The organism is Colwellia sp. MB3u-45 (genome assembly GCF_014077005.1).
Taxonomy (GTDB): Bacteria; Pseudomonadota; Gammaproteobacteria; order Enterobacterales; family Alteromonadaceae; genus Cognaticolwellia.
In genome coordinates this window covers 1-115343 of record NZ_JACGVC010000045.1, presented here as the reverse complement: position 1 = coordinate 115343, position 115343 = coordinate 1, and the positions used below count along the sequence as shown (strand labels likewise).

91 protein-coding genes, 1 tRNA gene and 1 riboswitch (1 of these 93 running past the window's edge) are annotated in these 115343 nt (G+C 38.6%); of the genes, 45 read left to right on the top strand and 47 right to left on the bottom strand.

The window, feature by feature from the left end:
• The 5 genes from kdsB to H4J41_RS08710 form a co-directional block, all read right to left on the bottom strand.
• On the bottom strand, positions 1-667 hold the 5' portion of the coding sequence (gene kdsB / locus H4J41_RS08730) for a 3-deoxy-manno-octulosonate cytidylyltransferase (protein WP_182135678.1). The gene continues 98 nt to the left of window position 1, outside the view; the window shows 667 of its 765 coding nt (coding positions 1-667); its start codon is at positions 665-667; its stop codon lies beyond the left edge, outside the window.
• Positions 668-730: 63 nt separating this feature from the next.
• The gene (locus tag H4J41_RS08725; RefSeq protein WP_182135677.1) at positions 731-913 is read right to left on the bottom strand and encodes a Trm112 family protein; all 183 of its coding nucleotides are present in this window, start codon (positions 911-913) and stop codon (positions 731-733) included.
• Positions 914-1020: 107 nt separating this feature from the next.
• The gene (gene lpxK, locus H4J41_RS08720) at positions 1021-2100 is read right to left on the bottom strand and encodes a tetraacyldisaccharide 4'-kinase (RefSeq protein WP_182135676.1); all 1080 of its coding nucleotides are present in this window, start codon (positions 2098-2100) and stop codon (positions 1021-1023) included.
• Positions 2101-2138: 38 nt separating this feature from the next.
• Complete coding sequence (msbA, locus tag H4J41_RS08715; protein WP_182135675.1) at positions 2139-3902, bottom strand: lipid A export permease/ATP-binding protein MsbA; 1764 nt, start codon at positions 3900-3902, stop codon at positions 2139-2141.
• A gap of 179 nt (positions 3903-4081) precedes the next feature.
• A complete protein-coding gene (locus H4J41_RS08710) occupies positions 4082-6604 on the bottom strand; it encodes a DNA internalization-related competence protein ComEC/Rec2 (RefSeq protein ID WP_182135674.1) in 2523 nt (840 codons plus the stop codon).
• 46 nt (positions 6605-6650) lie between these two features.
• Here H4J41_RS08710 and H4J41_RS08705 point away from each other — a divergent pair, with 46 nt between their 5' ends.
• Complete coding sequence (locus tag H4J41_RS08705) at positions 6651-7166, top strand: DUF2062 domain-containing protein (protein WP_182135673.1); 516 nt, start codon at positions 6651-6653, stop codon at positions 7164-7166.
• Between the two features lie 76 nt (positions 7167-7242).
• Here the strand turns inward: H4J41_RS08705 and lolE are convergent, their stop codons facing one another.
• From lolE to H4J41_RS08670, 7 genes are all read right to left on the bottom strand, one after another.
• A complete protein-coding gene (gene lolE / locus H4J41_RS08700) occupies positions 7243-8508 on the bottom strand; it encodes a lipoprotein-releasing ABC transporter permease subunit LolE (protein WP_182135672.1) in 1266 nt (421 codons plus the stop codon).
• A complete protein-coding gene (gene lolD, locus H4J41_RS08695) occupies positions 8509-9363 on the bottom strand; it encodes a lipoprotein-releasing ABC transporter ATP-binding protein LolD (RefSeq protein WP_259364535.1) in 855 nt (284 codons plus the stop codon).
• Positions 9356-10576 carry a lipoprotein-releasing ABC transporter permease subunit gene (locus H4J41_RS08690; RefSeq protein ID WP_182135671.1) on the bottom strand — a complete coding sequence of 407 codons (1221 nt, stop codon included), beginning with the start codon at positions 10574-10576 and terminating at the stop codon, positions 9356-9358. Before H4J41_RS08690 ends, lolD begins: the two co-directional genes overlap by 8 nt.
• A gap of 472 nt (positions 10577-11048) precedes the next feature.
• Complete coding sequence (locus H4J41_RS08685; protein WP_182135709.1) at positions 11049-11216, bottom strand: hypothetical protein; 168 nt, start codon at positions 11214-11216, stop codon at positions 11049-11051.
• 409 nt (positions 11217-11625) lie between these two features.
• Positions 11626-12237, bottom strand: a complete 612-nt coding sequence (locus tag H4J41_RS08680; protein WP_182135670.1) for a glutathione S-transferase family protein — start codon at positions 12235-12237, stop codon at positions 11626-11628.
• A gap of 359 nt (positions 12238-12596) precedes the next feature.
• Positions 12597-15704: an efflux RND transporter permease subunit gene (locus tag H4J41_RS08675; RefSeq protein WP_182135669.1), complete on the bottom strand. Its 3108-nt coding sequence runs from the start codon at positions 15702-15704 to the stop codon at positions 12597-12599.
• Positions 15704-16762 carry an efflux RND transporter periplasmic adaptor subunit gene (locus tag H4J41_RS08670; protein WP_182135668.1) on the bottom strand — a complete coding sequence of 353 codons (1059 nt, stop codon included), beginning with the start codon at positions 16760-16762 and terminating at the stop codon, positions 15704-15706. The genes H4J41_RS08675 and H4J41_RS08670 overlap by 1 nt, the downstream gene beginning before the upstream one ends.
• A gap of 657 nt (positions 16763-17419) precedes the next feature.
• Between H4J41_RS08670 and H4J41_RS08665 the strand changes: the two genes are divergently transcribed.
• The 9 genes from H4J41_RS08665 (at position 17420) to H4J41_RS08625 (ending at position 26112) form a co-directional block, all read left to right on the top strand.
• Positions 17420-19486, top strand: a complete 2067-nt coding sequence (locus tag H4J41_RS08665) for a M13 family metallopeptidase (protein WP_182135667.1) — start codon at positions 17420-17422, stop codon at positions 19484-19486.
• A 212-nt stretch (positions 19487-19698) separates the two neighbouring features.
• A riboswitch (cobalamin riboswitch) is annotated at positions 19699-19841 on the top strand.
• A 200-nt stretch (positions 19842-20041) separates the two neighbouring features.
• A complete protein-coding gene (locus tag H4J41_RS08660; protein WP_182135666.1) occupies positions 20042-20917 on the top strand; it encodes an ABC transporter ATP-binding protein in 876 nt (291 codons plus the stop codon).
• 2 nt (positions 20918-20919) lie between these two features.
• Positions 20920-21921 (top strand): iron ABC transporter permease, encoded by a 1002-nt coding sequence (locus H4J41_RS08655; RefSeq protein ID WP_310649787.1) that lies wholly within the window; start codon positions 20920-20922, stop codon positions 21919-21921.
• A gap of 5 nt (positions 21922-21926) precedes the next feature.
• Positions 21927-22532 carry a cob(I)yrinic acid a,c-diamide adenosyltransferase gene (gene cobO / locus H4J41_RS08650; protein WP_182135665.1) on the top strand — a complete coding sequence of 202 codons (606 nt, stop codon included), beginning with the start codon at positions 21927-21929 and terminating at the stop codon, positions 22530-22532.
• Positions 22533-22568: 36 nt separating this feature from the next.
• Positions 22569-23462, top strand: coding sequence for a cobalamin-binding protein (locus tag H4J41_RS08645; RefSeq protein ID WP_182135664.1), 894 nt, complete (start codon positions 22569-22571; stop codon positions 23460-23462).
• Positions 23463-23730: 268 nt separating this feature from the next.
• The gene (locus H4J41_RS08640; protein ID WP_182135663.1) at positions 23731-23898 is read left to right on the top strand and encodes a DUF2897 family protein; all 168 of its coding nucleotides are present in this window, start codon (positions 23731-23733) and stop codon (positions 23896-23898) included.
• Positions 23899-24169: 271 nt separating this feature from the next.
• Positions 24170-24613 carry a hypothetical protein gene (locus tag H4J41_RS08635; RefSeq protein ID WP_182135662.1) on the top strand — a complete coding sequence of 148 codons (444 nt, stop codon included), beginning with the start codon at positions 24170-24172 and terminating at the stop codon, positions 24611-24613.
• Between the two features lie 14 nt (positions 24614-24627).
• Positions 24628-25053: a hypothetical protein gene (locus tag H4J41_RS08630; protein ID WP_182135661.1), complete on the top strand. Its 426-nt coding sequence runs from the start codon at positions 24628-24630 to the stop codon at positions 25051-25053.
• An 849-nt stretch (positions 25054-25902) separates the two neighbouring features.
• The gene (locus tag H4J41_RS08625) at positions 25903-26112 is read left to right on the top strand and encodes a hypothetical protein (protein WP_182135660.1); all 210 of its coding nucleotides are present in this window, start codon (positions 25903-25905) and stop codon (positions 26110-26112) included.
• 346 nt (positions 26113-26458) lie between these two features.
• On the opposite strand, the gene H4J41_RS08620 is transcribed toward H4J41_RS08625, so the two are convergent.
• The 3 genes from H4J41_RS08620 to H4J41_RS08610 form a co-directional block, all read right to left on the bottom strand.
• On the bottom strand, positions 26459-26935 hold the full coding sequence (locus H4J41_RS08620; protein ID WP_182135659.1) for a DUF4124 domain-containing protein: 477 nt from the start codon (positions 26933-26935) through the stop codon (positions 26459-26461).
• Between the two features lie 293 nt (positions 26936-27228).
• Entirely contained in the window at positions 27229-27636 is a 408-nt protein-coding gene (locus H4J41_RS08615; RefSeq protein ID WP_182135658.1) for a hypothetical protein, read from the bottom strand.
• On the bottom strand, positions 27623-27985 hold the full coding sequence (locus tag H4J41_RS08610; protein ID WP_182135657.1) for a hypothetical protein: 363 nt from the start codon (positions 27983-27985) through the stop codon (positions 27623-27625). The genes H4J41_RS08615 and H4J41_RS08610 overlap by 14 nt, the downstream gene beginning before the upstream one ends.
• A 274-nt stretch (positions 27986-28259) precedes the next feature.
• Here H4J41_RS08610 and H4J41_RS08605 point away from each other — a divergent pair, with 274 nt between their 5' ends.
• Genes H4J41_RS08605 through H4J41_RS08595 form a run of 3 tightly spaced genes read left to right on the top strand, consistent with a single transcriptional unit; the run spans position 28260 to position 30784 of the window.
• Positions 28260-28526, top strand: coding sequence for a hypothetical protein (locus H4J41_RS08605; RefSeq protein WP_182150451.1), 267 nt, complete (start codon positions 28260-28262; stop codon positions 28524-28526).
• 34 nt (positions 28527-28560) lie between these two features.
• Positions 28561-29571, top strand: a complete 1011-nt coding sequence (locus H4J41_RS08600) for a YafY family protein (protein WP_182135656.1) — start codon at positions 28561-28563, stop codon at positions 29569-29571.
• A 55-nt stretch (positions 29572-29626) separates the two neighbouring features.
• Positions 29627-30784: a PD-(D/E)XK nuclease family protein gene (locus tag H4J41_RS08595; RefSeq protein WP_182135655.1), complete on the top strand. Its 1158-nt coding sequence runs from the start codon at positions 29627-29629 to the stop codon at positions 30782-30784.
• 379 nt (positions 30785-31163) lie between these two features.
• Here H4J41_RS08595 and ppiC read toward each other — a convergent pair whose 3' ends face one another.
• Positions 31164-31442: a peptidylprolyl isomerase PpiC gene (ppiC, locus tag H4J41_RS08590; RefSeq protein WP_182135705.1), complete on the bottom strand. Its 279-nt coding sequence runs from the start codon at positions 31440-31442 to the stop codon at positions 31164-31166.
• Between the two features lie 239 nt (positions 31443-31681).
• Here ppiC and can point away from each other — a divergent pair, with 239 nt between their 5' ends.
• Entirely contained in the window at positions 31682-32284 is a 603-nt protein-coding gene (can, locus tag H4J41_RS08585; protein WP_182135654.1) for a carbonate dehydratase, read from the top strand.
• Between the two features lie 145 nt (positions 32285-32429).
• Positions 32430-33077 carry a sulfotransferase gene (locus tag H4J41_RS08580; protein ID WP_182135653.1) on the top strand — a complete coding sequence of 216 codons (648 nt, stop codon included), beginning with the start codon at positions 32430-32432 and terminating at the stop codon, positions 33075-33077.
• Positions 33078-33105: 28 nt separating this feature from the next.
• Here H4J41_RS08580 and arsJ read toward each other — a convergent pair whose 3' ends face one another.
• From arsJ to H4J41_RS08565, 3 genes are all read right to left on the bottom strand, one after another.
• Positions 33106-34350 (bottom strand): organoarsenical effux MFS transporter ArsJ, encoded by a 1245-nt coding sequence (gene arsJ, locus H4J41_RS08575; protein ID WP_182135652.1) that lies wholly within the window; start codon positions 34348-34350, stop codon positions 33106-33108.
• A 43-nt stretch (positions 34351-34393) separates the two neighbouring features.
• Complete coding sequence (locus H4J41_RS08570; protein ID WP_182135651.1) at positions 34394-35419, bottom strand: ArsJ-associated glyceraldehyde-3-phosphate dehydrogenase; 1026 nt, start codon at positions 35417-35419, stop codon at positions 34394-34396.
• A 77-nt stretch (positions 35420-35496) separates the two neighbouring features.
• Positions 35497-35847 carry a metalloregulator ArsR/SmtB family transcription factor gene (locus tag H4J41_RS08565; RefSeq protein WP_182135650.1) on the bottom strand — a complete coding sequence of 117 codons (351 nt, stop codon included), beginning with the start codon at positions 35845-35847 and terminating at the stop codon, positions 35497-35499.
• Positions 35848-36114: 267 nt separating this feature from the next.
• On the opposite strand from H4J41_RS08565, the gene H4J41_RS08560 reads away from it, so the two are divergent.
• From H4J41_RS08560 to bfr (H4J41_RS08550), 3 genes are all read left to right on the top strand, one after another.
• Positions 36115-36309: a (2Fe-2S)-binding protein gene (locus H4J41_RS08560; RefSeq protein WP_182135649.1), complete on the top strand. Its 195-nt coding sequence runs from the start codon at positions 36115-36117 to the stop codon at positions 36307-36309.
• A gap of 155 nt (positions 36310-36464) precedes the next feature.
• Positions 36465-36929 (top strand): bacterioferritin, encoded by a 465-nt coding sequence (gene bfr / locus H4J41_RS08555; protein ID WP_182135648.1) that lies wholly within the window; start codon positions 36465-36467, stop codon positions 36927-36929.
• A gap of 35 nt (positions 36930-36964) precedes the next feature.
• A complete protein-coding gene (gene bfr, locus H4J41_RS08550) occupies positions 36965-37432 on the top strand; it encodes a bacterioferritin (RefSeq protein WP_182135647.1) in 468 nt (155 codons plus the stop codon).
• Positions 37433-37946: 514 nt separating this feature from the next.
• On the opposite strand, the gene secF is transcribed toward bfr (H4J41_RS08550), so the two are convergent.
• The 5 genes from secF to queA form a co-directional block, all read right to left on the bottom strand.
• Complete coding sequence (gene secF, locus H4J41_RS08545; protein WP_182135646.1) at positions 37947-38894, bottom strand: protein translocase subunit SecF; 948 nt, start codon at positions 38892-38894, stop codon at positions 37947-37949.
• A 12-nt stretch (positions 38895-38906) separates the two neighbouring features.
• Positions 38907-40754, bottom strand: coding sequence for a protein translocase subunit SecD (gene secD / locus H4J41_RS08540; RefSeq protein WP_182135645.1), 1848 nt, complete (start codon positions 40752-40754; stop codon positions 38907-38909).
• 173 nt (positions 40755-40927) lie between these two features.
• Entirely contained in the window at positions 40928-41263 is a 336-nt protein-coding gene (gene yajC / locus H4J41_RS08535; protein ID WP_182135644.1) for a preprotein translocase subunit YajC, read from the bottom strand.
• A 56-nt stretch (positions 41264-41319) separates the two neighbouring features.
• Positions 41320-42462 carry a tRNA guanosine(34) transglycosylase Tgt gene (gene tgt / locus H4J41_RS08530; RefSeq protein WP_182135704.1) on the bottom strand — a complete coding sequence of 381 codons (1143 nt, stop codon included), beginning with the start codon at positions 42460-42462 and terminating at the stop codon, positions 41320-41322.
• Positions 42463-42574: 112 nt separating this feature from the next.
• Entirely contained in the window at positions 42575-43627 is a 1053-nt protein-coding gene (gene queA, locus H4J41_RS08525; protein ID WP_182135643.1) for a tRNA preQ1(34) S-adenosylmethionine ribosyltransferase-isomerase QueA, read from the bottom strand.
• 224 nt (positions 43628-43851) lie between these two features.
• Between queA and aceK the strand changes: the two genes are divergently transcribed.
• The 6 genes from aceK to H4J41_RS08495 all read left to right on the top strand — a co-directional run bounded on the left by aceK (position 43852) and on the right by H4J41_RS08495 (position 48970).
• Positions 43852-45582 carry a bifunctional isocitrate dehydrogenase kinase/phosphatase gene (gene aceK / locus H4J41_RS08520; protein ID WP_182135642.1) on the top strand — a complete coding sequence of 577 codons (1731 nt, stop codon included), beginning with the start codon at positions 43852-43854 and terminating at the stop codon, positions 45580-45582.
• 203 nt (positions 45583-45785) lie between these two features.
• A tRNA-Trp gene (locus H4J41_RS08515) sits at positions 45786-45862 on the top strand.
• 142 nt (positions 45863-46004) lie between these two features.
• Positions 46005-46478 carry a DNA polymerase III subunit psi gene (locus H4J41_RS08510; RefSeq protein ID WP_182135641.1) on the top strand — a complete coding sequence of 158 codons (474 nt, stop codon included), beginning with the start codon at positions 46005-46007 and terminating at the stop codon, positions 46476-46478.
• Positions 46475-46939: a ribosomal protein S18-alanine N-acetyltransferase gene (gene rimI, locus H4J41_RS08505; RefSeq protein WP_182135640.1), complete on the top strand. Its 465-nt coding sequence runs from the start codon at positions 46475-46477 to the stop codon at positions 46937-46939. The genes H4J41_RS08510 and rimI overlap by 4 nt, the downstream gene beginning before the upstream one ends.
• A gap of 462 nt (positions 46940-47401) precedes the next feature.
• Complete coding sequence (locus H4J41_RS08500; protein ID WP_182135639.1) at positions 47402-48259, top strand: delta-class carbonic anhydrase; 858 nt, start codon at positions 47402-47404, stop codon at positions 48257-48259.
• 459 nt (positions 48260-48718) lie between these two features.
• Positions 48719-48970, top strand: coding sequence for a GH32 C-terminal domain-containing protein (locus tag H4J41_RS08495; protein ID WP_182135638.1), 252 nt, complete (start codon positions 48719-48721; stop codon positions 48968-48970).
• A gap of 503 nt (positions 48971-49473) precedes the next feature.
• Here H4J41_RS08495 and H4J41_RS08490 read toward each other — a convergent pair.
• The 6 genes from H4J41_RS08490 to H4J41_RS08465 form a co-directional block, all read right to left on the bottom strand.
• Positions 49474-50247 carry a DUF1080 domain-containing protein gene (locus H4J41_RS08490; protein ID WP_182135637.1) on the bottom strand — a complete coding sequence of 258 codons (774 nt, stop codon included), beginning with the start codon at positions 50245-50247 and terminating at the stop codon, positions 49474-49476.
• Positions 50248-50293: 46 nt separating this feature from the next.
• Positions 50294-50881 carry a gluconate 2-dehydrogenase subunit 3 family protein gene (locus tag H4J41_RS08485; protein ID WP_182135636.1) on the bottom strand — a complete coding sequence of 196 codons (588 nt, stop codon included), beginning with the start codon at positions 50879-50881 and terminating at the stop codon, positions 50294-50296.
• Positions 50882-50883: 2 nt separating this feature from the next.
• Positions 50884-52569, bottom strand: a complete 1686-nt coding sequence (locus tag H4J41_RS08480; RefSeq protein WP_182135635.1) for a GMC oxidoreductase — start codon at positions 52567-52569, stop codon at positions 50884-50886.
• A gap of 91 nt (positions 52570-52660) precedes the next feature.
• Positions 52661-54136 carry a tryptophan halogenase family protein gene (locus H4J41_RS08475; RefSeq protein ID WP_182135634.1) on the bottom strand — a complete coding sequence of 492 codons (1476 nt, stop codon included), beginning with the start codon at positions 54134-54136 and terminating at the stop codon, positions 52661-52663.
• Between the two features lies 1 nt (position 54137).
• Complete coding sequence (locus tag H4J41_RS08470) at positions 54138-55628, bottom strand: tryptophan halogenase family protein (protein WP_182135633.1); 1491 nt, start codon at positions 55626-55628, stop codon at positions 54138-54140.
• Between the two features lie 96 nt (positions 55629-55724).
• The gene (locus H4J41_RS08465) at positions 55725-58601 is read right to left on the bottom strand and encodes a TonB-dependent receptor (protein WP_182135703.1); all 2877 of its coding nucleotides are present in this window, start codon (positions 58599-58601) and stop codon (positions 55725-55727) included.
• A gap of 355 nt (positions 58602-58956) precedes the next feature.
• On the opposite strand from H4J41_RS08465, the gene H4J41_RS08460 reads away from it, so the two are divergent.
• The 7 genes from H4J41_RS08460 to H4J41_RS08430 all read left to right on the top strand — a co-directional run bounded on the left by H4J41_RS08460 (position 58957) and on the right by H4J41_RS08430 (position 69298).
• A complete protein-coding gene (locus H4J41_RS08460; protein ID WP_182135632.1) occupies positions 58957-59751 on the top strand; it encodes an AraC family transcriptional regulator in 795 nt (264 codons plus the stop codon).
• Positions 59752-60626: 875 nt separating this feature from the next.
• Positions 60627-61850, top strand: coding sequence for a Gfo/Idh/MocA family protein (locus tag H4J41_RS08455; RefSeq protein WP_259364534.1), 1224 nt, complete (start codon positions 60627-60629; stop codon positions 61848-61850).
• Complete coding sequence (locus H4J41_RS08450) at positions 61837-62889, top strand: sugar phosphate isomerase/epimerase (RefSeq protein WP_182135631.1); 1053 nt, start codon at positions 61837-61839, stop codon at positions 62887-62889. Before H4J41_RS08455 ends, H4J41_RS08450 begins: the two co-directional genes overlap by 14 nt.
• 12 nt (positions 62890-62901) lie before the next feature.
• On the top strand, positions 62902-64146 hold the full coding sequence (locus H4J41_RS08445) for an MFS transporter (protein ID WP_220460990.1): 1245 nt from the start codon (positions 62902-62904) through the stop codon (positions 64144-64146).
• 798 nt (positions 64147-64944) lie between these two features.
• Complete coding sequence (prfC, locus tag H4J41_RS08440) at positions 64945-66525, top strand: peptide chain release factor 3 (RefSeq protein WP_182135630.1); 1581 nt, start codon at positions 64945-64947, stop codon at positions 66523-66525.
• A gap of 129 nt (positions 66526-66654) precedes the next feature.
• Positions 66655-68394: an arginine--tRNA ligase gene (argS, locus tag H4J41_RS08435; RefSeq protein ID WP_182135629.1), complete on the top strand. Its 1740-nt coding sequence runs from the start codon at positions 66655-66657 to the stop codon at positions 68392-68394.
• 94 nt (positions 68395-68488) lie between these two features.
• Complete coding sequence (locus H4J41_RS08430) at positions 68489-69298, top strand: TatD family hydrolase (RefSeq protein WP_259364533.1); 810 nt, start codon at positions 68489-68491, stop codon at positions 69296-69298.
• Between the two features lie 21 nt (positions 69299-69319).
• Here the strand turns inward: H4J41_RS08430 and H4J41_RS08425 are convergent, their stop codons facing one another.
• Positions 69320-69922, bottom strand: coding sequence for an AhpA/YtjB family protein (locus H4J41_RS08425; RefSeq protein ID WP_182135699.1), 603 nt, complete (start codon positions 69920-69922; stop codon positions 69320-69322).
• 107 nt (positions 69923-70029) lie between these two features.
• Here H4J41_RS08425 and serB point away from each other — a divergent pair, with 107 nt between their 5' ends.
• A complete protein-coding gene (serB, locus tag H4J41_RS17745) occupies positions 70030-71064 on the top strand; it encodes a phosphoserine phosphatase SerB (RefSeq protein WP_310649785.1) in 1035 nt (344 codons plus the stop codon).
• Between the two features lie 179 nt (positions 71065-71243).
• Here serB and H4J41_RS08415 read toward each other — a convergent pair whose 3' ends face one another.
• Positions 71244-73697, bottom strand: a complete 2454-nt coding sequence (locus tag H4J41_RS08415) for a PilZ domain-containing protein (RefSeq protein WP_182135628.1) — start codon at positions 73695-73697, stop codon at positions 71244-71246.
• A 361-nt stretch (positions 73698-74058) separates the two neighbouring features.
• Here H4J41_RS08415 and radA point away from each other — a divergent pair, with 361 nt between their 5' ends.
• Positions 74059-75447: a DNA repair protein RadA gene (radA, locus tag H4J41_RS08410; RefSeq protein WP_182135627.1), complete on the top strand. Its 1389-nt coding sequence runs from the start codon at positions 74059-74061 to the stop codon at positions 75445-75447.
• Positions 75448-75734: 287 nt separating this feature from the next.
• Here radA and H4J41_RS08405 read toward each other — a convergent pair whose 3' ends face one another.
• The 3 genes from H4J41_RS08405 to metA all read right to left on the bottom strand — a co-directional run bounded on the left by H4J41_RS08405 (position 75735) and on the right by metA (position 81657).
• Entirely contained in the window at positions 75735-76154 is a 420-nt protein-coding gene (locus H4J41_RS08405) for a BLUF domain-containing protein (RefSeq protein WP_182135626.1), read from the bottom strand.
• A gap of 831 nt (positions 76155-76985) precedes the next feature.
• Positions 76986-80678 carry a methionine synthase gene (gene metH / locus H4J41_RS08400; RefSeq protein ID WP_310649786.1) on the bottom strand — a complete coding sequence of 1231 codons (3693 nt, stop codon included), beginning with the start codon at positions 80676-80678 and terminating at the stop codon, positions 76986-76988.
• 28 nt (positions 80679-80706) lie between these two features.
• Positions 80707-81657, bottom strand: coding sequence for a homoserine O-succinyltransferase (metA, locus tag H4J41_RS08395; RefSeq protein ID WP_182135624.1), 951 nt, complete (start codon positions 81655-81657; stop codon positions 80707-80709).
• A gap of 335 nt (positions 81658-81992) precedes the next feature.
• Between metA and H4J41_RS08390 the strand changes: the two genes are divergently transcribed.
• On the top strand, positions 81993-82643 hold the full coding sequence (locus H4J41_RS08390; protein ID WP_182135623.1) for a methyltransferase: 651 nt from the start codon (positions 81993-81995) through the stop codon (positions 82641-82643).
• A 77-nt stretch (positions 82644-82720) separates the two neighbouring features.
• On the opposite strand, the gene H4J41_RS08385 is transcribed toward H4J41_RS08390, so the two are convergent.
• The 3 genes from H4J41_RS08385 to H4J41_RS08375 all read right to left on the bottom strand — a co-directional run bounded on the left by H4J41_RS08385 (position 82721) and on the right by H4J41_RS08375 (position 84773).
• The gene (locus H4J41_RS08385; RefSeq protein WP_182135622.1) at positions 82721-83314 is read right to left on the bottom strand and encodes an HD family hydrolase; all 594 of its coding nucleotides are present in this window, start codon (positions 83312-83314) and stop codon (positions 82721-82723) included.
• A 180-nt stretch (positions 83315-83494) separates the two neighbouring features.
• Positions 83495-84163, bottom strand: coding sequence for a YoaK family protein (locus H4J41_RS08380; protein WP_182135621.1), 669 nt, complete (start codon positions 84161-84163; stop codon positions 83495-83497).
• Positions 84164-84587: 424 nt separating this feature from the next.
• Positions 84588-84773 carry a hypothetical protein gene (locus H4J41_RS08375; RefSeq protein ID WP_259363118.1) on the bottom strand — a complete coding sequence of 62 codons (186 nt, stop codon included), beginning with the start codon at positions 84771-84773 and terminating at the stop codon, positions 84588-84590.
• Between the two features lie 587 nt (positions 84774-85360).
• Here H4J41_RS08375 and H4J41_RS08370 point away from each other — a divergent pair.
• Complete coding sequence (locus H4J41_RS08370; RefSeq protein WP_182135620.1) at positions 85361-86005, top strand: LysE family translocator; 645 nt, start codon at positions 85361-85363, stop codon at positions 86003-86005.
• A 9-nt stretch (positions 86006-86014) separates the two neighbouring features.
• Entirely contained in the window at positions 86015-86332 is a 318-nt protein-coding gene (locus tag H4J41_RS08365) for a DUF962 domain-containing protein (RefSeq protein WP_182135619.1), read from the top strand.
• 313 nt (positions 86333-86645) lie between these two features.
• On the opposite strand, the gene H4J41_RS08360 is transcribed toward H4J41_RS08365, so the two are convergent.
• A complete protein-coding gene (locus H4J41_RS08360) occupies positions 86646-89453 on the bottom strand; it encodes a response regulator (RefSeq protein ID WP_182135618.1) in 2808 nt (935 codons plus the stop codon).
• Between the two features lie 322 nt (positions 89454-89775).
• The gene (locus tag H4J41_RS08355; RefSeq protein WP_182135617.1) at positions 89776-92667 is read right to left on the bottom strand and encodes a response regulator; all 2892 of its coding nucleotides are present in this window, start codon (positions 92665-92667) and stop codon (positions 89776-89778) included.
• A 386-nt stretch (positions 92668-93053) separates the two neighbouring features.
• Between H4J41_RS08355 and H4J41_RS08350 the strand changes: the two genes are divergently transcribed.
• Complete coding sequence (locus tag H4J41_RS08350; RefSeq protein WP_182135616.1) at positions 93054-93851, top strand: ion transporter; 798 nt, start codon at positions 93054-93056, stop codon at positions 93849-93851.
• A 244-nt stretch (positions 93852-94095) separates the two neighbouring features.
• On the opposite strand, the gene H4J41_RS08345 is transcribed toward H4J41_RS08350, so the two are convergent.
• Positions 94096-95568, bottom strand: a complete 1473-nt coding sequence (locus tag H4J41_RS08345) for an NAD-dependent succinate-semialdehyde dehydrogenase (protein ID WP_182135615.1) — start codon at positions 95566-95568, stop codon at positions 94096-94098.
• A gap of 574 nt (positions 95569-96142) precedes the next feature.
• On the bottom strand, positions 96143-97321 hold the full coding sequence (gene proB, locus H4J41_RS08340; RefSeq protein ID WP_182135614.1) for a glutamate 5-kinase: 1179 nt from the start codon (positions 97319-97321) through the stop codon (positions 96143-96145).
• Positions 97322-98707: 1386 nt separating this feature from the next.
• On the opposite strand from proB, the gene H4J41_RS08335 reads away from it, so the two are divergent.
• Both H4J41_RS08335 and H4J41_RS08330 read left to right on the top strand, forming a co-directional pair.
• The gene (locus H4J41_RS08335; protein WP_182135613.1) at positions 98708-99979 is read left to right on the top strand and encodes a glutamate-5-semialdehyde dehydrogenase; all 1272 of its coding nucleotides are present in this window, start codon (positions 98708-98710) and stop codon (positions 99977-99979) included.
• Positions 99980-100346: 367 nt separating this feature from the next.
• Positions 100347-101684 carry a sodium-dependent transporter gene (locus H4J41_RS08330; RefSeq protein WP_182135612.1) on the top strand — a complete coding sequence of 446 codons (1338 nt, stop codon included), beginning with the start codon at positions 100347-100349 and terminating at the stop codon, positions 101682-101684.
• A gap of 520 nt (positions 101685-102204) precedes the next feature.
• Here the strand turns inward: H4J41_RS08330 and H4J41_RS08325 are convergent.
• The 3 genes from H4J41_RS08325 to H4J41_RS08315 form a co-directional block, all read right to left on the bottom strand.
• Positions 102205-103716 (bottom strand): DNA recombination protein RmuC, encoded by a 1512-nt coding sequence (locus H4J41_RS08325; RefSeq protein ID WP_259364594.1) that lies wholly within the window; start codon positions 103714-103716, stop codon positions 102205-102207.
• Positions 103717-103979: 263 nt separating this feature from the next.
• Positions 103980-104189 (bottom strand): TIGR02922 family protein, encoded by a 210-nt coding sequence (locus H4J41_RS08320; RefSeq protein WP_182135611.1) that lies wholly within the window; start codon positions 104187-104189, stop codon positions 103980-103982.
• 262 nt (positions 104190-104451) lie between these two features.
• Entirely contained in the window at positions 104452-105978 is a 1527-nt protein-coding gene (locus tag H4J41_RS08315; RefSeq protein ID WP_182135610.1) for a fumarate hydratase, read from the bottom strand.
• 243 nt (positions 105979-106221) lie between these two features.
• Here H4J41_RS08315 and pabB point away from each other — a divergent pair, with 243 nt between their 5' ends.
• The 3 genes from pabB to H4J41_RS08300 all read left to right on the top strand — a co-directional run bounded on the left by pabB (position 106222) and on the right by H4J41_RS08300 (position 109852).
• Positions 106222-107622: an aminodeoxychorismate synthase component I gene (gene pabB / locus H4J41_RS08310; RefSeq protein WP_404842447.1), complete on the top strand. Its 1401-nt coding sequence runs from the start codon at positions 106222-106224 to the stop codon at positions 107620-107622.
• Between the two features lie 88 nt (positions 107623-107710).
• On the top strand, positions 107711-108289 hold the full coding sequence (locus H4J41_RS08305) for a CoA pyrophosphatase (protein ID WP_182135609.1): 579 nt from the start codon (positions 107711-107713) through the stop codon (positions 108287-108289).
• Between the two features lie 186 nt (positions 108290-108475).
• The gene (locus H4J41_RS08300; RefSeq protein WP_182135608.1) at positions 108476-109852 is read left to right on the top strand and encodes an L-serine ammonia-lyase; all 1377 of its coding nucleotides are present in this window, start codon (positions 108476-108478) and stop codon (positions 109850-109852) included.
• 83 nt (positions 109853-109935) lie between these two features.
• Here H4J41_RS08300 and cysB read toward each other — a convergent pair whose 3' ends face one another.
• Complete coding sequence (cysB, locus tag H4J41_RS08295; RefSeq protein ID WP_182135694.1) at positions 109936-110910, bottom strand: HTH-type transcriptional regulator CysB; 975 nt, start codon at positions 110908-110910, stop codon at positions 109936-109938.
• 275 nt (positions 110911-111185) lie between these two features.
• Between cysB and H4J41_RS08290 the strand changes: the two genes are divergently transcribed.
• The 3 genes from H4J41_RS08290 (at position 111186) to H4J41_RS08280 (ending at position 113459) form a co-directional block, all read left to right on the top strand.
• Positions 111186-111950, top strand: coding sequence for a hypothetical protein (locus tag H4J41_RS08290; protein ID WP_182135607.1), 765 nt, complete (start codon positions 111186-111188; stop codon positions 111948-111950).
• A gap of 56 nt (positions 111951-112006) precedes the next feature.
• Positions 112007-112384, top strand: coding sequence for a ribosome recycling factor family protein (locus H4J41_RS08285; protein ID WP_182135606.1), 378 nt, complete (start codon positions 112007-112009; stop codon positions 112382-112384).
• Positions 112385-112769: 385 nt separating this feature from the next.
• Positions 112770-113459 carry a phosphoglycolate phosphatase gene (locus H4J41_RS08280; RefSeq protein WP_182135605.1) on the top strand — a complete coding sequence of 230 codons (690 nt, stop codon included), beginning with the start codon at positions 112770-112772 and terminating at the stop codon, positions 113457-113459.
• Here H4J41_RS08280 and H4J41_RS08275 read toward each other — a convergent pair.
• Positions 113448-114950, bottom strand: coding sequence for an FAD-dependent oxidoreductase (locus H4J41_RS08275; RefSeq protein WP_182135604.1), 1503 nt, complete (start codon positions 114948-114950; stop codon positions 113448-113450). The genes H4J41_RS08280 and H4J41_RS08275 overlap by 12 nt on opposite strands.
• Between the last annotated feature and the right edge of the window lie 393 nt (positions 114951-115343).

Genomic DNA, 115343 nt, shown 5'->3' with positions numbered 1-115343 from the left:
TCTCACCTTGCCAAAGTACTCGCAGTTGCTCTAATGACTCAACTTGCTCTAACTGGCTGGTTGGCCACTGCACGTAGTCTTTAATAAAACCGGCTCGGTAAGCGTAAATACCAATGTGGCGCAGATAAAAGTCGCCAATGGCATCAATGTTATCATTGTTAAGAAAACGCTCTCGATCGTAAGGAATAGTCGCGCGACTAAAATACAAGGCATAACCATTTTTATCACATAGCACTTTCACCGCATTAGGGTTTAATGCTTCAGCAACATCGTCAATTTTCATCGCTAATGTCGCCATGCGCGCTTGGCTCTGGCTAGATAAGTTATCTGCAACTTGTGCAATGTTTTCAACCGGAATAAAAGGTTCATCCCCTTGAACATTCACAATAACTTGCTCATCAGCAAACTGATACCTTTGCATTACTTCAGCAAGACGTTCAGTGCCTGATTGATGATCAGCACGAGTTTTACATACTTCACCACCAAAACTTTTTACCACACGAGCAACTTCGTCACTGTCGGTCGCCACAATAACTTGCTCAGCGCCACTAGCTAAGGCTCTTTCAACAACCCATTGGACCATGGGTTTACCGGCAATATCAGCGAGCACTTTACCAGGTAAACGTGATGACTCAAACCGTGCAGGGATCACTACCACAAACGACATAAAAACCTCATTAATCTGATTATTCCAATCATGCTATAACTCATACTACTCTCGGCGATAACCTTATGCATTATCTTCAGTAATGCGACGCGCTTCACTTTCAAGTAACACTGGAATATCTTTTTCTATCGCATAAGCCAAACGGTCGAATTTACAAATCAACTCTTGCTGCTCTTTGTTGTAGTCTAATTTTCCTTTGCATACTGGGCATGCAAGGATTTCCATTAATTTAATATCAAACGCCATTATTTTCTCTCTTAAATGTAAACTTGATCTATGTGCATCAAGCGTTAAAATCCTGTCAGTTCTTATTAACTCTTTCAGTTCTGTTAGCTCTGTCAGTTCTGTTAGCTCTAGCAGCTTTTAGTTGATAACTCATGCGGCTTGCTAGCAAGTGCAGCAATGTTAGCGATTTCGCTCGCCATAGCGGCACTATCATTATTTGTTGCAAATACGGCGTCAACCGGTAAATACCAGTAATGTTCTTGGGCAAAGTCAGCACATTTAACGGCATCTTTTTCGGTCATTAATAACGGCATATCACTAGAGAACTGCTGTAAATCTTGCGCTGAAAAGGCTTGATGATCAATAAAGCCTTTAGTCATGGCTAACGTAAAGCCTACTTGCTCAAGGGTGTTGAAAAAGCGTTTAGGGTCGCCAATACCTGCTAGCGCATTAATAGGTTTATCGCTAGCAAGGTTTTGCGCTAAAAAAGTATCGATTTCAACACACTTACCGGTTTTAATATTGATGACATACCTTGCCTGTAACTGCATAGTTAATACCGGTAACGCTAGATTACTCGCTTGTTTTTGCCATACACTCATGCCATTAACAATAACACAATCGGCACGTTTTATTCTGCGTTTTGTCTCGCGTAATGGCCCTGCTGGTAATAATAAACCGTTACCAAATAAACGTTTACCATCAACGACCACAAACTCGTAATCTCGCGCCAAACGATAATGTTGTAGTCCATCATCGGCAATAATCAATTCACAGCCTTGCTCAATTAAGCACTGGCAAGCTTGAATTCTATTTGCGCCGATAACCACAGGAACGCCGCTGCGTTGAAAGATTAATAACGGCTCATCTCCTGCTTGCTCAGCGCTGCTTTCATCGCTAACTTGATACGGATAATAAGGCGATTTTGAGCCATAACCGCGACTTACCACGCCCACTTTTATACCTTGCTCGGTAAGTTTTTCAACTAAATATAAGCTAACCGGTGTTTTGCCATTACCACCAATACCGATATTACCCACAACAACCACGGGCACTGACATTTTGATCTGTTTACATAGCCCGACCTGATAAGCTAAACGGCGAAAAAAACTCACTAGCGCAAAAATAAAGCTCAATGGCAGCAAAAGCGGCACCATTAGCCATTTTGCTGGATGCCCTTGAAACCAAACCTTTTCAATTAGGCGCATAATGTATAGCCAAAATAATGGATTAAATACATAGTGAACTAGGCACCAAATTGAAATTTATGTAACTGAGCATAAGCGCCGTCTTTCGCTAATAAAGCTTGATGATCGCCTTGCTCTTTTATTTGCCCTTGTTCCATAACAATAATTTTATCCGCACTTTCTATGGTTGATAAACGATGAGCAATAACGATACAAGTGCGGTTTTTTTGTAATGCGCTTAACGCGTCTTGAATATGACGTTCAGATTCAGTGTCTAAAGCACTGGTGGCTTCATCTAAAATTAAGAAAGGGGCATCACATAATAATGCGCGCGCAATCGCTACACGTTGGCGTTGACCACCCGATAACATCGCACCATTGTCGCCAATATTAGTATCTAGTCCTTCAGGTAAGTCTTCGACAAACTCCATCACATGGGCTTTACGTGCCGCGTCTTCAACTTCTTCGCGTGTCGCATGGGGTTTGCCATAAGCAATATTATTAGCGATTGAATCGTTAAACAACACCACTTGTTGAGAAACATAGGCAAATTGCTTGCGTAAGTCTTTCAGTTTGTAATCTTTAATGTCTTTACCATCGATTAACACCTTGCCGGTTGTCGCCGTGTAAAATCTTAATAATAAGGCGCTCGCGGTAGATTTACCACTACCAGAGCGACCCACTAAAGCCACAGTTTCACCCACATTAGCGGTAAAACTTAAGTCGGTTAGTGCCTGTTTTTCTTTGTCTTTATTATAAAGAAAATTAACGTGTTCAAACGCTAAAGTGCCTTTTGCACGTGCTATTGCGATAGTACCAGTGTCATGTTCTTTTTCTTGATCAAGTACCGCGAAAATACTGACACAGGCCGCCATGCCTTTTTGAAATTCACTATTCACCGTTGTCAACAGTTTTAAAGGTCTAAGCAGGGTTACCATACACATTAATACCGTCATAAAAACCCCGGCTGAAATATCTGCTCGCATCGAATCAAGGTTGGCAACATATAAAACAAACGCTAAGGCAAACGAAGCAATAATTTGAATAATAGGGACACTGGCCGCTTGTGTCGCCACCATTTTCATCCGTTGTTGGCGATTATGTTTATTAATTTTGGCAAAACGGTCAAACTCTCGTTGTTGACCATCAAAGGTTAAGACCACTTTATGACCATTAAAGGTTTGCTCTGCCGCCGTTGTTACCTCGCCCATGGCATTTTGAATACCTTTACTTATTTGACGAAAACGACCTGAAATCACGGTAACTATGCCCGCAATAACCGGGGTGATCAGTAAAAATATCGACGCTAACTGCCAACTGTTATAAAACATAACAATCAGTAAGCCCAGCACAAAGGCGCCTTGCTGCACTAAAGTCAATAACGCTTTAGAAACAGCACTGAGCACTTGTTCGGTATCAAACGTTAATTTTGAGATCAAACTGCCGGTAGATTCTTTATCGTGATAAGCCACGGGCATAGACATCACATGTTCAAACAACTCCTGACGAATATTGGCCACCACATTATTACCTAACCAAGCTAAGGTGTAGTTACCCGCAAAGTGGCAAATTCCGCGCAGAATAAACATCAGCACAATAACAAATGGCGCCCATTTCATAAATGCGGGATCTTGCCCATCAAGGCCTTTGTCGATAAGTGGTTGCAGTTGGGAAAATACAAAGCTGTCAATCGCGGCATAACCTAACATGCCTAAAATAGAAACAACGGCTGCGGCCTTATAGGCTTTAGCATAAGCCAATAAACGCTTAAAATTTTGTTTTGTGGTATTTTCTGTAGTCGGTGCTGATAGTGTTGTCGACATTCATGCTCTCATGCGTTATCAAAAAATCTTATCCCTGCGGGGATTGTTTTATTCTGTTTTATTCTGTCTTATTAGTAAATCGTCGGTATTTTAGCGTTATTTTGCCCATCAACCAACTGATAAACTTTTATCGGCGATATAAATCCACTCATTAGCGTAGAAATAGCTGAATAAAGTGATCAATTTACAAACCAATAAGGCCGAATATCGTCTCGATAACTTATCACTTCAACGCTAGCATCAATAACAGTATCTGCAATATTGCCTTTATTATCATTAGCACTAGAGTCAATATTTGCACCACCCGTGGTTTGACTAAACTTAAAGGTCACCATCCCTTCATCGACGGTATTAAAAGTCGTAATATCAAAACTGTTATATCGGCCCATTATTTCATCAGATGGCATCTGCCAACGGTTTAAATAACCGGTACTAAATACTACATAACGTGGCATAACCGCTGTTAAAAAACCACGACTAGACGATGATTTTGAGCCATGGTGTGGGGCAATCAAAATGTCACTGCTGAGTTTCTTAGCCATGCCCGCCATATTTAATAGCCGTTTTTCTTGTTTTATCGAAATATCGCCCGGTAATAATACACGATGAAAACCATCGCTAATGGTTACTACGCACGAGTCATCATTTTTATCACCATCGGCCTGCATTGGCGACAGCACTTCAAAAACCAAGCCTTGCCAAGTAAAGCGCTGTCCCGAGATACAATGGCGGTCAGGTTTTAACGCTAGATCGTTAGCAATAACACGCTTAATAGCCATTTTAGCGCGTAAGTGACGTAAGCCTCCAGCATGATCATTGTCGTTATGGCTGATGATCACTCCATCAATCGCTTGATAACCTTGATGCTTTAAATAGGGTAATATAGCCGCATCAGCCATATTAAAACCACTGGGATAACTGGCACCGGTATCGTAGAGAAAAACATGATGATTTTTTTCAATAACAACGGCAAGACCATGACCCACATCAAGCACTGACAAACGCCACTCTTGCTGCTGTTCAGCACTAAAAAAATCGATACCAACCGCCGTTATAAATAAACTCAGCGCGGCAATAAACTTAGCCTTAGTGAGTCGAAAAAACACCGCCAATGCAATCATGACAAAAAATACCATCATGGCTTGTATTTGCTGATATGAAATAGCAAAAACTGCCCACTCTGCGCTAGCCAAATAAAGCAACCATTGCCAAACATATGACAAACTGAGTAAGGCTAAATCAGTAAAAAAATGTGCTAACCAAAGACTAAATGGCAAAGCAATAACCGCCAGCAGCGTTAAAGGAATAACCGTCACACTCATCAAAGGTACAGCGACTATATTGGCAAAAAAAGCGGCTAACGGTAGTTGATAGTTTAGCGATGCGGCTATGGGCAACATCGCTATCGTCAGTGCTAGTTGCATAACAAGCAAGGTTTTAAGCCAAAGTAACACCCGCGTTTTAACGCCATGCCATTGCTTTTTAAGCCTAGTTTCAGGCAAGGGTTCAAGTGTTAATAATGATATTTTATCTCTCGTTAAGACTGGTGCTATCGTGCGCATGGAAAAACGTGAAAATGTCGAAAAAATAATGACGAGTGCTGATATGGATAACCAAAAACTCGCACTGAGTAAGCTAAGCGGCCAAACCAGTAAAATAATTAAAACGGCCAGTAATAACCAAGGTAACAGTGTTACCTTTAAGTGCATCATTTTAAGTGACCAAAACAATAACAACATCACCAAAGCACGTAAGGTAGGAATAGAAAAACCCGCCAGATAGGCGTAATACCATGCCATAACACCACTACACAGAATCGGAGCATAGCTTAAGTTTATTTGCATCAGTTTCAGTTGCCAAGGCGTCGACAACAGTGAACTCAAGGGCAATAAACGAATAACCGTGCGTATAAAAATCAAGCTTGCAAAAGCTACTATGCCGATATGCAAGCCAGAAATAGCAATAAGGTGTTGAGTTGCCGTTGCAGAAAGCACTCGCCAATGCTCGCGCGTTAACTCTCCCCGCTCACCAAAACCCAAAGCTAAAATTAGCGCCCCCAGGGGTTTATCAGCTAACACAACAGATAATTTTTGATACAAATATTGACGCCAGCTAATTTGCTGATGCAATAAAATATTTTGCTTTTTAGTCTGTGTTTCGGCTTTGATTTTAGTTTTAGTTTTAGTCTTAACATAGCCAGTGGCGACTATTTGTTGCTGCCGCAACCAGACTTGGTAATTAAAACCACCGATATTAGCCAAGCCATGCGCAGGTTTAAGTTTTACCGCTAATTGCCACTTTTGTCCCTGCAGCAGAGGTTTGTCTGGCGCCTTCCAAGTTAAGCGAACCTTAAATTTTTCATTAATCTTTCGACCTTGCCAATGGCTAACTAAAAAGTTAAAACGACTACTACCAGATTTTATATGAACAATATTACTCACTTCACCTTGAATTAGATGAACTTTTTTATGTAACTGATCAAGCTTGATGTTATTTTGCGCTAAGGTATCTTGATATTGGCTGCCAGCAATTAAAATCCAAACAACGGCGAATAGCGCAATAGCCATAAAGCGAAATTTACCTATAAAGATAAATATTAATGAAACCAATAATATAATGAGCAGTAAAGAAAACTCTGGCACTATAGGTATAAATAATGACAAAATAGCGCTGAAAAAAAATGTGAGTAGCCACCATTCCATAGTGATTAGTTTCCATTTAGCCAAGTAACGTTAAGTAAAGTAATTTATGCCCAAAAAAATAATTCAACGCTTTATGCCTGATCACCAAAAAATAAAAGATAACAAACATTTAAAAATGTTTGGTGCTTTACTACATAACGCTAATTTGTGGCACTTGAACCGCCGTTCGGTGAGTAAAGCATTTGCTGTCGGCTTATTTTTTGCCTTTATGCCCGTGCCATTTCAAATGGTTTTAGCGGCAGGCTTTGCCATTATAGTACATGCAAATCTACCTTTATCTATTACCCTTGTTTGGATCACTAACCCTTTGACTATGCCGGCAATTTTTTATTTTTGTTATGTTGTTGGCACCTGGATTGTCGATGTACCAACAAGAAACTTCACTTTTGAAGCAAATTGGCAGTGGCTAATTGATAGTGTTTCAACTATCGGGCCCGCCTTTATTGTCGGCTGTGGTGTACTTGCGGCTGTTTTTGCTCTCTTAGGTTATTTAACTATAAATATCATCTGGCGCTTTTCAGTCGCAAAAGAGTGGAAAAAACGCAAAGCACGAAGAGGCTAAGCTAACCCTTCATCATAAAAAAATCAGACGCTATGTCTGATTTTTTTATCTTATTACTTTATCTTTAACTTAAGGTTTACGCTTGCCCTAACACTTGCGCCGGCTCTACTTTGGTTGCACGCCAAGCCGGATAAATGGTCGCTAACAAACTCATCATTAAGGCCGTAATAACGGTGTTAATAACATCTTGTTGGCGTAATAATGTTGGTAAAAAATCAATAAAATATACCTCTGAAGATAAAAACTCTACCGATAAAGCCGCTTCTATAGCACGGATAATATCAGTTAAATTCAACGAAATTAAAATCCCTAAGCTAGCACCCAGTAAGCAACCGACAATGCCATTCATTAATCCTTGAAACATAAAGCTAGCCATAATAGTGCTCGATTTTGCCCCCATGGTTTTTAATATGGCAATGTCTGACTTCTTCTCATTTACCGCCATAATTAAGGTCGACACTATGTTAAAACTGGCCACGGCAATCACCAGCACTAAAACAATAAACATCACTAAACGTACCAACTGAATATCATTAAATAAATGACCATGGCTGCGTGTCCAGTCCAGCATGTAAACATAAAAATCAAAATCGTAAGCCACCTCACGAACAATTTGTGGCGCGGCAAAAACATCATCAACCTTTAGGCGAATGCCCTGCACTTCATCCGCTTGATAACCCAGTAATTCACTCGCTTTCGCTAAGTTAATAAAAACTTGTGTGTCATCTATCGTGCCACCAAATTTGAACACCCCCACAATAATGGCCTGTTGTGTCATAGGCACAGGAAATTGCTGTTTTTTACTGTCTTTTTGGTTGTTCAAATTAGCTGGGGGTAGTAATAACTGAACCTTGTCGCCCACTTGCACCGAAAGCTTACGAGCAATGCCGGCGCCAATAATAACGCCATTTTCAAGTATTAGGTCTTGCCACTTGCCAGCGATCATATAACGCGAAATAGCGGAAACCTGCGGCTCTAACATCACGTCTACACCGCGGATCTCAACACCTTTAAGTGCTGCAGACTTTTGCATCATACCCTGGGTTTTGACAAATGGAGCAGCGGCAATCACATGGGGATTTTGCTCAATACGCGCCACGCTTTTTGGCCATTGCGTAATAGGTGAGTTCACCGCTACTACTTCAGCATGAGGTACAATTGACAATAAATGTGTCGCCAACGCCCGTTCAAAACCATTCATGGCTGAAAGCACAACAATCAGCACCATCACACCAATGGCAATACCAATAGTTGAGGACGCCGATATAAATGACGAAAACCCTTTGCTATGACGGCTACGCACATAACGTAAGCCAATAAAAACACTTAACGGTTTTAGCACCTAAGCGTCCTCATTTTTTTTCATACGACTATCGCTATTAACGTCAAGTGGCTTTAGGTGTCCGTGATCTAAAAGCAGTTGACGATCCATTTTTGCCGCCAAGGTTAAATCATGGGTAACAATGACAAAACTGGTATTTACGGTCCGGTTTAACTCCTGCAACAACTGAAAAATTTGTTCAGCGGTATCAAAATCTAAATTACCCGTTGGCTCATCGGCTAAAACAAGTGACGGCTTGGTCACTAATGCGCGAGCAATGGCAACACGTTGACGCTCGCCACCCGAAAGCTCAGAAGGTCGATGATGACTGCGATGAGTTAACCCCACTAGTTCAAGCATAGCTTTAGCCTGAGTCATGGCAGCTTTGGGCTTATCACCACGTATCAACAACGGCATGGCGACATTTTCTTCCGCCGTAAATTCCATCATTAAATGATGAAACTGATAAATAAAACCAATATGTTGATTACGAAATTTTGCCCGTTGCTTTTCAGACAATTGATGAATGTTAACCCCATTAATAAACACCTCGCCTGCACTTGGCGTGTCTAACGCGCCAGCTAAGTGCAAAAAGGTACTTTTTCCGCAGCCCGAACGGCCAACAATAGCCACTAACTCTCCGGCTTCAATGGCCAAATCAAGCTTGGATAATACGGCTGTGGTCACCGGACCTTGTTGATAAGATTTACTTAGCTGGCGACATTCTAAGCCTAAAGGAAGCTTAGGTGTTACCGCATTTTCATCGCTACTTCTATCGCCACTTTCATCGCTACTTTGGTTGATATTATGTTCCAAATCTCTGTCCATTTTGCTCTTCATTTTATTATTCATGTCATTAAGTATTAGGCTACTCATTTCTGAGTACCTCTGCTGGCTGAGTTTGCGCAGCACGATAGGCCGGGTAAAGGGTCGCTAAAAAGCTCATGACGAGTGCAGAAGCAACAATCACTAAAATATTGACCACATCAAGTGCAATAGGTAATTTTTGCCCTGCGCCTAATAAATTAACCCCGAGTAAGCTAAACAAATGATTTAAATTCAGCGTTAATATCACCCCAAGTGTAACGCCCAAAATAACGCCTAAAATACCATTGGTTAAGCCTTGAGTGATAAAAATTTTCACAATACCACTTCGGTCTAAACCCAGAGTTTGTAAGATGCTAATTTCACCCTGCTTATCAATAACCACCATCACTAACGCTGAGACAATATTAAAAGCGGCAACCGCAACAATTAAACTCAGCATGAGCCACATCATATTTTTTTCCATACTGACTGCAGCAAATAAGGCCCCCTGACTCTCTTGCCAGCTGACAAAGTTAAAGTCTGGATATTTTAATGATAGCTGTGAAATTACCCGCGGGGCTTTAAAAGCATCATCTAGATACAACCTTAATTGATTAACGCCATCACCTTTTTGTCGATGCAGTTTCGCGCCATCTTTAATGGCAATAAAGACCATCGCCTCATCAACTTGAGAGCCAACATTAAAAATGCCCACAATACTAAATGTACGCTGCACAGGCACGCGTCCCATGGGGGTAAATAAGGTTTTGTTCGGTAAGGTTAAACGTACAACATCGCCTAAGTTAACCTTTAATTTTCGCGCTAACGTTTGGCCTAAAACTAGGCTAAACGACGTGGTGTCTAAACTGGCTAATTGGCCATATTCCATGGCGCTATTGATAATATTGTGTTGTTCAAATTCAGGCATAATGCCATGCACTAAAACCCCTTGCAGTGCTGTTTTAGACTGAATTAACGCTTCACTTTGCTGAAACGGCGTTACTTGGGTAACGTCAGGCAAGGCGAGAATATCGCGCTGTAAATCGCGCCAATTATTGATATGACTTTGTTGGGGGGACATTAATACATGCGGCACTAAGCCTAGTACCCGACGTTTTTGCTCTCGCTCTAAACCATCCATAACAGACACAACGGTAATTAAAGAGGCAACACCGAGCACAATACCGATAATAGAGAAAAATGTGATAAAGGAGACAAAACCTTTGCCATTACTACTGCGACTATACCTTAAGCCGATGTAAACACTAACTGGTTGAAACATGAACTCTTTCTTTATTGATAATGCTAATAGCACCAAGATTATTGAGCCTAAAATCATAGCACAGCTCATCAATATATATCTTCAGACTTTATTCACTTTTATACATTTTATTAAGCTGTGTCGGTAAATTAGTGCTAACTCATTAAATTTAGCTAGTTTTGGACTATTCACCGGCATACTTCTGCCCAACTTAACTACATGAATACCTAAATACCTAAATACATGAATAGACCAAACATACCTAATACCATTAATGAAATTGCACTCAACAGAATTAACATAATAAAAAATGTTCTGCTTTTTCCTGTTGTGACTTACTTTTTGTAACCAGTCACAATCACCCATGTTGCAATAATAAAACTAAAGCGCTAGTACTAAACACTGGCTATGGTTGCCAAATAAAATTTTTCGAGTGAAATTTGTCGAGTAAAACTTTCGAGTAAAATATTAAAATCAACATTATCGCCTAACTTCAGTCGTCGTCATCGTCGATAATATCTGGCGTTACGGCATCAACAACATCAATAGCGCCGCCAACGACAGTGGTTGTTACACCTACAGCGGTAGTCACTACCACACAGCTGGGTAGGCTTAACACCATTAAACTAAAAAACAGAAAACACATTCTTTTTAATATCACTTTTGTTAGTCCTATTTATTTACACTTAGTATCAATCAATTTACTTTTGATTTTCTCTTGCCCGATCCCTAGCCCTTTGTAACACAAATTATGACTATGAAAATTATGAAGTCTACACAGACATACTTCAACTTTATTAACCTAAACTTAGCTGAACTCAACTAAACAGACAGTACGACACTTGCAATGAGTCGATGCTTTGGCTTAAGTTTGCTCACCGGCCAGCCTATTATTTTTATACTGATGGTAAACGATGTAAAGAAACTCAATGACTGAACTTTACATCATCACCAACGAGTGAATATGGCCTCACGCGATCCCTCACCGCTAATAAAAATTCTGTCAGGTTTATTTATGCGCTTCATTTATGCGCTTTAGATATGTCATCCATGATAACTATTATAGCACCCTAAGCTTTTGCTGATGGTCTTGAAGAAACGTTAGCGTACCAGCGTTTTAGATGTTGTTGCTCATCTGCTATTCGAATGTTATTAACTCGATTAAAGTCTATTGAGATGAGCGCTGTAATATCGGCAATAGAAAAGCTATCACCTGCGATGTATTCTGAAGACGCTAAGTGTTGGTCTAAAAATACCAAAAACTTTTTCACATTTTCACCACATTCTTTGCCCCAATCGGGAACGACGTTCATTCGGTCTTTAAAGTAACCACTGGTATGTTGAAAGCACATGCCGGTCGGCATTAACAAAGATAACTCCATACGACGTTGCCATTGCTCTATTATGGCTTTTTCAAGCGGGCTTGACCCCATTAATGGATGTTCTGTATTTATCTCTTCAAAATATCGGCAAATGGCCACACTTTCACTAATCACAGTGCCGTCATCTAATTCTAAAATGGGTATTTTAGCCAATGGGTTTTTCTGTTTGAACGCTTCAGTTAAGTTATCACCGCGTAGAATGTCCATTTGAACAAACTCGATGCCTGTAATGTTTTTCTCATGGAGAAATATTCTTACACGCCTTGCATTGGGTGCTGTTGCTGCTTCATATATTTTCATGGACATTACCTTTAATAAATTATCTACACCACTTATGATAACAATTATCTCTGCAGCCATGATAACTATTATCATATCCTAGGCTTTTGCTGATGGTCTTGAACAAACGGTATCTTACCCGCATGTTAGATTTTTTAGTGCTCTGCTATTCGAATATTATTAACTCGATTAAAGTCTATTTTGATAAGCGCGATAATATCGCCAAGAGAACAGCAATCACCTGCGATGGATTTTCAAGACGCTAAGTGCTTATCTAAAAATGCTAAAAACTCCAAAAATGTTAAAAAGGCCAAAAACTTTCACCCAATGAACCTTTATCCCAATCGGAAACAAGGCTCATTGAGTGCTAATGGCGCACCTTAGCCTTTTTGCTGTGCCTCAAGCAATTCAGCTTCAAGTTGATCACTTTCATCGGCTCTAGGTTTAGTAAAGGGTGCAATAAGCTGATATAAAACAGGTGTCAGTAATAAGGTAAATACCACCGCAATACCCAAACCACCAAATACCACCCAACCAATTGAATTACGTGACTCGGCACCGGCTCCAGTTGATAAAATAAGCGGTAACCCCCCTAGTATGGTTGATATCAAGGTCATCATAATGGGTCTAAAACGAACTTCGGCTGCCATAATGATGGCGGCTTTAACCGTCTTACCTTGATCTCTTAATTGATCAGCAAACTCGACTAATAAAATAGAGTTCTTGGCAATCAATCCAATTAACATCACCAAGCCAATTTGTGAATAAATATTAATAGACGTACCCGTTAAGTAAAGCGCGAAGATAGCTGACGCTATGCCAAAGGGTACGGTGATCATCACGATGATCGCACTATTAATACTTTCAAATTGAGCGGCTAATACCAACAACACGATCAGAAAAGCGAACAGGTAAGTCATGGCAATTTGATTAGACGTTTCTTCAAACGTCAAGGCTTCACCCAAAAACACTAAACCAATACCAGGCGGTAAGTTGTCATTGCCAATCTCACGCAATTGTTCAACCACATCAGCCATAGATATTTCATCTGGTAGTTCTAGGTCAATTTCAATTGCCCGTCTTTGCGCCTGCCTTTCTAACTCGGCAGCAACACCTTCTTCTGATATGTAGGCAAGACTGGATAATGGCACCAAATTGCCATCGCGAGATTTAACAAACAAATTAGTTAAATCAGAAGGATTACTGGTCGAGCGCCCGCTAGATTGTAAAATTAATGGCACGGCCTGATCACCAATATTTAAATCGGTTATATCATCACCATTGATAGCCGCACGCAAAGTGCTAGAGATATCATTAAAAGGCACCCCTAGCTCTTCGGCTCTGCGCCGATCAATATTAATTTTCAATTGTGGTTGAGTTGGCTGATAACCAATTCTGGGACGACCTAACTCGGGTAGCTTTTCTTCAACAATCTTGCTAAAGGCTTGCGCCGCTTCAAAGATGCGTTCGTAAGTATCACCCGTTAGTGCTAATTCTAAGCCACCGCCTTGTCCTCTAAGGTTTAAACTATTTGAGCCAAAAGCTCGAGCTGGAGCGCCCGGAATGGCCTGCAATTGAGGGCTCATTTCGCTAATAATTTCTTGCTGTGATTTACTTCTATTATCCCAGTGTTCTAATGGTACGGTTATAAAAACAATATTAGGATCCCAACGACCCACCACGGTGTAAATGGAATTAACATCTTCATCTTGCACGTAGGGTAATAATATTTCTTCCATTTTCCGTGCTTGTCTGTCCATATAGTTTAAGCCGGCCCCATCCGGGCCTCGAGCAAAAATACGCACTGAACCTCGATCTTCTGAGGGTAATAATTTATTTTCAATTTCGTTATACAGTGCAGCGGCTGACGCAGCAGCAATGACCGAAATTAATAAAGTTACCCATGCATAACCCAGCGCTAGGCTTAATAAGGCTTTATATTTAGTTAAAACCCAAGTACCGAAGGCACCTAACGTGCGATCGAACAGTACATTTTTTTTATTTTTAACGGGTAGCTTTGCTGTTAGTGCAGGTACCAAACTTAAGGCGACAAATGAAGATATGATAACGGCCCCCGCCAACACGCCACCAAATTCTCTGAATAAGCGTCCCGCTGTTGACGGTAAAAAAGCGATCGGAATAAACACCGCAGCCAATACCGCAGTCGTTGCCACAACCGCAAAAAACACTTCTCTAGTACCTAGTACCGCGGCAGCTCTAGAGCCTAATCCTTCTGCCCTTCTGCGTTGAATATTCTCTGATACCACAATGGCATCGTCGACGATTAAGCCAGTACCTAATACTAAGGCTAACAAAGTCAGAATATTGATCGAAAAGCCCAGTACCCACATGATCACTAATGCGCCAACTAACGACACAGGAATAGACAGGGCTGGCACTAAGGTGGCACGAAAAGAGCCTAAAAATAACCACAGTGTGCCTATCACTAATAATACCGTTAAACTTAGCGATAAAATCACTTCATCTACAGAGCCTCGAATAAACTCAGCGTCATCAGAGGTAACAACAATATTAAGATCCGCAAAGCGCTTATCAAGATTTTTCACCATAGCTAACACTTCGTCAGAGATTTCTATGGTATTAGAGCGCGCCTGACGCACGATACCTAAACCGACCACTGGCATGCCATCTAACCTGACAATACTTCTTGAGTCAGCCGGTCCAAAATAAACACTCGCCACGTCACCAATACGGGTATTACCCGACACGACAATACGCTCGATATCTTCAGGGCTAACTGAGTTAGCACTGGCCCGAACAATAAGCTCTTGGTCTGCTGATTTAACACTACCGGCTGGTACGTCAAAAGGTGCTAAACGTAAGGCGGCGGCGACATCTGACATAGATAAGTTAAAACTGGTCAGTCTCAATGCATCGACTGAAACCCGCATTACCCTTTGTCTTTCACCATTTAAAGACACGTCAGCGACGCCAGGAATGCTTAAAAACAAAGGCGCTAAATCAACCTCAACCCGCTCTGTGAGTGTTTCCATATCTAAGGTGTCGCTGCTAATCGCTAAGCTGACTACCGCTTGAGCGTCACTATCTGCTTTGATAATGGCCAGTCTTTCCACTTCGTCAGGCAAATTTCGCTGCACTCTACTGACCGACTCTCTGGTTTCATTGGCCGCGTCTTCAAGATTTGTGCCTGGCCTAAACTCAACCCGAATACGAGAAGAGCCCTCTTCACTTGAGGCTCGAATAGATTTAACGCCACTGACTCGCGCAACCGCACCTTCTATTCTGCTGGTGACTTCACTGTCTACGGTTTCTGGCGAGCCACCAGGATAACTGGCCGACACGGTCACCATAGGCCGGTCAACATCTGGTAATTCTCTTATTTCCAAATCATTTATCGCGGCAAATCCTGCTAAAATGATGAGTAAATTAAGCACCATAACCAATACTGGCCGGCGAATAGCTAAGGAAGGTAAATCATTTAATTGCGGCATAGACGGTAATTTCATTATTCGCCCTCAACCTCTTTGACAACATACTCATTGAAAGTGTTCTGTGCTTTTAATGCTTGTCCTTGACGTAATTGCTGCACGCCCTCTACCACCAAAGGTTCGGTTAGGTTAAATTCACCTTCGACTAAAATAGTGCCCCGTAAACGTTCACGAATTTTCACATTAACTCGTGCCGCTTTTTCATCAACCATTTGCCAAACATAAGCACCCGTGGCACTCCATAACAAAGCGGCTTCAGGCACAGCAATATAGTCTTGCCCTGGCACGGTTAAGTTAACGCGAAAGCTCATACCGGGTCGGTAAATGTCTTGGCTATTATCGAGTAGCGCTCTGACGCGAATAGTTCTATCTTGCTCGTTAATGCGTGAGTCAACTTGGGCGATACTTGCCTCAATAGTCACTAAACGATTTTGCCAAGGTACTAACTGCACTTGGGGTTGTTGCGACAACAAAGCCAAGGCTATTTCTGGTGCAGTGAAATTGATAAATAATGCTTGGCGATCGTCTATGGTGGTGATCACGCTTTGAAGGTTAACTCTGTCACCTACTTGGATGTCAGTTAGGCCTACCACACCAGCAAAGGGCGCTCGTATGATACGCTCTTCTAAGGCTATTTTCGCTTCTTTAACCGCTACGTTTGCCAACTCGAGTGTGGTGATAGAATCATCTAACTCACTTTGTGATGCCGCACCTTTTTTAATACTTTCTACTAGCAGGAGATTTTTTCTGGCCGCATCTTTGAACTCAATTTTGGCTCTTTCCAAGGTAACCGACTGACGTTCGCTATATAACATCATCAATACTTGTGATTTCTTAACTCGCTGACCAGGCTCAAAATTAACCGCAACCACTCTTTCATTGACCGCAGGAAAGAGGGTAACAGATTTAACGGCTTCCGCGGTGCCCACGGCTTCTAAACTATTTTTTTGAGTTTGATAAATGAGTTTTTCAACTATCACCGTTTTTTTATTAGTGTCTTTATCCCCCCAAGACTGGGCAAAAGTTTGGCTACTAATAACAAGTAAGGCAACCAGATAAAATAAACGATTTCGCATAGAATATATTTCTCAATTATCTTCAAGAGGTTAGAGTACGAACATAGACAGTACTCGGATCAATAAAGCTGACGGTAAACAGTAAAGGGTAAAAGGTAAAAATGTAACTGAATGATGACAACTTAAGCCACTAGGATTATTTAAAGGTCATTAAACTTTGTCCATTAACCCAAGCAAGGTTTGCGCACATAGCTTGCTTAAGTCAATCTGATCTGTATTACCCTGGCCACCCGCAGCAAATATTTAGTTAGCGGGTTATAAATAGCCATTAAGTTCAACCACATTACTGTTAAATAGGCGCTTAGCATAACAACACTCACTCATCATAAGCGAGCTATTGTAATTTTTCTACTTAGGCTGTTGCAGAATTTTTTAAATTGCTGCTTTTAACAGACAAGTTAACGGCATAATTTTTAACTAAACTAAACCATGAAAAAAATTACAAAGCTCAGCAGTAAAAGGTAAATAGCAAAAAGGGTTATTAATACGTTAACCAGAAAACATCTACATATTTTCTGGTGGGTAAACTTTAGCATACAAAGATAAGTTAATAATTTGTAGCCAATATTTTATTATCCTAGTAAATCAGCGTGATAGCCTTTAATATATTCTTACTTAAAATAAAAGTTAGTCTACTAAATAAATGGTGAGTATTGAATGAAGAAAATAATAACAACTGCTGTTTGCAGCTCTTTACTATTCATTGCAGCTTGTAATGATAATACCAGCACAAAAACCGCGACTGAAGTACCGGTTATGCAAAAAACGGCTTTGGCATCGGGTATTGATAAAGCCACTATGGACTTGTCTGTTCGTCCACAAGACAACTTCTACCGCTACGTTAACGGCGCATGGTTAAACACTCACGAAATTCCGGGTGACAAAACCGCCATTGGCTCATTTTATGACTTACGTGATGAAGCTGACGACAACGTAAAAGCGATTATCGAAGAATTAGCCGCGACTAAAAATCTAAAAATGGGCAGTGATGAGCAAAAAGTGGCTGACTTATTCCGTTCATTCATGGATCTAGATAGCCGTAACACTGCAGGCACAGCGCCAGTACAAACAATATTTGACGACATTAATGGCTTGAAAGATAAAAATGAACTTGCCACTTTCTTTGGTGAAAATCAAAAGATTGGTGTCGGTAGCCCGCTCGCTTTTTATATCAGTGTTGATGCAAAAGACTCAACACGATATGCCACACATATATGGCAAAGTGGTTTAGGTTTACCGGACAGAGACTACTACTTTAATGAAGCCGAACGTTTTGCAGCATTACGCGCAGGTTACCTTGCTCACATTGAAAGCATATTCGATTTAGCGGGTTTAAAAAACGGTAAGGCCGCCGCTCAAACCATTATGGCGCTTGAAACTAAGTTAGCCGGATTTCATTGGACCAAAGTTGAATCTCGAGACAGTACTAAGCGTTATAACAAATTTAATGTTGCCGATTTAAACACAATAACAGATGCTTTCAACTGGACCGCCTACCTTGCAGCACAAGGTGTAGCCACGCAGAAAGATATCATCATTAACCAACCTTCATTTATTAAAGGTTTTGGTGAAACATTCGCGGCAACATCCTTAGCTGATTGGCAGACTTACCTCACTTTTCACACTCTGAGTAATTTTTCCAGCTCACTTACCGCCGAGTTAACCAATGAAAACTTTTATTTTTATTCAAAACAGTTAAGTGGTCGTGAAGAACAGCGCCCACTGTGGAAACGTGGTGTTGCCGTAGTTAATGACAATTTAGGTGAAGTTATTGGTAAAGTTTATGTTGGCCGTCACTTTAAGCCTGAAGCTAAAACCCGTATGACAGAACTGGTTGAAAATTTACGTGATGCTTACGGCGCCAGCATCGACGAACTTGACTGGATGTCAGAGGCGACTAAAAAATCGGCACGTATAAAACTCGCCAGCTTTGATCCTAAAATAGGCTACCCAGATAAGTGGGAAGATTACACTGCACTAAGCATTAAAAGTGACGATTTAGTCGGCAATACAATACGCTCAGGTACGCTTGCTCACCAAAAAGAACTGGCTAAGCTTGGTGGTCCAATTGACCGACAAGAATGGGCGATGACACCTCAAACCGTTAATGCTTATTACAACCCAACTAAAAACGAAATTGTCTTTCCAGCGGCTATTTTACAGCCGCCATTTTTTAATTTAGCTGCAGACGATGCGGTAAACTACGGTGGCATTGGCGCCGTTATTGGTCATGAAATGGGCCACGGCTTTGACGACCAAGGCAGCAAATACGACAGTGAAGGCAACATGCGTAACTGGTGGACTGATGAAGATTTAGCGGCCTTTACCATGCGCGCGGATAACTTAGTGGCACAGTATGGCGACTATGAGGTATTTGATGACTTAAACGTTAATGGCGAGCTAACCTTAGGCGAAAACATTGGTGATTTATCCGGAGTTACTATCGCTTATAAAGCTTATAAAGCTTCATTAAATGGCAAAGAAGCCCCAGTGATCGACGGCTTAACCGGCGACCAACGCTTCTTTATGGGCTTTGCACAAATATGGCGTGGAAAAATGGTTGAAAAATCATTAAGAAATCGCGTAGCAACAGACCCACATTCGCCAGGTGAGTTCCGTGCACTAGGGGCATTATCAAATATGCCTGAGTTTTATAGCGCCTTTGACGTTAAAGCAGGTGACGCTATGTATATCGCTCCTGAGAAGCGCGTTAAAATTTGGTAATATTGGCTTTACTGATGACATAAGAAAAATCACCTTAGGTCTAATTAACGCTTAAAACAAATTGTCAAAATACAGTGACAAAATAAAAAAGGAGCATTAGCTCCTTTTTTTTACGCCGCTTATAGCGCGTCAAATGACGGTTTTTAGCGCGTCAAATGACGGTTTTTATTGTAAAGCAGCATACTAAGCCGTAAAATCTCATGCCTAATAATCGATACCTTTAGCCAGATGCTTTGTTATTGTCTTGGCTAATTGATAGGGAACACGGTTAAATTCCGTGACTGTACCCGCAACTGTAAATAGCTTTTAATAAAAGTTATAAGTCAGGACACCTAGTATCACCTATTGTACCAAGCTAATCATGTTAACACCGTGCGGGAATACACGTAAGTTACACTGTCTTTAAGGCATTCGTATCCTATTTTCTGCGCTGTAGTTAGTTTTATTATGCAACATAAGCTTTTGAATTAACCTCTAGGCCGCAATGAAAATATACTCCTTAGTTATTATCCAACACATGCCAGACGTGATTAGCACTAAGCTAGGCTGGCTTTAATGGCAAACTTACTCAGTGTTGAGTCAGTATCTTGGGCTGTTGATAAACAAAGTATTCTTAATAATATTTCATTTGATGTTGCCCGCGGCGATATTATTGGCATTATCGGGCCTAATGGTGCCGGCAAAACCTCACTGCTTAAGTGCATACTAAACCAGTACAAAAATTGGCAAGGCGGCATTAAGCTAAAAAATAAAAAAATCAGCGACTACAAACCACATGAATTAGCACAAACATTTGCTTTAGTGGTACAAAACTCGCCCCCCATATTTGATTTAAACGTTTATGATGTGGTTAGAATGGGCCTACTGCCCTATAAAAGCCTCTTTGCTCGTGATAATGATGTCGATAAAAAAGACATTATACTCGCGTTAGAAAAAGTGGGTTTAGCTAGCAGCCAAGCAAAATTTTTTAACACCTTATCTGGCGGCGAACAACAACGGGTATTAATTGCTAAAGCCCTAGTACAAAAAGCAAAAATATTGGTATTAGATGAACCCACTAATCACTTAGATATTTTCTACCAACATCAAATATTACAACTCGTGAAAGCGTTAAATATTACCGTTATTATGACCATACATGATCTCAATTTAGCCGCACATTACTGTAATCGTTTGCTGCTATTAGATAAAGGCAACTTAGTCAGCGACAATAGTGTTGATCAAGTGCTAAAGCCTGAGCTGTTAACCAAAGTTTTTGGTTTACCCTGTTATCGAGATGACGCACAACATTGTGGCGTACCTAGAGTTTATTTCTATCCTGCTGATGATACTATGATGGCTCATCAATCGGCGGTTAAACCAACGGGGGCAATGAGCTCAACTGAGTCAACTGAGTCAACTGAGTCAACTAGTAAAGGTCAACACTCGTGAGTATTCTTAGCGGCATCAAAGGTAAAAATATCTGGGTATTTTCAGGCCTTATTGCTTTTACCTTATTCTCCATTATTATGTCGATAACCTTTGGGCCAGCAAGCATTACTAGCCTAGATATATTTCAATGTGTGGTTAATCAATGCGCCTCCACTATGCACGACATGGTGATTTGGCAAATACGCATTCCACGTGTTTTGGTGGGTTTAGTGGCCGGCATGGGTTTAGCTTGTGCGGGGGCAATACTGCAAAATGTAACTCGTAACCCACTGGCCGATCCTTATTTATTTGGCATTATTTCTGGCGCAGGCTTAGGTGCTACCATCGCCACTTTAGTGCTCAGTGACCAACAAGCGCTAGCCTTGCCATTGGCGGCATTTCTTGGGGCATTATTTTCTGTGGTCATTGTCTTTGGTATCGCGACCTTACTGCGTAATATGAACCATTTATTATTAACCGGCATTGCGGTGTCGTTCATGCTTGGCTCTATTAGCCACTTTATTCTTTACCTTGGCGACCCTTTTGCCACCAGCCGAGTTATTTTTTGGTTAATGGGCAGTTTAACGCGCGTTGAAATGTTCCACTTTTATTTGATCAGTGCCATGGTATTACTGACTTTACTGATTATTTTTGCCTTACACCGACAAATAGATGCCCTGTTACTGGGCGATGAAAGTGCGGCAAGCCTTGGCGTTAACGTTAACAAACTGCGTTTAATTCTATTAGCTTTATGTGCAGCAGTGACCGCCGCCATAGTGGCTTATTGCGGTGGTATTGGTTTTGTTGGCCTGATGATCCCACATATTGTTAGGCAACTGGTTGGCGTTACCACCATGCCGTTAATTATTGGCTCCGCCTTGGTTGGCGGATGCTTTTTAGTTTGGGTTGATGTTGCCGCGCGCAGTTTGCTGAGTAATGTCGAAATCCCCATTGGCATCATTACTTCAGCCATTGGCAGTATTTTCTTTTTAGCGATCATGTATCGCACACGTAAAACAGGATAAATCACATGACAACAGATACAGATAAAACTCAAAATCATCAAGATCGTATGCAACGCCTTAAAGAAAAAGTTGATGCCCGCATTGATTCCGCTCAAGAAGAACGCGGTTTACTTATTGTTATCACAGGTAATGGTAAGGGTAAATCAACATCAGGCTTTGGCACGCTAGCCCGCGCGGTTGGGCATGGCTATAAAGCGGCGGCATTACAATTTATTAAAGGCGATTGGGCCTGTGGTGAACGTAATTTATTAGAAAACAATGGCGTTGAGTTTCATGTCATGGCGACCGGTTTCACTTGGGACACCCAAGACAAGTCAAAAGACATTGCCGCTGCCGTCATAGTCTGGGAAGAGGCAAAACGCTTACTAAAAGATGAAAGTGTCGACGTGATTTTACTTGATGAATTAACCTACATGCTGTCATTCAAATATTTAGATTTAGATGAAGTGATTGAAGCTATCGTTAATCGCCCCGCTAAACAGCATGTCATTATTACTGGTCGTGCATGTCATCGCAGTATCATTGAACTTGCCGATACCGTCAGTGAAGTTCAGCCGCTTAAGCATGCGTTTGATAATGGTATAAAAGCACAAAAAGGTATTGATTGGTAGCCAATATTGCTGTCATAAAACACAAATGGAACCGTCATGAAATTCAGCCAATACCTAGGGATTATATTACTGGGCTTTACTTATATTACGAGTACACAAGCCACAAGTAAAAGTATTGATCATACCGCGGTTATTGATGTGCCTAAACCACGCATCATTGCATTATCACCACACATTGTTGAGATGTTGTTTGATATTGGCGCCGGTGATCAAATAGTTGCAACTACTGATCACGCTGATTATCCGCTAGCGGCAAAGACAATACCCAGAATTGGCAGCGCTTTACGTATTCAGTTAGAGCGGGTCATTGAATTACAACCAGACTTAGTTATCGCTTGGAGAAGTGGTAACCCAAGTGATGATTTAGCCCGTATTAAGCAACTGGGCTTTCGTGTGGTTTACTCGCAGCCTAATAGCTTTAAAGATGTCGCTAAAGAGCTGCGCTTGTTTGGGGAGCTGTCAGGTCACAGCGCACAAGCTGAACGTGTTGCGGCTAAGTTTCTAGCCGATTTAGCCCATATCAAAAAGCAATATGGTCATAAAAAAACACTCACTGGTTTTTATGAGGTCTGGTCTAGACCCTTAACCACCATTGCCAAGGGGAGTTGGCCGCAACAGTTTTTAGACGCTTGCAGTATTAGTAATCCATTTATGGCAGCAAAAGCCCAATATCCACAAGTAAATATTGAGCAAATACTGCAAACAAATGTTGATGTTATTATTCAACCCTTCTCAAAAAAGCAAGCGGGTAATGATAGTTATGATTGGCAGCAATGGCCGATATTGTCGGCAATTAAACATCAACAAATAATCATCCTTGATGCTGATGTTGTGCATCGAATGAGCACGCGCAGTTTACACGCCCTGACCGATTTATGTCAGCAAGCAGACAAAAGCCGAGCCTACTATCAGCGCATGACAAGTGAATAGTATCTAGTGTTAGCTAGTGATTCTAAATACTTATGCTAGATACTTATTCTAAATATTGTGGTAAATATTGTGGTAAATGTTGGCTATAAATACGGGTTAAACTGACTTTATTAAACCCGTTTAAAACAAGTGATCTTGCTGGCGTGTTGCAAGCATATTCATAAATTACATGCTATTATTCTGTATCGCTACCTGTCTTTTTTTAGACTAAAAAGTTAAATAGCAAACAAGTTTCTTACCCATAAATTTTATTTAAAAGGATATAAATATGACTTTTACCAGCATGTTAATTCTTGTTGTTGCTGTTGGCTCTGTTATCGCCGGTATCTTATTGATCAAGCAATCAGCCAGTAAATTTGAGCTCTCAGACGAACAACAAAAAAAAGTAGATAGCCGAAAGGCAGAACAACTTAAAAAAGATCAAGAGCAGGAATAAGCGCTAAATTTATAGCCTTGATGCTTAACCTTAATAGCGCTTAAATTGGATAAATGCCAATTTTTAAGGGCTATCCACTTAGCCCAACCGACCACTACATCTTGTGTTTGCTAGACTTAACCTCTTCGATCACTTATGCCACATTGCGGTATTAGCTATAAAAAACAAACCATATTCGGATTATTTTTTGTATGGATTCTGTATGATAAGTTACAAGCAAGGTGTTGTCCTGAGCTATCTATTGAGCTAGCTTTAGTCTAAAGCTCAACGCTTGAATACGAGTGTAATCCTAGATAGCGATGAAGAAATGATGAATCTGGAAGAACTAATTCACAAATCACCTGCGACTAATGCAGCCCTTAGACTGCCTGATGTGAGCACATTGGAACATTTAATTGAACAATGTAACTTGATTGGAAAAACTTGTTATATAGATGTAACACAAGTTGATAGAGCCTCTTTTAGCCGACAGTTTTCTGAGTATGAAATCGTAGTGTTAACTAATGTCGAAAGCCTCAATGATGAAGATGCGTTGCTCTACCGTCTATCGACTTTACTCGATTATCAAGAACCTTTTGTGTTGTGCATTGTGAATGATACAAAAAAATTTAATCATATCCAATATGACAAATCAGGCGCGCTATACCTACGCTGGTACTGGATTGATAATTTTGAAAGATTTTTTCCAACGACGAATAGTTTGACGGACATTTAGGGAAATTCATTAACATGGTCACATTAGAATTAACGAGGCTTGCAAGCGGAATGCCTTACATTGCTATATCAGCGCTAGAAGCTCGACTTAGACTAGCTTATGAGCAAAGTGAAGCCGATAATTTTATTACCGAGTTCAACGCTATGATGTTTGGGAGTACTATCGCGGTGATAAATGATGAAACCGCAATATACCCACAGGATGTTGCTGCTATTTTTTTTCGACTTAAAATTCCAGTGAAGTTTGTTGATGCTAATAGAAAAGAGCTTGCTGTAGATGGCAGAGGCTCAGGTGTACAGTGGCATTGCCATTCGCTCGGTGGTGCGGCTGGCATTCTGAAAAATATTCCGACGAACAAGCAATATAGTGACGAGGAATCACTGCAATCAGGGGTCGATGATGATGAGGAAGAAAAGCTGGTGCCTTGTAGCCCTAGCTAAGCAGCCAGTCAATAAAGCGTAAAAAAAGTCAAGCGTTCAAGCTTGACTTTTAATACAAACAACCAAAAAATAACGTAGGAAAGCAATCCAAAAATACACCTTTCCTTTAGAACTTTAATAGTCTTTATTTTGCAATTTATTGCAGGTCCTTATTTGTCTGTTTTTAACTCCAAACTATTGATTATTAAACATATAATGCATATTATTACAACAACAAGTAAAGATAATAATGAGTCACTCTCGTTTAGAGTGCTAACCATTTGAACTAATATTAATTTGAATATGTCAGGCATATTTATTTTATTCCTAATAAAAAATGAATTAGAGTATGAAAAAAATAAAGGGACTTTTAAGTGGCTTTATTTTTTATTTTCTTTTAGGATTTTTGTGCCCATCCCTTTAAAGTGACTATTAATATCTCACAGTTAACACTACAAAATAGTGGGTACTTTAAATTTATTTATAGGCACAAAAAAGCGCCATAGGGGGGATGTTTCGTTTGTTTTTAACGTTTTTCCGGGTTACTAAGCCTGCTGTGGTCTAGGCAACCAATTAGTTTTAACCATGAAGAATCACAGCCAACTATCCGACCAGCTCTACTATTACTATTAAGAACGAAACCGTGTGACGTATTTGTTAAAAAATTCCTATCTAATGTGGAACTTAAACCAGATGAAATAGCTAAGGCTATGTCTATATCTGAAACGGACTTGGTTAATTTCATAGATGGGAATGTCGAGGTAACAATCGAATTTGCACGTAAGTTAGAGTTGGCTACGAAGGTGAGTGCTGTTTTTTGGCTTAATCTCCAAAAGTATCACGACGAATACCTTAGAGAACCTCACTAATATGAATACTGAAAAACTGATACGCTTAGGTCAAGAATTGCAAGCTAAACTAGGCTTTCATCCAGAAGTAGGCTTAACTCAAGAGTTGTACGAAGAAGTGCTTAAACTCGTACACATACTTGCTGATGACGATGTAAGTCATGATAAGAACTGGGCGTTACTTGACGTGCTTGTACCTGCTATTGTTTGTTATGACAACAAGCAAAACTAAACAAAAATGGAATCACTTGTGGGATTGGATTTAATTGTCACTTATGCCACAAAGCGGACCTAATTTCGCCTTGAGTTCACCACAATAATTAGTCCGCTTAGCCACCGGACTGTGTGAAAACTCCCAACTTAATTTTTTTTGCGAAGCTACGTAAATGAATAGATGGTTTGATAGCAAATGTACTAAAAAAATTAATCTACAGCGCCTTTTTTCGTTGATATTTTCCAATTACGCAAGTTAAAAATAGTTTTCACACGGGCTGCGACCATAGCGGTCATATATATTTTTTAGTGTTGTATTTTTAATCTCAATAACATCGCTAGTAAATGTTAAAATAAGATAATAATTATTTTTTTAAATCATTTATTTTTAACTTTAATTTATTGATATTTGTAGTTGAAGTACCTATTAATGACTGATATTTATTTGTTACCGCAAGCATATCAGTACTCAAGGCATCCTGGTAAATAGCTCCAGCTAAGTTATTGTTAGCACTGTAAGTGCGAGCCTTAAGCACATTTAATTCTCTTGCCATTTTCTTTTGGTATTTCTTAATATTAGCTTCAGAGCGTTTTATCTTATTGCGGATAATATGTGATTTAATAATGTAGTCATTATTACTGGTTGTAGATTGAGGTTGCTTTTGGGGTGACTTGATAGAATTAGTCATTACATCTAATATTATTACCTTCTCAGGTTCGCCATCGCCGCAAGGCATTTGACTATATTTAATTACCCCATCAACAGTACACTTATATACTGTTCCAGCTAACGTTTTATTAACCAATATCATTGATAATATAAATAAAACCACCCTGATCATGACTATATCCCTGTCAATTTTTAATATTAAACAAGATAGCACTTACAATATTAAACACAAATCATTTACACAAAAAATCACCGTTAGTAACTCAAAGGCTAACGTCTGCTTTGAGCTGTGAGTAAACCCGATTGAACATCACCTTGACTGGCTCTTGAGGCACCATTGCGGTCAATCGTCATTAAACGCACAGTGCGTAAGTGAGTAAATCGCTTCTTCTCTTGCCTGCTATTAATCTCAAAGATGGTATTAACAATTTCACCTATCCGGTAAGATCCTAACTAAAATAGGAGTTAACCCGTTGAACAAATAATAGTTGGATTATAAAAGTTAATTTCAGCATATAGTACGTTATAAACATCGGAACTAACCAAAACAGCTTTTTGACAATCTATTAAATTTTGTATTGTACTAGCGTATTTCACCCAAGCCTGCCTGTCTTGGGTGAACGTCACGTATATGCTTATAGGATGATTCTCAAAACAATTATATGCTTCTCCTGAAATACGAATAACATAATCATGGTAGCTTTCAGGAAATGTAATTACATTTCCTTCTCGTACGCTGTTGCTTTGTATTTTATTTTGTTCACAATTTAATGCTGTTAGGTAGCAACCTAATTTCATTTGGTGATATTCTCGATGCTCAGTAAGCACATCACTTAACTCTGTAATTTTTATTTTTTTATTAGTAATCAACATTATCTTTCTCATGAATTGAAGCAATAGCATCGTCGGCAACTTTTTTATTCACCCATTCAATAGCAATATCACGTTGCTTAATTTTAATTATGCCGTGGCAGTTTTCAAGTAATATGTTCTGACTTTTATATTCAATGAATGCACTTAATAAATGCTGCATGAGATTAAAAAAACCAGACTCTTTATACTTACTAAAATCATCATCAGGCGTTGACCAAGTGCTATAGTTAGCATCTTCCGCTATAGCGCCAAAGACAATAGTGAACTCAGCTTCCCCATAAAGAGTAAACTGCTCCAATAATTGCCGTATTCTACTGTATTCAATACTCATATCACTTTCGTTAGCCATAATTTTTAACTGATTGCCTACCATGAAAACATCTTAACTCGCTGTGCGACAAAGAGTGTCGCAATAAATTTCTTTTAAGCGACACCGGTTGTCGCGCGAGTCATTATTATGTGTTACGGTAAAATATATATTATCTAAGCTATTAAATTAAATGATTTTTTATTAATATTATAAAAAGGAGTTCACTATTAACGTTGGTATATTTTGGTTTTATAAAAACAACTTAATTGCTAAAAAAATAGCGATTGAAACCTTGGCCCCTGATGATATAGGCATGGTTGATAGTCCCTTTCAACATATAACAGAATGGGAAAAAAAACACATTTACTTACCCCATTTTAAAGAACTTATCGCTAGTGAATACCAAGAACTTCCACGAGGAAGAGTGGTGTATTCTCCGTTAGCAAACACAATAACCATTTATATGGATAATTCATTATTTACTAACGCATATAAAGAGCAATTAAAAAATTATTTTGATTTTACTGATTGTAAAATAATCTGGAAAAAAGACAGTCACTACAAAGTATATAGCCACTAAAATAATAAATTTATCTCTTAGGTAGCACCTTGTTATGTCTAATAGTACTACATTACGTCATTTAGAGATGTTAAGAAAAATCCCATTAGCACCAGGCAAACCCATAACGACCATTGCCTTACATCAACACCTTACAGATGAAGGGTTTGATGTGAGTAAACGCACTGTTGAAAGAGACTTGGTGAAATTAACCAATATAGGCGGGCTTTATTCAGAAAACACAGCAGAAGGTTACGGTTGGGGTTGTATTCAAAATAACGCGAGCAAATTTAAAGGTATTCAACCAACCGAAGCGCTGATGTTAATTTTATCAGAAAAGCTGCTACTCAAAGTAATGCCGATTGAATACACCCTTCGAGCAGAAGCACGAATAGCTGACGCTAAATGCACACTCAACTCAGACAATGCATTTAGCAAATGGCAAGAAAAATTACAGGTAATTTCAGAGGGCTATCCATTAATTAATAATAACAGTTTGATTTCTGAAGATGCGCGTAAAATTATTTACGATTGCGTATTAAAAGCAAATCAAATAAATATTACATATCAAGCAAAAGATAAAAACGCTTCGATAAATTATTGCTTAAACCCTTTAGGAATTATCATTCGAGGACAAAGCCATTATCTAGTGGCAACTAAAAAGGACAGCCCTGAGAAACCAAAGTTATTTTTATTTCATCGCATTAAAATTGCTGAAAAAAACCATACAAAAATGGATGCTCCACGTTCTTTTACTGTGCAAGAATATTTCGCCAAAAACCCTTCTGGTTGGTTATTAAAAGCAGGCAATAAAATAGAAATCGTTGAACTAAAAGTCAAGGGCTTTGCACTAGATACACTTACCAACAATCAATTAGCAGATGACCAACAACTTTTACAGACTTCAACTCAATGGACGCATGTACAATTTAGCTGTATCCCTACCTATGACTTGGTTGCTTGGATACTAAAATATGGTGCTGATGTGACGTGCGAGTCACCAACTTATCTTAAAGTTGAAGTCGTAAGAGCCTTAAAGAACTCATTAAATAATTATGAATACTAAAATAATGTAAAGAACCAAACAATGACTAAAAACTACAATAGGATTAAAGAATAAGATGAGAAAAGAGCCTAATATTTTTGATTACGCCACCGGTGAACTTTCACAAGATGCTTTTATTTGTTGGTTGCTTAATTGGCTAGATTATACAGAAGAGCATGAGTTAAAAAATGCAGCAAAAGAGTTCATTTTATTACTTTGTAAGAAAAATCATCCTTGTGCAGATAAAATAACTTTAGAATCTATTGGTAGGTTGCTATTAACAGGGAAAGGGAAAGTTTTACGGCAATATGGAAAAATGGATGTGTTTTTCGCTGTTGAAATTGATGGTAATCCCACAGAATTTATTATCGAAGATAAAACTAATACACCCCCTCATTCAGACCAGCTTAAAAAATACGTTGACTTTGTAATAAATAAGCAAAAAAAGATACACGGGTATGTCAAAAATGAAATAGTCAAAATTTATTATAAAACGGGTTATTTATTTGATGAAGATAAGAATGAATGTGCGTTTGTAAAGGGAGATGACTTAGTAAAAACAAAGTATCATTTTGGAATTATTGATCTTAATTCCATATATAAATTTCTTAAACGCATAACTACGGATAATTTAATTTTTACATCATATAGAGATTATATTTCGAAACTAAAATATGAGCACGACGACATTATTAGCCATTTAACTGAAAAAAAGGGTTATCAAAAGCTTACTTCTGCTCCCTTTCAATACGAATTAATGAAGTATATATCAAAATGGTGCCCTGAAACCATAGGTGAAATGGCAATAAGTCACGGGACAAGTAGTGGGCGACCTTGGACACAGTATCGATTTATTTTTCTAAAAGATTTTTATGACAAAAAGATAAATGAAAGTGTTTTTTATCGATTTGAAAAAAGAAAAAATAAATCTATAGGCGGATATGAGTACTGCTTATCTATTAGGCAATATGCTGTAATTCACAAAACTGGTATACCTAAAAAAATAGAGCGCCTGGGCATTTATAAAAAATTATTTTCTGAAGTAGAAAGTGAAATATCTGGTTTGTCATTTGGTAAGGCAGTGAAAGATAAATCAGGGTCTAACTCAAGTGAGATTGCGGTTTTATTCTTCGATGAACATCAGAATAATCTTCATTCTTTAAAAGGTGTCTTGCCAATAGTTCATAGTAAACTTTTAGCTTTGATAAACGAACATGAACAGTTAATTCCATAATCAATTAATCTTAAGCTGTGTTGTTCTTTCTATACGGAACGCACAGTAAACGAAAATAATGGTAAGGAGGGATATTTATTAAGATCAATTCATGCCTAAATTATGACTTTTAGTTGCAGCGAAAATAGCGTTCTGAGATAAAATATGAACGGCCGTTATGAGCTTAGTAGACGTTAGGATTCATGAGTTGCTAACGTCTTCACTGTGCACCAACCAGACCTAAATGACAAAAGAAAGGAACCACAAAATGTAGTGGTTGATCGGGCTAAGTGGATAGCCCTTCAATTTTCATAGCTATTGAAATGGATAAGTACTGAGCTTTATAACTACTGCGTTTTAAAAGTACTCCGCCTTACGAGGACTTAGTTTTGCTCTATGATTAGTTTCTATAAATGGTTTGAATAAGATGATAACCAAATTTGGTTTTAATTGGACCATGCACAGTTAATATCGCTTTTTTAAAAACCACATCATCAAAGGCTTTTACCATTTGGCCTGGCTTAAATTCGCCTAAATCCCCACCCTTCTTACCTGAAGGGCAAGTTGAGTTTTTCTTGGCTAACTGTCCAAAGTCAGCCCCTTTGGCGATTTTAGCCTTTAATTCTTGCGCAAGCTTTTCGCTTTTAACTAAAATATGACGGGCACATGCAGCGGCCACATTATTCTCCAATTTAGGGTTAATAGCGTTATTATAACGAATTATGGCCAAGGCAAAGTAAATACTTTTAATTAACGCTGTAATTAGTTAACGCGGTAATTAACGCTAAATCATCTTGAGCAAAATCCATCACTTTATCCATAGCTATGCGAATAGCCTCAGATATAAGACCAGTTTTTTCTTTACTTGTTAGCGTAACAACTTAGAATCACGGTATATTTTCCTTAGTTGTTCCCCCCATGAGTTCAATACAGCATTTATTTGACAATAATCAGCAATGGTCTGACAAGATAAAACAAGAAGATCCTAATTTTTTCAAACATTTATCAGAACAACAAAACCCTGAATATTTATGGATAGGTTGCTCAGACTCTCGCGTACCGGCTAATGAATTACTGGGTATGCAACCGGGTGAAGTTTTTGTGCACCGTAATATTGCTAATCAAGTTATCCATACTGACCTAAATTGCCTTTCTGTTATTCAGTTCGCGGTTGATGTTTTAAAAATAAAACACATCATTGTTTGTGGACATTATGGCTGTGGCGGCGTTATTGCTTCTGTAGACAATCAAAGCCATGGTTTAATTGATAACTGGTTACATCATATTAAAGATGTTTATCGCTTTCATAAAGCGCGTTTAGACGCTGTTGAAAATAAAACTGAACGACTAAAATTGCTCTGCGAATTAAATGTGATAGAACAAGTTGCCAACGTTTGTAACACAACTATCTTAAAAAAAGCTTGGGATATAAAGCAAGATGTTACCGTGCATGGCTTTGTTTATAATTTGCATGACGGTATTTTAAAAGACTTACAGGTCTCGGTTGATTGCAATAAATAATGGGGCTTAAAACTAGCCCTATAGCAAATGTTGTTACCGGGTCATAAGACACTAAAAAGAGTTAACTTTTATTGTCGTCAGCTTATACAATGGTGCACTCACCTTGTACAATAGTGAATTTTTCAGCACTAACATTGCAACTATTATGAACAAAATATTTATTATTGGCTTACCTAGAACCGGTACTACCAGTATTTGTGCGGCTATGCTTGAGTTAGGTTTTCATGTCGCACATACCGCGTATACCGATCGCTCATTCACTGAAGCGCAAGTGATCGCCGACACGCCGATATTTTGTGATTATCAATATTTAGATAAAGCTTATCCCAACGCTAAGTTTATCTACTTAGGGCGTGCTATGGATAAATGGCTACCTTCCATCCAGAAGTTACTCGCCCGTATGCATACCAACCTTATTCGCGACGATGGTGGCTTTAACCCAATAATTAAACGCTGTTATCAAACAATATTTACGCCCTATAATCTAGATAACATCAATGATTTTGAGTTTTTAGCACTATGCTACCAACAACATCAAAGTCAGGTTTATCAGTATTTTCAAGGCCGGGAAGATGACTTTTTATCGATAGATATTAGCGACAGTCAGAGCTATAAACACTTACTGAGCTTTTTAGCGTTAACTGGCGATATTAATGATTATAAAGCCGCTAGCTTAGGTTTTGAAAAACTTAATGTCGGCGGTAAGATCACCGCTTGGAAAGATATAAAGAACACCTTAAAGGTTAACTCTACCAATAAAGGTAGAGTAACTAAACTGCCCTATTTAACCTAAACAGCATCATCAAGTGTATCTCGCCTAATTAAGCGCGGTTGCTTGATTGCTTGGTCAAATCACTATTAGCGGGATTAATTAAGCCGGCAAATAGTACAGCGAAAGCAATAAAAACTGCTGATATATATAGACAGGCCACTAAGCCATAAAGCTGAAAAACCCAGCCTGAAAGTACAGTACCTAACAACCGGCCACAGGCATTAGCCATATAATAAAAACCCACATCAAGCGACACACCGTCTTTACCCGCCATATCAACAATCAAAAAACTATGTAATGACGAATTAATGGCAAATAAAACTGCGAACACCATTAAGCCAATAATAACCACCCATTTTGCTGAAAAATCGCTCTGTAAGGCAAGCGCCATTGCTGCAGGAACCACAACCAATATAGCCCCCCATATTGCGGCATCTCTGCCTGTGGGTGCTTTATTGTCAGGTTTTTTAGTTAATGTTGGCGCGAGCGTTTGCATTAGACCATAAAGCACGATCCAACCAGCCATAAAGCCACTGACCCCACTATGTGACCAAGCGAATTCTGTGGCTAAAAAAACAGGTAAAGCGATAACAAACCACACATCACGCGCGGCAAATAAAAATAACCTCGCGGCTGAAAGTAAGTTAATCGCTCGGCTTTTTGATAGTATCTCTTTAAATTTAGGTTGGTATTTAGCCTTACCTAAGTCTGCTTCCAACTTAAACAGACTGAACAGCCACACAATCGTTAACATGGCCGCCATCAGTGCAATAGCGCCGGTAAAACCTAGCCAGGTTAACAACACGCCACCGAGAAAAAAACCGATGCCTTTCAAGGTATTTTTAGAGCCAGTTAATAGTGCCACCCATTGATACAGTTTACCGCTCTGCTCTGCTGGTACTAAAAGTTTAATGGCACTTTTTGCGCTCATTTTATTTAGGTCTTTAGCGATACCAGACAAAGCTTGCGCCACCATGACATAAGCCACAGTGAGAAAACCACTCGGCACCAAAAGCATAACCAAAGCGATGATTTGTAAGGCTAAACCAATATTCATGGTTTTGTTTAGCCCGATACGAGCGCCCAACCAGCCCCCGACTAAATTGGTGATTACGCCAAAAATTTCGTAAAACAAAAATAGCAAGGCAATATTTAGCGGGCTATAACCGAGCTGATAAAAATACAGCACAACCAACATCCGCAGCGCACCGTCGGTTAGGGTAAATGCCCAATAATTACCGGTGATCATTAAATATTGTTTTACCTGAACTGATAGGCCACTGAGTGCTTTCATTTATGCAAATCTACTTTAGCTTTTAGCTTGGTGAGTTTTATGTCTAACTATTCAGATTAGAGTTCAGATCAGAGCGACCCACCATACGAGCGATTTCCGCTGTACGATTTGCATAGCCCCATTCGTTGTCATACCAAACATAAAGTTTAACTTGTGTGCCATTAACCACCATAGTGGAGGGTGCGTCGATAATGCACGAGCGTGGATCGGTTTTATAATCAATTGAAACTAGTGGCCGCTGTTCAAAACCTAAAATATCTTTTAGTTCGCCATTCGCCGCCGCTTGTAAATAGTCATTCACTTCTTGTTCTGTTGTAGCTCGTTCTAGCTCAAAAACACAATCGGTAATTGACGCATTAGCCAGTGGCACTCGTACCGCATGGCCATTAAGTTTACCTTTAAGTTCTGGGAAAATATGGGTAATAGCCGTTGCTGAGCCGGTAGTGGTTGGAATTAAGCTCATGCCACAAGCACGAGCGCGACGTAAATCTTTATGCGGTGCATCCAAGATGGTTTGCGTATTGGTAATATTATGAATGGTGGTCATTGAACCATGTTTAATGCCAATATTTTCGTGAATAACTTTTACCACTGGGGCAAGGCAGTTAGTGGTGCAAGATGCAGCAGTGACTATCGGGTGCTTGTCGCTGTCGTATTGGTCATCATTAACGCCCATAACAATATTTAATACGCCATCTTCTTTCACTGGCGCAGTAACGACCACACGTTTCACCCCTTGGTCTAAATAAGCTTGCAATAATGCTGTAGATTTCATCACACCCGTTGCTTCAATAACCACGTCACAACCTGACCAATCTGTGTCGGCAATAGTGCTGTTTTGGCTACAGGTAATTTCATGGTTGTTAATCACTATATTTTCAGCTTTATGCTGCGCCTGATGTTGCCAAATACCGTGTATTGAATCAAAATTAAGTAAATGTGCTAAGGTTTCTGCGTTACCAGCGGGGTCGTTAATTTTAATAATTTCAATATCATCCCAGCCATAGGCCACCCGCATCGATAAACGTCCAATACGGCCGAAACCGTTAATACCAATTTTAATTGTCATGATGATTTTCCTGTCAAAATTTATTTTATAATCACTTAGCCCGCTAAGTGATCTGGCTCATTTAAGCTTGGTGTCGCTTACTCACAACAATTTGCAATGCGTTCAGGCCTAGCGCCCATAAGATGTAACGCTTGCAAATGTGGAGTAATAAAGTTGATATTTTCTTTTAAGGTTAAACTGATAACCTGTTGTGCCCATGTGGCTACATCAGGATTAATGCTATAAAAAACCCACTGTTTTTGTTTACGTGTTAATAATAAGCCCGAGCTTTTTAATACCGCCAAATGTCGGGATATTTTTGGCTGACTAGACTCAGCAAGTGCCGCCATGAGTTCGCAAACACAAAGCTCGCCTTCTTGGGCAATCAGCAATATACTTTTAAGCCGTATATCATCAGCCAAATTTTTATAAAATTCAGTTGGATTCATTTGCTGCTCTTCTGGTTAATGCTCAGTTTAGGTGATAATAACCCAAGCCACTTAATAACGAAATAGTTATATAATAATTTTATTATAAAGCAATTATATTAAAATAAAAGTGTCTTACGAACCTGGGTATTAAAATGCGAACACGCTTTAATAATTTAAATTATTAGGTTTATCAGTGTACTAATAAAAAGCACAAATTAATTGTTGAAACGAAACTAAATAAGAACTATTATCAATCGTGTTATCAATCACCAGCGAATTTTTATCATGTTTGTTTGTATTTGCAAAGGCATCACAGATCATCAAATTAAACAATTAGTCACTGAATCCGGTGTCGGGTCTATCCGTGAACTAAAACAGCACTTACCATTAGGTTCACAGTGTGGTACTTGCGTTAAGGTTGCTCAAAATATTATTAATAACACTATTATCAATGAGAGCTTATTTAAAGAAGTCGGCTAAAGAGCCCACTTACGTTAATAACCTGACTGCAACTGATAACGATTAACATTCTCAAGTTGTTGTTTTTAAATATTTTTTTAATCTATCCTTTTCATTTACCTACTTTCTTTCTATAATTACAGCCAATATTTAATTAACTTAAATTTGAGATGCTAATGAAAGGCAACACCTCAGTACTCACCATACTTAATAAAGTACTCACCAGTGAACTAACATCGATTAATCAATATTTTCTACACGCTCGCATGTACAAAAATTGGGGTATTAATGCCTTAAACAACAAGTGCTATAAAAAATCAATCCTAGATATGAAGCAAGCTGACAAGGTTATCGAGCGGATATTATTTCTTGAAGGCCTACCTAACTTACAACAATTAGCACCACTGGCTATCGGTGAACATACCGAAGAAATGATCCGTTGTGATCTTGGTTTTCAAACCGCACAAATTGCGGTAGTGCGTAACGCCATTACTATTTGTGAACAACAACAAGATTATGTCAGCCGTGAAATGTTAGACACTATACTGAATGACGAAGAAGAACATTTAGATTGGCTGGAAACTCAGCAATACCAAATTAACGCTATGGGTATTGAGAAATTTATTCAGGCACAGCTGTAAACGGCTTAAGCTAGACCATTTAGAAGGAAAATAATATGAAAGGTAATACGCAAGTTATTGCAGCATTAAACGGCCTACTCTCCTATGAACTAGCCGCAATGGACCAATATTTCATTCATTCTCGGATGTATGAAGATTGGGGCATGAATAAGTTATTTGAACGTATCGATCACGAATTTGACGATGAAAAGTTACATGCCTCAATGCTCATTCAGCGTATTTTATTCTTAGAAGGTATACCTGATATGCATACGCGCCAAGGCTTAAATATTGGCAAGACGGTTCCTGAGATGCTGCAAAGTGATTTAGATGTGGAATATGCCGATGCAAAAGCGCTTAGAGCCGCTATTGCGCTGTGTGAACAGGAAAAAGATTACGTAACACGTGAGATTCTAGAAAAATTATTAGACGATACTGAAGTTGATCATGCCTTCTGGTTGGAACAACAATTAGGTCTCATTAAAACTATCGGTTTACAAAACTATATTCAATCGCAGTTATAACCAATATAGCCACTAAAATAGTCTATAGGTAGCCTTAATATCGTCATTCTTTCACATCGACGTGCATGTCCTTACATGCAGGTAAGTTATTAGGGCAATGCAGGAGCAATTACCGAGCTGTATTAATGCTGTACAGCGCTATGGATGGTTAAGAGCCACCATGGATAGTTAAGAGCGGCAGCGTGATCATGGCAGTACCTACATCCTAAACATAAAAAGCCAGTGAGTTTACTCGCTGGCTTTTTTAATGCGCCAACGCTATATCTTCACTAAATAAAAAGCAATCACCCTTTGTAACTTTGTCAGCACTCATCTGGGTTTAGATAAGCATTCAATGGATTATTTAATCATTAGCATAAACCGTGATTAAAATACACGCCTTACCTTGGTCGATGTCTCTTTGCATAGAATAGCTCAGTGAGTAAATCAAGACATGAGTTATAAAGTACCGATCAAAAAAAGGCCCGCATAATGCGAGCCTTAATGAAATCTAACCATAAGCGCTAAGAGCGTTTTACGGTTTCATTTCTTCTTGATCCGCACCTTCTTTTTCAATCACTTCAGGAATTAAGTCTTCTTTCGAAATACCTAATGCCAACGCAACCGAGCTGGCTACATAAACTGATGAGTAAGTACCGACAAAAACCCCTAATAATAATGCTGTCGCAAAACCATGTATTAGTGCTCCACCTTTAAAGAACAAAGCAGCAAGTACTAACAAGGTAGTAATTGAAGTAATAACGGTCCGTGATAAGGTTTGCGTTAAAGAAATGTTGATCACATCTTCAGGCGTACCAGAACGCACTTTTCTAAAGTTTTCTCGGATACGATCCGAGACCACTATGGTATCGTTGAGTGAGTAACCTATGACCGCCAGTACCGCTGCAAGTACCGTTAAATCAAACTGTAACTGTAAAACAGAGAACAAGCCTAACGTTAACAATACATCATGAAATAACGCGATAACTGAGCCTAAGGCAAAACGCCATTCAAAACGAAAGGCAACATAGACTAAAATACAGATCAGCGCCGTTAACATAGCTAAACCGCCCTGCTCTGCTAAATCATCGCCAACACTCGCCCCGACAAACTCGATGCGACGCATATCAATAGTTTGCCCAGTACCTGCTTGTAAAATATCAAGTACTTGGTTACCTAGCATTTCTGCTTTAACATCTTCACGTGGTGCTAAACGAATCACCACATCACGGCTTGAACCATATAACTGAACTACCGCATCATCAAAACCGTTTGAGTCCATAATAGCGCGAACTTTTGTCAAATCAGCCGATTCATCGAAACCAATTTCGATTAAAGTACCACCCGTAAAGTCTAAACCAAAGTTAAGCTTATTGGTCGCCAATGAAACAACCGAGGCTAGCATGAGTACAATGCTGAATATCAAGGCCACCTTGCGGTAGCGCATAAAGGCAACAGTTTCTTTTAATTGTAAAATTTGCATATAATTGAAGCCCTATATAGAAAGTTTATCGAGACGTTTACCACCCCAAACAGCGTTAACGATAGTACGAGTACCAATAACTGCGGTAAACATCGAAGTGATAATACCGATTGATAACGTGATCGCAAAACCTTTAACGGGTCCTGTGCCGATAGCAAATAAAATCAAGGCAGCAATTAACGTGGTAATATTGGCATCAATGATAGTTGAAAAGGCCGCGTCATAACCCTGATGGATTGACTGCTGAATTGATTTACCTTCACGAATTTCTTCACGAATACGCTCAAAAATAAGTACGTTAGCATCAACCGCCATACCGACAGTTAACACAATGCCGGCCATACCTGGTAACGATAGTGTTGCACCTGGGATCAACGACATAATGCCAATAATTAAGATTAAGTTCGCCCCTAACGCTATGTTTGCCACCACACCAAAGGCACGGTAATAAATCAGCATAAAGATGAAGACTAAACCAAAGCCCATCATAATGGCTTGGAAACCCAGTCTTACGTTTTCAGCACCTAATGTTGGACCAACAGTACGTTCTTCTACAATTTGAATCGGCGCAACCAAAGCACCCGCTCGAAGCAGTAAGGCTAAGTTATGTGCTTCAGATTGGCTACCCGCACCCGTAATTCTAAAAGTTTTACCTAAGCGTGCTTGGATAGTAGCAACACTGATCACTTCTTCAACTTTCTCGAAGATAGTATTACCTTCAGCATCAACACGGTCGGTTGGTTTGAATTCAATAAATACCGTTGCCATTGGCTTACCAATATTACTTTTAGTGCTGCTTGACATTTTATTACCGCCAGCAGAATCTAAGGTAATATTAACTTGTGGGCGGCTATATTCGTCAAAACTTGAACCCGCATCAACAATATGATCACCTGTAAGCATCACACGTTTTTTCAACAATACCGGTTGGCCGTTACGTTCTTTTAGTAACTCTGAGCTACCTGGAACACGACCATTAAGCGCTGCACCTAAATCACCTTCAGTATCAACTAAACGAAATTCAATCGTCGCAGTTGCACTTAAAATTTCTTTTGCTTTCGCTGTATCTTGCACGCCCGGTAATTCAATAACAATGTGCTTTTGACCTTGACGTTGTACTAGCGGCTCAGCAACACCTAGCTCATTCACACGATTACGAATAATGGTAATGTTTTGTTGCAATGCATATTCACGGGTTTCTTTTAATTTTTGATCAGTCATTCTGGCGGATAAGGTTAAGCTATCCTCATCACTAACAAATACTACATCACGGTTTTGTTTTTCTAGATATGACTCTGCACTTGCTAAGTCTTCAGCATTACGAAATTGAATACTAATGGCATCATTAACTTCTTTAACTGAGCGATAACGAATTTTTTCGCCACGTAAACCCGTGCGAAAATCATCAATTAAACTTTTTTGTACTTTAACAATCGCTTCCTGCATGTTTACTTCCATTAGGAAGCTAACACCACCACTTAAATCTAAACCTAACTTCATTGGCGTACCGCCAATGCTTGCTAACCAAGAAGGTGTTGCAGGTGTTAAGTTTAAGGCAACTGAATACTCATCACCCATATTGTCATCAAGTAGATCACGCGCACGTAATTGTTGTTCTGTGTCATTGAAACGCGCCAATATTTGACCGTTTTCCATCACAAGACTTAAGTAGGAGATTTTCTTTTCATCTAAGTGTGACTTAACTACGTCTAACGTTGCTGCGTTTGTTTCAATACCGCGCAAGCCAGAAATTTGTACTGCGGGATCTTCACCATAAAGGTTAGGAGTCGCATACAAAGCACCAACAGCTACTATAAATAGCACCATCAATGTCTTCCATAATGGATATTTGTTTAACACAATATCACCCTATTTTCTTTTGAATCGCGCGCTAATACTAAACTAAGTTATCGCACGAAAGTTTGTTATAATTTTTGTTATCACTATTGCATAAGCTATTTAAGGCGTGCAATTGATCACTATCAATGCACACCTTCAAAACCGCTATAGCGAAAAAAGCCAACAAGATCTCATTATAGAGATTTCATTGTACCTTTAGGTAATACAGCATTAATTGCACTTTTTTGTACTGTAACTTCAGTACCTTCGGCGATGCTTACGACGATAAAATCTTTTTCATCTGAAACTTTAGCAATTTTACCAACAATGCCGCCTTGTGTTAGTACTTCGTCACCTTTTGATAATTCAGACATCAAACTTTTATGCTCTTTCACACGTTTAGCTTGTGGACGATAGATCATAAAATAAAATACTAAACCAAATACAGCTAGCATAATTAACATTGACATACCATCAGCCCCTTGAGCGGGACCTGCAGCAGCGTGGGCTTGACTAATAAATAAACTCATAAATACCTCTTTTTATTTTTCTGATTAATTTTATAAAATGGCGAAATTACAGCTGTTTATGCTGTTTCATTGTCCGCTAATGAACTAGCTAATGGCGGAACAGGTAAATCACGTAGCGCATAAAACTCAGCAACAAACGTATCTAGTTTGCCTTGCTCTATCGCGTCACGCAATCCTTGCATTACACGTTGGTAAAAACGTAAATTATGCATGGTATTTAATTGCGAACCTAAAATTTCATTACATTTGTCTAAATGATGTAAATAAGCACGCGAATAATTTTTACAAGTATAACAATCACATTCAGGATCTAATGGGCCAGTATCCGTTTTGTGACGAGCATTTCTAATTTTGATAACCCCGTTAGTGACAAATAAATGTCCGTTACGGGCATTACGTGTTGGCATCACACAATCGAACATGTCAATACCGCGGCGCACACCTTCAACTAAGTCTTCAGGTTTACCAACTCCCATAAGATATCGGGGTTTATTTTCTGGTATCAAGGGCGCGGTATGATCTAATATTCGAATCATATCTTCTTTGGGTTCACCAACTGATAAGCCACCAATAGCATAGCCATCAAAACCGATACTGGTTAAGCCATTAACAGAGACTTCACGTAGATCTTCATACATGCCGCCTTGTACAATACCAAATAAAGCATTGAGGTTACCCTCATGGGCATCTTTTGAACGCTGCGCCCAACGCAATGAAAGCTCCATTGACACTTTTGATTCTTCATGACTCGCGGGATAAGGGGTACATTCATCAAATATCATCACGATGTCAGAGCCTAAACTGCGCTGAACTTCCATTGAGCGTTCAGGTGTTAGCATAATTTTTTCACCGTTCACGGGCGAGCTAAATTTAACCCCTTCTTCGGTGATTTTACGCATTTTACCTAAGCTAAATACTTGGAAGCCGCCTGAATCGGTTAGAATGGGCTTATCCCAATTCATGAAGCCATGTAAGCCACCGTGTTGTTCGATAATTTCAGTACCTGGGCGTAACATCAAGTGAAAGGTATTGCCTAAAATAATTTCGGCACCTGTTTCTGCTACTTCTTCAGCTTTCATGCCTTTTACTGTGCCGTAAGTACCTACTGGCATAAACGCTGGGGTTTCTATTGTGCCACGGTCAAAGGTTAAACGACCACGTCGAGCTTTACCGTCTTTAGTGAGTAACTCGTACTGCATAGCGTTTTTTTCTGTTTTATCTGTCATATTTCATCCTTCGCCCACTAGCGAAACAGGCTAGCTGCTTTTGCGTTTAAGTGGCTATAACCTAGCCAACTTGTATTTTTTACGATTAAGTATTGTGATCTTTTTTCGTTAACAGCATGGCATCACCATAACTGAAAAAGCGATACTGCTGTGCAACCGCATGTTGATAAGCCGCGATAATATTGTCGTAACCGGCAAAGGCACTGACTAACATCAGCAAGGTTGATTCCGACAAGTGAAAATTAGTAATTAAACTATCAACAATTTGAAATTCATAACCTGGGGTAATAAAAATATCGGTATCACCATAAAATTCACTAAAGGCTTTACCTTGTTCTTTAGCCACTTTAGCGGCACTTTCTAGTGAACGAACTGACGTGGTGCCCACCGCAATAACTTTACCGCCATTGGCCTTAGTTTGCTCAATTTGAGTGACAACACTCGCGGGCACTTCAACATACTCAGCATGCATAATATGGTCAGCGATTTCCTCAACCTTTACGGGTTGAAAGGTACCTGCACCTACATGTAAAGTCACAAAAGCAAAATCTACACCTTTGGCTTTCAGTGCTGCCATGAGTGCATCGTCAAAATGCAAGCCGGCTGTTGGCGCGGCTACCGCACCGGGCTTTTCATTATAAACTGTTTGATAGCGTTCACGGTCACTGTCTTCATCAGGTCGATCAATATAAGGCGGCAACGGCATATGGCCAACGTCATCTAATATGGATAACACTGATTGTTCACCATGAAATTTAAGCTCAAACAAGGCGTCATGTCTTGCCACCATAGTGGCTTTAACTTTACCTTCTAATAGTATTTCACTACCCGGCTTTGGCGATTTACTGCAGCGGATGTGTGCTAACACCCGATGTTCATCGAGTAAACGTTCAACTAAAACCTCTAATTTACCACCACTGGCTTTTTGACCAAACATGCGTGCTGGAATCACTCGCGTATTGTTAAAAACTAACAAGTCTCCCGCTTTGACATGGGCAACAAGGTCAGTAAAATTCTCATCATTAAGCACGCCACTATTACCATTTAAGGTCATTAAACGGCTGGCTGAACGGTTGGCTTTTGGGTATCGAGCGATAAGCTCTTCGGGTAAATCAAATGAAAAATCAGCAACACGCATGGTAAATAAACTAGTTTAAAGGTTAAAAAACGCGTAATTTTAGTGCTGCACGTCACGAATAGCAAGTATTAACTTGTAAAACTCAGCATGGGTTATAACAGCGATATCACCTAAAGTACCTAACTGCTATCACGAGCATAAATAGCGACTATAGTTTAAAATTAATCACCTAAAACCTTCATTTTGACGTATGCTGAAATAAAATAACTTAGTCAGGTAAGCACATGAAAAATCTTGCTTTCGCTATCGCAAAAACTATTATCAACGGTTTTGAGCGACATATTTATCTTTACAGTGAAATAACAAAAACGGCAAAAGAACGTTTTGAGCAACAACGTTGGCATGACATACAATTAGCCGCTAAAGCCCGTACTGACTTTTATGATCAACGTATAGAAGAAACACTCACCACTATTAAACAAGATTTTCTGGTCACTGAGTTAAGTGATGAGCTTTGGCAATATGTTAAAAGTTGCTATATAGACATACTTAGTAAACATCCTCAACCAGAGTTAGCTGAGAGTTTTTATAATTCAATATTTTGCCATCTGTTTGAGCGTGAATATTATCATAATGCCTATATTTTCGTGCAATCAACCGCCACACGCTTAGATACGTTACCGACACCAAAAATATTTACCAGTTACTTTCCTGCCGAACAAGGATTGTTTCAAACCATCAACCACATTATGAATAAACAAAATTTTTCAGTGCCATTTACGCACTTGAAAAAAGATATCAATATTCTGATAGCAAAATTTCGTCAACACGCAGATAAAACGCTCTATCAGCTATCAGATTTACAATTCGATATTTTAGATTCTGTTTTCTACCGTAATAAAGGCGCTTATATTATTGGCCGAGTAATTTCCCCAGGTGGTGAAACACCCTTTATTATTTCGCTATTAAACACTGAAAAAGAAGGTTTTTATATTGACGCTTTGATCACCGAAGGTGAAGATATGGCGGTGGTTTTTGGTTTTGCTCGTGCTTATTTCTTTGTTGATTGTCAGCACCCACACGCGTTAATTGTTTTTCTTAATCGTTTAACCCCCCATAAAACTAGCGCAGATTTATATTCTGCCATCGGTTTTCACAAACAGGGAAAAACCCAGTTTTATCGTGACTTTTTAAACCACCTGAATAACAGTGATGACAAACTTGTACTCGCGCCGGGTATCAAAGGTATGGTGATGTCGGTATTTATGCTGCCATCATATCCCTATGTTTTTAAGGTTATTAAAGACAAGTTTTCCCCCAGTAAAAATATGACTCGGGAAGATGTTAAAGGCAAATATCGTTTAGTTAAATTGCATGATCGAGTGGGACGAATGGCTGATACGATGGAATATTCAGAAGTGGCCTTTCCAAAACAGCGCTTCTCAGCCGAGCTACTTGAAGAACTCAACACCGTTGCCCCTTCGTTGTTAAGATATGAAGATGATTTAGTGATCATTAAACATATGTATATCGAACGTAAAATGACGCCACTGAATTTGTACTTGGCAACAGCCAATGATGCCCAAGTAGACAATGCTATGTATGGTTACGGCGAAGCGATTAAACAGCTAATTGCCGCCAATATATTTCCAGGCGATATGTTGTTGAAAAATTTTGGTGTCACGCGCCATGGTCGAGTAATTTTTTATGACTACGATGAAATTACCTATATGAATGAGGTTAATTTTCGCGTTAAACCAGAAGCCGTCACAGAAGAGCAAATTTACGCTGCAGAGCCATGGTACTCAGTTGACCCTGGTGATGTATTTCCAGAAGAAATAGCCACTTTTGCATTAGCCAATAAGCGTTATCGACAAGCCTTTTTAGGTCATCATGCTAATTTACTGCAAGCTCAATATTGGCAAGACTGCCAAGCGAGTGTAGCTAAAGGCGTTTTTGCCGATGTTTACCCGTATCCTGAAGAATCACGTTTTTGTCATTGGAAAAGTAAATAAAACCACACGAAATAGTCAAACAACTTTAGTTGTCTGGCTATTTCGCCGCTCTACTTCAAGCAGAACCTTGAAGTAGAACGGCTATAAAACCAACAATAATTAATAAAAACCCGCACATCTGCTGTTTATTTAGCCGAACAGTCATTTTTTTTAAATTTACGCTTTACCTTTAGCTCGGCATCAGTATAATTCGAATCTGTTGCAGGGGTGTAGTTCCAATTGGTAGAACAGCGGTCTCCAAAACCGACGGTTGGGAGTTCGAATCTCTCCACCCCTGCCAATATCCTTTCTTATGTTAGATCATGTTAGTTCTTACTAATTTGATTAATTAACTAACAAATCGTATTTATAACAAATTCTAGTTCTTCCTATTTCAAAACTCTGTCATGATAACTGTGATTTCTAACTGTAGCTAAAATGATATGAGCATTAACAAAAGACAATTTGAATTATTACAAGCCATGGGCATCACCGTTTGGCAAAGGCGAGAATTATCCAGCCATAACGTATTGTCAGCTAATGCTACTGAGACTGCTCAAAATAACGCTACAAATAGCGACTCAAGCACCGCAGTTACCTCACCCGCATTATCACAATCAAGTCCGGATACAACTAAGCAAACAGCACAAAGTGACTATATTGCTGTCGATCTACAGTCATTACTTAAACAACCGCTATTTAAAGATATTATTCGTTGTTTAGGTGCGAATAGCGCCGATTTATCAATTAGCCATAATAAAATCGATTTAGGTATTATTAATTGGCAATTCACGCCAAATAAACGTATTGAATTTAAGCATAACTGCTTAAGTACACCCGATTTAACCACGCTTGCCAACTCGCCAGAATTAAAAAAATCATTGTGGCAATCAATAGGATCTTTAAGCTCAACATGAAACAAATAATAAACACTACTTTTACGCCTGTGCATCAGGATATAGTCGAACAGCTTATGGTGATTGAACTTGCCTGCCACCCACACCCGTGGAGTGAAAAAACCTTTAGAAGTTGTATCAGCGGGCGATATTTTGGTGATTATTTAACCATAGATAATAGTATTGTCGGTTTTTATGTTGGCGAGTTCATCTTAGGTGAAGCAACATTAATGGATATTTGTGTTAGCCCAGAGCAACAAGGTAAAGGTTACGGTAAAGCTCTGTTGTTACAGTTTTTCGCACACTGTAAAACACTCGCTACCGACAGTATTTTCCTCGAAGTACGGGCAAAAAATATTAGCGCACAAATGCTTTATATTAATCAGGGCTTTACTGAAATATCACGCAGAACCGGCTATTACCCAAGCAATACCGGCTTTGGTTATGAAGACGCTATAGTGATGTCAAAAAAACTAAAATAAACTAAGCTAAAGTTAGGTGAAGTTAGGTGAAGTTAAATTAAAGTCTGTGTGATTTTGCCATAATAATGCACAGTAAAACCCTGACCATTTCTCTCCTCAATACTTGGGATAATACTGACTTTATTATCGAGCCATTGTGTTTGGAAGATAGTGTCTGGAAAATAGTGTCAGGCAAATTCCGTCTGGCCAAAATTGTCTGGTTAAGCTGAGCAATTAACGCTTAACCTATCTCTAGCCGCCTCAGTAGAATTACATAGCCCTTAACAACTTATAACGATCACTAAATTTATAGCCAATAACTCAGCCATTAACTAAACCATTACTGCTTGCTATATTATCTTGAGTCATTACAATTATATTTTACCTATTATTTCTCATATTTTTAATAGTCGATTATTCAACACCTTGTCTAAAACATAATAATGTCTCGATTACTAGATTAATGCTAATTTTGGAGCTCTAATGAATAAAATAAATTACTTGCTAGCCATTATGCCACTGGCTTTATCACTCACTGTGCAGGCAAATTCAACGCACTTAAACACGGTTAGCGACGACCTTGTTAGCCAGCAAAGAGCCGCACTTGCTCACAACACAAAAAATAAAGGTTTTGGCCCACAATCTCCTAGAGATATAGATGCTGTTGTGGGCACAAACACTATTGATTTTGGCACAGCACCCGCCTACGAAACCATGAACTTATGTAACATTCATTTTCACAAAAATGCTGAGCATACCGGTGGACAATTTACCCAATATGCCGGTAATGGTGATGGTCAAGGATATCAAAGCGGCTATCTATATTCAGGCAAGTTAACTGCACAGCAACTACAACCAGTATCTAAAAATGTTTGTCCTAGTAAACATGGCGGCTTACAATCTGGCGATACCATTGAAGTACATTACGTTCATTCATCTGCGCAGATAAAACCTGGAGCGACCTTAGGTGCTTGTTTAAGTGAGTCGATTAAAAACCCCCAACTACGAGTGGAAACTCAAGTCTATGTCCTGGTTAACGATAATAACGCGTTGAACTTTACTCAGTTAACCTTAGTTGGCGAACAAAACGAACAGTATCAAGCATTAAACCTGCCCAACAATACCGGTAAACCCGTGATATATAGTGGCTCAACCACTGGCCCTAGTTATAATGAAGTAGGTTCACCTTTTCAAGTCACTTGGAGTGTTCGACCTGAAGTGGCTAAAGTCAATATTGATACAATAGCTCAGTGGTGTGAAAGCAATGAGTTTAACGAAGATCATGCCCATGGGGTCAGAAACTTAATCACTAATCATGAACTACTTTCACCGATCAAGTAGTCAGATGTTAATAATATCAATAACTCAGTAACACAAAAATAAAAGGCAAAAAGCAAGCCACAGAGTTCGCTTTCCCCCCCTTAGGCAAATTGCTTGCTAATTATTCCTGGGGGTTAGCAATCTCGGCAGGTATTTCCCTGACATTGATCTTATATTCATGTTAGATAAAATGTATATTTTTAATCTGATATACCACTGAATTAGCCGACTTTCAAATATCCACCAAACCATCAAATAAGTGTACTGTAAGCTTTGTCATCAATGTTCGGGAAAGTATCTAAGAATCGTTGTTTAGAGTGTTCTGATGCGGAAGGACTTAGTTAGCTGTCTAATTAAAGATAATAAAAATTCTAATCAAAGGTCAAATCTATACAATTTAGAGCTTGATATTATTCCGTGTGATGCCAAATTAATTGATATGGTATTTGCAAATAAGTTAGGTGAAAAGATTGTTTATCTTTGGACGTAGTAAATGGGGTAATTCAATTTTATCATTTAATATCAGGAAATGTTGATTTTCAAGAACACTTTACGGCCATACAACAGGCTCCTAAAACAAAATTATTATCTGAATATAAGTTTGATATTTATATTGATCATTCTTCTTTTGAAATATTTGTTAATAACGGTGAAACAGTTCTCACTTCAATTTTTTTCCCTAATATGCCTGACTCTACAATAAGTATTGAAGCTGATAGCACATTAATGTAGGTAATCTTACGATAAGTGAACTCAATACTATTTGGTAGTAATTAACTGTACTTTTTTGAGTTTAAAATTAACTAGGCGTAATAAGTAGGTGTTGTTACACCTACTCTATAGAGTTTTAGTCAGCTTATTCTTGTCTTGATCATTTTATTATTGAGACAATTAATTACCAATAAAAAACATCTCCCAAATAGAGCATCCGAATCATCGAAGCCCTAATGGGTGCATGCTTAATTTACTTGCTAGCTTAGTTGTTTACTGCCTCAAAGAAGAAAAGTTTAAGCTCAGAATAAGCGACGTCGAGTTAAACTCAATGGTAAAGCTTAAACCGTTCTCATGCTAACTAATATAAACAGCACACTATATTAAATTTAATATTCAGGAATACCAGATTTAATGTAGGCTCAATAATATAGATATCCAATAAATGAGTTGAAAAATACTTTAGTAAAGTCTAGTTGATCATTATCACCAGAAAATTATAAAAAATTGTAAAAAATTGTAAATTACTGACCATTTATACTATTCAGCTCTCTTAACCACACATTTCTAAAACTCACAAGATTACCATGATCTTGTAACTGTAAAGGCGCGCAGCCATGTTTTTTATAACTGGGTGCTCCAATCCATTCAGTTTTACCTTGAATTTCTACATGATTTTGCGCTAGTACACCATTATGTAGGAGCGTAACATATCCCGGTGTAATCAGTTTTTCTTCATTAAATCGAGGTGCGGTATATATTATGTCGTACGTTTGCCACTCGCCGGTAGGCTTCATCGCGTTAACTAAAGGAATCGTTTGCTTGTAAACGCTTCCCACTTGGCCATTTGCATAGGTTTCATTCTGGTACGAATCTAAAATTTGTATTTCATAACGTTGCTGAAAAAAAATTCCACTGTTATTTCTTTGCTGACCTTTCATGCCGCTAACATTCGTCGGTGTTTTCCATTCAAAGTGCAATTGCACATCACAAAAACTTTGCTTGGTTTTAATATCGCCCATTCCTGGATTAACAGTAAAATAATCATCTGTTACAGCCCAAGATACAGTTCCACCTTTTAATGTTTCCCATGAGCTTAAATCAGTACCATCAAATAATATTGTTGCATCTGAGGGAACATGATTTGCATTTACTGAAACAATTTTAGGTACTGGAGACCAAACTTCTGTTTTTTGTGCTTGCTGCCACGGCTCTAGTGCATTGTCTGCAACAGCTACATAACTTGCAATGCTACTTGCTATTAGGCCAAGTAAGCTTATATTTTTTTTCATATTCATTTATATTTCCTTTAAATATTATTTATAAAATTTGAGGTAATTAACTTCAGCTCGTAGACCAAGCTTTATCGCCTTTTTTATAAGGAAGTGCCCCGTCGTAATATCCAGGCACAGCAACATATCTCAAGACCTCAGTAGCTCCAATTTTTGAAGTGAAAAAACAAAACAATACAAGCTGCTTCATTAACGAAAAGTAATGAGGTATTTTTTTCGTCGTATTTTCTGATGCATGCACATTTTTTTCATTGTAGATGCGTGCCTCATTATCCAATGTCGTTAGTAATTTCATTTGCTGTTCAACAGTTAACGCTATAAAGTCTTTATTATAAACTTGGTGAGCGTATGCCTTTATCGTGCTAATACCTGAGATGAACGCTTCACGTTCAGGTTTTTCATAACAATCAGTAACCATAATAGTCATCATTAAACCAACGTTGGCATCTTTAGCCCCTGGGGTATCTGTTCGAGGTAAAATTCCTTCCCCTATTTCATTTAGCATTGCGACATCTTTGTCAGTAAAATCTGTGTTTTTTAGATCGGTCGCACTTAGTACACTTTTAGCGAATACATTAGTTCCTACAAATAATGTACCTGTAGCAACCGTAATCATTTTTAATAATTCACGCCTATTCATGACTATAAATTACCTTTTTTTAATTCGTCTACAGCAAAATGTGCTGCACGTGCTGTTAATGCCATGTAGGTTAGCGATGGGTTCACGCAAGAGCCTGATGTCATACAAGCACCGTCGGTTAAGAATACATTCAGTGCATCCCATACTTGATTATGGCTATTAAGCACAGAGGTTTTTGGATCTCTGCCCATTCGAGCGGTACCCATTTCATGAATGCCCATACCGGGGTGATAATCACTTTCATAACCGCGTACATTTTTTAAGCCGGCTGATTCAAAAATCTCTACCGCATCTTGCAGCATGTCTTTGCGCATATTAATTTCGTTTTGCTTAATTTCAACATTCATTTCAAGCACAGGTAATCCCCATTTATCTCTCTTTTTATGATTCAAATAAACATGATTACTATGATCTGGTAACATTTCACCAAACGCTGTCATACCAATGGTCCAGGAACCAGGCTCGGTTATCGTATCTTTAAGGTTTTTACCTATCCCCATTTCTGCAACATCTTGCCCCCAACCTTGTCGACTTGCTGAACCTTGATAACCAAAACCTCTAAGGTAATTTCGTTTATCAGATCCCCAATTACGAAAACGTGGAATATAAAATCCGCTCGGACGACGCCCATAGTGATACAAATCGTCAAAGCCTTCTACTTCAGCCTGAGCACCTACCTTAAAATGGTGATCCATTACATTATGCCCTAGCTCGCCACTACTACTCCCTAAGCCTCCTTCCCAAACATCTGTAGCAGAATTCATGAGCAACCAAGCAGAATTAAGTGTTGACGCATTTACAAAAATAATTTTACTTTTAAACTCGTACACCTCGTGAGTTTCAGCATCAATAACCGATACACCTGTCGCTCTTTTCTTGTCTTTATCATAAAGAATTTCTTTTACAATTGAGAATGGGCGAAGAGTTAAATTTCCTGTTTTTACTGCCGCTGGCAACGTACAAGATTGCGTACTAAAATATCCACCAAACGGACAACCTAACCAACATTTATTACGGTACTGACAATTCAACCTATTTTGTTCTGGCTTAGGTTGAGTCATATTTGCCGTGCGACCTGATATTAAATGGCGAGAGCTTTTGTAGGCTTTTTTTATACGTGCTGCGACTTCTTTCTCTACACAATTCAATAATATGGCTGGTTGATACTGACCGTCAGGTAAAACATCTAAGCCATCTCTATTTCCACTTATTCCGGCATAGCGTTCAACATAATCATACCAAGGTGAAATATCTTCATATCGAATAGGCCAATCAACCGCTATCCCTTCTTTGGCATTAGCCATAAAGTCTTCTGGATTCAATCTATAACTTTGACGACCCCATAATAAAGATCGGCCGCCTACGTGATAGCCTCTGTACCAATCAAATCGTTTTTTTTCTACGTACGGCGATTCTTGTTCATTGGCCCACATACCAAACGTTGGCTCATTCAGTGGAAAATCTCGTGATAGCACCGGATGATTTTTTACCATTTCTTGTGTGCGTTCGCCACGATGTGGGTAATCCCATGCTTCTTTATGCGCATTTTCATAACCTGTTATGTGATCTATGTTTCTTCCTCTTTCGAGCATTAAAACTTTAAGACCTTTTTCTGTAAGTTCTTTTGCGGCCCAGCCACCACTTATCCCCGAACCAACGACGATAGCATCGTAATAATTACTTTCCATTTTAAATCCCCTCGGACAGTATTTTAGTTAATCAGTAAATCAGGTATACACCCGTTTTTTTTGTTTGTTTAATTATGTATTGCGTTGAATATTAAATAATTGATGCAAAATTTAATGAGCAATTAGCGTAAAATTTTTCTAATTGATATTCTCGGTATAAGTCTCCAACCCCTGGCTGCTTTACCGCTAAAGAAGGAAAAACATTGTTACCGGCTAATAGGCAATGCCAAGACGACAATGAGAATTGTGAACCTGTTTGGCTCATCACCACTTCTTGCGTTAATTCCTTTCCTTTATACCAACAGTCTAATATATGCAAAAGAGCATCTGATAATATGAGGTTTTCTCTATTTTCCTTCCAGTAATCACTGTCATGCCGACTATTTAACTTATAATGCGCAACGATATAATCTCTGACGCTTTCAAACCGTTCATTGACTATTTTATTGTAGGTCGTTTGATATTTATTGGTAAAATCACCTTGTTCAAACAGTGTAATAAAACTATCAATACTGGTTTGTACTAAATGTAATGCCGTGGCTTCTAATGGTTCTATAAACCCTTGAGAAAGCCCTAGTGCCAAACAATTTTTACTCCAGTGGCTCTCTAATTGCCCAATATTCATTTTTAAATGTTTGGCATTTACGTCTTTATCTATAATGCCTAAATGATCCCTTAATTCTCTTTCTGCTTTGTCACTGTCTATAAATTGAGAACTATAAACATAGCCATTACCTTGTCGATTCGCTAGAGGTATTTCCCACGCCCAACCTGCACTAAGTGCCGTAGAAATGGTTTCAATACTGTTATCATACGGCGTGTTTGTAGGTATAACGACAGCTGAATCATTGAATAAATTATCGCTAAAAGAGGTAAACTTAACCTTTAGTTTTTGTCGCATAAGTACAGCTTCAAACCCAGAACAATCGATAAAAAAATCGCCCTCAAAAACGTTGTTTGCATCGGTTACTAAGTGTTTTATTGAACCATCAATATGCTGTTCAACAGAGGTTACTTTGCCTTGATAATGCGTTACACCTAAAGCAACGGCTTTCTCTTTTAAAAAAGTACCTAATAGCGCTGAATCAAAGTGATAACCATATTCTGTGTTAAACGGAAAATTTATAGCCGCTTCAGGCTTTAATTTTTTTTGAGCCAATACCCCATTTAAAAAAAACAGTTCTGGATCTGTTGTTACGTTTAATCCCATCCTACGTGTTAAACAATTTACAAAAAAAGATCGTTCGCTGTGAACATCTACCTGAGATTTAAAAGGGTGCGAATAACTATTTAGCGGACTTGATGGGCTCCAACCATTAAAACGAATATTTAATTTATAGGTTGCGTTGCATGCAGGCATCCATTCAGATTCTGCTATATTCATCTGATTAAAAAATGCTTTTAATGTGGGCGTTGACCCTTCCCCCACACCCACAATACCAATACAGGGAGATTCAATTAAATAAATCGCTATGGGTTTGTTTTTCCACTTTTTTGCCATTAGGTTTGCGGCCATCCAACCGGCCGTGCCGCCACCTAATATCACTATTTTCTTTAACGTCGACATATTAATAAGCCGTATATAATTTGAGAAAGTCTTCGCACTTCAACATATCTTTCAATGGCTTATGCTTTGCCGTTTTAATCTCATTCATTATATGTAAGATTTGTGTATCATCAAACGCATCTGCGCAAGGGTGATAATCATCAGGGGTTACGCCTTGTCCTAACATCACTTGTAACCATGACGAGTCTTTAAAAATGTCATTTTCATCATTTGAAATTATTGCACTTTCCTTAAAAGCACCAATCTTTTGTTTCAAACGTGAAGGGACATCCATATTTTTCATGTCGTTCCAAAAGTCATCGCCATTTCGCTCATTCACGTGATAATGAAGAATGATAAAATCTCGAATTTGCTCCAGTTCTTTTTTAGACTCACTGTTATATAAAGATACAACCTCTTCTTTAATTCCATGGTTAGGAAACATTTTTAACAACCTAACAATACTCGATTGAATTAAGTGAATACTAGTTGACTCTAAAGGCTCTAAAAAACCACTCGACATACCAATGGCAATAACATTTTTATGCCACTGCTTTTCAGAACGCCCCGTGTTAAATCGAATGGTCTTTGGTGTATCTAACATTTTTCCGTGTAAATTAGAGGTTAACGTTTGCAGTGCAATATCGTCACTCGTGTATTGAGAGCTATAAACAATGCCATTTCCGTTACGATGAGCTAAAGGAATTTGCCACTGCCAACCAATATCATGAGCGATACTTTTAGTATAAGGCAGAGGTGATTCAAGACGTTCGGTAGGCACTGCAATGGCACTATCTGCCGGTAAGTATTTACTCCAACTTTCGTAAGCAACCCCTAAAGCCTCTTTAATTAATAAGCCTCTTTGTCCAGTACAGTCAATAAATAAATCACCTTCAACTTCTACGCCTGTTTTTAATTTAAGTTTGTCTATAAAGCCGGTTATTGGGTCAATTTTTATATGATCAATAATCCCTTCAATTCTTCTAACGCCTGCCTGCTCAGATTTTCTACGTAATAATTTTCCGTATAATTCAGAGTCAAAATGATAAGCGTATTGAAGATCATACAAAGGATTTTTGGTATTTATTTTATTAAATTTGGCTGATGCACTGCACAAGTAATTTAAATCAAAATCCCAAATAGACGCGGATAATCCTGCTTTTTTTGCTCTAAAAAAATAATGTTGAAAGCTACAAAAACCTATATTTGCACCTGGTGCCCCGAAGGTATGAAAATAATGCTCACCTTGTTTTTTCCAGTGTTCAAATTTAATTGCTAGCTTTATTGTCGCTTTGGTTTCAATCAGAAATTCTTTTTCATCTAACCCGATGTAATTATTGAAAATATGTATGGGGGGTATCGTGGCTTCGCCAACACCTACTATCCCTATTTGTTCTGATTCAATCAGCGTAATATGAATAGATTCAGGGAGAACTTTACGCATCAGTGATGCTGTCATCCAACCAGCCGTTCCACCTCCTGCTATTACAACGTTTCTAATATCGTTTGACACAATATTTTCCTTTACTCTACTATTTTCGTTAATTTAAATATTTAAATATCAATCCATAAAATAAGGCCTCTATAAAGAGGCCTTAATACAATTTATTTAATAAAAAGAATAGTTAAAATTTACCATAAAGGCCGGACCAAATTGACGACGTGTTGTTACAATACCGTTATCGTCAATCGTTTCTTCATCTTCATCGGTTAAGTTTGTCCCTTGAAGTGACACTCTCAAACCTTGTAGAGAAGAATAACTGCTGTTAGCAAAGTCGTAGCTCACTTGAGCATCGATTAATGTAACACCTTGTCGAGTTGCGGTTGATATTTTATTAGAACCACCTCGTTCGTAAGTATCAAATTCAGAACGATTTGTTCCAGCAATTCTTACTTCAAAGCCTTCATTCTCGTAATAACCCGTAAATGAATACACATGATCAGATTGTCCTGGGATCTTTGTGCCATCTTCAAGTTTTGCATCGATTAGCGTACCTGAAGAAGAAATACCGAATCCATCTAATCCATCAAAAATAAGGCTCATTGGTATATTGGCTGTTAGCTCTATACCTTTAACCTTGCCCGTAAGCCCATCTTCAAAATACGAGTAATAACCTAAGTCAGGAGGAGTCGCTATGTCACCCGCAGAATATTGAATATCAGCAGGACCATAAACACCATCTTGATCAATTACACGATCATGAAAACCAGGAATGAAGTAATTAGCTCCGTCATTAGTACTATCGTTTGTAAAGTCAATCAGTGCGTTACCATCTCGAGTCCAATTCACTAAATCTTTATAAAAGCCAGCAATAGAGATATACCCTTCACCTTCAAAATAATTTTCAAATGAAATATCAAAATTATGCGCTTCTAAAGGACGTAACAATGGATTACCTGAAAATTTAGACCAAGGTGACCCATAAAGATCAACAGCAGCTTCTGTGTTAGGCACAGCAATAGAATCAATACTTTGACCAAACTTAACAAAACCAGATGCTTTCATTTGGTCTATTCGTGCGCGGCTAATTGTTTTATTTGCAGCCAATCTTAAAAATTGATTTTCACCGACTTCAATACTAACATTCACACTTGGTAAAAAGTGCGAATAGTCATCACCTTGCTCTGTTATACAATCAGTATCAATTTTATTGTCATTGTTTTCATCACAAACAGTAAAATTTGAACCTACAACACCAATAAAGCCTGAAGAAGATTGGTCAGTCGTAATATATTGAGCGCCAAAATTACCTCTGATAAAAAAACCACTAAGCTCAGTTTCAAAGTCAATTTTTGCAAATAATGTTGTTACTTGTTCTTCAACAATATAGGTATCGCCCAAACGGTCAGGCTCTAATAAACCTGCATCATTTAACGTATAGGTACCATCTTTATATGGAGCAAAACCATCATAAGCGACAACTTTTCCCAATCCAGCCCAAGTTAAATCTGCAAGTCCATAAACATAATCTGAAGGGATGGATGTTGATAATGGATAAGCGGTAGCTGTTGCAAATAACCCTTTATTTTCTTTATCTTTCGTTCTGTCGCTATAGTTTATGCCAACGAGTATCTTGGTAAAAAAATCACCGTCTAACATGCCGTTCACTTGAAACTTAGCTGTAGTTAATTCTTCATTAAAATTGGCGTAATTATAGAACCCATCTTGTGCGTTAAAATAACTATAAGGGTCTCCATTTGCTTGCGTTACAGATGTTGTAAATTGGTCGGCTAAATTCGCAAGCCCGCCTCCCCAGGTTTGTGGGCCTGTTAGTTGAAGGGCATCAGGATTAGAAAACGCATCAAGCCCTTCCGAATCAGTAAACATAATGCCGTCAGCCCCCATTACAAATTCTCTAGAACCTAATTGAGATGAGTCAAGTGCACCAGAGCGTGCAAGACCCGCATAAGATTCAGCTCTTGCATCGCGCTTTTTAGATTTACTATGAGCCACATCTAGCTCTACCGACCACATATCATCTACGTTATATTCTAGGTTTAAGCCATATACCCTTAACTCTCCATTCTTTTGTAGAGGATCGGTTCGAAGTACTGGGTTGGCAAGCACCTGTGTACCAGATGACGAAACACCAGTTCCTGTCACGTCTTCTGAAGAGAATGGTTCAATAAAACCTCGAAGCACACCTGAATCAGCATAATCAATATCTAGTACATCAAGTACAAGGTTAATGTCTTCAGTTGGCTGATACTGTAGAACAGCAGAAATGGTGTCTCTTTCCAATACGGTACTAATTGATTGTGAATCGATACCGGTGGGTAACATTTGCCCATCAGCATTTTCAGCATAACCCCAAACACCGTATTTTCTTTGATTGTTAGGCGACTCTGTACTTGCTAGCGCTACGGCTAAACCGATAGTGTCGTCTGCAAACTTTTCCACAAAAGATAAAGAAAAACGCTTACCCTTATTCGTAAATTCAGGGTTATCAGAATCTCTTCCACTGACTTCATAATTACCATTAAATGTTAATGTTTCGACTGATGATAAAGGTCTAACAGATTGTAAATCAACAGTTCCACCAATACCTTGAACCATAAGAGAAGCATCAGATGTTTTATATACGGTAGCACCTGTCATAATTTCTGACGGATATAAATCGTATTCAACACCTCTATTGTCACCAATACCTATAAGTTCGCGACCATTTAATGACGTACCCGTAAAATCTTCCTTAAAACCACGAACAGAAATACCCGAGGTACGTCCGCCAACTCTTTCACCCGATAAACCAGATAAACGCGCTAAAGATTCAGCAATAGACGAATCAGGCAATTTACCAATATCTTCACTCGATATCGCTTCAACTATCGATGTGCTATCCATTTTAATTGCTTGTGCTCTAACTAAAGCACCTCTAATACCTGTTACTGTAATTTCTTCTATCTCTTGTTCATTTTCTATTGTATTTAAACTTTGAGATAGTACTTGTGTTGATAAAATAGCTGAGGATACCGCAATAGACATTAGGGCAGGTTTGAATACTTTAGAGTAATTTTTTTGTTTGTATTTCACGTTTTTATTTCCCACTGTTTTATTATTATTGATATAAGTATATCGCCGTTTTTCAAGGCTGTAGCTCACTTCACTGCATTTTTAGAATAAAAACTAATGTTTCCTCAGACCAAAATTGAACATTGACCAAAATTGAACATTTATACTGAAGTGATTATTTACTATAAATTCATTCTTCAGTGTTGTGTTAATAGGAAATCGGTTTTTTATATGACAAAATCGGCGTTGTATATTTTATCATAACTTCATACACTGTTAACTTCCTAACTATTACTTTGCTTCGTTAGCCTATATTTAAGTGGACAATATGACCAAAAAAAACATGTCGACAGCCTGTGTAGATAAGTTTATTAATCAGTTTAGCGTTAAACAAATTATTGAAATGTTTGATTTGATGCCTGATGTGCTTTTTTGGGTAAAAGATGAGAAAAATTGTTTTGTTTATGCAAATCAGTTCTTTTTAGAGCACCTTGGGGTAACGTCGCTCGTTCAAGTAATAGGGTTAAGTGATTTTGACTTTTCTCCGGCACACATGGCTAAACAGTATAATGTTGACGATCAAAAAGTGATGCATGGCGAAACGGTCAATAACCGTTTAGAAATGAATCATACAAAATCAGGCGACATTGCTTGGTTTACTACTTCCAAAAGACCTTTATTTAATGAGCAAGGCAAACCCATCGGTTCTTATGGAATTACACGACATTTAGAAAAAACGTCATTGGTACTGGCTGGAATGGATGCTTTAAAAGAGCCTGTAGCTTATGTACGAAAAAACTATATGCAAAAAATCTGTTTGGAAGAACTCGCTGATATAACACACCTATCTATTAGCGCATTAGAACGTCGTTTCAAAAAATTTCTAGGTAAAACACCTAAACAATTCATTAATGAAGTACGGTTAGAAAATGCGAGACGCCTATTAATTGAAACCAATATAGCTATTGCCAATATAGCTAATGATACTGGCTTTGCCGATCACAGTTATTTTAGTCGCCAGTTTCAAAAGTTATTCGAACAAAGCCCTTCCGCATTTCGCCAAGAGTATTATTCGAATCAAACGTTAAGTAACAACACAAAAGGGAATACTGAATTAGGGTAAAACGGCAACACCATAGGTATCTACATACTTATATTTAATGTTTTTTTAAAAACAGTTAAAAAAACATTTAAAAAAGGAAGCCTTGTACATTAAGTTTGGTGGTATGAATATCGGCTTTTAAACAAGCCTTATCACCAGATTGACGGAGTTTATTCCCATCCATTGGTGCGGTTAGCCCTGTCACAAAGAGTGTTTTCGGACATCCCCGCCAAAAGACATATTAGTAACAATATGAATACCGGGTACTTTTAATATACCCACCTCCTTGTGTTGTTTATAAAATATAACAACCACTTGCCCACCTTTTATTTCTGGTATTTCTCGCTTGGTTGTTACATAAATATTTCCGCTACAGTCTTTACCCGCATTGTGTTGATAAATGAGGGGGTAGCTATATGCAAGGACATGTCAAACAGGTACTTTCGGCAGAAAATAAAGATATGGCTTCGATTGTCTTAAAGAGCGGAGAACAAATCGGCAGTTTCTAGCTAGAACATTGCAAAAATCAAGACGGATTTTTATCAATCGACGCTAACGTTCACCATAAAATCTGGTTAACCGTTTTAAAAAATCAATGAACATTAACCCATTTAGTACTAACTTTTTCGCAAATTTGAGGTTACTGTTTGGTGACATAGCACATCTATGAAGTTATTCCATTATTAGCAACTTCTAATGGGCTGCGTATCTATAATAACTCAGCGCAGCGTTTGTTATAAAGTATACAACGCCGATTTTGTTGCATAAAAAACCGATTTGTTCTTAACACAACACAGTGAAATATCCTTATAGTAAATAATCACTAATAGGAAGGTCGTTAACTTATGACTAAATGGCAGTGTTGGAACTTATATTTCAAAAAGAGTTAACTATTTATGCGAAAAATTAGAATGGGTATGGTTGGTGGTGGACAGGGCGCTTTTATTGGCGCTATTCATCGGATTGCTGCACAGTTAGATAATCAAATTGAATTAGTATGTGGTGCTTTTAGTTCAGATCCCGCTAACTCTATTGCCTCAGGCAAAGCATTATATTTAGATGAAAGTAGATGTTACGCGTCCTATCAAGAAATGTTCGAGCAAGAAGCACAACTTGGTGATGATAAACGCATGGATATGGTCGCTATTGTCACACCTAATCATCTGCACTTTCCTGTTGCAAAAATGGCGCTAGAAAATGGCTTTCATGTGATGTCAGATAAACCTGCAACGGTTGATTTATCACAAACGCTAGCGCTACAAGACATTATTGAAAAAACCGGATTATTGTACGGCTTAACACACACTTATACGGGCTACCCTATGGTGAAAGAAGCCAAAGCTCGTATTAAACAAGGGCAAATAGGAAAAATTAAAAAGGTTGTTGTTGAATATCCACAAGGCTGGTTAGCCACCAAAAACGATGAAGGTAGTAAACAAGCGACATGGCGCTTAGACCCTAAAATAGCAGGTATTAGTTGTTGCATGGGCGATATAGGTGTTCATGCATCTAACCTTGTTGAGTATGTAACTGGCCTAGTTATTACCGATGTTTGTGCTGATTTATCTAGCCATGTTGCTGGGCGAGTACTTGACGACGATGGGAGCGTTTTATTACGTTTTAATACAGGAGCTCAAGGTGTTTTACTTGCCAGTCAAATATCAGTAGGCGAAGAAAATAGTCTTAAAATACGCGTTTATGGTGAAACAGCGAGTATTGAATGGGCGCAGCTTGAACCAAATAGTGTGTTGATGAAATTCGCTGACAAACCGAGCCAACTTATACGTGCAGGTGTTGGTGAAATGGATGCGATAACGCAAGCGAACATGAGAACTCCTGCAGGCCACCCCGAAGGTTATTTAGAAGCTTTCGCCAATATATATACACAGTTTTCATATCAAATACGCAGTAGATTATTTGGTAACACCCGTGACACTAATATCGCTGCGATGAACGATGTTCCAGACATAAAATCTGCTATTAGAGGTATGGCTTTTATAGAGAATGTAGTGGCCGCGAGTCAGTCTGAAGTAAAGTGGCACCCGTTTTCACTAATACCACGAAAGCTACAAAACATAACGAACGATAATATTTATGGGAAAGAAAATGGAAAAAATTAAAGGCCCTGCTATTTTAATTGCGCAATTTATTGGCGATGAAGCACCATTTAATGATTTGTCTTCATTATGTCATTGGGCGGCGGATTTAGGTTATAAGGGAATTCAATTACCCGCGATCCCTAAACTTATCGACTTAGAGAAAGCGGCAAAAAGTCAAAACTACTGTGATGAAATAACGGCGATAGTTGCCCGTGCTGGTTTAGTTATAACCGAGCTTTCTACGCATCTTCAAGGGCAACTAGTCGCGGTACACCCTACTTACGATAAAATGTTCGATGGTTTTGCACCCGAAGCGATGCGAAATAACCCTGTGGCTAGAACTGAGTGGGCAATAGAACAGCTCAAGTTTGCCGCAAAAGCGAGTAAAAAACTCGGCTTAAAAGCTCACGCTACGTTTTCAGGCGCATTGTTGTGGCAAACCTTTTACCCTTGGCCACAAAGACCTCCCGGCTTAGTTGAATTAGGTTTTGAAGAATTAGCTAATCGCTGGTTACCTATTCTCGATGCATTTGATGAAGCTGGTGTTGACGTTTGTTATGAATTACATCCAGGTGAAGATTTACATGACGGCGCAAGCTTCGAACGCTTTCTTGAAGCGGTAAATAACCATCCTCGCGCTAATATTTTATATGATCCAAGTCACTTCGTTTTACAGCAACTCGATTACCTTGCTTTTATCGATATCTATCATGATCGTATTAAAGCCTTTCATGTTAAAGACGCTGAGTTCAATCCGTCAGGTCGCAGCGGTGTGTACGGTGGTTATCAATCTTGGCAAGATAGGCCAGGACGTTTTCGCTCCTTAGGCGATGGTCAAATTGACTTTAAAGCCATTTTTAGCAAACTGACTCAATATGGTTTTACGGGTTGGGCAGTACTCGAGTGGGAGTGTTGTATTAAACATCCAGAAGATGGAGCTAAAGAAGGGGCGATATTTATTGCCCAACATATTATTAATCCAACGGACAAAGCTTTTGATGATTTTGCTGCCGTAGCTACAGACAATAATGTTAATAAAAGCCTTTTAGGGCTGAAATAAAAGAGCAAGACTATGACTGTGAATAAAACAATAAGCGCAAAAAACTCATCTAGAATATTTACCATTTGCTGTTTAGCTTTACTTGTTACTTCAATGACCTTTGCAATACGGGCAGGTATTTTAAGTCAACTAGGTGCTGAGTTTTCGCTTAACGATGGTCAGCTTGGTTGGGTAAACGCTATGGCTTTTTTAGGTTTTCCTGTCGCTATGATGATAGGAGGGGCTTTATACAATAGCCTTGGAGCTAAAAAGTTACTGATAATTGCCTTTGTATGTCACTTAGCAGGTCTACTGTTAACTATATCTGCAGAAGGATTTTGGGGCTTACTCATTTCAACGTTCTTTATTGGTTTTGCTAATGGCGCAGTAGAAGCCGGGTGTAATCCGTTGATTGCTGAAACGTACCCAGATAACAAAACTACAATGCTAAATAGATTTCATGTTTGGTTTCCAGGTGGAATCGTTGTAGGAGCGCTTATTTCAAAAGCAATGACCGATGCAAGTTTAGGTTGGCAATTACAAATTGCGGTCATGTTAATTCCTGCAATTATATATGGCGTGATGACGTTAAAACAGCAATTTCCAGAAATTGAACGTATCAAAGGCTCTACCCGTGACAATGTAAAAGCATTATTTTCACCGCTATTCATTTTTATAGCGATTTGTATGACGTTAACAACTACCGCCGAACTAGGCACACAACAATGGATTGAAAGGATTTTGGGGTCATCAGGTGCATCGCCTATGCTAATCATGGCATTAATTACCGGATTAATGGCTGTAGGACGTTATTTTGCGGGCCCAGTTATTCATCGTCTAAATCCTGTTGGCGTACTTCTATTTTCGGCCATTGTTGCCACTGCGGGAATATATGCAATGAGCATTGCTACTGGTTCAATGGTTTATTTTGCCGCTATATTATTTGCGATTGGCGTGATGTATTTTTGGCCAACCATGGTGGGATTTGTTGCAGAGAACATTCCAGAAAGTGGTGCTTTAGGCATGTCGATGATTGGTGCTGCAGGCATGTTTGCCTTAAGTCTATGGAATCCTGTTATTGGTAGTTGGATAGACAGTGCTCGTGCAAAAGCCAATGCTTCAATCGTTGCCGGCGTTGATCCAGAACTTGTAGCAGGTCAAAGCGTACTAGCTAATCTTACGATTTTCCCCGCTATACTCATCATCGCCTTTACATTTTTGTACTTATATATGAATAAAAACAAGTCACGGACTGTCGTGACCGCTGAAATTAATTAAAAATAGGTTAGGGGTATTATGAGGATGATATTACATGAACATCAATAACAGCGAATGAAAAGTCCAGACGGAAATAATTTAATGGTGAGAAAAGTTACTGGCTATTCTGGTTGCTAATTCAGATGTAAGCTATTGGTCTCAAACGACTGACGCTGCTATTGTTTTTAAATAAATACAACATAGTTTTACATGTAAGCTATTGTGTATATAGTATTTACGTCGTTTATGTGAACATTATTGAGGGGGGTGTGCCTAAGGGCATGATAATTCGAGTCTCTCTATCTGCACCACATGTATAAAAAAGGCTTACAGCAATGTAAGCCTTTTTTATTTCTGTTCTTGACCGACAATACAACGCCTTCCTTTTCTTTGCTTTCCTTTACTTAAAACAAATCAAATATCTACTGCACTGAACAGACAAAAACTTTAAATAATATAAGCTTATTTAGCAAAATCACATCATCAGTTATAAAACATTCAAGGCTGATCATATTTATATTTTCTGAACTACTTTCTGAACTACTTTCTTAACTATTTTTTAGTTGTTTATTAGTTATTCATTAGATAAAAAAGCTAACCCAACATTGATTAAGCGCACATCAATAGTTTAAATTTGCCTTAGCACAATTAAAGAAATGCCCTGGCTAGCAAGAACTATTGCCTATCAGGGTAAAAAATAGAAAATAAAGTGACAATACAAGATATTGTTACTGCCCTTCGCACTTGTTTTCGCTATAATGTTGCGCTTTAAAATTTAAGTTAAATTTTTTTCATCCACTTTAAAAACAGGTAATTTGCATGTCTGTACAACAGCAAGAAGTCGACCTTAGACGCACCTTCGCTATTATTAGTCACCCTGATGCAGGTAAAACGACTATCACTGAAAAGGTCTTACTTTTTGGTCAAGCTATACAAAAAGCAGGTACCGTGAAAGGTAAAAAGTCGGGACAACATGCAAAATCTGACTGGATGGAAATGGAAAAAGAACGTGGTATTTCAATTACCACTTCTGTAATGCAATTTCCGTATAACAATTGTTTAGTCAATTTGCTCGATACCCCCGGCCATGAAGACTTCTCAGAAGATACTTATCGAACACTGACCGCAGTCGACTCTTGCTTAATGGTGATTGACGTAGCTAAAGGTGTTGAAGCGCGTACCATTAAACTGATGGAAGTTACCCGTTTACGCGACACCCCTATCATTACCTTCATGAATAAAATGGACCGCGATGTGCGAGATCCAATGGAAGTTATGGATGAAGTTGAAGACATACTAAAAATAAAGTGTGCCCCTATTACTTGGCCCATTGGCATGGGTAAAGAGTTTAAAGGTGTCTATAATATTTTGACTGATGAGATATTTTTATATCAGACAGGTCAAGGTCATACTATTCAAGAAAAACGTGTCATTAAAGGCTTAGATAACCCAGAGCTAGATGCCGTTATTGGTAATTACGCTGAAGACTTACGTGAAGAATTAGCACTGGTTGTTGGCGCTTCTCATGAATTTAATCATGAAGAATTTTTAAAAGGCGAATTAACACCGGTATATTTTGGTACCGCATTGGGCAACTTTGGTGTTGACCATATGCTAAACGGTCTAACTCGCTGGGCTCCCAAGCCATTATCGCGCGAAACTGACACCCGAATTGTTAGAGCTGAAGAAGAGAAGTTTTCTGGTTTTGTCTTTAAAATTCAAGCCAACATGGACCCTAAACATCGTGATCGCATTGCTTTTATGCGCATTTGTTCAGGCAAGTACGAAAAAGGCATGAAGATGAAACAAGTCCGCATCGGCAAAGACGTTAGAATTGCGGATGCTGTAACTTTTATGGCCGGTGATCGCGCTAATGTTGAGCAAGCTTATGCCGGCGATATTATTGGCTTACATAACCACGGTAGTATTCAAATTGGCGATACCTTTACCGCAGGTGAAGATATGAAATTTAGTGGTATTCCAAATTTTGCGCCAGAAATGTTCCGTCGTATTCGTTTACGCGATCCACTCAAAGCCAAACAATTACAAAAAGGCCTGATCCAATTATCAGAAGAAGGTGCAGTACAAGTATTTAGACCTTTCAACTCTAACGATATGATCGTTGGTGCGGTAGGTGTATTGCAGTTTGAAGTTGTCGTACAACGCTTAAAAACTGAATACAAAGTTGACGCTATTTATGAACCGATCAGCGTAGCAACTGCACGTTGGTGTAGTTGTGATAATGAACGCACTTTAGAGCAATTTCAAAAGAAAGCTTATGATAACCTAGCACTTGATGGTGGCAATAATTTAACCTATATCGCCCCTACTATGGTTAACTTAAACCTAGCGCAAGAGCGCCACCCAGATATTGAGTTTCACAAAACACGCGAGCATTAATAAGTGTCTTGTAAGTGAAAACCATTGATAGCCGATAATTTATCCATAAGCGTAATGAAAAGCATCACGCTTATTCACTCAAGTTATCGCCGCTCACTTGAGCCTTTAATCGAAGAAGAGTTAATTTAAATGAATATTAGCAACATCCTGAATGAAAAAGTTAGCGCAGCCATGACCGCGGCAGGTTTACCAGAAGGCACAAACCCTGCGATAAGTTTATCTAACCGAGCAAATTTTGGTGACTACCAAGCTAATGGTGTCATGGGTGCGGCTAAAAAATTAAAAACCAATCCACGTGAACTGGCAACTAAAGTAGTTGCCGCCCTGGACTTAACCGGTATCGCTGAAAAAGTTGAATTAGCCGGCCCTGGCTTTATTAATATTCATTTAGACAAAAGCTGGTTAGCAAAGCAATTAAATGAAATATCAAATGACAAAAATTTAGGCGTAATACAAGCAATAAAGCCTCAAAATGTTGTTGTTGATTACTCTGCTCCTAACCTGGCAAAAGAAATGCACGTAGGGCATTTACGCTCAACCATTATTGGTGATGCCGTTGTGCGCGCGCTTGAGTTTCGTGGTGAACATGTTATCCGCCAAAATCACATGGGTGATTGGGGTACACAGTTTGGTATGTTATTAGCCCATTTAAGCGACAAGTTAGCGTCTAATGAAGTGGCAGAAACTGCCCTGTCAGATTTAGAAAACTTTTATCGTGAAGCGAAAGTGCGTTTTGATAACGAAGACGGTTTTGCTGATCGTGCTCGTGATTACGTCGTAAAACTGCAAAGTGGCGATGGCCATTGTGCAAAACTTTGGCAACAGTTTATTGATATTTCAATTAGCCATAGTGAAGATATTTATCAAAAACTTAACGTGACCTTAACCCGCAAAGATATTATGGGTGAAAGTGCTTATAACAATGATTTATCAAACGTTATTGATGAACTCATGGCACAAAAAATAGCGGTAGAAGATCAAGGCGCTAAAGTTGTGTTTATTAATGAAATGGCCAACAAAGATGGTGATCCCTCAGTATTTATCGTGCAAAAGTCTGGCGGCGGTTACTTATATGCCACCACCGACCTTTCAGCTTGTCGCTACAGAAGTGGTCAGTTAAAAGCTGATCGTATTATTATTTTTACTGACGCTCGTCAAGCTTTACACTTTAAGCAAGTTGAAATTGTCGCGCGTAAGGCCGGTTTCTTACCTGAACATGTCAGTTATGATCATTGCCCATTTGGTATGATGATGGGAGACGACGGTAAGCCATTTAAAACACGAACGGGTGGCACAATAAAACTAGCTGAATTACTTGATGAAGCCGTTATTAGAGCCAAAGCCGTTATTGCTGAAAAGAACCCTGATTACAGCGAAGCACATTTAACTGAAATTGCCAAAAAAGTGGGTATTGGCGCGGTCAAGTTTGCTGATTTATCAAAAAACCGTACCAGTGATTATATTTTCAACTGGAAAACCATGCTGAGTTTTGAAGGTGCTACCGCGCCCTACTTACAATATGCTTATTCACGTATTCAAAGTATTTTTACTAAAGCCGACTTTTCAGCCAATAATAACTTACCCGCCATTGCTATTGTTGAACCACAAGAAAAAGCCTTAGCACTAAAGTTATTGCAGCTAGAAAATGTTATCGACTCAGTTATTAGTGAATGTACACCCAACTTGCTGTGTAATTATTTATATGAACTGGCCAGTCTTTATATGAGTTTTTATGAAGCCTGCCCAATATTAAAAGATGATATAGCCAGTGATGTACAACAATCGCGACTGGCACTAAGCTACATAATTGCCAATACACTTAAACAAGGTTTAGATATTTTAGGCATTGACGTAATGGAACGCATGTAAATAAAATAGCCATACTAGGTAGTGTTGATTCGCTCATTAAAAAAGTGAATTAACACTTCGAAAATGGTTAGTTAACCTAAGGTGGGGGGAGCAAATGACAGACATGCTAAGCTTTACCGACAGCCATTGTCATCTTGATTTTGACGCTTTTTCTGAAAATTTACCCGAATTACTTAAGCAATGCCAGCAAGCGAATATCTATCATATCGTTATACCTAGCATTGGCCCTAAAAACTGGCATAAGACACTAACACTAGCAAAAAATCACAGTAGTGAAACACTAACATTGCATCCGTGTTTAGGTATTCACCCTTGGTTTCTCAATGACTTACATGCTGATAGTCTGACTGTTTTAGAACACTTAGTTAAAAGCCACCGCAATGAGATTGTGGCTATCGGTGAAGCGGGTATTGATGGCGTTATTGCTCAAGCAGAAAATAATTTAGCGCAGCAAATTCAAATTTTTGAACAACAACTGACCTTAGCAAAATCCTACCAATTACCCATTATTGTTCATCATCGCAAATCGCATCAGCATATTGTCGCTATGCTACGACAAAAAAACCTCACTAAAGGTGGAATTATTCACGCTTTTTCAGGTAGTTACCAGCAAGCATGTCAGTATATTGATTTAGGTTTTAAGCTGGGTATCGGCGGCACAATTACCTATCCACGCGCGGAAAAAACCATTAAAGCCATAAAACGACTACCACTAGCAAGCTTAGTGTTGGAAACAGACGCACCGTCAATGCCATTATATGGTTTTCAAGGCCAAGATAATTCGCCCTTACAGCTGATCAAAGTATTTCAAGCACTGGTGGGCATACGCTCTGAATCAGCGAGTGAACTTGCCCATGCATTGGAGTCGAATATAAACACTGCTTTAGCTTTCGCTAAAAGCTAGGTAAAACATAAATGCTTTACACTAACGGCTAGGTGGCCTGAAACCTTGACGGCTGAAACGATTTAAACCACGGGTTAAGAGAAAGCCAATAACACCGGCAACCATCATCAACAAACGCATAATATCGTATTGATCACGGCTATTTTTAATCAGTTCATCGGCTAATATTGAGCGATAGAGTGAGAGTCGAATATAGCCGTGCAATTTATCTGTGCGCAATTCCTGCACAAAAGGGATCACATCATCAGTTTGGTTAATTTTTCGCAGACTAAGACCAAAAAGATCATTAATAGATTCTGCTTGCTCTGAACTGGCGATGTTTTGCCCAGTAATACCATAAATGTGCACACTCTTTACTAACGGCTGCTGCACTAAGTTGTCGGTATATTGCTGTAACTGGCTAGGGTTTTGTGCCAAATAAGGCAAGGTGCTTGTTGCTGCTTGCGCTAAATAAAGCTTGCCCATTTTATTGGCATGAGCTTGGATCTGTTGTTGCTGACTATCACGACTAGTTACCCAAAAATCCATCAAAAATACCAGCAATAAAATAGCGAGCGCTAATTGTAATATTTTATTATAAATCGGTGATAATTTAGGGTATAAAGGCTGTTCTATTTGCTTCATCAAACGAATTGCTTCCTATATTTCTATAACTGCATTATAGAACCATATTTCAACTTTTTATACTAGGACAGTTATTTTAAATCGTGTTTTTCATATAAGGCAGTATCGTGACAACCCAAAAAAAATCAGTTTCTTTAGACAATATCCAGCACTTAAATTTAACACAATGGCTACCGGTTGACTCAAGCTCGAACAATATCGCCATTGTTTTTGATAAAGCGCAACAAGCCTTTGTTTTATTTGATAATAATGAATCATCAACCCCAAAAAATTCATCAGAAACCCTAGAGCTTATTGTTTTTGGTGATCTTAAAGTTACTACCTTAGTCAATTTGTTGAGCGTGTGTGAATTAACCCTGCACTGTCTGCATAAAATTAATCAGCGTAATAACGCCACAAGCTATCGATTTGGCGTACAAGTAAAGGATATTAAACAGGCACGAGATCGCCTCGCCAACTTTAATATTAGTGAACAAATTGAATCGGCGTTATTAATGAATGCGCCAACACTTTCAATACCTGGCTTATTGGTTATGGATATGGACTCAACCACCATAAAAATTGAATGTATCGATGAAATAGCGGCACTGGCCGGTGTTGGTGAAGAAGTAGCAGCAGTGACTGAACTGGCCATGTTAGGAGAGCTAGATTTCAGCCAGAGTTTACATCAACGTGTTGCTAAACTTGAGCATGCGCCTGAAAACATTTTGGCACAAGTCGCCAGTAACATCCCCTTAATGGAAGGCTTAGAAACCTTAGTTAGCGAACTGAAAAAACATCACTGGCGCGTTGCTATTGCCTCAGGCGGCTTTACCTATTTTGCCGACCACTTAAAACAAATGTTATCACTTGACGCTGCTGTGGCTAACGTTTTAGAAATAAAAAATAATCTTTTAACCGGAAAAGTGCTAGGTGAAGTTATTGACGCCAAAGCCAAAGCAAATTGCTTAGTACAGCTGAAAAATGAATTTAATATTGCGCCGACACAAACAGTTGCTATGGGCGATGGTGCCAACGATTTAGTCATGATGGCCGCTGCACACTTAGGTGTTGCCTTTCACGCTAAGCCTTTAGTACTAGCGCAAGCTGATGCTTGTATTACCACCTCAGGCCTAGATTGTTTGTTGCATTGGCTTAAGTAGATCTTCAGGGGCCGTTAGCCCTTAGCTAACTTGCCCCAACATTTTCAGCGTTAATATGTCATCGCCAGTTGATTAATTATCTGCTCATGGTTAATGGTTAATGGTTAATGGTTAATGGTTAAAATGAGAAATCTGATCACTTAATTAATCAACTTGGTATCAGCCCTAGTAATAAAGTTTTAAGCGTTGCGCGTTAAACCATAGCGAAAAAGCGCTTCTTGGCTGATATCAAAAATTTGTGCAATGCCGGAAACACTCCAAATATTTTGTTCAATTTGTTTACCGCGATGAAGTGCATAAGCACTAATATAACTTAATTCATGATGAAGGTAGCTCATGTCAGGTTCGCCAACGCGTGAAAGCTTTATCATCAGACAGAAAAATTGTCCATTTTTCAGCGCCTGATGAATAAAGCCTTGTTTTAATGCTTCACTGTTTAACTCTGAAGACAATTTTATACTGACCGCTTTGTCTACCGTGTCAACACTAGCCTTAAGCGCAATATAAAGTACATGGCAACTGGGAGAGTCCATTTCCTGCATTTTTTTTAGCTTAACACTTAAGCTTGGCATTATATCCGCGTGACCCAAGATAGGATATAAGTTGTAATATAAATTACCATCACTTAATTGCTGCATTACTGACATTAAGTTGCTATGACAGTCTCCACCAGCAATAACTTCTGATTTATAACGACTACCACTTGTTTGCATAACAAGCGCAGGAACGGTTGAACTTGCACTGTAGATATTACGCAATGCTCTGGCTAAGTCGGGGCTAAACGTATCATATTCGTCAGAGGTTAATTTATCGCTGTTTTTATCAATCAAAGCTTTAAAAAATTTACGGCCAATATGTTGATGCTGCTGAACAAAAACCCGTAAATTAATAATATTTTTAGCACTATTTACCCGCACAACTTCATAGGGTAAGTCAGTTAAAGCAAACGCTGAAGTTATTTTTTGTAGCTTAGGGAAACTTAAGTAAACCATGTCACCCTTGAGCAACATGGTTGTTTTATCGAGTGAAACCTTCAAACCAGAGGGAGAAAAATCAAGAGAAACGCCGGTTAAAATAACATCATTAATTTCAACATGAACTGGCGTTTTATAAGTAAAACGTAACTCTTGTCGCTTATTTCTATAGTTTATGCCGATGTTATCAACAATCAACTTTTCACTTAAGCGTTTATGACCAAATTTTTTCAATTTAACGCTGTTAATGCCCTCATAAGACAAGGATTGATATGCCTGAACGCTTTCATTTTGTGTAACATCATTTACCACAACAATATAAGGTGTTTTAGCCAATAATGCCTGAATCTCATTAGATAGTGGCGCATTTAAATACGCGTTTTTCTCAGTCATACTATTAGATAAAGTAAAATTTGACTGGCCGCGACTTGGCACTACATCCAACAAAGCCAGTTGGGTAATTAAGAAGTTTTCTTTTGACGCTGCAAAAGCCAAAAATTGCGTCATAAATTCAGCATCATCGCCAAGCTGTAGTTCATCGGCAGTATAAAAATATGACTTACCTTGGCTTTGATGAATAAAACTAAACACTAATAGCGACTGTCCAGATAGCGCCAGCTTTTTAAGTCGAGTGATTCGTTCTGGTGTAATTAAACAAAATAATGTCGAATTATGTTGTTCATCCTGCCAATACTGATAAAGACCTTGGTTATTAGGGCAAGTCAGCGCATATTTTGGCGTTAAGCTAGTATTGTTTTTTTCAATAAAAACAGGTAGTTCATTAGATTTAGGCAGCACATATTGTTCAAAACTGCGAGCTTGCAAGGCACTAATAGTATTATCTAAATTGATTTTGTAGCGACGTTTATTCTCTTGAATAAAGCTAAGCATATATTGGGTAAAACTATTGGGGCCAGACTTGTCTTGATGAGCTCTTTTAACACCCACTAGCTGCATGTTATCTAATAGGGTCAAATTTTTAACTTCATAAATAAAGTCGCTCTCAGCCATCAGTTGAAACTGGTCTTCCAAGCCACTGAAACGTATTGTGATTTTTTGACCAATAGCAATAGGCCTGAGGTCATTCACTTTGAACTTACAGCCACTGACACTTAAGTCTAAAGTGCTACATTTAAATATTCGATCATTACCGATAGTGACTTGAATCGAGATGACAAAATTCATCCGCTCTTCAATGCGATTATGATAAGGACCAAAACTATAAAATTTTGCTGGATATTGTGATTTTTCAAGTATTTTAGTACTGGCTTCTGGCGAGCCTTTACTGAGCTGAGCTTTCTCTTTTTGATAAATAACCCGAAAGTTATTTTCGGTATTCATCGTTGCTTCGTAGACAGCCAAACTATAGCTGCCATAACGCGTAAACGCTTCTGTAAAAACTAAACTGGCCACATTGTCTAAAAAGTGTATCCTTTGTTCATGTTGAAAAATCTTACATTCACCATCGACAAGACCTCGTAAATCAATCAAACGAGTACAAGGTGCAGCAAGACGTTTTAATTCCATTTTTAACAGAAAACGTTCAGTCTGCGGAAGGTTCTTGGAGACAGCATAAAATTTAGTTTCAAAGTCACTGTTTAAGACTTGGCCACTAAATTCATCAATAATTTTTTTATATTTTGAAAAATCTTTATTCATTTACGCTTCAATATCTTTACAATAAAGCCAACTACGCATCGTATATTAACTTAGTATCCGTACCATGTTATAAAATCAACACCACAACACTATATTCAACGTTGAATAGTAAACAATTTATCTTTAACTGTTTCAAAGCAATAACTATACCTGTTAACTTGCTCTAAAAGCAGTAGAACTAAAAAACTTTGTTTACCATAAACTAAATACTGACATTAGTTCAACTAAAACCCTGAATATAAAGCATAATAATTTTTCTGACAAACAGCATTTAAGCATTTCACCTTGATGTTTTGTCATGATTTTGACTGATTGCATAGCAAGAGGTTAAAAAATTTAAATTTAGACAATAGGCAGCCCAATGGCAAAGTTAGCAAAATTAGAATTCGTTTGTACCGATTGCGGCATGAACTACCCTCGTTGGCAGGGACAATGCCGATGCGGGGCATGGAATACCTTAGCTGAGATGAAAATCCCCGCCAGCCAAAGTAAAAACCCAACAAAAAGTCGTATCTCAACCGGCGGCTATGCCGGTGGTACTGGCGGTGGCTCTAAAAAAATCAATGAAATAGCCTCTACTGAGGCTGAAAAGCAATTAACCGGCATAGGTGAGCTTGACCGAGTATTATGTGGCGGCGTTACCACAGGCTCTGTCAATATTGTATCAGGTGATCCAGGCGCGGGGAAAACTACCTTACTGTCCGATTTAGTTGCCCGTATGTCAAAAATAATGCCGTCACTTTATTGTACTGCCGAAGAGTCGCTTTCGCAGTTCAAAAATAGGGTCCAACGTTTAAAGCTTGAGTATAATCCAGACGAATTGTACTTGTTGTCAGAAACCAGTGTTGAAGCCATTATTGAGGAGCTAGAGCAAAAGAAAATCAAGTTTGCCGTTATTGACTCCATTCAAGCTGTAGTTACCGACAATGCCAATGGTAGCCCAGGCTCACCATCACAGGTAAAAGGTGCCGCTCAGTTGTTAACGCAATACTGTAAACAAAATAACGTCACTATGTTTCTGATTGCCCATGTTAATAAAAACAATGAAATTGCCGGACCTCAAACCTTAGTGCATATTGTTGACGCCTTACTACATATCGACACTAATGATGGCCAAATACGCACCTTAAGAGCGAATAAAAATCGCTTTGGTGACATTGATACCGTGGGCATTTTTAAAATGTGTGAACGCGGTATGCTCAGTGTTGATAATCCCAGTGAAATATTTTTATCCGGCTCGAGCACTGAATCACCTGGCTCAGCCATTACTTGTATTCGCAAAGGCAATCGAAACTTATTATTAGAAATTCAGTGTCTCACCACAGAAACCGAAGCTGAGTTTCCACAACGTGTTTGTGTTGGCCTCAATATGAACCGTATTAAGATGTTAACCGGAATTTTACGCAAACATACCAAAACCAAAATTTATCATGATACATTTTTCAATATTATTGGCGGTCTAAAAATAGACGAGTCAGAAACCTGTATTGATCTTGCGTTAGTGACAGCATTGTTAAGCAGCTTGAATGAATTTGTTATCCCAAGAACCACCTGCATCATGGGTGAGTTGAGCTTAAATGGTGATGTGCGTCCGATTGACAGTGGTGTGCCGCGGGTTAAAGAAGCGGCTCAACATGGCTTTACTGAAATATTTATTCCGTTTCGAAATTATCATAAATCGATGGAAGGCTTAGGCGCTAAAATATCACCCGTAAAAACTATTCATGAGTTAATTGAACTGATTAAATAGCGCCTTTGTAACAGACATAATTAGCGAGATTATTGCACAGTAAATGGCATAAAATAGCATTAGTTCAATTGGCACTAATGCGAAAAAGTGCGCTACATTGTGATAAAAATCACTTTGTTTAACGATCACTTGAATACGATAGCGACGGTTCAGGTTGAAAAATTGAGAGGGATTAAAGATTTTGATTAAATATTATATTGCTAACGCCGGCTTCAGTTATGCCACAATTTGAGCTTTTGCTATCAAACTGTAAACGCTGGTGACTATATGAAGTAGCTCATTTTACTTTAAAGCATGTCTCGTAAGGATAAAAATGTTTTCTTACCACGGTTCGGATTCTCTTTAATCATGGTAATAGGAGACATTTTTAGGTTAAATTCCTCATAACCAGCTGAAATCATTTTGATGATATTTTCGTCAAGTAGCTTAAATGCCATTGACCATTCACCAAAAGCTCTATCTTTGATATTCCCTTCATAGATCACTTCAATACTTCTATGTCGATTATCCATAAGAATAGTTTGAAACAGTGCTTTAACTTTATCTTCTTCTCCTTCTAGAATTTGCATGATCTCACGGTCGTGATATAACAGCATTCCGGTTATATCGAGCGCTTGGTTTTTTAATCGCCACTGTTTTAGCATACCCATTAATTCGACCTCTGATAGGCCTGCAGGAGAGATACTTGTATAAAGCAATTCAAACATAATAAGTTAACCCCATTTTAATCATTCTAAGTAGATTGAAACCCTAACAATATTATGCAAACTTCTCAGTAATATCTGCTGAACAATATTTCACAATTTTAAATAATTAGAAAGAGTAAATTTAATGTTTATTAAAATCTCACAAAATATTCTTTAGCTATCATGACAATCGTTTTACAGGTTTATTTACCCCATGAGATTGGCCATACAAAATGGAGCCGTGTTATGTCGATAATGCCTGCTAAGAATTTAAACCTCTGATTCACCTAGTTGATGCAAAATAACGGCAATTAGCGAGCAGAAGCACTAGCGTTAAAGCAATAGCCAGCACTTTAAATGCACAAAAAAATCGTTAATTTTTTCAGTGCAACATTTTCAGTCCAACAACCGCTCACTGAATCTGAATCTGAATCTGACGACTTAAATTTCAACTTAGCTCAACCACCATCACTGATGAAACACTTGCCTTAGCTGAGTCTGCTTGTTGAGATAGTGTCACTCAATATAACTATTGATATCATCAAAGCTACATTATTGCTGAAAGTAATTTAACTCCAACACAGGTTCACTTAAGGGGGGGCGTTATTGTATAACGTGAATTAAGTACACAATGACCTGAATCTTACGACATTATCTTGTCTAAAAATAACGCTGATAACCAATATTAAAAAAGCGCTATAGCTTGTCTTGCTATAGCGCTTTTTAGCTTTTATACCGTTTATTTATTATCTTATCTTTGCTATTACTTCTGCGCTGTTACTTCTACGCTATAAGATAGGCTAATAAAACATCTCCCCTCGTCACTTCAAGCTAAAGCTTATAATTTATAGTTTACGAAGGTTCATAATCTAAATTAGCCGACAACCAACGTTCAGCCTGTGGCATAGTCATTTCTTTACGTGCGGCATAACTTTCAACTTGGTCTTGTGCTACTTTTGCCACGGCAAAGTATTTAGACTCTGGATGCGCGAAGTACCAACCACTTACCGCGGCACCAGGCCACATAGCAAAACTTGAGGTTAAGTCCATACCAATGTTTTCTTCGACATTAAGTAAGGTCCAAAGCAAGCCTTTTTCTGTGTGTTCTGGACAGGCAGGATAACCTGGCGCAGGCCTAATACCCTGATATCTTTCACGAATTAAACTATCGTTATCCAAGGTTTCATCTGGCGCGTAGCCCCAATATTCTTTGCGAATTTGCTGGTGTAAATACTCAGCGCTGGCTTCAGCTAGTCTATCGGCAACCGCTTTAATTAAAATACTATTATAATCATCGTGATCGGCATTAAAGGCTTTCACTAAAGCCTCAACACCAAAGCCAGCCGACACGGCAAAAGCACCAATGTAGTCATCAACGCCCGAGGCTTTATCAGCGACATAATCGGCTAAGCAACGATTATATTGGCCCGTGGGCTTTTTGCTTTGTTGACGTAATTGGTGCAATTTCATTAAGGGTTCAGTACGCGAGTCGTCGGTGTAAAGTTGTAAGTCATCTTGCTCACGATTGGCTGGAAACAAACCAAATACCGCTTTTGCGGTTAATTTTTTATTATTAATAACATCATCTAACATCGCATTAGCATCATTAAGTAACTTAGTTGCTTCCACGCCGACGACTTCATGCTTAAGAATTAAGGGATACTTACCAGATAACTGCCAAGTCATAAAAAATGGCGTCCAATCGATATAGTGCCTAACAATATTTAAGTCGATATTATCCAGTACAGTCACACCTAATTTATTTGGCACCTTAGGGGTATAGTTATCAAAGTTAATCGGCACCGCATTGGCGCGCGCGTCTTTCAAGGAAATCAAACTTGAACGCGGGCCTTTTTTGTAATGGCGCTCACGCACTTTAACGTATTCAGCGTTTTGGCGCTCAACAAAGGCCGCTCTATGCTCATCAGAGAGTAGTGTACTTACCACAGAAACCGAACGTGAAGCATTAGGTACATAAACCACAGGATGTTGATATTGAGGTTCAATTTTAACGGCGGTATGCGCTTTAGAGGTTGTAGCGCCACCGATAAGCAAGGGTAAGTTAAATTCTTGGCGCTTCATTTCTTTAGCAACATGCACCATTTCGTCAAGTGAGGGAGTGATCAACCCTGACAAACCAATAATATCGACCTTTTCAGCACGGGCAACACGTAAAATCTCTTCACATGACACCATCACACCTAAGTCGATAATCTCGTAATTATTACACTGTAAAACCACGCCAACGATATTTTTACCTATGTCATGAACATCACCTTTCACCGTTGCCAGTAATATTTTACCGTTAGATCTTACTTCAGTTTTTTCTGCTTCAATAAAAGGGTTTAAATGTGCGACCGCTTGTTTCATGACGCGGGCAGATTTTACCACTTGCGGTAAAAACATTTCGCCAGCACCAAATAAATCACCGACCACATTCATGCCGTCCATCAACGGCCCTTCGATAACATCTAATGGCCGTTTAGCGACTAATCTAGCGGCTTCAGTGTCCTCAAGAATAAACTCATTAATACCTTTAACGAGCGAATATTCTAGGCGCTTATTCACTTCTAATTCACGCCAGGTTAAATCAGCTTTGCTATTTTGACTACCCGCTTGGCCACGATATTCTTGTGCCACATCGAGTAGGCGTTCAGTAGCACCATCATCAGAGTTTTGTATCACGTCTTCAACGGCTAAACGCAGGTTGTCGGGGATATCAGAATAAATCGCTAACTGGCCGGCATTAACTATACCCATGTCCATACCATTTTTTATCGCATGATAAAGAAAAACCGCATGTATCGCTTCGCGCACTGGGTTATTGCCGCGAAATGAGAACGAGACATTAGAGACACCACCAGAAATCATGGCATGGGGTAAGTTTTGCTTAATGTCACCTACCGCTTCAATAAAATCACGCGCATAATTGTTATGCTCGTCGATGCCAGTAGCAACCGCAAAAACATTAGGATCAAAAATAATATCTTCAGCGGGATAGCCAATTTCATCGACCAAAATATGATAAGCGCGCTGACAAATTTGATACTTACGTTCACGAGTATCGGCTTGGCCTTTTTCATCAAACGCCATAATAATCACCGCAGCACCATAACGGCGCAGCAGTTCAGCTTGTTCACGAAAGTTGTCTTCACCCTCTTTTAAACTGATTGAATTTACAATGCCCTTACCTTGAATACATTTTAAACCCGCTTCTAAAATATCCCATTTAGAAGAGTCCAACATAATCGGCACTTTGGCGATATCTGGCTCACCCGCAATTAAATTCAGGAATCGAACCATGGCTGCTTGTGAGTCCAACATGCCTTCATCCATGTTGATATCGATAATCTGTGCGCCGTTTTCAACTTGTTGCAAGGCTACTGCGATGGCTTGATCGTAATTTTCGTCGGTAATTAAGCGTTTAAAAACCGCAGATCCTGTCACATTAGTACGCTCACCTACGTTAACAAACAAGCTATCGTCTTTAATGGTCAGTGCTTCTAAGCCGGATAATCGACAAGCTATTTCTTTCGCTTTAATTTCTCGAGGTGCGATATTCGCTACGGCATCAGCCATGCCTTTAATATGCGCTGGTGTGGTGCCACAACAGCCACCAATAATATTTAAAAAACCTGCATTGGCCCATTCAGCAACATGCTCGTCCATATCTTCAACGGTAAAATCATATTCACCAAAAGCATTAGGCAAACCCGCATTAGGATGAGCAGAAATCGCCACATCTGAAATATGGCTTAATTCCTCCACATATTGGCGTAATTCAACCGGGCCAAGCGCACAGTTCAAACCAAATGAAATCGGTCTAGCGTGACGTAAAGAATTGTAAAAAGCTTCGGTGGTTTGCCCTGATAACGTTCGCCCTGAGGCATCGGTAATCGTGCCTGAGATCATCACAGGTAAACGTTCACCGCGACTTTCAAAGACGGTTTCAACAGCAAATATAGCGGCTTTAGCATTGAGGGTATCAAATATTGTTTCAATTAAAATGATGTCACTGCCGCCGTCAATCAAGGCGTTGGTCGATTCAATGTAAGCGTCTTTGAGCTGATCAAAGGTGACATTACGATACGCTGGGTCGTTAACATCAGGGGAAATTGAACAAGTGCGGTTTGTTGGCCCTAACACGCCAGCCACAAAACGGGGTTTATCTGGATTTTTCGCGGTGAATTCATCAGCCACTTCACGTGCTAATTGCGCCGCCGCGAAATTAATATCAGCACTGTACTCCGCCATATCGTAATCAGACATGGCAATAGTGGTGGCGTTAAAAGTATTGGTTTCAAGAATGTCAGCACCGGCAACAAGGTATTCGCGGTGAATAGCTTTAATAACCTCAGGTTGAGTCAGCACCAACAAATCGTTGTTACCTTTAACATCGCTATGCCAATCAGCAAACTGCTCGCCACGATAATCTTGCTCTTCAAATTTATACGCTTGGATCATAGTGCCCATAGCACCATCTAAAATAAGAATGCGCTTTTTTAATTCGGCTTGTAATCGGCCATAAGAAACTGACTGCACCACAGGTGCTTTTGATTGAGTATTTACTTGCTTAGACACGAGATTTCCCTGGATGGATGGCTTTAATATGGTTTGCATCTAATTGATACGGCGTAATTTGATAAACGTAATAATTTAACCAATTGGTAAAAAGCAAACTACCATGGCTGCGCCAGGTGTTTGCTGTGGTTGAATGGGGATCATTTTCAGTAAAATAATGCTCAGGCATTGACGTGGTACGGCCCATTTCAAGGTCACGAAAATACTCTTCACTCAAGGTGGTTGCGTCATACTCTGGATGGCCGGTAAGGTAGACTTGCTGCTTATTTTTACTCGCAGATAAATACACCCCTGCCTCAGCTGACTCCGCCAATATTTCTAGATGTTCCAGTGTTTGATAATCCGATTTATCGATATAACCATAGCGAGAATGAGGCACATTAAAACTTTCATCGAAGCCTCGGGTTAACTGCTCTTCTGGTTTTAAACAATGGTGGTGGTAGACGCCAGAGAGCTTTTTTTTACGCAAATGTCGCTTCAAACCATAATGATGATAAAGCGCTGCATGTGCTGCCCAACATGAAAACATGGTTGAAGTCACATTTTTTTCTGCCCAGTCAAACACTTGACAAATTTTGTCCCAAAAGGTTACTTGCTGATAATCCAACAATGCCAGCGGCGCACCGGTAATAATTAAACCGTCATATTGTTTATGTTTTATATCGTCGAATAAGCGGTAGAAATTATCTAGATGTGCTTGCGGCGTATTCTTAGATTCATTGGCATGTATGCGGACAAATTCAACATTAATTTGCAATGGTGTATTGGCCAACATGCGCAGAATTTGCACTTCAGTTTCAATTTTATTGGGCATTAGGTTAAGAATAGCCACTTCCATTGGGCGAATTTCTTGATCTGCAGCGCGACGTTCAGACATAACAAAAATATTTTCTTTGTCTAAAATCGTTAAAGCGGGCAATTCATCGGGGATTTTTATGGGCATAGTAATAACCTAATGTCGGGTAATTCGTTATATCTGTAATAGTAATAAAATAACGCTGAAAAAAATATTGCTCTTTACCATTTATATCTAACTACAATGTGACTTGGATTGCTAGCTATGTCAACCTCTAAACGTATAGACGTCTAAACATTTTAATATGATTTAGCATTTTATCGTTTAGTCGCAAAGAAAATTCGCGACAAAAAAGCTATATCAGCTAAATTATAGCGCACGAAATATATTGTCATTTAAGCTAAACACTGTACTCTTAGCCGACTCGCGCACTTTGTCATTTGTCTTAAGAGACTTGGCTCCGCGCCTACCTAGGCAGCACAATGACAAACCTTCGTTACAGTTATCAAACCATCGAGTTTGGTAACACTGATATCCATCTTTGTACCTTACGTGATAAACAAGAATTTTATGACCCTGAAGACATCGCCCAAAACTTAGGCATTTCATCGGCAACTTGGTCTTTATTTGGTGTTATTTGGCCATCAAGCTTAGTGCTGGCACATTTTATTTCGCAATACCCCGTTGGCACAAAACGGGTATTAGAAGTAGGCTGTGGCATAGCGCTTAGTAGCTTACTCTTAAACAAACAAAAAGCGGATATAACCGCAACAGATTACCACCCCGAAGTAGGGAAATTTTTACTGAGAAACACCCTGCTTAATCAAGACGGTCCGATTAACTATGAGCAAACTAATTGGTCAAATAAACAAGATAGCTTAGGACTTTTTGATTTAATCATAGGTAGTGACCTACTATATGAAAATGAACATATTGAATTGCTTGCCAACTTCATCCAAGCCCATGCAAACAAAAGTTGTGAAGTTATTCTTGTTGATCCGGGTCGCGGGCGCAAAACTAAATTAAGTACAAAAATGCTAGATTTTGGTTTTAGCTCTACCCATATTAAACCTGAGCATACCGATTACATTAAACAAGACTTCAAAGGTCATATTCTTAAATTTAAAAGATAGAAGCTTAGCTGTTTGTTGACTGATATATTAACAAGCAGCTAAGGCATTGCTTTACATAGCTAGAAGTTTTATTACCGCTACGCGTTGCGTAACCAGCCTTTTTCTACGGCAAACTCAATTTGCTCAGCAACATAAGTCCATAGTTTGGGGGCTAAACCATCTAAGAGATTGTTACGGGCAATAACTTCAGATCGGCTAACATTATGCTTAGCCCAACTCCCTCCGTCATTTTTCATATTTTGCAGTAAAGGTAAGACCCGATCCATTGCTTTGGCAAATTTAGCATCGGTTGTTTCTGCCGCTTCAAACTCTAGCCACAAGTTTAACATTTCTGAGCATTGCTGTTCAGGCAACAAACCAAAAATACGCTTTGCCGCTGCAAGCTCTTTTGCTTCTTGTGCATCAAGTTCGACTTGTGCTGCAAAGGCAAAAGTATCGCCGGCATCAATTTCTACTATGTCATGAATAAGTAACATGCTGGTAACTCGAGCAACATTGACTGGCTCTGCGGCATAAACATGTAAGGTTTGCGCCATCATGGCAATATGCCAGCTATGCTCAGCACTGTTTTCTGGTCTATTTTTATCCGACTTTACCATCACTTTTCGGTAGACAGCTTTAAGACGGTCTAACTCTAAAATAAAATCTAATTGTTGCTTCAAGTCTTGCATTACTTCTCCTATATGAAAGCTAGCACGATGATTTTATGCTCACATAAGTTGATATGGGGGCTTTCATCGATAACTCCACCTTAGTAACAACACAATCTGCTGAAGTGTCGATAAAGCGACCTAATATACTAGTGATAAATTTACCACATACCTTGGCAACCTGAAAAAATGGTAAAAGTGCTAGCTCTTAGCTTGGGCATTAGCATTATAAATTGAATAGATTAAGGCTAAGAAAATACAAATACCTGCGGGTACAAATAGCGCATAAAATTTAAACAAACTAAATAAATAAGTACCTAAGCCCCCACCGACAATAAATCCTATAATAATTAACAGAAATAATAGTGCCTTTCTATTATCAAATGTATCGCCCCTTAATTTTGCACCTAACATAATACCCAAATCAGTAAAAATACCGGTGACATGAGTTGTTCTGATCACCGCACCACTATAAGTAGTGGCTAAGGCATTCTGCAATCCACACGCTGCTGAGGCCAAATAATGGCCATTTAAAGAATCTTTGGTTAAGAAATAAATAGCGCCAAAAAGCAATGCCGCTTCTAGATAAAGCAAACCACTATAATTGCGGCCTAATTTTAAGGCCCCACCATGAATAAAGTAACCCGATATACCCGCCCCCATTAAAAAGCTAAATAAAATAAGCAGTAAATGAAAAGCATCAGTAAATGTTGAGTTTACGACTCCTGTGCCAAGCAGTGTAGCCGTGCCAGATAAATGCGAAATAGATTGATGTTTAAAGCCTAACAATCCAACCGCATTAATAAGTCCTGCCACTAAAGCAAGTACAAATGCACCGTATTCTACCCATCGGGGTAATTTTGAAGTCACTATATTCCTTAGGCTGCTAGCACCTATTTGAGTATAAAATTAAGCTCAGCTGAAATTAAATAAGTTAAATAAGTTAAATAAGTTAAAATAAGTTAAAATAAAAACTAGCTAAAATAATTAACGCTATCAAAATAGCGAGTTACTCCCCTAGTGACAAGTTGATCAGCATTTATATTGCCTTACATGTTTAAAAACTGTCGAGGTCTATTGTTTAATTAACTCGAGTTAATCATCTTGAATAACCACTTAAGTTTCTTTAACAGCAAATAATCAACTTGATATAAATTCATCGGTACATATATCTGAGTTAAATATATCTGACTTAAATATATCTGACTTAAATATACCTGACTTAAATAAGGCTCAGTAAGCACAACTAAGGCCACCTAAGTTGTGCAATTACTCATCTATTTTAAACCTTACTTTATACCGAGTTAAATAAACCCGCTAACCACTCAAAAGTTAACACTGTGGTAAATACCTTTAAGCCAACCAAGCTTAAAAGAAAAACAATGAGCAGGGTTTTATTTCTCTTACTTTTTATATTACGCCAATACAATAGTTTTGCTTTAATTTCATCCGTAACTTCATTTTTTACATCTTTCATCATAAAACTTCTCAATATAAGTAATAACTTAGTCTTATTTTATAGCTGATAAAACCTCAACTGCTCATCAGATTTCCTTACTTATTGGCCAAGTACGTGTAACAGATTTTCAGTATTTTTGGCAATAATATTAAATAATACCTGCACTGTAACATACGAGTTTTTATTAACTCTTACCAATGGCATAAAATCGCAATATCTAGACAGATTTAGCGAAAAACGCCAAATTGTGCTGAACTTCAACCAAATTAATCTCTGACGATCTATCCGTTTTAATTGCTCTGTTGTCGTTCATTATGTCGTCTAGATGAAATTAACTTGGCCATACATATTCGGCCCATCACATTAAGCGCCGGCTTAGCGCTTGATGGACTGAAGTGGCACCTAAAAAATGCCCAACGCTATAAAGTGTTTAATACAAATGAGTGTTTTTATCAATAAGTCTGCTTTCTAAACTAATATTTGCAGCTATATTTTAGCAGTGTTAATTTAGTAATGAGTTTTGTTCATGTTATCGATATAGGTGTTATTAGTCGCTTTTTAGGCTATTTTACGAGAATATTTTTAAGGTGGCTGTTTAGGGAATACTCATGGATTTAATGCAAGGCTTACTATTAATAACCTCCATACATTTGTTGGCGGCAGCATCACCAGGGCCTGATTTTGTTTTGGTGTCGCAACAAACTTTGTCTAACGGCAAACAAACAGGTTTTATGGTCAGTATTGGTATTGCATTGGGCTTGTCGGTGCATATTATTTATTCTGCGCTAGGTTTAGCTGCTGTTATCGCTAACTCAACAACCGCATTGTGGGCGATAAAAATTATCGGTGGTGGTTATTTAATTTACTTAGGTGTGCAAGGTTTAAGCGCTAAACCGGTCAGTAACCTTGACCCTATTGGCAAAGCCAGCGAGCAAAAAGTGCTGAAAAAACACACCCATTTAAGCGCAATTGCGAAAGGGTTTTTATGCAATGCCTTAAACCCAAAAGCGCCAATATATTTTGTAGCCTTGTTTACTGTGGTTTTATCACCGAATTTACCACTATTACACTTGGTTATTTACGGTATATGGATGATGATATTACAACTGCTGTGGTTTTCTACTGTGGTGGTTTTACTTTCTCGGCCAAGTGTTAATGAAAAATTTCAACGCTTAGGCCATTGGATCGACCGTGTACTTGGTGGCGCTATGATTTTAATCGGCTTAAAAGTATTGCTCAGCAAAATAAATTAGGTGATTTTCATGACAAATACAGCCGTTAAAAAATATAAAAATTTCAAGTCGTTTTATCCGTTTTATTTAAGCCAACATGAAAATATTACCTGCAGACGGTTACATTTTATTGGCTCTAGTTTAATTATAATTACTCTGGCCTATGTCTTGATTAATGCTGCTTGGATATTGCTCTGGACCTTACCTTTTCTAGGTTATGGCTTTGCTTGGCTTGGTCATTTTTTCTTTGAGAAAAATACACCAGCGACCTTCACTTATCCTTGGTATAGCCTGTTAGGTGACTGGGTTATGTATAAAGACATCTTGATGGGTAAACTTAAGTTCTAAGGGTTTTTTCTTGGATTTAGTTTTCTTGGATTTAGTTTCTTGGATATAGCACAAGATTACTTAGTAGGATTGAGCTTGCCAACCAACATAAAATTAAAATAGTAGACTTGATAACGCACTCTCAACAATCGTGCTTTAAGAGCAATAGCATCACATAACAAATGTTGGCTGACATGGTCGGGGCTAGTGACAAATTATAGTTGTGATTCAAAGCTATTCGCCGTCATTAGCGCTCACATTTAACAAAGCGTCAGACTTAAACACCCCCCTTAGAAACACAGTTTAACTACCCATAAGCTTGCTTAAATACCGCTTACCATAGCACCTGGTCTATTTCATTCAACAATTGTTGGGTGTGATGATTGATCACCAAACTTTGATTTTTTTGATTGCTTTTAATGGTCATTTCTAGTTGCAGGGCACATTTAGATAGCTCCGCAAAGCCAAACATTTGCGCAGCTCCAGCAATGCGATGCGACAGTCTGCCCAGTTGATCCAAGTCATTATTATTAATGTGTAACACTAAGTCTTGCTGCTCTAATACCAAATTTGATTTAAATTTCTGCACTAAGTCTGACATATCAAGGTTACTAAAAATTTCACTGGCTTTTTCGTACGAAAAACTGCCATCGTAAAATTTTGTAATCGTTGGTATAAAAACATTTCGTTCAATGGGTTTAGATAAATGGCCACTAAAGCCCAAGGATAAATAATGCGTTATTTCATGCGACATGGCGTTTGCCGTTAAGGCAATAATCGGCGTTTTACAGCCCTTTTGCCGCAAAATATTAAACGCTTCGATACCATCCATTTCTGGCATTTGAATATCCATTAAAATTAACGTCGGCTGGTGTTGTTCAAATAAAGCGACCGCTTCTAAACCGTTACGGGCGGTTAACACCTCTAGCCCCAATGACGCTAATAATCGAGCAATAAGTCGTCGATTATCCTTGTGATCTTCAGCCAGTAAAATAGTGCCCTGTAATGGCGCAGCAGCTTCTTCAACAGTGACTTTGGTAGACGATATGCTACTTTCACGGCATTGCTCACTGAAACTGGCTGTACAGGGTAAACTAAAAGCAAAAACACTGCCCTGATTTAGCTCACTTTCAACTTCAATCTTACCCCCCATAATTTTGGCTAACTGGTCTGATAAACATAATCCTAAGCCGGTACCACCAAAGCGTCGGCTAATACTGCTATCCCCTTGGGTAAAGCTTTCAAATATGCTTTGCAGCTGCGAACTGCTCATACCTATACCACTGTCAGTAATTTTAAACATTAAGTTATTTTCACTTTGACTAATGTTTAATTCTACATGGCCTTTTGGGGTGAATTTAACCGCATTAGCGCATAAGTTGATCAAAATCTGCTTAACTCGAAAACTATCCATCTTGATCAAAAAGGGCTCTGGCAAGTAATGAATAATTTTAAAAGTTAAACCTTTTGAGCTTGCTTGCAAGCTGAACATATTCGCGAGCTCTTGCAAAATGTCGTGCAAGTTTTGTGTTTGTATTTCAAGTTCTATTTTGTTGGCTTCAATTTTACTTAAATCGAGAATGTTGTTCGTCAGTTCGAGTAAATGTAAGCTATTGCCATGAATAATTTTAACTTCTTTACCAATAAACTCTTCTTCAACATCACCACTCATTATCGCTTCGGCTTGACCAATAACTGTGGTTAATGGTGTTCTAATTTCATGACTCATGTTCGCTAAAAACTGACTTTTAATATTATTAGCACTTTGCAACTCTTGCATTAAATATTCGAGTTCGGTGGTTCTTTGTTTTACTTTTGACTCAAGTGCTTGCTTTGAACGCTGCTCTATTAGTCGACGTGCAATTAAAAAACCAATCATTAAGATGGCAATAACCACAATAATTATAATAATACGCGTTTGTGAATACTGCTCTACTTCGAGTGCTTGTAAACGTTTTTGTTGCTTTAATTGTTCTACTTCTTGTTTTAATTGATCAGAGTTAAATAAGGCTAATTTTGAATTAAGTTCGTTATTATCTAACTCAAATTTTACTTGCAAAAAATCACGTTGACTTTTAACTGCTTTAAAGTTTTCATGCTGCGCGGCATATATAAGTGATTGTAGTGAAAGGTTATATTGCATTTGATCTTTATGATCCCTCTTTTCAGCCATTTCACTTGAACGCTCAGTATATTGTAATGCCAAGTCATATTTCCCTTGATAAAAATAGGCTTTAGCTAAACTATATAATGCAGCTACATAAGCAGTGTCGTGTTCTTGCTCAATACTTAAGCGAAGAGCTTCTGTGGCATAAGCTATAGCTTGGTCGATATTATAAAGGTCGTTATGTAGTTCGGCTAAGTGATATAACACCGTAGCAGTATAAAAATCATATTTATTTTTACGGGAAGAGTTAAGCGACAGTGTCATGTAGTACTCAGCTTTTTCATAATCACCAGCATATTTGTAAGCCTTGCCTATATCACTATATGCCATAACGATACCTTTTTTATCTGAAATTTTTATCCGACTTTCTATTACGTCCAGATACATAGATATCGCTATATCGTAGCGTTTTAGCTCTAAATGAAAGTCGGCAATATTAAATTTCACATCAATTTTATCGGTTTCATTACCAAATTTTTGATATATTTTTTCCGCTAGTTGATAGCTCAACAGCGCACTTTCAAACTCACTGGTTTTTGCATGAACTAAGGCAATATTATTATACAAATTTGCTTGGGCAATGGGCTCATCGAGGATAAAGTAATAATTAAGTGCTTGCTGATATGAATGTAAAGCCAAAGCATATTTACCTTTATAGTAGGCATAAACTCCCACTCTTTTATAGGCGTCAGCTTCAAGTTGTTTTAAGTCAAATTCCTGAGCAAGTTGTTGCTCTTTTTGGGCAACGTCAATGGCATGGTCAAGTTGACCTAATTGATGAAGTATTCTACTTTGACTAGCTAAAACCGAGATTTTATCTAAGGTAGATAAGGTTTTATCTGTACTGAGCGAGGTAATTAAAACTAAAGCTTGTTTTTTGTCTGCCATGGCTTCGATTATCGATAGCTGCTGGCCAAAGTTTTTACCTATATATTGACTTGGGTTTTGACTGTGCACCGCAGAACTGGTGAACAAATTTGTCAATAAAATGAATAAAGGTAATAACAATATTCGCTTGAAAATTACTTTCGATGACAGCTTAAAATACGCGTGTTGTTTACTAACAAGTAAATTATTCTTTGTGCTCATTTAGCTTTAGTCTATTATTTCAATTGATAAATATATTATTTAGCCGCTAGTTATAGCATTTTAGTATTCGACTAACAACGCTCTAGGTCATTGATTTATTTTGTTGCTTTAACCAGATATAACACCAACATTTAATCAACAATAAAACACAACTTAATAATTAAAAAATAACCTTTAATTTACATAGCAAAGCTTATTTAGTTACGTTTTACCATAGCACTTGGTCTATCTCATTCAATAATTCTTGGGTGTGATGACTAACACTCGAGTTTTGATTGTTTGGATTATTTTTAATCACTGTTTCTAATTGCAGGGCACATTTAGATAGCTCAGCAAAGCCAAACATTTGCGCCGCACCAGCAATGCGATGCGACAGTCTGCCCAGTTGATCCAAGTCATTATTATTAATGTGTAAGACTAAATCTTGTTGCTCTAACACTAGGTTTGATTTAAATTTTTGCACTAAGTCTGACATATCAAGATTATTAAAAATTTCACTGGCTTTTTCGTGCGAAAGACTACCGTCATAAAATTTTATAATGGTTGGTATAAAAATATTTCGTTCAATAGGTTTAGATAAATGGCCATTAAAGCCCAAGGATAAATAATGCGTTATTTCATGCGACATGGCGTTTGCCGTTAAGGCAATAATTGGCGTTTTACAGCCCTTTTGCCGCAAAATATTAAATGCCTCGATACCATCCATTTCTGGCATTTGAATATCCATTAAAATCAACTCAGGTTGGTGTTGTTCAAATAAAGCGACTGCTTCTAAACCGTTACGGGCAGTTAACACCTCTAGCCCCAATGACGCTAATAAGCGAGCAATGAGTCGTCGATTATCGTTGTGATCGTCCGCCAGTAAAATGGTGCCCTGCAATTTTGGGTGTTCTTCCTCAATAGTAACTTCGGTGGACGATATTTTACTTTCACCGCATTGCTCACTGAAATTGGCTGTACAAGGTAAGCTAAAGGCAAAAACACTGCCCTGATTTAACTCACTTTCAACTTCAATTTTACCGCCCATGATTTTAGCTAACTGGTCTGATAAACATAAGCCTAAGCCGGTACCACCAAAGCGTCGACTAATACTACTATCCCCTTGGGTGAAGCTTTCAAATAGGCTTTGCAGCTGCGAACTACTCATGCCGATGCCACTGTCGGTAATTTTAAATATCAAATTATCTTTGCTTTGACTAATGTTTAATTCTACATGTCCTCTTGGGGTGAACTTAACGGCATTAGCGCATAAGTTGATCAAGATTTGTTTAACTCGAAAACCATCCATCTCGATTAAAAAAGGCTCAGGCAAGCAATGAATAATGTCAAAAGTTAAGCCTTTAGAACTTGCTTGTAAGCTGAACATATTCGCGAGTTCTTGCAAAATGTCGTGCAAGTTTTGTATTTGTATTTCAAGTTCTATTTTATTGGCTTCAATTTTACTTAAATCGAGAATGTTGTTCGTCAGTTCAAGTAAATGTAAGCTATTGCCATGAATAATTTTAACTTCTTTACCAATAAATTCATCTTCAACATCACCACTCATTATCGCCTCAGCTTGACCAATAACTGTGGTTAAAGGTGTTCTAATTTCATGACTCATGTTCGCTAAAAATTGACTTTTGATCTTGTTAGCACTTTGTAGCTCTTGCATTAAATATTCGAGCTCGGTGGTTCTTTGTTTGACTTTTGACTCAAGTGCTTGCTTTGAGCGCCGCTCTATTAGTCGACGTGCAATTAAAAAACCAATCAGTAAGCTGGCAATAATCATAATCATAATCATAATACGCACTTGTGACGAACGGCTCATTTCCAGTACTTGTAAACGTTTTTGTTGCTTTAACTGCTCAACTTGTTGCTTTAGTTGCTCAGAATCAAAAATAGCCAATTGAGAGTTAAGTTGGTTATTGGCTAATTCAAGTTGTGTTTGCATAAAATCACGCAGGCTTTTAACGGCTTTAAACGGATGATGTTGCGCTGCATATATAAGGGCTTGTAGTGATAAGTTGTGCTTAAGTTGTTCTTTATTGCCGATTTGGTTGATCACTTCAGTAGATTGTTCAAGATGCTGCAATGCTAGATCATACTTTCCTTGATAAAAATAAGCGGTAGCTAAGCTATATTTTGCCCCCAAATAAGCATTGTTGTGTCCCTGTTCAAGACTTAAGTTAATACCTTCCTTAGCATAAGTTATCGCTTGGTCGATGTTGTGAAGATCATTATTAAGTTCGGCCAAGTTATGTAAGGTAGACGCAGCATTATAATCATCTTTATTTTGACGATGTAAACTAAGTGCCAATTTCATGAAGTGTTCCGCTTGTTGATAATCGCCAGCATACTTATAGGAGGAGCCTAAATCACTATACGCCATTGCTAGACCAATTTTATCTGAAATTTCTTTGCGTTTTTCTATAATGTCATAAAACATTTGAATTGATGCATCGTAGCGCTTTAAGCGTAAATGCAAATTGGCAATATTATTTAAGACGTCAAGTTGATCTTTTTTACTGCCAAACTTCTGATAAATAGGTTGAATTTTCTGATATATCGCTAGCTCAAGTTCATTTTGGGCTGTTCTACCATAAACCAAAGCAATGTTGTTGTATAAGTTGGCTTGGGCAATAGGCTCGTCGAGAGTAAGGTAGTAATTAAGTGCTTGTTGGTATGAGTATAAAGCCAAGCGATTTTTACCGTTATAATAGGCATAAACGCCCACTCTTTTATAAGCATTAGCAGCAAGCCTTTTTAAGTCAAATTCATTGGCAAGTTGCTGCTCTTTTTGGGCCGTTTCAATGGCGTGCTCAAGTTGGCCTAATTGATGATATATTCTACTTTGACTGGCTAAAACGGAAAGTTTATCTAAGGTTGATAAGGTTTTGTCTGCACTGAGTAAGGTGATTAAATCTAAAGCTTGGTGTTGATCCACCATGGCTTCGATTGTCGATAGCTGCTGACCAAAGTTTTTATCGACGAATTGGCTTGGGTCTTGGTCTTGGTCTTGGCTTTGACTTTGACCTTGACTTTGCGCAGTAAAGCCAACCAATAGGTTTGTAAATAAAATCAAGAAAAATACTAACAACGTTCGGTTGGGAACCGTCATCCATAACACCTTAAAATACGCTGATTGTTTACTACCAAGTGAATGCTTATATTTGCTCATATAGTTATAATCTATTATTTCAATTGATAAAAGTATATGTGGTTGGTAGTTATAGCATTTTACTATTCTACTAACAATGCAAAGGGTAATTGATTTTTACCTTATCTTACATTGTCTTATGTTTTATTATATTGTGTTATATTGTCTTACTTTAACATTAGAGCTGTACGACCTCGACAATTTATCCAGAAAAATGGCTGTTATTTCAACATAAATAGTTACTAAAACTTTACTAAAAATTTCACTAAAAACTTAGCCAAGAGCGTAACAAAAGGCTTATAATCCGAGGTTAAATATCCCCATAATCCATGATTAAAGTTATCCCAATGTATCAGAAAACTAAAGTTGCATTCACCCAGTTAAAAAACAATAAATTTTTCGAATTAAGTGTTATCTGTGTCATTATAATTTCTGCACTTGAAATTGGCGCTAAGACTTTCCCGCTTTCAAATACCGCTATTTCTATTACCTCACTGCTCGATACTTTCATCACACTTTTTTTCTTATTTGAAATTTCGTTACGCTTTCTGACAGAAGAAAAGAAAATAAACTTTTTTAAATCAGCTTGGAATATCTTCGATACGCTAGTTGTTGTTATCAGCCTTATCCCGATAAATGATTCTGAAATGGCTTTACTGGCTAGATTAGTGAGAGTGTTTCGTGTTTTAAGAATGGTTTCTGTTGTGCCTGAACTTAGAATACTCATTAACTCACTGGTTAAGGCCATGCCGCAATTAGGCTATGTCGTGTTGTTGATGTTTATAATTTTTTATATCTATGCGGCTGTTGGTAGTTTTTTGTTTAATACCATTAACCCGAAATTATGGGGTGACATCGCTATATCGATGCTAACACTTTTTAGGGTGATGACGTTTGAAGATTGGACCGACATTCAGTATGAGACGATGGAAATTTATCCTTATAGCTGGATTTACTACATGACCTTTATCTTTTTTACCGCATTCGCCTTTCTCAACATGGTCATTGGCATTGTGGTTAATGTGATGGAAGAAGAGCGCTCAAAAGTAAAGAACAAAAATCAGCCAACGTTAAGTGACTTAAAACAAGAGATAACAGAATTAAAGACACTTATTTTACAGATGGATAACAAAAAGGATCACTAGTTAAGTGGTTTTTGGCTACGCACGTTAAAAGTTATCGCGCGTAGCCAAACAGATAATTTTATCGACAACTTTTAATTATCAGTGTGAATGACATGAAAATCTGGCGTCACTACAAGTAACAGCAGATTTAACCATTTTTTTATCTATTCAAACCCTATTTTACATGGCTAAAAATCGCTAATACCCTGTGAATATCCGTGGCGTCATTATCAATAAAGCGAGTGATAATATTGCCACAATAGCGCTATTTATCTAAACCACCCAGGCATAAATATTTAATTTCTAAATAATCATCTAAACCATATTTCGAGCCTTCACGGCCACTACCTGATTGCTTAACACCACCAAATGGCGCAGCAGCATTAGAAATAATGCCTTCATTAATGCCAATCATTCCATACTCAAGCCCTTCAGCAACACGCCAAATTCTGCCAATATCTCTGGCATAAAAATAAGCGGCTAGACCAAATTTTGTATCATTAGCCATAGCGATGACCTCGGCTTCATTATCGAAGGCGATAATGGGAGAAACTGGACCAAATATTTCATTTTTAGCAACGGGCATATCATTGGTAACATGACTCAAAATTGTTGCTTGGTAAAAGTTTTCGCCCGCCGGGTCTTTCTTAGCACCCAAAATGACTTTCGCGCCCGCGGCAATAGATGCTTGCACTAATTTATCAACATCATTAACCGCCTGGCTAGAAATCATAGGACCAATAATAGTCCCGTCATCTAAACCATTACCTATAACTAATTTCGCCACGCTAGCTGTGAATTTTTCAGTAAATTCTTCCAACACTTGGTTTTGAACGAAAATACGATTAGTGCAAACACAAGTTTGGCCAGCATTACGATATTTTGAAAGCAACGCCCCTTGTACAGCCGCATCAATGTCAGCATCGGCAAAAACGATAAAAGGCGCATTGCCGCCCAACTCCATTGATACCTTCTTCACGGTTGTAGCACATTGGCTCAACAACGTTTTTCCTACGGGCGTTGACCCTGTGAAGGTAAACTTAGCAACATCAGGGTGCTGAGTTAACACTTTGCCTATACCACTAGCGTCGTCACCAACCACCACATTAAATACCCCTGCAGGAATGCCTGCTCGCTCGGCAAGCTCAGCCATGGCTAACGCTGAAAGTGGTGTTTGTGTTGCCGGACGAACAACGAAGGTACAACCGGCAGCTAGTGCAGCCGCGGCTTTTCTGGCGATCATAGCATTGGGGAAATTCCATGGTGTGATCGAGGCAACAACACCTACCGGTTGTTTAATCACTATAATACGTTTATCCCCTGATGGTCCTGGGATCGTATCACCATAAACCCGCTTGCCTTCTTCTGCAAACCATTCAATAAATGCCGCGCCATAAGCTACTTCGCCTTTAGCTTCGGCAAGTGGCTTACCTTGTTCTAAGGTTAATATTCGCCCAAGATCGTCTTGATGTTGCATCATCAAATTAAACCAATTACGCATTATGCCTGCACGTTCGTTAGCCGATTTTCCCGACCACATTTTTAATGCGCCTTTAGCGGCATTTACCGCTAATTCTGTTTCAACAACACCAGCATTACTGACCTTCGCCACTTCACTGTCATCAGCTGGATTGGTCACAATGATCTGAGCTTCACTGCTACACCAATGACCATTAATGTATGAACAATTTTTAACTAACTGACTATCTTGTAAACCAAGATCTGAGTTATTTTGCATATTAAGCTCCATTGCAATCTGTTTAGTTATGAATATCAATTAAAATAAGGAATACGTCAACTGACATCTCTGCTGATGATCTTAAAATAAGTAAAAGCTATTTACGCCCATTTGATTAATTACTTGCTCACGTTAAGGGTTAACATAAACAGCCGCTCTGTGATGAGATTTATAAGTAACCTAACTACTGACTACGTTTTATGACTGGTCATTATTCATTTTCTGTTATAAAAAAGCTGAGTTCTTAATTAAGAAAATTAATGCTAACGATGACTTTAATAAAAAGTTCTAGGATAACAGGTTCTAGCAGTTTCATTAAGTTTGTGATCTTGTTGTGCGGGGAAATATAGTGATCAACAGCCTAGCTAAAACTTAAACTCAGTTATGCCAATTATCACTTAAGCATTTAATCTAAGAGTAAAAATAAAGGTTATTAAATTTTTTGAAGTGAAAATAAATTAGGGGGTAGTAAGAATTTTTAAATAAAAATAAGGCCGGTTGAATACGACAGTAACGCAGATAAAGCGAAATTAGTATTCAACAGCGGCCCTTGTTGTTATATCAAAGTGATTAACTATTCACCTTGAACAGGTTCATCCCAAGAAAGATGATGTTCAGCCAATACGACTAAATTTTCACTGTTAATCAAACGATGTGATGCAGCATAGCCAAGTATATTCTCAACAGTCTCTTCTGGACGGCTTGAAATAATAGCAGTTTCATCTGATGAGAAATTACACAAACCACGTGCTATTTCTTCACCTTTTTCATCATAGACGTGAAGTACGTCTGCGCGTTCGAAATTTCCGTGTATAGAAACAACATCATGGCAGGTAAAACCATCGTCACCACCATATAATGAGTCAGCTACATCTTGTTTTATCACTAGGCTACCAGCCATTTGCAAGCGATCTGTTAACCAAATATTCCATGCCGATGAAGGAGATGAATGGGCAATACATTTGGTGTGCTTGCGTTCGCCACGTAGTATTGCAGTAACAGGATCTTCCATTGTTCCTCTCGCAATAATTGTGGTGCAACCGGCATTCTGTGCCATATTTGCTGCTTGCAATTTAGTTAGCATACCGCCGGTACCTAAAGAACTGGTACTGCTTGCCGCTTCCATATAACTGCTCACATCTTCAATAGACTCAACAAATATCGCACCTTCTTCTGAAGGGTTTCGGTCATAAACGCCGTCGATACAAGTTAAAATAAACAGATACTCAGCACCAATCATTTGAGCGACTTTCGCTGCTAGTCTATCGTTGTCACCAACACGAATTTCTTCGGTGGTCACGGTATCATTTTCGTTGACAATCGGCATTACACCCTGTTTTATCAAACGGTGTACCGTATTTTTGACGTTAAGAAAGCGACGTCGATTTTCGAGATCATCTAAGGTAACTAATACCTGTGCAATATCAAAACCATACTCTAATGCAATTTGCTTATAAGCATGCATTAAGATGGGTTGTCCACAAGCCGCTGCTGCTTGCTTGTCTTGAACGCTGGCGTTTTCAATGGTACAGCCAACGGTATTAAGACCTAATGCAACTGATCCTGAAGACGTAAGTACAACTTCGTATCCTTGATCACGTAACGCAGAAATATCACTAAGCAAGCCATGCATGAAGGCGAAACTAGGTGTTAAATTCTTAACGTTTGCTAAAAGGCTCGAGCCAACTTTAATGACTATACGAGGTTTGATTCGTGAAACTTTTTCTGATTTTGGTTGTTCGAATGAGGGCAAAATGACTCCGTTTTCTGATTAATATAATTAAACATCTGGGCTGAACCAATAAAAATTTGGTGCATAAGTCTACAGATATTTCCGTAATATTTTTTGTCGTTGTGCGATTATCTTATTATCAAAACATCAGTTTTACTAGCAATATATTGCCTTGGGGATGATAGATAAAAGATAGATAAAAAATTGCTGAAACGTTTTAAAAAACGTTAAAATTTGACAACAATCGACAAATGAGTTGGGAGATTATATACTAAAAACCCTATTTTTTCAATTGAACTTAAAATCACCTTTGCAAAACGAATGTAAAACGAATGTAAAACGAGTTTTTAAGATTGTTTTTTAAGATGATATTGAACACTTGCAAAACAGGCTGTATTTCATTCAACAGCAAACTAAAAGCATGAGGAGTTTTGTGTCATTAATTATGATTGTTTGTAGGACGATTGTGCTTCATTGTTGACTCACTGGGTAACTTCTACTGATCAGACAATGACCATCATTAATCCTTCTTTAGTCAAAACGCCTCCCAGTATTGTTGTCACACAAGCAATTAAAGAGCTGTCTAATCAAGGTTATGGCGATTAAAGCGCACTTATTGAAAAAGTATGGTTAGCCTATTGTCGCTACCTTACTGATTCAGCTTACCTTATTGCTATCGCCGAGGGTTACTCGGTATCTTCAATAGAAAAGCGGGTTGGCAAACAAACGATTCTGTCTTTGATGCAAAATGTGCTGGCGCAAATTGGTCGAGGTATTAGCGCAATTAGACACTGTCGTTGGGTTAACTAAAGCATTGGGTTATACGGATTTGGCTGCCAGCGAAGCTGAGCTAAACCGAGTGACAGTATTGGTGAGAAACGGCTCTGTTTATGCTTTTAAAATTACGCGCTACTGAATTGAATCAGCGATAACAATGGGGTTTTTACCTCGCACCACCAAAGCATAGTTACTCGACACACTTGGTGGTTCAATAGAACTGCCAATGACGCACGAACAGCACGTCTAAATATGATGCAACTAAGTGATCAGTAAAAATGGTACAATGGAAACAAAATTGGCAGCGTCTAAGCAAAATATCAAATGAGATACACTCATTAACTCGACCGTTTTAGCGACTGCTCAACAGCCAGTTGCGCTGCGTTGATATTTCTTCGCCAAGGCGATGAAGTGGCTCAAGGTTAAATAAATAACGATTAAATTAACATCTAAAGTAGTATTGAGCGCAATGAATACTACTAAGTGCTTTAAGCTGAACTTTTACTATTGTTTTAATATTATTTTTAATATAAATATTGGCAATAAAATAAAAGTTAACCATTCAATAGCATAACCTTGAATTTACCAAACAGTTTAGAGTGAAGCGAATAAGCAAAAGGAAACTCATTTATGTCAAATAGTAATAAAATTATCGATACTGAAACTATGATTGAAAATCTTGGTAAGCAGGCTAAAGCCGCAGCCAAGATTCTGGCCAGTGCCACTACCGAACAAAAAAACCAAGCATTAACCGTTGCCGCCGATGCTTTACGTCAGAATACGCCAGCACTACTCGAAGCAAATGCTTTAGACGTTTTAAGTGTTAGAAAAGCGGGTAAAGCTGAGTCATTTATTGATCGCCTTGAATTGAACCCTGAAAGAGTCGAAGCTATGGCTGTCGCTTTAGAAAGCATTGCCAAATTACCCGATCCTATTGGTCGAGCCTTAGCAGAATTTGATCGTCCCAATGGCCTAAAAATAACCCGTGTATCAACCCCTATCGGTGTTATTGGCATGATCTATGAGTCTCGCCCCAATGTTGGTGCAGATGCTGGTGCTTTATGTCTAAAATCAGGTAATACGGTGATATTGCGTGGCGGCTCTGAAAGTCTTAATTCTACTCGCATTATTGTTGAGTGTATGGCAACAGGCTTGCGTGCAGCTAATTTACCAACCACTTGTATACAACTCGTTGATACCGATGACCGTTCTGCAGTTGCTGCATTACTGCGTTGTGCTGAATATGTTGACTTAGTTATCCCTCGTGGTGGCCGTGGCCTTGTAGAGCTAGTAAGAAACGAAGCTCAGGTACCAACATTATTGCATCTCGATGGCAACAACCACATTTATATTGATAAAGACGCCGACTTAGCAAAAGCATTGAGTATTGTTAAAAATGCCAAACTACGTAGAACAGGTGTTTGTGGTGCGACCGAAAGTTTAGTCGTAAACCAAGCAATAGCTGCTGAGTTTTTGCCTAAATTGCTTAATACCTTAGCGCATTGTGAAGTTCGAGGTGACCTTGCAGCTCAAGCCTGTGACGCACGAATTAACCCCGCTAATGACGCTGACTGGGACACCGAATATCTTGACGCTATTTTATCGGTCAAAGTTGTAGCCGATTTAGAAGAAGCGCTTGATTTTATCGACCAGCACTCGTCTAAACATACTGACGCTATTATTACTGAAAACGCAGAAACCGCAGAAGTTTTCATGCGCGCCGTTGATTCAGCGGTAGTGATGCATAATGCATCAACCCAGTTTTCAGACGGTGGTGAATTTGGTATGGGCGCTGAAATCGGTATTGCTACCGGTAAAATTCACGCACGTGGACCTGTAGGTCTTGAGCAACTAACCATATTTAAATATCGTGTTGCTGGCCAAGGACAAATCCGTCCTTAATCCTCTAAGCACAAGATGAACTAAGTAAAACATAAAGCTATTAATCGCTATTGATTAATAGCTTTATGTTTATTTTATCTTTGTGCAGGCCATCGATTTCGACAAAATGATGAAATAGAAAAATGTTTTAGCAATTTATTTATAAAAACGGTCTATGTTTTTAAACCCTTCTTGTACATTTAAAATTTTTAATCCTTAACGTTTTATTAACTATTGCTTACTTAATAGCCCATAAGTCAGCCTGCAAAAATAAAATGATAAAAACATAAAATCAAAACCAACAAATCGTTAAAAAAACTTTGCTAACCCGTGTTAACTAGGTAAGCTCAAACCAAAGCATTAACAACCACAATAATAATTATCATTTATGAGTAATATCAGAGATTCATTTCATTCGAGAATAGGTTTTGTTCTCGCTGCCGCAGGTTCAGCCATTGGTTTAGGCAATATTTGGGGTTTTCCAACTCAAGCAGCCAATAATGGTGGTGGCGCCTTTTTATTTGTTTATTTAGTCGTTACCATATTACTTGCCCTACCGGCACTTTATGCCGAAGTTTATATTGGCAACCAAGCACAGAAAAACCCAGTTTCAGCATTAGAAGATGCTTGTCGCGATACCGCACCAAGGCTTGGTAAATATGCCGGTCTGATTGGTTTAGGCGGCGCTATCATGATGTTAAGTTTCTACACCATTGTGGCTGGCTGGATGCTCGCACATGCAATATCACCACTTGCAGAGTTATTGGGTTATCATGATATTTCTCAGTGGCTTGCTACATCAAGCACGTTAAGAAATTTATTATTTACACCCGTTTTTATATTACTTGGCGCGGCTATTATTCATCAAGGGGTTAACGCCGGCATTGAAAAGTGGTCTGCGCGATTAATGCCAGTTTTATTGATCATGCTAGTCGCGTTAATTACTTACATATTGCAACAACCCGGGGCAGAAAAAGGTTTAAGAACATATTTAATACCCGATTTTTCACAGGTCACTAATCCAAAGTTAATTATTTCTGCCATGGGCCAAGCCTTTTTCTCACTCTCTATTGGCGTTGGTGGCATGATGGTTTACGGCTCATATATGAAGAAAGATGACGATATAGGTAAGCTCGCTATTTCTATTACCGTACTCGATACCTTTATTGCTTTTATGGCTGGTTTATTAATTATTCCAGCACTTTATGTTGCAGAAGCCGCCGGACAGCAAGTATTTCAAGGTGATAAGTTAATTGGTGAGGGTCAACTTATTTTCAACATATTGCCTGAGCTTTTTAACTCTATGGGCAACATAGGTATGGTAGTAGCCATAGGCTTTTTTTCGTTATTATCAATTGCTGCCCTCACCTCAACCATTTCCTCAACAGAAGTACCTGTGGCTTATCTTGTTGAAGATAAAAATCTTAGCCGTTCTAAGGCAACTTGGTTGGTATCAGCCATTGTATTAACCGCCAGTATGACCATAATCACATTTTTTGATAGCCTATTTGGCATGGTAATTCGTGTACTTACGACTATTTTACAGCCACTGAGCTGTTTGTTTTACTTTATTGTTGTTGGCTGGTTATGGAAACGCGGTAACAAGCTACGCGATGTGTCTTTGCAAGAAGGCAGAAAATGGTTACCCATATGGGGCAATTATTTACGCTTTGTTTGTCCGTTATTGTTAACGGTAGTTTTTGTCAATGTTGCTATATTAAATTAAAGTCGCTTCACTTAAGTTAAGTTAAGGTAAATTAAGTTAAGTCAAATAGATGGAATTGCTAATTGTGCGATTAACTTTACTTTAGCGCTATTAGCGTAAACCATCATTTAAAAACGTCCCTATACTAGTGTATAGTGACGTTTAAAAGCATCATCATCCAACTATAGCTTAGTATTTATGCCGTAAACTTAACTGGCAAGCCTTATTAATCCTATAGGTATATAAAGATAAACCTATAGGATTAATAAGCTAAGCGTTTACTATCTCAATTATTGGCTCATATTATTTCGAGCGGTTTTAGGTCGGTATAATATTGGAGGGCTAACTTTACACTTTGTTTAGGATTGAGCTTTGATGTTATTGCCCAAGCGTAATACCGAGGTAAAATATCGACGTGGGCAACTTGGTATTTAGCGTTCGCTGTTAGCACTTACTGTTAGCTATGAGCATATAATTTATAGCTCTGATAATGATTGAGCATTAACCTACTGCTGCTAGAGCACTCAAGTTATAGTCGTATTTATTCCGATGTTATCGCTACACTCTCTTCTTCCTCTGCTTCTTTTTCACTTTCTTCTTTATCTTCTTGCTTTAATTCTACCTGCTCTATTTTATCAAAACGGTTGCTAATCTTATCCGCTGAGGTATGGATTTGTTTTACGTCACTTGCCGCTTGATCAATATGTTTCGCTAAATTGGCAAAGCGGCCCTTAAAGCGAGCAAAATCAGCTGAAAGATGCGACAAATGCGCTTGAATAACATGTATTTGTTTGCGGGTTGCTTCGTCTTTTAACACTGAACGTGCGGTGGTTAAAATCGCCATCAGTGTTGTTGGCGAGGCTAACCAAACGCGTTTTTTATTGGCATAATCAACCAAGTCACCGTGGTGTGCATGTATTTCTGCAAAAATAGCTTCTGCTGGAATAAACATTATCGCGCCATCGGCGGTTTCTTTTTCAATGAGATATTTATCGCTGATATCATTAATATGCTTCTTAATATCAATTTTAAATTGCCGCTCGGCTGCTTTACGCTCAAATTCACCTAAGGTATTGTCAGCCATTTTTTTAAAGCTTTCTAGCGGAAACTTGGAGTCAACCACCACATTACCGGTTGGCTTAGGTAGAAACAAAATACAGTCAGCAATTTTACCGTTTGACAAGGTATGTTGCAGTGAAAAGTGCTGTTCCGGTAATACGTTACGAATTAAAGCATTTAACTGTACTTCGCCAAAAGCACCTCGTGAGCGTTTATCTGACAGTACTTCTTGCAAGCTCACGACATTAGTGGACAGTTCAGTAATTTTTTTCTGTGCATCATCAATCAAAGCTAATCGTTGTAAAATGTCATTAAAGGTTTTGGTGGTTTTTTCGAAGCCGTCGGCTAAACGCTTTTCGACCTGGCCACTAATATCTTTTAGACGGTTATCAGTTGAAATCGTTAAGTCATCAATTCTTTTAGCCATTTGCTCACTGGATAAATGCAGTGATTTTGCCATTTCTTCTCGGCCAAGTTTAGAGGTTGCTGTAAGTTGGCTGGATAATTGTTCTGTGGCGTTGCGTTGATTATCGTTAAAAGTGATGTGGTGTTCATATAAGGTCTTTTTAAGTTGCTCACTATGGCTATATAGTTGCTGTGCTTGTTTTTCACCTTGCTCACCATGTTGGCGTAATAATTTTAATTTAAAATCGGAAATTTGCTGCTCAAAGTAGGTTTTTAGTTCACTTTGCTGATGAGCTAATTGCTGATGATTAAAACTTAACTGTTGTTGTAGTTGCTGCTGATTATTGCCATTAACTTCATAACTAAGGTTTACTTTTTCAGCTAACTGCTGCAAAAGTTGCTGTTGTGCTAGAGAGGATACTTGGCTTTTTTTTACTTGGCGAAATAACACTAACGCAATGATAATTAAAATAATAATTAATACTAGCACCATAAAGACCAAGACAGGGAAATTATCTAAAGCTAACCAAGGTGAATTGAATGGGAAGTTAAGTGGCGGGTTAAGTGAAGAGTTGGATAGTGAATTCATTGTAAAGCCAAATACTGTAAATATTAACAGTTATTAAAGCATACTTTATTAATAAGGTTAATCGTTATTTAACATCAACTCGGGTCGGTTAATGAATACATATTTAGCCAATACAAACAATTTATCAATAACCTAAAAAGACACGTTTAAATTTATGCCAGACAAAATAATCACTACTTTAGTTTTATCTAGTCACATAGCGTGATTTTAGTCACAACAGCTAGCTATTAGTTAAACAATAAAAACAGCCATGGCTGATGTTATTAGATTCTGTCGCCAAACTTATCGATAATAGCAACGGCACCATCACAAACCGCAATGATAGATTTATCCAGTTTAAAGCTTGCGGGGATCACAACTCGACCGGTTTTACTTTGCGGAAACGTGCGCACTTCATGCATAAGTTTTAATGATATATCACTATAAAAAATGATAGTAATAAGGCGATGTTCAACATCGTTATGTTCGTCCATTAATAATTTGCAACCTTTCAAATTTAGCTTTATAACTAGATGAATTAATTAAAATTCTACAGCAGAAATACAAAGTCGTCATGCAATTAATTAACTATCTTTTTTTATTATATTAAACAACACCTCACTTTTTTCACGTAACATTTTAATAGCACTTCAATAACATTTCACTGGTGTTTTTGGCTAGTTTCATTGATATTAAGTTACCTTTATTTTGACCAAAAAAAAACGCCCTAATGGGCGTTTAGACTAATCTAACGGGTTATTTTTCTTTTGATTTTCTGTCTAGCTCTTCAATCTTTACTTGCCAAATTGCTGGCCCAGTGACATGAACTGATTCACCTAAACTATCAACAGCGACAGTGACTGGCATATCTTCAACCACAAATTCGTAAATAGCTTCCATACCCATATCTTCAAAAGCCACTACTTTTGCTTTCTTAATAGCTTTAGAAACTAAATAGGCTGCGCCACCCACCGCCATTAAATAGACCGACTTATGGTTTTTAATCGACTGAACGGTTTCAGGGCCACGTTCGGCTTTACCGATAGTGCCGAGCAAACCCGTTTCTGCAAGCATCATTTCAGTAAACTTATCCATACGGGTTGCTGTTGTTGGTCCTGCTGGGCCTACGGCTTCATCGCCTATCGCATCAACAGGCCCCACGTAATAAATAAATTTATCCGTAAAGTCAACCGGCAGTTTCTCTCCAGCAGCTAACATTTCTTGAATGCGTTTATGCGCTGCGTCACGACCGGTTAAAATGGTGCCGCTAAGTAAAACGGTTTCGCCAGTTTTCCAGCTACTAATATCAGTTTTTGATAACTCATCAACGTTAACGCGACGAACATTTTCACCCACTTCCCAGGTGATTTCTGGCCAATCTTCTAATTTAGGTGGCGTTAAGTCGGCAGGACCGGAGCCGTCAAGATGAAAGTGTACATGACGAGTTGCCGCACAATTTGGGATCATCACTACGGGTTTTGACGCCGCATGAGTCGGCACTGACATGATTTTGATATCAACAACCGTTGTTAAGCCACCCAAGCCTTGAGCGCCAATACCGAGTTTATTTACCCTATCGTAAATTTCTAAACGTAATTCTTCTTCGGCATTTTCTGGACCACGGTCGATAAGGTCTTGAATATTGACGGGTTCCATTAAGCTTTCTTTAGCTAATACACCGGCTTTTTCAGCTGTTCCACCAATACCTATGCCCAGCATGCCGGGCGGACACCAACCAGCGCCCATAGTGGGTAACGTTTTAACAACCCAGTCGGCAATAGAATCACTTGGGTTTAACATCGCCATTTTAGATTTGTTTTCACTGCCGCCGCCTTTGGCCGCGATCATCACGTCTATTTGATCACCTGGCACCATCTCAATGTGCACAACCGCTGGCGTATTATCTTTCGTGTTGATGCGCTTACCTGCAGGGTCAGAAACAATAGATGCACGTAATGGGTTATCAGGATTAAGATAAGCACGACGCGTGCCTTCATCGACCATTTGCTGCACTGTCATATCCGTGTTATCCCACTGCACAGCCATACCCACTTTGACGAAACAGGTAACAATACCGGTATCTTGACAAATAGGTCGCTTGCCATGAGCCGACATACGCGAGTTAATTAAAATTTGCGCAATGGCATCTTTAGCTGCCTGGCTTTCTTCTTTGTGGTAAGCCTTTTCAAGTGCTTGAATAAAATCTAGCGGATGGTAGTAAGAAATATATTGCAGCGCGTCTGCAACACTTTCGATTAAATCTTTTTGTTTAATAATGGCCATAACGGTCTCTTTTTTATTAATTGGGCGAGAGAAGAGTTGAAAGTTATAAATTTGCCGATATCATACCTTGCTTGTTAAAGACCTACTAGTATCAAATGGTCTAATAATAACGATCAAATATAGCAACCCCACTTCGAACTGCAGCATTGAATAACTCAAGGTAGTTTGAATATAATGACTTAACATAAAACCTGTGAGAATATTTTGCCGACTAATTCCCCAACGCAGCTATCCGCTAAATTACTGCAGCTTGATCTAAGCTTCGATAGTCAGTCACTTTTTGCCACACTTGCTGAGCAACCTTGGGCAATGTGGCTAGACTCCTGTGAAAGTAGCCATGTTGATAGCCGCTATGACATTATGGTTTGGCAACCTCATACCACACTAACCACTGTCGGTAATGTGACTCGCATTAATCATAAACTCGACAACAGTGAGTATCACAGTCATGACGACCCATTATTGTTGTTAAAACGTGAACAAAAGGCGATCTTTAGTCATCTCGAGATTACTGAACACGACTTGCCTTTTAAAGGCGGTGCAGTCGGCTATTTCGCCTACGATTTAGGTAAACGTTTTGAGGCCATAAAACAGCAAAACAGTAAAGATATTGATATACCTGAAATGGCCATTGGTATTTACCAACATGCGGTAATCTATGATCGAAAATTACAACAATTTTGGTTGTTATGTATTGATGAACAAAGAGCAGATTTCATTGCTTTTTTTAACCGCGCCCTGTTGCAAAATAAAGCGCAAGCTGCTGAACAAGTAGTTCAGCTAAAAGTGCCAGAAAATAATTTCAAGTTAATTACGCCGTGGCAATCAAATATGGCGCCTGAACAATATCACGATAAATTTAAGCAAGTGCATGACTACCTACTGTCTGGCGATTGTTATCAAATCAATCTAGCCCAGCGTTTTACCGCCCAGTATGCCGGTAGTGAATATCAAGCGTATTGTGCCTTGAGACAAGCAAATATAGCTCCTTTTTCAGCTTTTTTACGTTTTGAGGAGAGTGCTGTTTTAAGTATTTCACCCGAGCGATTTTTACAACTGGTCGATAATAAAGTACAAAGTAAGCCGATTAAAGGTACCCGCCCACGCAGCGATGATGCAGCCCAAGATCACGCTAACGCCATTGAACTGCAGCAAGCCAGTAAAGATAAAGCAGAAAACCTGATGATAGTTGATCTGTTACGTAATGATATTAGTCGTGTTTGTCTACCCGGTACAGTAACCGTGCCAGCACTTTTTGCCATTGAAAGCTTTCCAGCCGTGCATCACTTAGTAAGCACGGTTGAAGGGAAGATAGACCCACAGTATGATGGCAGCGATTTATTACGTGCAGCGTTTCCTGGCGGTTCTATTACCGGTGCACCAAAAATAAGAGCCATGGATATCATAGAAGAATTAGAGCCTCACCAACGTAGTATTTATTGCGGCTCTATTGGATATTTGTCAGCTTGCGGTAATATGGATACTAGCATCACCATTCGCACTTTAGTTTGTCACAATCAGCAAATACATTGTTGGGCTGGCGGTGGCTTAGTCGCCGATTCAAATGTTGACAGCGAGTATCAAGAAACTTACGATAAAGTGCGTAAAATTTTGCCGGTATTAAGCCAACTAAACTCGGCATAATCTAAGGTCGAGTATCAAAGATAAAGCCCCCCCGAACGCCAAGTAGCCCCGGAGAACTTGGCACTTTTAGAGTAGCGTTAAGGTGTGTATGACTAGAGAAGAATTTATACAGCGCTTTCAAATGCAAGCATTACCCGCTTCAGCACATAAATTTCGCTACCAACATAAGCTTAAAAGTGCCGCGGTGTTGATCCCCATTGTCAATCATCAAGGCCAGCTTGAAGTGGTATTGACCAAACGTGCCAGTCATCTTACCCATCACCCAGGACAAATCAGTTTTCCAGGTGGGAAAGTCGAGCGCTATGATGATGATATGATCGCAACAGCACTGCGTGAAACACAAGAAGAAATAGGCCTACACGCTAGCTGCATAGAGGTACTTGGGCAACTTAAACCTTACCAAACTATATCAGGTTATGAAGTAACGCCGATTGTCGCCCTTATTTCAAATAACAGCAGCTATCAAATTGACCTAAATGAAGTTTCAGAAGTGTTTCATGTGCCTTTATCACACTTTTTGCAACGACAACATCATATTCAAGTACCCGTTTATCATGATGGCAAGCAACACAATGTGCACTATATGCCTTATCAAAACTACAATATTTGGGGAGCAACCGCCGCTATGTTGCATGACTTGAGTATTTTATTAAACCAAAGAAACTAGCGTGATACGCATTAAATGAACAGTCAATTAATGAATATCACGCTTGAGCCAACCGATAAAAAATATTAGCTATAGTTATACCCATTGAACCGAATTTTTGTTTTGCATGTTGAAAGCTTTCAGCTACAATAACCGAACAAAATTTTAATTCCACCCACTTATAACAGTATATATTCAGGTTTTCTTATGATTAGTGTATTTGATATGTTTTCAATCGGAATTGGCCCATCCAGTTCTCATACCGTTGGCCCAATGAAAGCAGCAAAATTGTTTGTTCAAAATCTTATAGCAGATAATAAATTAATTAAGACAGATCGCGTGAAATGTGAACTGTTTGGCTCATTAGGTCAAACAGGTATTGGTCATGGTACCGGTAAAGCCGTTATTCTGGGGTTAACGGGGCAAAGCCCTGAAACCATTCCAGTTGATTCTATAGAATCTATTTTAGCTGAGGTGGTAGCGAGCGAAAAAATAAACCTGAATATGCAGCATTTTGTCGCTTTCCCTAAAGCCAATGCCATTATCTACCATCGCAGAAAATCCCTGCCCGCACATGCTAACGCCATGACATTTTTTGCTTATAGTGGTGATCTTGTCATCTTCGAAGAAACCTATTACTCCATTGGTGGCGGGTTCATTGTTAAAGATTGCGACTTTGAAAAAGAAAAAGACAAAGCCTTATCAACTCATGCCAATATTGATCGCCCTCACCGCTTTTCTAGTGCTGATAAGCTGTTAGAAATAGCCAACGAAAAAGGCTTAAGTATTAGTACCATCATGATGGATAACGAGAAGTGTTTGCAAGATGAAGCAAGTATTCGCTCGGGTCTAATAGAAATATGGGATGCCATGAAAGCAAGTATTGCACGTGGCATAGTCACCGAAGGTATATTGCCTGGCGGTTTAAAAGTCACTCGCAGAGCGCCCGCTTTACACAGAGCACTATGCGTTGAAAAAAATGCCGACCCACTGTCAGCCATGGATTGGGTTAATTTATTTGCCTTAGCGGTAAATGAAGAAAATGCAGCCGGCAGTCGTGTGGTAACCGCGCCAACCAATGGCGCGGCAGGAATACTTCCTGCGGTATTATCCTATTATGATAAATTTATTAAACCCGTAGATGACCAAGACTGTATTCGTTATTTATTAACCGCAGCAGCCATCGGTATTTTATATAAAACCAATGCTACTATTTCTGGCGCAGAAGGCGGATGCCAAGCAGAAGTAGGCGTTGCATGTTCAATGGCAGCCGGTGCATTAACAGAAATTATGGGTGGAACCCCAGAGCAAGTAGAAAATGCCGCGGAAATAGGCATGGAACATAACTTAGGATTAACTTGTGACCCCGTAGGAGGCCTAGTACAGGTTCCTTGTATCGAACGTAATGCCATGGGTTCAGTAAAAGCAATCAACGCTTCTCGTTTGGCACTTAGAGGTACAGGTAAGCAAAAGGTATCATTGGATAAAGTGATCAAAACCATGTGGGATACAGGTAATGATATGAAAACCAAATATAAAGAAACCTCACGTGGTGGCTTAGCGGTTAATATTACCGAGTGTTAGTATTCACTTTCATGTAAAAATCAGCTCTTAAAAACAAAAAAACCGTATTAAATAATACGGTTTTTTTATAGCTACTTTTACGTTTAACGCATAGGTAACTTAATATTGGCAAACATTTCATCTATCTCAGCATTATTCTTCAATAAGATAGCTTTGGTGACTAAGTCTCGATTTAAATGTGGCGCAAAACGCTCAATAAAGTCAAACATGTAACCCCGTAAAAAAGTACCACGCCTAAAGCCAATTTTAACCGTACTTGGACTAAATAGATGACTTGCATCGATAGTCACTAAATCATGGTCTATTTTTGGATCCATCGCCATGGTGGCAATAACTCCAACACCGACCCCAAGCCGCACATAAGTTTTAATCACATCAGCATCAGTTGCTGTAAAAGCAATTTTAGGTTCAACACCCATTTCATTAAAAGCAGCATCTAGTTCTGAGCGACCAGTAAAGCCAAAGACGTATGTTACTAAGGAATATTGAGCGATATCTTCAATAGTGATATTTTGTTTACTAGCGAGTGGATGATCCGCTTTTACAATAATACTGCGATTCCAATGGAAACAAGGCAGCATCACTAAATCGTTGTACAAATGTAAAGACTCGGTGGCAATAGCAAAGTCAGCATCACCTTTACTTGCCGCATCACTAATTTGAGCTGGTGTGCCTTGATACATATGCAATGAAACTTTTGAATATTTCTTCATGAAGCCTTGAATAACTTCAGGCAAAGCGTAACGTGCTTGAGTATGAGTCGTTGCAATACGCAGCTTGCCCTCATCGGGTTGCGTATGTTCTCGAGCAACCGCTTTAATCGCTTCAACTTTCGACAAAATCTCTGTCGCTATGTTAATAACTTCATTACCCGCAGGTGTAACATGAGTTAAGTGCTTGCCACTGCGGCCAAAAATTTGAATACCGAGTTCATCTTCAAGCATTCGTACTTGCTTACTAATACCAGGTTGCGAGGTAAAAAGACTTTCAGCGGTGGCGGAAACATTTAAGTTATTATTAAGTACTTCGACGATGTAGCGGAGTTGTTGCAGCTTCATAATTACCATTCAGAGTTTTCTTAGACGAAAAATATATACTTAAATAGACATTTATTCCATATTATTTTTTACATTAGGTGTAAATAACTTACTGATTACCCATTTGTTCACAAAATAAACCGCTAATCTGTTAGTCGAATCGAGCACATAAAATGTCACAAACAAGCTAATGTAGCCAAATACTTAAAAGAAGCCGCTTTATCCTTTGCATCATCGAACAATTTTTGTAGACTGGCGTATTAGTAATTTATATTTATCATAATAGAGAATTAAACATGGGCATTATCTTCGCTTTAATTATCGCTTTAATTATCATTGTCGTGGTACTGGGTGCAATTCAACAGCACAAAGAAAAAGTACAACGTGAAAAGCGAACTAAAGCAGCAAAACAAAAAGCCATCATCGATGAAACGGAAGAATTACTTTTAAGTATTGCCAACCTACCAAATAATCCACATTTAGTTCTGATACTTAATAACCGCAGTTTAAATGCAGCAAAATCTATGGCGAGAATATTACCAGATGATAAGCCGTTAATTAAACGCATAAGAGAAATGCAAGAGCGTGTCAATACTAGCCAATCTAACACTAGCCATCAAGCCGGTGAGCAAATTTTTATTTTGCCTGACAATGAGCAACAATTAGTCGCTGCTTTGCAATGCATAAAAAAGTTGCGAGTGATATTAAAGTCAGAACAGTCAAAAGGTAATTTAGATGCACAAACCCTTGCTCAAGAAGATAATAAATTATCTGCTATGCAACTTAAAATTGGCGTAGAAACCTTGCAAAAACGCGGTGTAATAGCCTATCAAAAAGAAATGCTGGGATCGGCAAGACAATATTTAGAAAAAGCCCTACAAACGATATCAGAAAGCCCTATTCAAACTGAATACTGTCTTAGCAAGCGTGAGGAAATACAAAGCGTGCTAGAAGATATTACTTCTTCGTTGAACAATACAAATGCTAAAGATGCCGCTAAAAAAGCCAAAACAGAAGAAGATGATTTAGACTTACTATTTCAACCAAAGAAAAAGTGGTAATTTTTTATTTGTGGCAAATAGCTGTCAGCAATGCCAGTTGTTATGGCTAACTTCTGATGAAAACGCCAAAAAATCATATCCCTTATATTACTCTACCCTCTTTTTTGCGTCGGGTGCTAAAGGCCTACGCACTTAAAGCCTTAATCCGTGAGCAAGGCTGCGAAATTAGCCGCATAGGTCGCTCACGGAACTGGCAGTTAAAAGCAACTTTTGAACAACTAGAACAAACCATTAGCCTGATAGAGCAAAGTGAAGAAACAAGTTGGCAATGGCTAGCAACACACCTATCCAAACAGCGTAAAAATTTAGGCTTTGACATGTTATTAACTATTGCTCAAAACAAACCTGAGATAACAGTCTCTGAGCTCATGCAGCGTACCGACTGCACAATAGCGGAAGCGAGACGGGTAATCGACACCCTAGAATTTGGTTAACATAAAGCTTCGCAGCCATTGCGTTAGTTAACTACCTAATTAGCCATAGTTAAGCTCAGTTTACGTGAAGAAGTGTTCATTGTAGCTTGGGTTCAACGCAGATCTGGATAATTCTAACGGGCACAGGTGGCCAATAATTGAAGAAAATAAGTATGCCGAGAATGTTTTTTGTTATTGAGAAATTCCAGTTTCAGGTGCCTCAGCTTTTAGGCTTAACTCATTAAAGTTAAGGACTGAGCTAAAGTTAGAAGTAAATCAATACAACAAATAGATTAGCAGAAGTAGCTCGCAAAAATAATCGGATAACATACTGATAAATTGATGCATTTTATAAAGAAAGTGATACATCAGCGCAATAAATCACTTTATTACAGAAGAGATTCAGATGAACCCAGAAAATAAAACCGTACTGTTATTCGATCTTGATGGCACTTTAGTTGATAGTGCTCCCGATCTTGCTGCAGCGATAAACAAAATGCTACTAGCATTAAACTTAACGACATTTCCCCAAGAAATTATCCGTAGTTGGGTAGGTAATGGTGCAAAAACCTTAGTTGAACGTGCTTTACATCACTCTTTGAACAACAATACAGCTGTAAATAACAGCTTAAGTGAAGCAAAAGTAAACAAAGCTTTGGCGATTTTCTTAAATTACTACCGACAGTGTTTATGCGTTGAATCAAGGTTATATAGGGGAGTAAGAGAAACCTTATTAGCCTTAAAGAATCAGGGCTATCGGTTAGCGATTATCACCAATAAACCCACAGAGTTTATCGAACCTATTGTTAGAGGTTTTGGACTTGAAGGTTTATTTGAGTTACAACTGGGTGGCGACAGTTTAGTCGAACGCAAACCGCATCCTTTACCACTTTTACATGCTTGTGAAACATTAAAAGTCTCAGCAGCGCAATGTCTAATGATAGGTGACTCTAAAAACGATATTTTGGCGGCAAAGGCGGCGAACATACAAAGCATTGGCTTAACTTATGGATATAACTATGGTGAAGATATTAGAGTCTACCAACCTGACTGGTGCCTAGATAACTTCGCTGAGTTGTTAGACTTACTCAGATAACATAAAATTAGCTAACATAAAATTTTTCGCTAACGCTGCAGGATAATCCCGTTGGCGAGCAAACATAATCGCTTTATTAGTCACCTCTACTTCTGAACATTGTAAAGTGATAGGAAAATAATAGTCATGTAAATGCTCTCCCACTTGTGCTGAGCTAACTAAACCAACATCAAGCAAATTTTGTAAAATAACATCCGCGGCTGTCAATGCAGAAGATGCTTTTACTATTTCGGTACGAGCATAATGCTTACCATAAAAAGAAACGTCTGCCGCACGTAAGGTAGCATCATCGCCAGGTATTTGTTGTGCACCAAACATAGGCTTAGCTGCAACGTTTGCTTGCGAAAAACTAGTTATGTATTGTGCAAGGTATTCAATAGAACCGACTGTTCTATCCTTTATTAACTTTTCCGGCCATTGTTGCTCGATTTTTTTAATAAACCGCGATAACAATCTAGGCTGTGCACTCTGCTCGGCGCTGGCCACTAACCCTTTGTCAAATAAAGTAATGTCTTGTGTCATACCATGTAATTGAAAATAACCATCTGGGTAAGGCGTTAGCTGTGCCATGCCATTGGGTGTGCCACGTTCACCATAAAAAACCACTTCTGGCCACAAGCCCTGGCATTGCGCCCAATGAGCAACATATGCAGCTTTAAATTCAACCATACGTTCGCGCTTAGCGTGCAGCATGTCATCAATCTCACCACTCTTAAAGCCACAGGCGTTAATAACATAATCAAAATCAGTCTGTTGTTGATTGTTATCTTGAGAGTTTTTATAAGTTACACGCCACTTTTTTGCGCTAGCTTGGTGTTCAATATTGACGACTTGGCTATTAAGTTTTAGCTGACAACAAGGTAATTTTTCAATCGCGAGTGTGGCGATAGCAGCCATACGAAAAGCAGACCAACCATATTCTTGCACAAGCAGAACGGGAAATTTTAATTTGTCTAAATCCACTTGTTGAGCAAAAGCCACCAACCAGTCTTCATTGGCTTCAATCTGAGTGGGTAAAACTCGTTTCGCTAAGCTCTCTAAAGCATTGCGGTCAAATAACAGAAAATATTGCTCAGGATCACCCAGCACTTTATTACTAATATTTTGCTGTACGAGTTCAGCGTAACGTTCACGCAGTTTATTTAAGCGAGGTAATAGATCAATAATCTCACCTTGATCTGTTTTCGGTAAGGCAATAATAGTCGGGCGATAGTTAACACTATGCGGAAAAACTTTTACCGTGTCTATTGACTGCTCCAACAGTGTTATACATTGTTGTTCAGAAATCTCTCGATATAAATTACCACCGGCATGCAAATGACAAAAAGGAGGGCCATTCACCAAACTCTTGCCTTTTTCTATCAACGTAGTGTTAATGCCTAGTTCAGCAAAACGTAAAGCAATAGTTGATCCCGCCACTCCGCCACCAATAATACCGACTTTTACACTTGAGTTTATAAATGGCTGTTCAGGAGTTAAGATTTTATTCATAAAGTTGACAATATAATACTTTCATTGGGAAGTTTCACGTAGAAGAACGTCATTTACATAGGGTATATGGACTATAAAACTATTTTGATGTACTTTTTTATATTGAAAAATAGTGCTTAAATAATCACGATACATAATAAAAATTAGTAGTTAAATAATCAAGTGATTCTGCATTAATATCTTGATATAAGTTATTCAAAACTAGCAATTGACTGAGGTTGGAGGGTTTTCTTAACGCTTTGTAACCTTTTATATTGTATCAAGCTAACTCAAGCTTTATTTATCAAATGCCAGAAAGCAAAAAACCCGTAGCGTCAGCTACGGGTTTCTCTAAATAGAAGCCTAGCAATGTCCTACTCTCACATGGGAACTCCCACACTACCATCGGCGCTA

Coding starts and splice junctions, on each gene's coding strand:
- H4J41_RS08725 (WP_182135677.1), bottom strand. CDS start 913: ATGGCGTTTGATATTAAATTAATGGAAATCCTTGCATGCCCAGTATGC.
- lpxK (WP_182135676.1), bottom strand. CDS start 2,100: ATGCGCCTAATTGAAAAGGTTTGGTTTCAAGGGCATCCAGCAAAATGG.
- msbA (WP_182135675.1), bottom strand. CDS start 3,902: ATGTCGACAACACTATCAGCACCGACTACAGAAAATACCACAAAACAA.
- H4J41_RS08710 (WP_182135674.1), bottom strand. CDS start 6,604: ATGGAATGGTGGCTACTCACATTTTTTTTCAGCGCTATTTTGTCATTA.
- H4J41_RS08705 (WP_182135673.1), top strand. CDS start 6,651: ATGCCCAAAAAAATAATTCAACGCTTTATGCCTGATCACCAAAAAATA.
- lolD (WP_259364535.1), bottom strand. CDS start 9,363: ATGAGTAGCCTAATACTTAATGACATGAATAATAAAATGAAGAGCAAA.
- H4J41_RS08690 (WP_182135671.1), bottom strand. CDS start 10,576: ATGTTTCAACCAGTTAGTGTTTACATCGGCTTAAGGTATAGTCGCAGT.
- H4J41_RS08680 (WP_182135670.1), bottom strand. CDS start 12,237: ATGAAAATATATGAAGCAGCAACAGCACCCAATGCAAGGCGTGTAAGA.
- H4J41_RS08675 (WP_182135669.1), bottom strand. CDS start 15,704: ATGAAATTACCGTCTATGCCGCAATTAAATGATTTACCTTCCTTAGCT.
- H4J41_RS08670 (WP_182135668.1), bottom strand. CDS start 16,762: ATGCGAAATCGTTTATTTTATCTGGTTGCCTTACTTGTTATTAGTAGC.
- H4J41_RS08665 (WP_182135667.1), top strand. CDS start 17,420: ATGAAGAAAATAATAACAACTGCTGTTTGCAGCTCTTTACTATTCATT.
- H4J41_RS08660 (WP_182135666.1), top strand. CDS start 20,042: ATGGCAAACTTACTCAGTGTTGAGTCAGTATCTTGGGCTGTTGATAAA.
- cobO (WP_182135665.1), top strand. CDS start 21,927: ATGACAACAGATACAGATAAAACTCAAAATCATCAAGATCGTATGCAA.
- H4J41_RS08645 (WP_182135664.1), top strand. CDS start 22,569: ATGAAATTCAGCCAATACCTAGGGATTATATTACTGGGCTTTACTTAT.
- H4J41_RS08640 (WP_182135663.1), top strand. CDS start 23,731: ATGACTTTTACCAGCATGTTAATTCTTGTTGTTGCTGTTGGCTCTGTT.
- H4J41_RS08630 (WP_182135661.1), top strand. CDS start 24,628: ATGGTCACATTAGAATTAACGAGGCTTGCAAGCGGAATGCCTTACATT.
- H4J41_RS08625 (WP_182135660.1), top strand. CDS start 25,903: ATGAATACTGAAAAACTGATACGCTTAGGTCAAGAATTGCAAGCTAAA.
- H4J41_RS08620 (WP_182135659.1), bottom strand. CDS start 26,935: ATGATCAGGGTGGTTTTATTTATATTATCAATGATATTGGTTAATAAA.
- H4J41_RS08615 (WP_182135658.1), bottom strand. CDS start 27,636: ATGTTGATTACTAATAAAAAAATAAAAATTACAGAGTTAAGTGATGTG.
- H4J41_RS08610 (WP_182135657.1), bottom strand. CDS start 27,985: ATGGCTAACGAAAGTGATATGAGTATTGAATACAGTAGAATACGGCAA.
- H4J41_RS08605 (WP_182150451.1), top strand. CDS start 28,260: ATGGTTGATAGTCCCTTTCAACATATAACAGAATGGGAAAAAAAACAC.
- H4J41_RS08600 (WP_182135656.1), top strand. CDS start 28,561: ATGTCTAATAGTACTACATTACGTCATTTAGAGATGTTAAGAAAAATC.
- H4J41_RS08595 (WP_182135655.1), top strand. CDS start 29,627: ATGAGAAAAGAGCCTAATATTTTTGATTACGCCACCGGTGAACTTTCA.
- can (WP_182135654.1), top strand. CDS start 31,682: ATGAGTTCAATACAGCATTTATTTGACAATAATCAGCAATGGTCTGAC.
- H4J41_RS08580 (WP_182135653.1), top strand. CDS start 32,430: ATGAACAAAATATTTATTATTGGCTTACCTAGAACCGGTACTACCAGT.
- arsJ (WP_182135652.1), bottom strand. CDS start 34,350: ATGAAAGCACTCAGTGGCCTATCAGTTCAGGTAAAACAATATTTAATG.
- H4J41_RS08570 (WP_182135651.1), bottom strand. CDS start 35,419: ATGACAATTAAAATTGGTATTAACGGTTTCGGCCGTATTGGACGTTTA.
- H4J41_RS08565 (WP_182135650.1), bottom strand. CDS start 35,847: ATGAATCCAACTGAATTTTATAAAAATTTGGCTGATGATATACGGCTT.
- H4J41_RS08560 (WP_182135649.1), top strand. CDS start 36,115: ATGTTTGTTTGTATTTGCAAAGGCATCACAGATCATCAAATTAAACAA.
- bfr (WP_182135648.1), top strand. CDS start 36,465: ATGAAAGGCAACACCTCAGTACTCACCATACTTAATAAAGTACTCACC.
- bfr (WP_182135647.1), top strand. CDS start 36,965: ATGAAAGGTAATACGCAAGTTATTGCAGCATTAAACGGCCTACTCTCC.
- secF (WP_182135646.1), bottom strand. CDS start 38,894: ATGCAAATTTTACAATTAAAAGAAACTGTTGCCTTTATGCGCTACCGC.
- yajC (WP_182135644.1), bottom strand. CDS start 41,263: ATGAGTTTATTTATTAGTCAAGCCCACGCTGCTGCAGGTCCCGCTCAA.
- tgt (WP_182135704.1), bottom strand. CDS start 42,462: ATGCAGTACGAGTTACTCACTAAAGACGGTAAAGCTCGACGTGGTCGT.
- queA (WP_182135643.1), bottom strand. CDS start 43,627: ATGCGTGTTGCTGATTTTTCATTTGATTTACCCGAAGAGCTTATCGCT.
- aceK (WP_182135642.1), top strand. CDS start 43,852: ATGAAAAATCTTGCTTTCGCTATCGCAAAAACTATTATCAACGGTTTT.
- H4J41_RS08510 (WP_182135641.1), top strand. CDS start 46,005: ATGAGCATTAACAAAAGACAATTTGAATTATTACAAGCCATGGGCATC.
- rimI (WP_182135640.1), top strand. CDS start 46,475: ATGAAACAAATAATAAACACTACTTTTACGCCTGTGCATCAGGATATA.
- H4J41_RS08500 (WP_182135639.1), top strand. CDS start 47,402: ATGAATAAAATAAATTACTTGCTAGCCATTATGCCACTGGCTTTATCA.
- H4J41_RS08490 (WP_182135637.1), bottom strand. CDS start 50,247: ATGAATATGAAAAAAAATATAAGCTTACTTGGCCTAATAGCAAGTAGC.
- H4J41_RS08485 (WP_182135636.1), bottom strand. CDS start 50,881: ATGAATAGGCGTGAATTATTAAAAATGATTACGGTTGCTACAGGTACA.
- H4J41_RS08480 (WP_182135635.1), bottom strand. CDS start 52,569: ATGGAAAGTAATTATTACGATGCTATCGTCGTTGGTTCGGGGATAAGT.
- H4J41_RS08475 (WP_182135634.1), bottom strand. CDS start 54,136: ATGTCGACGTTAAAGAAAATAGTGATATTAGGTGGCGGCACGGCCGGT.
- H4J41_RS08465 (WP_182135703.1), bottom strand. CDS start 58,601: ATGTCTATTGCGGTATCCTCAGCTATTTTATCAACACAAGTACTATCT.
- H4J41_RS08460 (WP_182135632.1), top strand. CDS start 58,957: ATGACCAAAAAAAACATGTCGACAGCCTGTGTAGATAAGTTTATTAAT.
- H4J41_RS08455 (WP_259364534.1), top strand. CDS start 60,627: ATGCGAAAAATTAGAATGGGTATGGTTGGTGGTGGACAGGGCGCTTTT.
- H4J41_RS08450 (WP_182135631.1), top strand. CDS start 61,837: ATGGAAAAAATTAAAGGCCCTGCTATTTTAATTGCGCAATTTATTGGC.
- H4J41_RS08445 (WP_220460990.1), top strand. CDS start 62,902: ATGACTGTGAATAAAACAATAAGCGCAAAAAACTCATCTAGAATATTT.
- prfC (WP_182135630.1), top strand. CDS start 64,945: ATGTCTGTACAACAGCAAGAAGTCGACCTTAGACGCACCTTCGCTATT.
- argS (WP_182135629.1), top strand. CDS start 66,655: ATGAATATTAGCAACATCCTGAATGAAAAAGTTAGCGCAGCCATGACC.
- H4J41_RS08430 (WP_259364533.1), top strand. CDS start 68,489: ATGACAGACATGCTAAGCTTTACCGACAGCCATTGTCATCTTGATTTT.
- H4J41_RS08425 (WP_182135699.1), bottom strand. CDS start 69,922: ATGAAGCAAATAGAACAGCCTTTATACCCTAAATTATCACCGATTTAT.
- H4J41_RS08415 (WP_182135628.1), bottom strand. CDS start 73,697: ATGAATAAAGATTTTTCAAAATATAAAAAAATTATTGATGAATTTAGT.
- radA (WP_182135627.1), top strand. CDS start 74,059: ATGGCAAAGTTAGCAAAATTAGAATTCGTTTGTACCGATTGCGGCATG.
- H4J41_RS08405 (WP_182135626.1), bottom strand. CDS start 76,154: ATGTTTGAATTGCTTTATACAAGTATCTCTCCTGCAGGCCTATCAGAG.
- metA (WP_182135624.1), bottom strand. CDS start 81,657: ATGCCCATAAAAATCCCCGATGAATTGCCCGCTTTAACGATTTTAGAC.
- H4J41_RS08390 (WP_182135623.1), top strand. CDS start 81,993: ATGACAAACCTTCGTTACAGTTATCAAACCATCGAGTTTGGTAACACT.
- H4J41_RS08385 (WP_182135622.1), bottom strand. CDS start 83,314: ATGCAAGACTTGAAGCAACAATTAGATTTTATTTTAGAGTTAGACCGT.
- H4J41_RS08375 (WP_259363118.1), bottom strand. CDS start 84,773: ATGATGAAAGATGTAAAAAATGAAGTTACGGATGAAATTAAAGCAAAA.
- H4J41_RS08370 (WP_182135620.1), top strand. CDS start 85,361: ATGGATTTAATGCAAGGCTTACTATTAATAACCTCCATACATTTGTTG.
- H4J41_RS08365 (WP_182135619.1), top strand. CDS start 86,015: ATGACAAATACAGCCGTTAAAAAATATAAAAATTTCAAGTCGTTTTAT.
- H4J41_RS08355 (WP_182135617.1), bottom strand. CDS start 92,667: ATGACGGTTCCCAACCGAACGTTGTTAGTATTTTTCTTGATTTTATTT.
- H4J41_RS08350 (WP_182135616.1), top strand. CDS start 93,054: ATGTATCAGAAAACTAAAGTTGCATTCACCCAGTTAAAAAACAATAAA.
- H4J41_RS08345 (WP_182135615.1), bottom strand. CDS start 95,568: ATGCAAAATAACTCAGATCTTGGTTTACAAGATAGTCAGTTAGTTAAA.
- H4J41_RS08335 (WP_182135613.1), top strand. CDS start 98,708: ATGTCAAATAGTAATAAAATTATCGATACTGAAACTATGATTGAAAAT.
- H4J41_RS08330 (WP_182135612.1), top strand. CDS start 100,347: ATGAGTAATATCAGAGATTCATTTCATTCGAGAATAGGTTTTGTTCTC.
- H4J41_RS08325 (WP_259364594.1), bottom strand. CDS start 103,716: ATGAATTCACTATCCAACTCTTCACTTAACCCGCCACTTAACTTCCCA.
- H4J41_RS08320 (WP_182135611.1), bottom strand. CDS start 104,189: ATGGACGAACATAACGATGTTGAACATCGCCTTATTACTATCATTTTT.
- H4J41_RS08315 (WP_182135610.1), bottom strand. CDS start 105,978: ATGGCCATTATTAAACAAAAAGATTTAATCGAAAGTGTTGCAGACGCG.
- H4J41_RS08305 (WP_182135609.1), top strand. CDS start 107,711: ATGACTAGAGAAGAATTTATACAGCGCTTTCAAATGCAAGCATTACCC.
- H4J41_RS08300 (WP_182135608.1), top strand. CDS start 108,476: ATGATTAGTGTATTTGATATGTTTTCAATCGGAATTGGCCCATCCAGT.
- cysB (WP_182135694.1), bottom strand. CDS start 110,910: ATGAAGCTGCAACAACTCCGCTACATCGTCGAAGTACTTAATAATAAC.
- H4J41_RS08290 (WP_182135607.1), top strand. CDS start 111,186: ATGGGCATTATCTTCGCTTTAATTATCGCTTTAATTATCATTGTCGTG.
- H4J41_RS08285 (WP_182135606.1), top strand. CDS start 112,007: ATGAAAACGCCAAAAAATCATATCCCTTATATTACTCTACCCTCTTTT.
- H4J41_RS08280 (WP_182135605.1), top strand. CDS start 112,770: ATGAACCCAGAAAATAAAACCGTACTGTTATTCGATCTTGATGGCACT.
- H4J41_RS08275 (WP_182135604.1), bottom strand. CDS start 114,950: ATGAATAAAATCTTAACTCCTGAACAGCCATTTATAAACTCAAGTGTA.